Origin of the sequence: Luteimonas deserti (assembly GCF_013425765.1) — a bacterium.
GTDB lineage: Bacteria > Pseudomonadota > Gammaproteobacteria > Xanthomonadales > Xanthomonadaceae > Luteimonas > Luteimonas deserti.
Genome location: NZ_JACCJZ010000016.1, coordinates 114,487 through 203,155, shown reverse-complemented (window position 1 = coordinate 203,155; position 88,669 = coordinate 114,487). Strand labels below are relative to the sequence as shown.

The 88,669-nt window shown below is 70.2% G+C and carries 87 protein-coding genes, 2 tRNA genes and 1 pseudogene (1 of these 90 cut by a window edge); 64 read left to right on the top strand and 26 right to left on the bottom strand.

Features of this window, described 5'->3' with window-relative positions; translation table 11 throughout:
* Positions 1-131 precede the first annotated feature (131 nt).
* From H0E82_RS09295 to H0E82_RS09255, 11 genes are all read left to right on the top strand, one after another.
* Positions 132-383, top strand: a complete 252-nt coding sequence (locus H0E82_RS09295) for a hypothetical protein (RefSeq protein WP_180543717.1) — start codon at positions 132-134, stop codon at positions 381-383.
* Positions 380-1,162, top strand: coding sequence for a hypothetical protein (locus H0E82_RS09290; RefSeq protein ID WP_180545167.1), 783 nt, complete (start codon positions 380-382; stop codon positions 1,160-1,162). Before H0E82_RS09295 ends, H0E82_RS09290 begins: the two co-directional genes overlap by 4 nt.
* Before the next feature lie 38 nt (positions 1,163-1,200).
* Positions 1,201-1,797 carry a DUF6988 family protein gene (locus H0E82_RS09285; RefSeq protein WP_219338482.1) on the top strand — a complete coding sequence of 199 codons (597 nt, stop codon included), beginning with the start codon at positions 1,201-1,203 and terminating at the stop codon, positions 1,795-1,797.
* A 512-nt stretch (positions 1,798-2,309) separates the two neighbouring features.
* A complete protein-coding gene (locus tag H0E82_RS16960; RefSeq protein ID WP_268889920.1) occupies positions 2,310-2,438 on the top strand; it encodes a hypothetical protein in 129 nt (42 codons plus the stop codon).
* A gap of 38 nt (positions 2,439-2,476) precedes the next feature.
* Positions 2,477-2,611, top strand: a complete 135-nt coding sequence (locus H0E82_RS16955; RefSeq protein WP_268889919.1) for a hypothetical protein — start codon at positions 2,477-2,479, stop codon at positions 2,609-2,611.
* A gap of 39 nt (positions 2,612-2,650) precedes the next feature.
* A complete protein-coding gene (locus H0E82_RS09280; RefSeq protein ID WP_180545165.1) occupies positions 2,651-3,415 on the top strand; it encodes a hypothetical protein in 765 nt (254 codons plus the stop codon).
* A gap of 132 nt (positions 3,416-3,547) precedes the next feature.
* On the top strand, positions 3,548-3,901 hold the full coding sequence (locus H0E82_RS09275) for an FKBP-type peptidyl-prolyl cis-trans isomerase (RefSeq protein ID WP_180545164.1): 354 nt from the start codon (positions 3,548-3,550) through the stop codon (positions 3,899-3,901).
* A gap of 511 nt (positions 3,902-4,412) precedes the next feature.
* Positions 4,413-5,687 carry a GGDEF domain-containing protein gene (locus H0E82_RS09270; protein WP_328796998.1) on the top strand — a complete coding sequence of 425 codons (1,275 nt, stop codon included), beginning with the start codon at positions 4,413-4,415 and terminating at the stop codon, positions 5,685-5,687.
* 283 nt (positions 5,688-5,970) lie between these two features.
* The gene (locus H0E82_RS09265) at positions 5,971-6,993 is read left to right on the top strand and encodes a sulfite exporter TauE/SafE family protein (protein ID WP_180545163.1); all 1,023 of its coding nucleotides are present in this window, start codon (positions 5,971-5,973) and stop codon (positions 6,991-6,993) included.
* A gap of 668 nt (positions 6,994-7,661) precedes the next feature.
* On the top strand, positions 7,662-8,132 hold the full coding sequence (locus H0E82_RS09260; RefSeq protein WP_235974250.1) for a BON domain-containing protein: 471 nt from the start codon (positions 7,662-7,664) through the stop codon (positions 8,130-8,132).
* Positions 8,133-8,545: 413 nt separating this feature from the next.
* Complete coding sequence (locus H0E82_RS09255) at positions 8,546-10,672, top strand: M3 family metallopeptidase (protein WP_180545162.1); 2,127 nt, start codon at positions 8,546-8,548, stop codon at positions 10,670-10,672.
* A gap of 82 nt (positions 10,673-10,754) precedes the next feature.
* On the opposite strand, the gene H0E82_RS09250 is transcribed toward H0E82_RS09255, so the two are convergent.
* Positions 10,755-10,916, bottom strand: a complete 162-nt coding sequence (locus tag H0E82_RS09250) for a hypothetical protein (RefSeq protein ID WP_180545161.1) — start codon at positions 10,914-10,916, stop codon at positions 10,755-10,757.
* A gap of 454 nt (positions 10,917-11,370) precedes the next feature.
* Here H0E82_RS09250 and H0E82_RS17080 point away from each other — a divergent pair, with 454 nt between their 5' ends.
* Both H0E82_RS17080 and H0E82_RS09245 read left to right on the top strand, forming a co-directional pair.
* Entirely contained in the window at positions 11,371-11,802 is a 432-nt protein-coding gene (locus tag H0E82_RS17080; RefSeq protein ID WP_425600332.1) for a hypothetical protein, read from the top strand.
* 10 nt (positions 11,803-11,812) lie between these two features.
* On the top strand, positions 11,813-12,067 hold the full coding sequence (locus H0E82_RS09245; RefSeq protein WP_180545160.1) for a hypothetical protein: 255 nt from the start codon (positions 11,813-11,815) through the stop codon (positions 12,065-12,067).
* A gap of 170 nt (positions 12,068-12,237) precedes the next feature.
* Here H0E82_RS09245 and H0E82_RS09240 read toward each other — a convergent pair whose 3' ends face one another.
* Entirely contained in the window at positions 12,238-13,095 is an 858-nt protein-coding gene (locus tag H0E82_RS09240) for a cyclic di-GMP-binding domain-containing protein, MshE-related (protein ID WP_180545159.1), read from the bottom strand.
* A gap of 37 nt (positions 13,096-13,132) precedes the next feature.
* Entirely contained in the window at positions 13,133-13,501 is a 369-nt protein-coding gene (locus H0E82_RS09235) for a response regulator (protein WP_180545158.1), read from the bottom strand.
* 506 nt (positions 13,502-14,007) lie between these two features.
* Here H0E82_RS09235 and H0E82_RS09230 point away from each other — a divergent pair.
* From H0E82_RS09230 to H0E82_RS09210, 5 genes are all read left to right on the top strand, one after another.
* A complete protein-coding gene (locus H0E82_RS09230) occupies positions 14,008-15,582 on the top strand; it encodes a Na/Pi cotransporter family protein (protein WP_180545157.1) in 1,575 nt (524 codons plus the stop codon).
* Positions 15,583-15,746: 164 nt separating this feature from the next.
* Positions 15,747-16,574 carry a polysaccharide deacetylase family protein gene (locus H0E82_RS09225; protein ID WP_235974249.1) on the top strand — a complete coding sequence of 276 codons (828 nt, stop codon included), beginning with the start codon at positions 15,747-15,749 and terminating at the stop codon, positions 16,572-16,574.
* 175 nt (positions 16,575-16,749) lie between these two features.
* Positions 16,750-17,142 (top strand): VOC family protein, encoded by a 393-nt coding sequence (locus tag H0E82_RS09220; protein WP_180545156.1) that lies wholly within the window; start codon positions 16,750-16,752, stop codon positions 17,140-17,142.
* A gap of 121 nt (positions 17,143-17,263) precedes the next feature.
* Positions 17,264-17,926, top strand: coding sequence for a hypothetical protein (locus tag H0E82_RS09215; protein ID WP_180545155.1), 663 nt, complete (start codon positions 17,264-17,266; stop codon positions 17,924-17,926).
* Between the two features lie 300 nt (positions 17,927-18,226).
* Positions 18,227-18,451: a hypothetical protein gene (locus tag H0E82_RS09210; protein ID WP_180545154.1), complete on the top strand. Its 225-nt coding sequence runs from the start codon at positions 18,227-18,229 to the stop codon at positions 18,449-18,451.
* 74 nt (positions 18,452-18,525) lie between these two features.
* On the opposite strand, the gene H0E82_RS09205 is transcribed toward H0E82_RS09210, so the two are convergent.
* The 3 genes from H0E82_RS09205 to H0E82_RS09195 form a co-directional block, all read right to left on the bottom strand.
* Positions 18,526-19,239: a pseudouridine synthase gene (locus H0E82_RS09205; RefSeq protein WP_180545153.1), complete on the bottom strand. Its 714-nt coding sequence runs from the start codon at positions 19,237-19,239 to the stop codon at positions 18,526-18,528.
* A gap of 208 nt (positions 19,240-19,447) precedes the next feature.
* Entirely contained in the window at positions 19,448-19,657 is a 210-nt protein-coding gene (locus H0E82_RS09200) for a cold-shock protein (RefSeq protein WP_096297164.1), read from the bottom strand.
* A gap of 244 nt (positions 19,658-19,901) precedes the next feature.
* Positions 19,902-20,153, bottom strand: coding sequence for a hypothetical protein (locus H0E82_RS09195; protein ID WP_180545152.1), 252 nt, complete (start codon positions 20,151-20,153; stop codon positions 19,902-19,904).
* 135 nt (positions 20,154-20,288) lie between these two features.
* On the opposite strand from H0E82_RS09195, the gene H0E82_RS09190 reads away from it, so the two are divergent.
* The 8 genes from H0E82_RS09190 to H0E82_RS09155 all read left to right on the top strand — a co-directional run bounded on the left by H0E82_RS09190 (position 20,289) and on the right by H0E82_RS09155 (position 28,492).
* Positions 20,289-20,432 (top strand): hypothetical protein, encoded by a 144-nt coding sequence (locus H0E82_RS09190; RefSeq protein WP_180545151.1) that lies wholly within the window; start codon positions 20,289-20,291, stop codon positions 20,430-20,432.
* A gap of 802 nt (positions 20,433-21,234) precedes the next feature.
* Positions 21,235-22,206, top strand: a complete 972-nt coding sequence (locus tag H0E82_RS09185) for a helix-turn-helix transcriptional regulator (RefSeq protein WP_180545150.1) — start codon at positions 21,235-21,237, stop codon at positions 22,204-22,206.
* Positions 22,207-22,215: 9 nt separating this feature from the next.
* Positions 22,216-23,043 carry a patatin-like phospholipase family protein gene (locus H0E82_RS09180; protein WP_180545149.1) on the top strand — a complete coding sequence of 276 codons (828 nt, stop codon included), beginning with the start codon at positions 22,216-22,218 and terminating at the stop codon, positions 23,041-23,043.
* A 95-nt stretch (positions 23,044-23,138) separates the two neighbouring features.
* Positions 23,139-23,492, top strand: a complete 354-nt coding sequence (locus tag H0E82_RS09175; protein ID WP_180545148.1) for a hypothetical protein — start codon at positions 23,139-23,141, stop codon at positions 23,490-23,492.
* Positions 23,493-23,595: 103 nt separating this feature from the next.
* Complete coding sequence (locus tag H0E82_RS09170; protein WP_219338493.1) at positions 23,596-25,695, top strand: prolyl oligopeptidase family serine peptidase; 2,100 nt, start codon at positions 23,596-23,598, stop codon at positions 25,693-25,695.
* Positions 25,696-25,768: 73 nt separating this feature from the next.
* Positions 25,769-27,976 carry a S9 family peptidase gene (locus H0E82_RS09165; RefSeq protein WP_180545146.1) on the top strand — a complete coding sequence of 736 codons (2,208 nt, stop codon included), beginning with the start codon at positions 25,769-25,771 and terminating at the stop codon, positions 27,974-27,976.
* Positions 27,977-28,063: 87 nt separating this feature from the next.
* A tRNA-Met gene (locus H0E82_RS09160) sits at positions 28,064-28,140 on the top strand.
* A gap of 109 nt (positions 28,141-28,249) precedes the next feature.
* A complete protein-coding gene (locus H0E82_RS09155) occupies positions 28,250-28,492 on the top strand; it encodes a hypothetical protein (RefSeq protein ID WP_180545145.1) in 243 nt (80 codons plus the stop codon).
* Between the two features lie 634 nt (positions 28,493-29,126).
* Here the strand turns inward: H0E82_RS09155 and H0E82_RS09150 are convergent.
* Complete coding sequence (locus tag H0E82_RS09150) at positions 29,127-29,606, bottom strand: hypothetical protein (RefSeq protein ID WP_180545144.1); 480 nt, start codon at positions 29,604-29,606, stop codon at positions 29,127-29,129.
* Between the two features lie 27 nt (positions 29,607-29,633).
* Between H0E82_RS09150 and H0E82_RS09145 the strand changes: the two genes are divergently transcribed.
* From H0E82_RS09145 to bfr, 4 genes are all read left to right on the top strand, one after another.
* Entirely contained in the window at positions 29,634-30,830 is a 1,197-nt protein-coding gene (locus H0E82_RS09145) for a glycosyltransferase (RefSeq protein WP_180545143.1), read from the top strand.
* 411 nt (positions 30,831-31,241) lie between these two features.
* Positions 31,242-31,835, top strand: a complete 594-nt coding sequence (locus H0E82_RS09140) for an RNA pyrophosphohydrolase (RefSeq protein ID WP_180545142.1) — start codon at positions 31,242-31,244, stop codon at positions 31,833-31,835.
* A gap of 70 nt (positions 31,836-31,905) precedes the next feature.
* Positions 31,906-32,118, top strand: a complete 213-nt coding sequence (locus H0E82_RS09135) for a (2Fe-2S)-binding protein (protein ID WP_180545141.1) — start codon at positions 31,906-31,908, stop codon at positions 32,116-32,118.
* Positions 32,119-32,231: 113 nt separating this feature from the next.
* Entirely contained in the window at positions 32,232-32,705 is a 474-nt protein-coding gene (gene bfr / locus H0E82_RS09130; protein WP_180545140.1) for a bacterioferritin, read from the top strand.
* A 26-nt stretch (positions 32,706-32,731) separates the two neighbouring features.
* Here bfr and H0E82_RS16815 read toward each other — a convergent pair whose 3' ends face one another.
* The 3 genes from H0E82_RS16815 to H0E82_RS09110 all read right to left on the bottom strand — a co-directional run bounded on the left by H0E82_RS16815 (position 32,732) and on the right by H0E82_RS09110 (position 38,251).
* Positions 32,732-35,764, bottom strand: coding sequence for a hybrid sensor histidine kinase/response regulator (locus H0E82_RS16815; RefSeq protein WP_235974248.1), 3,033 nt, complete (start codon positions 35,762-35,764; stop codon positions 32,732-32,734).
* Positions 35,765-35,769: 5 nt separating this feature from the next.
* Entirely contained in the window at positions 35,770-37,590 is a 1,821-nt protein-coding gene (locus tag H0E82_RS09115; protein ID WP_180545139.1) for an EAL domain-containing protein, read from the bottom strand.
* 79 nt (positions 37,591-37,669) lie between these two features.
* On the bottom strand, positions 37,670-38,251 hold the full coding sequence (locus H0E82_RS09110) for a DUF4126 domain-containing protein (protein WP_180545138.1): 582 nt from the start codon (positions 38,249-38,251) through the stop codon (positions 37,670-37,672).
* Between the two features lie 108 nt (positions 38,252-38,359).
* Between H0E82_RS09110 and H0E82_RS09105 the strand changes: the two genes are divergently transcribed.
* Genes H0E82_RS09105 through nudC form a run of 3 tightly spaced genes read left to right on the top strand, consistent with a single transcriptional unit; the run spans position 38,360 to position 40,424 of the window.
* Positions 38,360-39,091, top strand: a complete 732-nt coding sequence (locus tag H0E82_RS09105; RefSeq protein ID WP_235974247.1) for a DUF6776 family protein — start codon at positions 38,360-38,362, stop codon at positions 39,089-39,091.
* Positions 39,092-39,123: 32 nt separating this feature from the next.
* On the top strand, positions 39,124-39,498 hold the full coding sequence (gene erpA, locus H0E82_RS09100) for an iron-sulfur cluster insertion protein ErpA (protein ID WP_180545137.1): 375 nt from the start codon (positions 39,124-39,126) through the stop codon (positions 39,496-39,498).
* Between the two features lie 44 nt (positions 39,499-39,542).
* Positions 39,543-40,424 carry an NAD(+) diphosphatase gene (gene nudC / locus H0E82_RS09095; RefSeq protein WP_180545136.1) on the top strand — a complete coding sequence of 294 codons (882 nt, stop codon included), beginning with the start codon at positions 39,543-39,545 and terminating at the stop codon, positions 40,422-40,424.
* Positions 40,425-40,436: 12 nt separating this feature from the next.
* Here the strand turns inward: nudC and H0E82_RS09090 are convergent, their stop codons facing one another.
* From H0E82_RS09090 to H0E82_RS09075, 4 genes are all read right to left on the bottom strand, one after another.
* Entirely contained in the window at positions 40,437-40,874 is a 438-nt protein-coding gene (locus H0E82_RS09090; protein ID WP_180545135.1) for a DUF2752 domain-containing protein, read from the bottom strand.
* A complete protein-coding gene (locus tag H0E82_RS09085) occupies positions 40,874-41,278 on the bottom strand; it encodes a CD225/dispanin family protein (protein ID WP_180545134.1) in 405 nt (134 codons plus the stop codon). Before H0E82_RS09085 ends, H0E82_RS09090 begins: the two co-directional genes overlap by 1 nt.
* A gap of 94 nt (positions 41,279-41,372) precedes the next feature.
* Complete coding sequence (locus H0E82_RS09080) at positions 41,373-43,337, bottom strand: MFS transporter (RefSeq protein ID WP_180545133.1); 1,965 nt, start codon at positions 43,335-43,337, stop codon at positions 41,373-41,375.
* 370 nt (positions 43,338-43,707) lie between these two features.
* On the bottom strand, positions 43,708-45,870 hold the full coding sequence (locus H0E82_RS09075; RefSeq protein ID WP_180545132.1) for an alkaline phosphatase D family protein: 2,163 nt from the start codon (positions 45,868-45,870) through the stop codon (positions 43,708-43,710).
* Between the two features lie 138 nt (positions 45,871-46,008).
* Between H0E82_RS09075 and H0E82_RS09070 the strand changes: the two genes are divergently transcribed.
* Positions 46,009-48,366 (top strand): TonB-dependent receptor, encoded by a 2,358-nt coding sequence (locus tag H0E82_RS09070; protein WP_180545131.1) that lies wholly within the window; start codon positions 46,009-46,011, stop codon positions 48,364-48,366.
* Here H0E82_RS09070 and H0E82_RS09065 read toward each other — a convergent pair.
* Together H0E82_RS09065 and purD are read right to left on the bottom strand one after the other, a co-directional pair.
* Complete coding sequence (locus H0E82_RS09065; protein ID WP_180545130.1) at positions 48,354-48,881, bottom strand: acyl-CoA thioesterase; 528 nt, start codon at positions 48,879-48,881, stop codon at positions 48,354-48,356. The two genes, H0E82_RS09070 and H0E82_RS09065, sit on opposite strands and share 13 nt — an antisense overlap.
* Positions 48,882-48,906: 25 nt before the next feature.
* Positions 48,907-50,211, bottom strand: a complete 1,305-nt coding sequence (gene purD / locus H0E82_RS09060) for a phosphoribosylamine--glycine ligase (RefSeq protein WP_180545129.1) — start codon at positions 50,209-50,211, stop codon at positions 48,907-48,909.
* Between the two features lie 157 nt (positions 50,212-50,368).
* On the opposite strand from purD, the gene H0E82_RS09055 reads away from it, so the two are divergent.
* Positions 50,369-51,859 carry an alanine/glycine:cation symporter family protein gene (locus tag H0E82_RS09055; RefSeq protein WP_180545128.1) on the top strand — a complete coding sequence of 497 codons (1,491 nt, stop codon included), beginning with the start codon at positions 50,369-50,371 and terminating at the stop codon, positions 51,857-51,859.
* A gap of 407 nt (positions 51,860-52,266) precedes the next feature.
* Here the strand turns inward: H0E82_RS09055 and purH are convergent, their stop codons facing one another.
* The 4 genes from purH to prmA all read right to left on the bottom strand — a co-directional run bounded on the left by purH (position 52,267) and on the right by prmA (position 56,296).
* Positions 52,267-53,868, bottom strand: a complete 1,602-nt coding sequence (purH, locus tag H0E82_RS09050) for a bifunctional phosphoribosylaminoimidazolecarboxamide formyltransferase/IMP cyclohydrolase (protein WP_180545127.1) — start codon at positions 53,866-53,868, stop codon at positions 52,267-52,269.
* 63 nt (positions 53,869-53,931) lie between these two features.
* Positions 53,932-54,201 (bottom strand): DNA-binding transcriptional regulator Fis, encoded by a 270-nt coding sequence (gene fis, locus H0E82_RS09045; RefSeq protein ID WP_180545126.1) that lies wholly within the window; start codon positions 54,199-54,201, stop codon positions 53,932-53,934.
* Positions 54,202-54,319: 118 nt separating this feature from the next.
* Positions 54,320-55,342, bottom strand: coding sequence for a DUF3426 domain-containing protein (locus H0E82_RS09040; RefSeq protein WP_180545125.1), 1,023 nt, complete (start codon positions 55,340-55,342; stop codon positions 54,320-54,322).
* A 39-nt stretch (positions 55,343-55,381) separates the two neighbouring features.
* Positions 55,382-56,296: a 50S ribosomal protein L11 methyltransferase gene (prmA, locus tag H0E82_RS09035; RefSeq protein ID WP_180545124.1), complete on the bottom strand. Its 915-nt coding sequence runs from the start codon at positions 56,294-56,296 to the stop codon at positions 55,382-55,384.
* Positions 56,297-56,491: 195 nt separating this feature from the next.
* Here prmA and H0E82_RS09030 point away from each other — a divergent pair, with 195 nt between their 5' ends.
* On the top strand, positions 56,492-57,442 hold the full coding sequence (locus tag H0E82_RS09030) for a hypothetical protein (RefSeq protein WP_235974246.1): 951 nt from the start codon (positions 56,492-56,494) through the stop codon (positions 57,440-57,442).
* On the top strand, positions 57,439-57,891 hold the full coding sequence (locus H0E82_RS09025; protein ID WP_180545123.1) for a hypothetical protein: 453 nt from the start codon (positions 57,439-57,441) through the stop codon (positions 57,889-57,891). Before H0E82_RS09030 ends, H0E82_RS09025 begins: the two co-directional genes overlap by 4 nt.
* A 51-nt stretch (positions 57,892-57,942) precedes the next feature.
* Here the strand turns inward: H0E82_RS09025 and H0E82_RS09020 are convergent, their stop codons facing one another.
* From H0E82_RS09020 to H0E82_RS09010, 3 genes are all read right to left on the bottom strand, one after another.
* The gene (locus tag H0E82_RS09020) at positions 57,943-59,931 is read right to left on the bottom strand and encodes a metallophosphoesterase (protein ID WP_328797001.1); all 1,989 of its coding nucleotides are present in this window, start codon (positions 59,929-59,931) and stop codon (positions 57,943-57,945) included.
* Positions 59,932-60,098: 167 nt separating this feature from the next.
* Positions 60,099-62,897: a TonB-dependent receptor gene (locus tag H0E82_RS09015; protein ID WP_180545122.1), complete on the bottom strand. Its 2,799-nt coding sequence runs from the start codon at positions 62,895-62,897 to the stop codon at positions 60,099-60,101.
* 228 nt (positions 62,898-63,125) lie between these two features.
* The gene (locus H0E82_RS09010) at positions 63,126-63,524 is read right to left on the bottom strand and encodes a hypothetical protein (protein WP_180545121.1); all 399 of its coding nucleotides are present in this window, start codon (positions 63,522-63,524) and stop codon (positions 63,126-63,128) included.
* Positions 63,525-63,702: 178 nt separating this feature from the next.
* On the opposite strand from H0E82_RS09010, the gene dusA reads away from it, so the two are divergent.
* The 5 genes from dusA to H0E82_RS08985 all read left to right on the top strand — a co-directional run bounded on the left by dusA (position 63,703) and on the right by H0E82_RS08985 (position 68,321).
* Positions 63,703-64,701, top strand: a complete 999-nt coding sequence (gene dusA, locus H0E82_RS09005) for a tRNA dihydrouridine(20/20a) synthase DusA (RefSeq protein WP_180545120.1) — start codon at positions 63,703-63,705, stop codon at positions 64,699-64,701.
* Positions 64,698-65,609, top strand: a complete 912-nt coding sequence (locus tag H0E82_RS09000) for an arginine deiminase-related protein (protein WP_180545119.1) — start codon at positions 64,698-64,700, stop codon at positions 65,607-65,609. Before dusA ends, H0E82_RS09000 begins: the two co-directional genes overlap by 4 nt.
* A 127-nt stretch (positions 65,610-65,736) precedes the next feature.
* Positions 65,737-66,102: a hypothetical protein gene (locus H0E82_RS08995; protein ID WP_328796997.1), complete on the top strand. Its 366-nt coding sequence runs from the start codon at positions 65,737-65,739 to the stop codon at positions 66,100-66,102.
* Between the two features lie 57 nt (positions 66,103-66,159).
* Positions 66,160-66,846 (top strand): response regulator transcription factor, encoded by a 687-nt coding sequence (locus H0E82_RS08990; protein WP_180545118.1) that lies wholly within the window; start codon positions 66,160-66,162, stop codon positions 66,844-66,846.
* A gap of 56 nt (positions 66,847-66,902) precedes the next feature.
* On the top strand, positions 66,903-68,321 hold the full coding sequence (locus H0E82_RS08985) for an ATP-binding protein (protein WP_180545117.1): 1,419 nt from the start codon (positions 66,903-66,905) through the stop codon (positions 68,319-68,321).
* A 7-nt stretch (positions 68,322-68,328) separates the two neighbouring features.
* Here the strand turns inward: H0E82_RS08985 and H0E82_RS08980 are convergent, their stop codons facing one another.
* The gene (locus tag H0E82_RS08980) at positions 68,329-69,081 is read right to left on the bottom strand and encodes a M90 family metallopeptidase (RefSeq protein WP_219338479.1); all 753 of its coding nucleotides are present in this window, start codon (positions 69,079-69,081) and stop codon (positions 68,329-68,331) included.
* Positions 69,082-69,085: 4 nt separating this feature from the next.
* The gene (locus H0E82_RS08975; protein ID WP_180545116.1) at positions 69,086-69,361 is read right to left on the bottom strand and encodes a hypothetical protein; all 276 of its coding nucleotides are present in this window, start codon (positions 69,359-69,361) and stop codon (positions 69,086-69,088) included.
* 167 nt (positions 69,362-69,528) lie between these two features.
* On the opposite strand from H0E82_RS08975, the gene H0E82_RS08970 reads away from it, so the two are divergent.
* The 7 genes from H0E82_RS08970 (at position 69,529) to H0E82_RS08940 (ending at position 73,880) form a co-directional block, all read left to right on the top strand.
* Positions 69,529-70,524 carry a biotin--[acetyl-CoA-carboxylase] ligase gene (locus H0E82_RS08970; protein WP_180545115.1) on the top strand — a complete coding sequence of 332 codons (996 nt, stop codon included), beginning with the start codon at positions 69,529-69,531 and terminating at the stop codon, positions 70,522-70,524.
* Positions 70,521-71,267, top strand: a complete 747-nt coding sequence (locus tag H0E82_RS08965) for a type III pantothenate kinase (protein WP_180545114.1) — start codon at positions 70,521-70,523, stop codon at positions 71,265-71,267. The genes H0E82_RS08970 and H0E82_RS08965 overlap by 4 nt, the downstream gene beginning before the upstream one ends.
* Positions 71,268-71,276: 9 nt before the next feature.
* Positions 71,277-72,014 carry a hypothetical protein gene (locus H0E82_RS08960; protein ID WP_180545113.1) on the top strand — a complete coding sequence of 246 codons (738 nt, stop codon included), beginning with the start codon at positions 71,277-71,279 and terminating at the stop codon, positions 72,012-72,014.
* Between the two features lie 31 nt (positions 72,015-72,045).
* Positions 72,046-72,121 (top strand) — tRNA-Thr (locus H0E82_RS08955).
* A gap of 98 nt (positions 72,122-72,219) precedes the next feature.
* Positions 72,220-73,146 carry an arginase gene (rocF, locus tag H0E82_RS08950; RefSeq protein WP_180545112.1) on the top strand — a complete coding sequence of 309 codons (927 nt, stop codon included), beginning with the start codon at positions 72,220-72,222 and terminating at the stop codon, positions 73,144-73,146.
* 148 nt (positions 73,147-73,294) lie between these two features.
* Complete coding sequence (locus H0E82_RS08945; protein WP_180545111.1) at positions 73,295-73,450, top strand: entericidin A/B family lipoprotein; 156 nt, start codon at positions 73,295-73,297, stop codon at positions 73,448-73,450.
* Between the two features lie 229 nt (positions 73,451-73,679).
* A complete protein-coding gene (locus H0E82_RS08940) occupies positions 73,680-73,880 on the top strand; it encodes a CsbD family protein (protein WP_180545110.1) in 201 nt (66 codons plus the stop codon).
* Positions 73,881-73,958: 78 nt separating this feature from the next.
* Here H0E82_RS08940 and H0E82_RS08935 read toward each other — a convergent pair whose 3' ends face one another.
* On the bottom strand, positions 73,959-74,747 hold the full coding sequence (locus H0E82_RS08935) for a hypothetical protein (protein ID WP_180545109.1): 789 nt from the start codon (positions 74,745-74,747) through the stop codon (positions 73,959-73,961).
* A gap of 115 nt (positions 74,748-74,862) precedes the next feature.
* On the opposite strand from H0E82_RS08935, the gene H0E82_RS08930 reads away from it, so the two are divergent.
* From H0E82_RS08930 to H0E82_RS08860, 15 genes and pseudogenes are all read left to right on the top strand, one after another.
* On the top strand, positions 74,863-76,188 hold the full coding sequence (locus H0E82_RS08930; protein WP_180545108.1) for a tryptophan--tRNA ligase: 1,326 nt from the start codon (positions 74,863-74,865) through the stop codon (positions 76,186-76,188).
* On the top strand, positions 76,185-76,496 hold the full coding sequence (locus tag H0E82_RS08925) for a hypothetical protein (protein ID WP_328796994.1): 312 nt from the start codon (positions 76,185-76,187) through the stop codon (positions 76,494-76,496). The genes H0E82_RS08930 and H0E82_RS08925 overlap by 4 nt, the downstream gene beginning before the upstream one ends.
* A 65-nt stretch (positions 76,497-76,561) precedes the next feature.
* Complete coding sequence (locus H0E82_RS08920) at positions 76,562-77,494, top strand: MBL fold metallo-hydrolase (RefSeq protein WP_180545107.1); 933 nt, start codon at positions 76,562-76,564, stop codon at positions 77,492-77,494.
* Between the two features lie 166 nt (positions 77,495-77,660).
* The gene (gene gspG / locus H0E82_RS08915; RefSeq protein WP_180545106.1) at positions 77,661-78,098 is read left to right on the top strand and encodes a type II secretion system major pseudopilin GspG; all 438 of its coding nucleotides are present in this window, start codon (positions 77,661-77,663) and stop codon (positions 78,096-78,098) included.
* A 98-nt stretch (positions 78,099-78,196) separates the two neighbouring features.
* Positions 78,197-78,661, top strand: a complete 465-nt coding sequence (gene xpsH / locus H0E82_RS08910; RefSeq protein ID WP_180545105.1) for a type II secretion system protein XpsH — start codon at positions 78,197-78,199, stop codon at positions 78,659-78,661.
* Entirely contained in the window at positions 78,658-79,104 is a 447-nt protein-coding gene (xpsI, locus tag H0E82_RS08905; RefSeq protein WP_180545104.1) for a type II secretion system protein XpsI, read from the top strand. The genes xpsH and xpsI overlap by 4 nt, the downstream gene beginning before the upstream one ends.
* Positions 79,101-79,745, top strand: coding sequence for a prepilin-type N-terminal cleavage/methylation domain-containing protein (locus tag H0E82_RS08900; protein WP_180545103.1), 645 nt, complete (start codon positions 79,101-79,103; stop codon positions 79,743-79,745). The genes xpsI and H0E82_RS08900 overlap by 4 nt, the downstream gene beginning before the upstream one ends.
* Positions 79,742-80,593, top strand: a complete 852-nt coding sequence (locus tag H0E82_RS08895; RefSeq protein ID WP_180545102.1) for a type II secretion system minor pseudopilin — start codon at positions 79,742-79,744, stop codon at positions 80,591-80,593. The genes H0E82_RS08900 and H0E82_RS08895 overlap by 4 nt, the downstream gene beginning before the upstream one ends.
* A complete protein-coding gene (locus H0E82_RS08890) occupies positions 80,593-81,756 on the top strand; it encodes a PilN domain-containing protein (RefSeq protein ID WP_180545101.1) in 1,164 nt (387 codons plus the stop codon). The genes H0E82_RS08895 and H0E82_RS08890 overlap by 1 nt, the downstream gene beginning before the upstream one ends.
* A gap of 4 nt (positions 81,757-81,760) precedes the next feature.
* Entirely contained in the window at positions 81,761-82,405 is a 645-nt protein-coding gene (gspM, locus tag H0E82_RS08885) for a type II secretion system protein GspM (protein ID WP_328796993.1), read from the top strand.
* On the top strand, positions 82,395-83,228 hold the full coding sequence (locus tag H0E82_RS08880; RefSeq protein WP_180545100.1) for a general secretion pathway protein GspN: 834 nt from the start codon (positions 82,395-82,397) through the stop codon (positions 83,226-83,228). The genes gspM and H0E82_RS08880 overlap by 11 nt, the downstream gene beginning before the upstream one ends.
* Positions 83,229-83,336: 108 nt before the next feature.
* Positions 83,337-85,571 (top strand): type II secretion system secretin GspD, encoded by a 2,235-nt coding sequence (gene gspD / locus H0E82_RS08875; protein ID WP_180545099.1) that lies wholly within the window; start codon positions 83,337-83,339, stop codon positions 85,569-85,571.
* Positions 85,572-85,578: 7 nt separating this feature from the next.
* A pseudogene (locus tag H0E82_RS08870) lies at positions 85,579-86,406 on the top strand (glycosyltransferase); the annotation flags it as partial.
* 113 nt (positions 86,407-86,519) lie between these two features.
* The gene (locus tag H0E82_RS08865; protein WP_328797000.1) at positions 86,520-87,374 is read left to right on the top strand and encodes a glycosyltransferase family 2 protein; all 855 of its coding nucleotides are present in this window, start codon (positions 86,520-86,522) and stop codon (positions 87,372-87,374) included.
* Positions 87,375-87,513: 139 nt separating this feature from the next.
* A protein-coding gene (locus H0E82_RS08860) for a DUF1800 domain-containing protein (RefSeq protein ID WP_180545098.1) crosses the window boundary here: on the top strand, positions 87,514-88,669 show its 5' portion. The gene runs 578 nt beyond the window's last position; only the first 1,156 of its 1,734 coding nucleotides appear in the window; the start codon lies at positions 87,514-87,516; the stop codon falls past the right edge of the window.

Below are 88,669 nucleotides of genomic sequence, written 5' to 3'. Positions count from 1 at the left end.
TGCGAGTAACGGGGTCAGGTTCACTTATCGCGCTTGTCGCGGGCTAGCGAATCGACGCCCCATGACCTACGTGAATCAGGCCCTACACTCGGACCGGAACACGCCATGCCGGCGTTGACTTGGGGAAACGGATGACCAGTGAACTTGGGGCGGGAATTGCTGCGTTGGGTCTGGTGTGGATGTTGTTCGTCGGGCTGCTCGCGATTCTGTGGATTCTTGTGCCGTTCGCGATCTTCGGTATCAAGCCATTGTTGCGTGAGCTGGTCCGCGAGCAGAAGGCGACGCAGGCACTACTCACGACGATTTCCCAGCAGGTTTATCCGATCGCGGTCGAGGTGACAAAGCCGCGCGCTTCGCAGATCGATACTGCGCCGCACGTGTGATCATCGCGACACAGGCACTCGATATGGAAATCCAGGCGCAAGCTTTGAGCTTCACGGCATTGGAAGCTCGCCTCCGCGACATGCCCGGCGGACCGGCGTCGATCCTGAAAACACCGAGTTGGATTCGCTGGTTAAATGTTGCCGGCACTGTCGCGGTCGGCGTTGGTTTGCTGCCCTTCCTGCTGGTGCAATTTTTGACGCCGCAAATGTGGATGGTGCACATGGCGCAGGTCGGTGTCGGAAGTGCGTGGCTGCTCTACGGACCCGGAATGGCGCGGGGTGTTTACGTCATGGCGCTGGAGTTCTGGCGTTGGCGCGTCAAACTGGTCGAGCAGAGCGATCACGATCTCGCGCAGTTCCAGGCGTTGCGTGCTTGGCTGTTGACCTTCCCGCTTGAAGCTCTCGAAGAGCATCGCAACTTCGCACGACGGGCGCACGGTCGGCTTGGCTCGAAACTCGTTCTGCTAACGGGTGGTATCGAGCGGGTTGGCATCCTACCGGTGCTGGTCGCCGGATTCTTCCTGCTGCGCGAAGTCGATGGTCTCGGCATCGAATCGCTTGCCAACGTCCCTCTCTGGCAGGCCGTACTTGCCCCGTTCCTCGTCATCACTTGGTTTATTTGCGTCATGGCGATGCGGAGGCGGCTGGCACACGAGCTCTACGATTGGGTGCTGACGGATGCGCTGGAGCACGGTGCCAAGGCGCCGGCATCAACGAGGGTTGCCGAATGCTGCGAATGCCGAGTCATCAAGAGTAGTGATCCGACTAGTGAGCCTTGACGATGCCGCGCAGTCTCCAGTCTGTCCTTGAGCAATCAATGCTGTTCCACGAAGCGGTGCATCCGCTCTGGGATGTTGAGCCGCTGTCGAATCGAAGGTCGCTCGCCGCAACCGGGTTCTGCCTGATCGTGCGTCAGCACGCGACAAGCCAGATGATCCTGGCCGCTCAGGAGCTTGATGTAACGGCAGCAACGTTGGTCAGGCCCACGTTCGAGGCATTGTTGCGCGCTGTCTGGTGCACGGATGGCGCAGACGACGAGTGGCTCGAAGGCTTTTTGTCGACCACTCCGGAAGCACTGACCTCGGATGCCGAGACCAGAATGGGCCTGTCGGTCGATCGCATGATGCTGGCAATTCAAGGCAGGCATCCTGCTTGGCTGCTCGAAACCTTGAACGAGTTGAAAGCCAGAAGTTGGCGCGCGATGCACTCGTATGTCCACGGAGGCATTCGGCCGTTTGTGCAGGCGCTGTCTCCCATGCCGGAGCACGAGTTAGCTGGGGTCGTCGTCAATGCGAACGGAATGCTGCTTCTGGCTACGCAGATTGTCCGTCTGTCCGCTGGCGTCGCATCACCGATGCTGCCGACGCTGCACAGCGAACATAGTCGCTGCCTACCCTTACGAAGGAACAACTAACGGCGCCAGATTCGGCTATCGGAGTGCGAGTCGAAAGCGGCCTCAGAAAAGAGAACGGTGGTTCACCCCCGCGGTGCAGCGCTGACCGTTGGCTGAAACGACAGAAGTGATCGGATCGCGATCCGAGCTTCCTTGAGAATGCCGGACGCCGACCCGCCCGCTAAACTGCGCGCCTCGCTTCCGCATTCGACAAGGAATCCGCCATGCCCTTCACCACCACCCCGTCCGGCCTGCAGTACGAAGACACCGTCGTCGGCACCGGCGCCGAGGCCACGCGATAACGGGTCAGGTTCACTTATTTTGGTTGTTTGAACTGAGAGGCGAGACGAGGCCATGGAACAGGCATCCCTGACATTTGCGTTGCTGGACGCCCAGGTCGAGACCATGCCCGAGGGGTAGATGACGGGGTCAGGTGCACTTACCGTCGTCGAAGTTGACAGCTTGGAATACAAGGAAGATTCTGAGAAAACAGGGGTCAGGGCGCAGTTTTCTTAGTCAAGCAGGGACGTTGCATGGCATTCTCATTCTTCAAGAAATTCCACACGAGTTTGTCTGGCAAAGCCGCCGACAAGGTGACTCCGTTCGTCGAGCTGAAGTCGAGGCTGTTCGACATCGGCGGCGTGCTCGTGCACCGCGGTTGAGGTGCCAGGCTTGTCGCGGGATCGAATCGCTCGCCGACGTGCCGCTCTGGCAGGGCGTCTTGGCGCCGTTCCTCGTGATCACGTGGTGGATCGGCGTCATGGCCGTCCGCATGCGGCTGACGCATGAGCTGTACGCGACGGTGCTCACGGATGCGCTGGAGCATCAAGGCTGACATGTGGGATCCGACGTCGAGGGGATGGAGGTACAGCGAATGGCGAGTTCCGGTTTCAGAATCTCTGTCTTCATTGTGGCCGCGGTGCTGGCGTCGTGGGCCTATCTGCACGGCCGGGACGCTCGAGAGGCGCAGCCGATCGCTGAGGGCGCCCCTGTTGCGCAGGCCCCGGACGCCCTCGGTGATGTTGAATCCAGTCCCCTTTGGAGCCTGCGCAATGGGACTGGCGCCGGTGAGACAAATGCGACCCTCGCGCCTTTCTCGCGCGTCCCCGCATCGCGGTTCGGGATGCCGCTTGCCACCGACCCTTTCGAGGCCGAGTCGATCGAAGAGCAACGGTGGTTGGACCGGAACGGGTTTCCGAACGAGGCGCAGTTGCGGGAGTATTCGACCGCGAGCGACGGGCTATTGAGGGTTGCGGCGGAGCGCGGTGACCGTCTTGCGCGCGTGGAGCTCGACGGTCGCTTGCTGATGCAGGGCGATCACGAAGCGGTCGACAGGTTGTTGGCGTCGGCGGAACAGGGGTCGCTGTACGCGCTCACTAAGCTCGCCAGCTACGCGGCGGTGTCTCCCGATGGAAGCCCCGCGCTCGCCTATTCGATCAGTCGAGTCCAGGAGATCAGGGGCGATACGCGCATAGCGCTGGCCAGGAATCTTTTGATGGCAAGGCCCCTGGAGCCCATGGAAGAAGCGGAAGCGGAGCTGGATGCATTGCGAATGGCGAGAGATCTCGAAGCGCGTTTCAAAGGCGGAAATTTCAGAGACCCACGACCATGGCCTCCCCTGAAAGGTGCGCCTCGTTGACGTTTCTCGCCCATCGGCGAATGAGGCCGGGACGGCTACAGCAGATCGGGGACCTCGTCCCGTTGCGCGGCGCCAGCCCCGACCGGCCCGCTAAACTGCGCGCCCCGTTCCGCATTCGACCAGGAGCCCGTCATGGCCTACACCACCACCCCGTCCGGCCTGCAGTACGAAGACACCGTTGTCGGCACCGGCGCCGAGGCCAAGCCCGGCCGCAACGTGACCGTGCACTACACCGGCTGGCTGTTCGAGGACGGCGTGCAGGGCGCGAAGTTCGATTCCAGCAAGGACCGCGACGAGCCCTTCATCTTTCCGCTGGGCGGCGGCATGGTCATCAAGGGCTGGGACGAGGGCGTGCAGGGCATGAAGGAAGGCGGCCAGCGCACGCTGATCATCCCCGCCGCGCTCGGCTACGGCGCACGCGGCGCCGGTGGCGTGATTCCGCCGAATGCGACGCTGAAGTTCGACGTCGAGCTGCTGGGCGCCTGATTCCGTCGCGTACGCTCGCGGCCCATGCGGTGCCGGGTCACTTGCGATCACGACGTCCGGTTCAATCCAGGCGCATCGCATCAAGCGCATCGAAGTGCCGCCGTTGGTGGGTGACGCGCCGGGCGACGCCGAGGCAAGGCACTGCATCGCGACACGCAACGACAATCAGGCGCGCGCAAGCGCAGCGGCCTCGCGCGGCGTCATCCGTGCAGGTCGACCGGTTCGAAGACCGGCGCCATCCGCGGGCGGTCGATGGGGCGCTGGCGGTGCCAGCATCACCGCCATGCGCCATCGCGGCTGGTGAGCGTGCCGGCTTGCCGCGTCCAGCGTGGGCTACCGGTGAAGGGGGCCCGATTCCTTTCCGCGCCCCGCCCGCGAAGCGAAAGCGGACTCAAGTTTCCGGCCACGCGGCCGCTGCTGTCAGACTGTCACCGTCGGATCGGGCGGTCGCTACGATGCCAGTGCTGAAGTCCAGATGCGCGCGTCACGAGGCACTTCGCCCGTGCCTCCAGTGGCGGCTGCGCGCGCTCCGGCAGCCCATCCTGATCCTTGTTCCGACTGCAAACACCCGATGATCGCCACCCTTCTCGTCGGCATGTTGTGTGTCTACCTGCTGAGTTTCGCGGTGATGTTCCTGCTCATCGGCAGGCGCCTGGGTGCCGGGAAGATGGGGATGGACGCATTCGCCGTGGGCAACCTCGCCCTCGGGATCGCGTACGTGCTGCAGCTGCTGGAAGGTCCGGCGGGGTGGAGCTGGATGGGCGTGGTCAATCACTCGCTCACGCTCTGCGCCTTGCTGGCCTACAGCGTTGGCGGCTTGCGCTTCTTCGGTCGCCAGGCGCCGCTGCTCTGGCCGCTGGCCGCGCTCGCGCTGGGTTACGCGCTCGTGCAGATCACGGTGGAGTGGGCCTTGGGTCCGGTGGCGCGCTACGTGGTGCTCGCAGCGATGTGTGCGCTGTGTTTCGCCGGCATGGTGGTCGTGCTGCTGGCGGGGCTGCGCACGTTCGCCCGTGATCTGCGTGGCGAGGTGCTGCTGTTTGCAACGCTGATCAGCGGCATCTGTGTGTTGAACGTGCTCAAGCTGGTCAAGTTGCTGGCCGGTGGTCTTCCTGCGCTGGGTATGGATGACCAGTTCCAGGTGGTCTTCTACGTCTACATGTGCTCGCTGGCGACGGTCATCCCGCCGTTCATCGTCTGGGTGGTGCTGCGTCGCCTGACCGACAAGCTCCGCGACATGGCCGCGCGTGATCCGCTGACGCAGTTGCTCAACCGCCGCGGGCTGACCGAGGCGCTGGATGCGCGCCTGCGGCGTCCCAACGCAGGCGCGCGCCTGTTGCTGATCGATGTCGACCATTTCAAGCATGTCAATGACAGGTACGGTCACCACGCCGGGGATGCCGTGCTGTGTGCCATTGTCGATGTGCTGCGCGGGGCCGTAGGCACGGACGATCTGCTGTGCCGGATGGGCGGCGAGGAGTTCGCTGCTGTCTGTCCGGGCGCCGACGCAGCCACCGCATTGCGCCTGGCCGAGCATATCCGCATCGCAGTGGCATCGACCGTCCTGCTGCAGGTGGCGGGCGAGGCGGTGCGCTGCACCGTCACCGTGGGCATCTCGAGGTGTTTCGATGACGACGCGTCACTGGTCGGGGCGATGCAGGATGCCGACGCGGCGCTTTATCGCGGCAAGAATGCAGGGCGCAACCGAGTGGAATGGGGCGACGCGACCGCGCGGGTTCCCGCTGGAGGGGAGGGGGCTCTCGGCGCGCAGAGCGCCGTGGAATGCTAGGGAATGTCTGAATCACTGCAGTCCTCGCAAGCGGGGATCCGGCGACTTCAGGTCTCTGACAACAAGAACGCTGGATGACCCCCCATACGGCGGTTGAAGGCCTCGCCCTAGCGGGAGCGGCGGCCAAGAGCGGAACCGTCCAGGCTTCCCTCACGGCGGATGCAGGCCTCTGCGCGTGACCGCGTCTGCCCCGGCCCCCTTGGCGATGACCGTCCAATGCACGTCCCGCCCCACGGGCGTGTCGTAGACAATGGCGGTCCCGTCGCCTGCCCGCTGGATGCCGATGCCACACGCCCGACTGCCGTCCGTTCCGAGCGTCCTTCCGCGTCGGCGGCTGATCTTTCCGCTCTGGCTGTGCATCGCCGCCACCACGCTGCTGGTGCTGTTCCACACCTACAGCAGCCTGCCGTTCCTGGCGGCGCACTGGTACTACCCGGCCACGATGGTGGTCGGTGCGTTCGTCGCCGGCGCCACGCCGGAGGGCGGGGGCGCTGTGGCATTCCCGGTGCTCAACATCTTCCTGAGCGTGGACCGCGTGCTGGCGCGCGATTTCAGCCTGATGGTGCAGTCCATCGGCATGACCAGCGCCAGCCTGCTGATCCTGTCGCGCAAGGAATCGCGCCTGGCCGATTTCCGGCCGCTGCTGTGGTGGGTGCCGGTGGCCTTTCTCGGCTTCATCCTCGGCATGGCGACGCTGCAGGGCGTGCGCGTGCCGGTGATCCAGGCGCTGTTCCTGAGCCTGATCGCCGCGTTCGCACTGGTCTATCTGCGCAGCCCGCATCGCGGCTACGCCGAGGCGGTGGCGGGGGCGAAGCCACGCGACCATGCGATCACGATCGTCGTGCTGCTGCTGGGTGGCCTGTGCGCCAGCCTGTTCGGCACCGGGGCCGACATCCTGCTGTACACCCTGCTGGTCACACGCTTCGCATTGAAGGAGAAGCGCGCGACCGAGATCAGCATCATGCTGATGGCGAGTCTGAGCGTGCTCGGTTACGCCTGGCGCGGACTCGTGCAGGGCGAACTCACCGCGTTCCAGGTGCAGACCTGGTTGTGCGCAGCGCCGGTGGTGCTGGTCATGGCGCCGCTGGGCAGTGCGGTGCTGCGCCGCGTCTCCCACGAATGGATGCTGCGCGGCATCGTCGTGCTCAACCTTGGACAGCTCGCGTATTTCAATCTGGTGCGGCCTACGTGGGAAAAGACGTTGTGGTCGGTCGGCTTCACCGTCGTGTTGCTGGTGCTGTTTACGCGGGTGATGGGCATGGTGGGCGCGCATCGCCGTCGGCGAGCGGCGCTACCGACGGCGTGATCTCCAGCAAGAGGCCGGACGGAGTGCAGTCCACTGCGTCCTGATGCGCCCGTTGCGCCCAGGGGCAGGTCTGGCGAACCGGAGCGATGGAGCGTTCGCGTCACGCGATGCCGCCCTGCTCGAGCGGGCGATTCCTGGGAGTTCCGTGTTGGCGACTGGCCGGCTTCCGGTTCTCGAATCGCCTCGATACATCGATTCGCGCCGCAGGCTAGGCGATCCACAGGCATCGGACGATGGACGGATGTTGGACATCCTGCGGCGATCCGACTCGATCCTGCGCGGCCGCCATCACCGGAGTCGACGACCGTGACTGTTCGCAGGGCCGATTGCGCGATGGACCGGGCTCGCACCGCGCCGATACACGCCCGGAAAAATGACGCAGTGGCGCGTCGACCGCGGTTGGATTCGTGTACCGAGGGCATCCTCATCGAGGACGTGTGCCGCGTCATCCGCGACGACGTCATGCGCGCCAGCGACGTGCAGTTGCCGTATCGCCTGCCAACGAACCGGACCGGGCGCCGCCCGGCAGGTCATCGCCCGGATCGTCATGCGGCGTTGGCAATGATGAATGACATCATGAATCGTGCGGTTTCAGGATGCTCTGTCACGCGACGTGCGCGCGGTGCCCGACACACTCGCCGGCACATCCACCCCGCTGGAGCACCAACATGACGTCCAAGATCACGCGCATTCCCCTCGCCATCGCCCTGTCGTCCGCGCTGGCGCTCGCCGTCGGCTGCTCGGGTGACCGCGCTGCCACCGACGAACGCGCCACCATGCCGGCGAACGATCCCGCGACCCAGACCGCACCGGCCGTAGGGACGGCGGATACCACCGCGACCGGTACGACTGCCGGCACGATGGACGATTCGCGTATGGGCATGGATGGCGACGGCCGCGATTCCAACCAGCCGGTCGACGACACCTGGATCACCACCAAGGTGAAGTCCTCGCTGCTCGCCGATTCCGATGTCTCGGGCCTCGACATCCAAGTCGAAACCGTCAATGGCGTCGTGACCCTGACCGGCCAGGTCGATCAGCAGATGCAGATCGACGAGGCCACCCGCATCGCACGCGAGATCGAAGGCGTGACCGATGTGCAGACCGCCGGCCTCACCATGGGCCGCGCCGCGAACTGAGTCAGGCTGCGATCGCCGGCCCCGATGCCGGCATCGCGCACTCGACCAATGCCGCGGACCTTCGGGTTCGCGGCATTTTTTGCGTCTCGGCGACGCGTCCGGCGATGACGCGCTGCAGCAATTTCCTGTCTCGCTGAACGGGCAAGCGTCGTGCGGTCGCCACCGGACCGCGACGAAAGGCGGGCATCGCGCTGCTTCCAGGTACGCCGCGGCACCCTGCGGCCTCGCCGGACAGCCTGGGTTCGCCCCGCATTCCGGCGGGTGTTATAACGTAGCGATCACCAAAACCGGGGCGATCCGACGTCCACATGCGGCCCGTGGCCGCTCCGCCGACGGACCTGTCGCGCGTCGTCGCACAGGCGGCGTCCCCCGTTCGAAACCTTTTATCCGCCGTGTTGTTCCGGAGTCCATCGATGCTCGTTCGTTCCTGCCTTCTCGCCACCGCCGTTGCCGCCGCGCTGTTTGCCGCCGGCAATCCGGCCACCGCCCAGTCCACCAACGCCGCCGTCGCGCAGTCCGCCAACCCGTTCATGGGCACCTGGACCACACCCGAGGGCGTGCCGCCCTACGACCGCATCCGTCCGGAGCATTACGAGCCGGCGTTCGACGCGGCGATCGCCGAAGCGCGCGAGGAGACCCAGCGCATCGCGAATTCGAAGACGGCGCCGACCTTCGCCAACACCATCGAAGCGATGGAGCGTTCGGGGCGCCAGCTGCGTCGCGTGTCGAGCACGTTCTTCAACGTGGCATCGGCCGATGCCACGCCCGAAATCCAGGCGATCCAGAAGAACATCACGCCCAAGCTGACCCGTCTGTCGAACGAGCGGATGCTCGACCAGAACCTGTTCGCGCGCGTGGACACCCTGTTCAAGCAGCGCGCGACGCTCGGCCTCACGCCCGAGCAGGACCGCCTGCTCGAGCGCACGCACGACAGCTTCGTGCGTGCCGGCGCCGCGCTCTCGCCCGAGGCGCGCGCCCGCGTCGCGTCGATCAACGAGGAAATGGCGAATCTGGCCGTCGAATTCGGCCAGAAGCTGCTGGCCGACCAGAAGGCCAGCGACGTGTGGCTGACGGCCGCGGAAGTCGAAGGCCTTCCGGCGGACCAGGCCACGGCGTTCGCCTCGGCCGCCACGGCCGCCGGCAAGGACGGCGCGTATCTGGTGCCGGCCACCCGCTCGGCCGCCGAGCCCTTCCTGACGTCGGCGCCCAACCGCGGCGCGCGCGAGAAGGTGTGGCGCGCCTTCACCTACCGCGGCGACAACGACAACGCCAACGACACCAACGCGATCATCGCGCGCCTGGTCGCGCTGCGCATGGAGCGGGCCACGCTGATGGGCGCCGACAGCCATGCCGCCTTCGTGCTGGGCGATGCGATGGCCAAGACGCCCGATGCGGCGATGGATCTGCTGATGTCGGTCTACCGGCCCGCACTGACCCGCGCCCAGGAAGAGCTGGCCGACATCCGTGCGCTCGCCGCCAAGGACGGCGTCGACACGGTGCAGCCCTGGGACTGGCGGTACTACGCCGAGCAGGTGCGCAAGGCGCGCTTCGACCTCGACGACGCCGCGGTGAAGCAGTACATGCCGCTCGACGGCATGGTCGACGCGCTGTTCGAGACCACGCAGAAGCTCTTCGGCATCACCGCGCACGAGCGCAACGACATTCCGGTCTATGCCGACGGCGTGCGCGTGTGGGAGATGCGCGAGGCCGACGGCAGCAAGATCGGCCTGTTCTACGCCGACTGGTTCGCGCGGCCGACCAAGCGTCCCGGCGCGTGGATGAACAGCCTGCGCACGCCCAACACCCTGCTCGGCGATACGCCGATCGTGGTCAACAACCAGAACCTGCCGCGCCCGGCCGACGGACAGCGCGCGCTGATCTCGGTCAACGAGGCCGAGACCCTGTTCCACGAGTTCGGCCATGCGCTGCACGGCATGCTGTCGAAGGCGCGTTATCCGAGCCTGTCGGGCACCGCGGTCTCGCGTGACTTCGTCGAGTTCCCGGCCCAGGTCTACGAGCACTGGATCACCCAGCCCGAGATCCTGCGCCAGCACGCGCGCAACGAGCGCGGCGAGCGGATGCCCGAGGAAATGCTGCAGGCCCTGCTCAAGGCGCAGACCTTCAACCAGGGCTTCCTGACCGTGCAGCAGCTGTCGTCGGCGATCCTGGACCTGCGTCTGCACTCGCTGTCGGAACTGCCCGAAGGCTTCAATGCGCGGAGCTGGGAGCAGCAGCAGCTGGCCGAGCTCGGTGTTCCGGAGGAGATCGGCATGCGCCATCGCCTCGCGCATTTCTCGCACATCTTCGATGGCGGGTATTCGGCCAGCTACTACGCCTACACCTGGGCGGAAGTGATGGATGCCGACGGCTTCGACGCGTTCAAGGAAGCCGGCGACGTCTACGACCCGGTGCTCGCCGGCAAGCTGCGCCGCGAGGTGCTCGAGCGTGGCAATACGCGCGATCCGGCCGAAAGCTACACCGCGTTCCGCGGTCGCATGCCGACAGCCGATGCGCTGCTGCGCAATCGCGGCCTGAAGTAGGACGGTCCACGGGGTGGCGGTCCGCCGGTCGGATCGCCACCCTCGGTCGCCGCCGCCGGCCGCGTCGGGCGACCCGCCCGCTTCACGGCTCGGACCACGGACACAGGCCGCCGCCTGCCGCGAGTACGTCGATACGGCGATCGCGCAGCGCATCGATGCCGAAAATGAGTGCGGGTGTCGATTCGAAGCCCAGGGTCGGGAACACCGGCAGCGCGCTGATGCGTACCTCGGAGGCCGGCAGCATCCGGCCGTCGACGCGCAATGCCGGAAGCCTGTAGAGCCAGGTCTCGACCGACTCCTTCGCGATACCGCGCGTGCCGGCCTCACGGCGGCGCGGACGGGCGTCGTCGTCCGCCAGGCCGAGGGCCTACGCGGCCGACGGGTCGAGGACGCTCTGGGCGGCCCGGTATCGACGACCGCGACCGCGCGCGTGTGCCGGCCGTCGGCCTCGAGATCTGCGGTGACGAAGGTGAAACGCTGCGGCCCCGGCGCACGATCGGGCAGGGCGCTGGACAGGCAGCCCTCGCGCCGCAGGCGTCCGGGCGGCGCCAGGCGCAGCGTACCGTCGGGCAGATCGAACGCGGCGTCGAAACGTCCCATCAGGTCGTTGCCGAGGATGCCGTCGATCGGCGGTGCCGCGGCGTCGGCGATATGCGGCAGGTGCCGCGATGCGCTGTCCAATCTGATTCGACAACGCGGTGCGCGATGCCGGTGCTGCCGAGGTGGGCGTCCATATCGACGCGGGCCGGGTGCGGATCGACGTGTCCGATCGCGGCCCGCGGATCGAGGCGGAAGCGCGCGATCGGCCGATGCAGCCGTTCCAGCGGCTGGAAGGCTCCCGCAGCCGGGAGACGGGCGGCGCAGTCTCGGCCTGGCCGTGGTGCGCTCGGTCGCCCAGCGCCACGGCGGCAGCCTGGAACTCGGCGATCGCGTCGGGGGCGTACCGGTGGCGTGCCTGGTACTTCCCATCGAAGGCGAACCGCCGCGCTGAAGCGCTCGGGCGTGGCAGGGCGCCGCGCCGGCGGCCCGCGGCAGGACCGCGTGTCCCGCATCCGGGCGCCTCGGGAACGCGATGCGCCGCCCGCGGGCACGGCCATCCATTCCCATATACTGCGGCCCTTGCCCGATGAAGCTGCTGCCATGGAACCGATCGCTCTAGAGGACCTCGCTCTGCTCGAGGTGCTGCAGCAGATCAGTCACGGCACCGACGCACCTTCGCTGGATCCCGAGGTCAAGAAGCGTCTCGTCGCCAGTGCGCTGGTCGAGGACGACGACGGCCGGGTCGTGCTGACGCGCGCCGGCATCGCGTTGTGCAAGTCGCTGCAGCACCGGGTGGTGGCCGACAAGCTGGCCGAGCGCATCATCGAAGCGCGCGAGGGCGCCGCGCCGTCATAAGGTGCCGGGGCGCTGGGAACCGTGGCGCATGTCGCTGGGCGTTGCATGCGCCCGGCTGGCCGGTCCGGACCGGTCGCAGGGGTCGATGGTCAGGCGTGATCGGCACCGCGCCGTGCGCCGCAGCCGCCCGCCCGCGGGACGCGCGCGGCCGGTCAGCGTGACCAGGCTGCTCAGGCCGGCCGGTCCACCAGCAGTACGAACCTGCCCAGCTGCGATTCGAGCCGGACCGCGAGGCTGCGGTCGGTGGCGGCAGCGATGCGGGCGGCCGGCACCGAGGTGTCCGGTGGCAGCGCGCGGTAGTGGGCATCGTCGTCGGACAAGGCATCGCGCACGACATAGCCCATCAGCACGTTGACCATCTCGCCGAGCGCATCCAGCGCCAGGGCGTCGTCGCACCTGGCGTCCGGAATGGTCAGCAGGGCGCAGGCCAGGGCACGCGCAGCGGCGATGTCGCAGGCGAGGCCGATGCCGAAGGGCCGATCGCCCTCGACCCGGACATGGGCCACGCAGGACGCGTCCGCGAGGTCCTGGGCGCCGAGCACGGCTGCCGCCTGGCACTGGCTGCCGAGCATGCGCGGAAACAACCGGGCGCACAGGGCGATGGCATTGTCGGCGAGGGCGCCGAGCGGATGCGCGCCGACCACGCTGTCGAGCGCGTCGCGCGCCTGCACCTGGTCGGCACGATGCAACGCGACCTCCGCCTCCAGTTGCGCCGCATCGAGCGCGCCCTGGTCGACCAGCACCTGGCCGAGCATCCTGCGTCCGGCCTTCTGCGCTTCGAGCAGGCCGTCGAGCTGGGCCTGGTCGAGCACGCCCAGCTCCAGCGCGATGTCGCCGAACCGGCGGTCCTCCACGCGCTGGCGCTGATGGATGCGCCGCGCTTGCACGTCATCCAGCAGGCCCCGGCTCACGGCCAGTTCGCCCAGCAGGGGGTTGGAGGCGCGCTGCGCCTCGATCGCCGCCAGCAGCTGCGGTGCGGTGATCACGCCGCGTTCCAGCAGGAACTGGCCCAGGAATTTCGCTGCCATCGTGTGCCCTCTGCGCAATAGGTCGGACGGGTCGCCGTCAGGCGAGTGCCGCGTGGAGCACGCGTTCCATCGCCTCGGCGTCGATGGGCTTCTGCAGGTAGGAGCGTGCGCCCAGGCGCAGGCACGCCTCGATGTCGCTCTGGGCGCCGAGCGAGCTGAGGATCACCACGCGCGCGTGCGGATCGAGTTCGAGAATCCGGGCCAGCGCGCGGCGACCGTCGCACTCGGGCATCACCAGGTCCAGCAGCACCAGGTCCGGACGCAGGGCCTGGTACTGCTTCACGGCCTCCAGGCCGTTGCCGGCCTCGCCCACCACCTGGAACCCGGCTTCGTCCAGCTGCCCGGCGGCGAGCATGCGCAATGCGCGCGAGTCGTCGCACAGCAGCACGGTCGGTCGTGCGGTCATCGATGTCTCCTGTCGAGGTGCGGAGCGGTTGCCTGTTCGCGTTAGCGGCCCGGGCCTGAAGAACTTGAGGGGCGCGCCCACGGACGCGCGCGGCAATGGCCTACACGTAACCGGCGCCTCGTCCGGTCGGAGCCGGACCCCGCCCTCGCGTGTGTCGGGGCGGCCAGCGACGCCGCGGTCACGCACAGCTGCAGGAGATGGCGAGGCCGATGCGACGTCGCGTCGTCGCGTCGTCGCGCCCGGGCCGGCCGGTGTCGTTGCAGTCGTTGCGTTGTTCGGACTCGTGTTTTCGGCGATGGCGTGCGGTGTCGAGGCGCGTGCGGGTGCGGCGCAGGGGTGCGGACGATGCGCTGGCGGGTTGCGCCACCAGCGCCACGTCGCAGGTTCTGCGTCGATGCGATGCCGGTTTCCGCGATGTGCCGGCACCGGCGATGATGGACGCACGTGGAGCCGGCTCCGCGTGCGTCCACCGCGAGAGGGTTCCGCTTGAGCAAGCCACGTTCCGCATGATCACCGTCCTGTCCACCGTGCTCGGCGGGATCGGCTTGTTCCTGCTCGGCATGGTCCTCATGACCGACGGGTTGAAGACGCTGGCCGGCGATGCGCTGCGCCGGGTGCTGGCGCGCTTCACCGGCAATCGCCTGAGCGCGGTGGCCGCAGGCGCCGGCATCACCGCCCTGGTGCAGTCGTCGAGCGCGACGACGCTGGCCACCATCGGCTTCGTGTCGGCCGGGCTGCTCAGCTTCACCGGGGCCATCGGCGTGATCATCGGCGCCAATCTGGGCACCACCAGCACGGGGTGGCTGGTGTCGCTGCTCGGGCTGAAATTCTCGATCGCCGCCGCCGCGCTGCCGCTGGTCGGGGTCGGCGCGCTGCTGCGTCTGGTGGGCCGCGGACGGGCCACGCACGTGGGCCTGGTGCTCGCGGGCTTCGGCCTGATCTTCGTCGGCATCGACACGCTGCAGCAGGGCATGGCCGGCATCGCCGGCCGGGTCGACCTGGCGTTCGCGCCGGGCGCCGGGCTGTGGCCGCGGCTGTGGCTGGTGCTCGTGGGCGCGGCGATGACCGTGGTGATGCAGTCCTCGAGTGCGGCGATGGCGACCACGCTGACCGCACTGGCGGGCGGGGCGATCGGGCTGGACCAGGCGGCCGCACTGGTGATCGGTCAGAACATCGGCACGACGGTGACCGCCGGTCTGGCGGCGATTGGCGCGTCGGTGCCGGCGCGGCGGACAGCACTGGTGCATGCGCTGTTCAATATCGGGGCGGGCGCGATGGCCTTCGTGATCCTGCCGTGGTTCGTCGATCTGATGGAATGGGTGATGGCCGCCGACGGCAGTGGCGCCGACCAGGCACTGGCGATCGCCGCGTTCCACACCGCGTTCAATCTGCTCGGCGCACTGGTGTTCGTGCCCCTGGTCCCGCAGCTGGCGCGTCTGGCGCAACGCATCCTTCCCGACCGCCATTCACCGCTCACACGCCACCTCGACCCCGGGCTGCGCGAGGTGCCGGCCATGGCAGTGGCGGCCGCGGGCGAAACCCTGCGCGGCGTGCTGGCGGTCGCGATCCGGACCGTACGCCCGATCCTGCTGGCGCCGGGTGCGCCGCCGACCACACGCCTCCAGCCGCTGGAAGCGGCGGTGGAGGCGGCCGCCCGGCAGATCGAACATCTCAACGCCACCGACCCGGCGACCTTGGCCCGCCTGGCCGCGGCCTATCACCTGCTCGATCACGTGCGCCAGTTCGTCCGCGAGATCGCCAACCCCGGTGCCCGTGGTGCGCTGGACGGGCTGCCGGCGCTGCGTGCGCACGCGCTGGTGCTCGCGGCGGACCTCGACGTGGACGGCGCGCGTCCTGCGCCGGCGTCGGCGGACGGCGAATTTGTACCGATGCCGGACAGCCGCGGCGACAGCCTGCGCGCGCAGATCCTGGAGGCCTCCGCAGCGCGGGAGATCGGGGTGGACGAAGCGCTGTCCGCGCTGGATGTCCTGCGCTGGATGGAGCGCCTGCGCCATCACGCGTGTCGCGCGCAGCACTACCTCGCGCGGCTCGACAACGGCGTGTCGCTGGCCGCGCGCTGAGGCGCGACGCCCGGTCTGCCCGCAACGTCGTCGCGTGCCGGCACCGGCGCACACGATTCGGTCCCGGGTGCCCACGCTGCACGGCGCCAGCCGTGCACGGGCTGCGGCATGGCCGGCCGGACGGGTATCGTCGGCATCTCCATACGAGAGGCGAAACGCCGATGATGCAGATGCGCACCCGGGCGAGGGCGGGCCTGTTCGCGACGCTGCTCTGCGCCGCGCTGCCCGGCGTGACGCGCGCGGACGACGCGCCGCCCTATCCATGGCCGGGCGGCGCCCGCGCCGCGGTGAGCCTCGCTTACGACGACGCCCTGCCGTCCCATCTCGACACCGCGATTCCCGCGCTCGACCGTTACGGTCTGCACGGCAGTTTCTACCTCGTGCTGGCGGCGGACACCGTGCGCACGCGGCTCGAGGCGTGGCGCGCGGCAGCGCGCCGGGGCCATGAGCTCGGCAACCACAGCCTGTTCCATCCCTGCTCGGCCGCCGGCGAGGACCGCGGGTGGGTCGAACCCGGGCAGGATCTCGACACGATGTCGGTCGCGCGTGTCCAGGCCGAGGTCGCGCTGGGCAACACCCTGCTGCATGCGATCGACGGCAGCACCGAACATACCTTCACCGCGCCCTGCGGCGATCGGCGCGCGGCGGACGGTGACTATGTGACCGGTCTCGAAAGCCGGTTCCTGGGCATCAAGCTCGGGACCGGCGCGGTGGTGCCCGATATGCGCCGGCTCGATCGCATGGCGGTGCCGGTCGCCGTGCCGGTGGGCAGCACCGGCGCCGAGCTCATCGCACTGGTCGAGGCGGCCGGGCGGCGCGGCACGATGGTGAACTTCACCTTCCACGGCATCGGTGGGGACCATCTGGCCGTGTCCAGAGAAGCCCACGACGCCCTGCTCGCGTATCTCGCCGCGCATCGCGCGACGTACTGGACGGCCACCTTCCGCGAGCAGATGCGCTGGGTGCGCGACCTGGAACCCGCCGGCGACTGAGCAAGCGCGGCTGGCCCTGCGGATGGACGTCACGGGGCCGGCGCGGAACGCGCCGAAGGGGCGGAGCACGCCGCGTCCGCTGCGGCGCAGGGCGCCCGGCACGGGCGTTGCCCCCGCCGTCCGCGCCATACTCGCCACTGCGTCCGCACGTCCTCGCCCGATACGGAGACCCCAGATGCTCAATCACGTCATGGTCGGCTGCAGCGACATCGAGCGCGCCCGGCGGTTCTACGACGCCGTGCTGGGCGTCCTCGGCGCCCCTGCGCCGCTGGAGAACCGTGCGCCGAGCAGCCATCGCCGCCTGTTCTACCGGCACGCCGGCAGCACCTTCTGCGTGAGCGAGCCGATCGACGATGCGCCGGCGACGCCCGGCAACGGCAGTACGGTCGGCTTCAAATGCGACTCGCCGGAACAGGTCCAGCGCTTTCACGATGTCGCGGTGGCCGCCGGCGGTGTCTCGATCGAGCAGCCGCCCGGCCTGCGCGAGGGACCGATGGGCGCCTTGCACCTGGCCTATGTGCGTGATCCGGACGGCAATAAGCTTTGTGCGATCCATCGTCCCGCATGAATCCTGTGCTTCCGACGGCGCCGCCCTGCGGCGGGGGCGGGTGCCACGCCGGGCACGGAGAGGGGCGCGTGCCGCTGCGCACGGCGGCCCGAGTGGCGCGACCCGAACGGAGCGACACCGCATGACCGCATCGCGCGCACGCCTGCAGTGGCGGGGTCTGATCTGTCTGCTCGGGTGGGCGTGCGCCTGCGCCGTGCTGGCGGCGGACATCCAGGCTCACCCGCAGGCCCTGGACGCCCTGGAGGTCGTGCCGTTGCCCGAGGGCGGCGACGTGCGTCCCGGTTGGCGGAGCGACGGGCCGCTGCCGCCCGCGCAGACCGTTGCGCTCGAACTCGGCGACGCGATCGAGGGCGGTACCTTGCTGCTGCACCCCGCGCGTCCGGGCGGCACATGGCGCGTGCAGGTGCAGTTCGAGACCAGCCTGAGCCTGGGCGCAGGCGGCCCGCATCTGGACCTGACCGAATGGAAGCACTGCGTCTCGGACTGGACGTCGGCCGAGGCCCTCGATGCGCACGCGTTCGTGCTGCCGGTCGCGAGCCCGGATGACCAGGCGTGCTTTCCCGAGTACACGCGCGACGAGCTCGAGGCGGCGGTGCGTGCACATCTGGCGGACGATCCCGAGAAGGTCGCCCGCTGGCTCGACGGGCTGGATGCGCCGCCGGAGCAGGCCGAGGTGGTTCCGGCCGTCGGGATCAGCGCGATCCGCGTCCGCGTGGAGATACTGCAGGCCGGGCGGTGGGTCGAGGTGACCCGGGTGACGTTCGAGCCACCCATGGGCTGTTGACCTCGGCGCGACGCGGAAGGGTGCGGGCGATCGGCGCTGGACGGCGCGCTGCCGCCGCGTGTGCCCGTCGCGCGCCGGGTGCGCTTCCACTGCTTTGACCGCCGCACGGCGACGCTCCGGTCCATGCGTGTGTCACGCCGCACAGGCCATGGGCACGTCGGACCTCTCGGTGGGTCGAGTCCGCACGGGTCGCGGGCTGTCGATCCCGGGTCACCTGCGGCGGATGCGACGCCGTCGGTTCCGGCGCACGGCCGTCCGGCTGCACGTCGCCATGACGCGGGCGTCTCCAGGATGCCCGCCATGAAGACCCAGGCCGAGATCGACAGCGCACTGGCGCAGCTTGAGGACCGTCTGCAGTCCCTGTGCAGCGAGCTTCCGCCGGAGCGGGTGCTCGAGGCCTTCGCGGACGAGACCCGGCGTGTCACGGCCGGGGTGCCCGCCGAGCACGAGGCCCATGTCGAAGACAGCGTGCACCGCATGCTGGCCGATGCCGGATTGATTCCGGACGATTCGCCGACCGGCTAGGACCGTCGCCAGCGTCCTCCGTGCGGGCAGTCGGCCGCGACGCAGCGATCGCGCGGCACCGCGGCCGCGCGATGTCAGAACTCCGCGTGACCCGGCAGCAGGCCGCGCAGTTCCGCGTCGGTGAGGTTGCGCCACTGTCCGGGCTTGAGGTGCGCGAGCTTGACCGGCCCGATACGCACTCGGATCAACTGTTTCACCCGCAGGTTGAAGTGCGCGGCCATCAACCGGATCTGCCGGTTGAGCCCCTGCACCAGCGTGATGCGAAAGCCGAACTTGCCGAGCGGACTGGTCCGGCAGGGCAGGGTCATCTGCCCGTGCACCGGCACGCCACGGGCCATGCCGCGCAGGATCTCCTGGCTGACGGGGTGGTTCACGGTGACGAGGTATTCCTTCTCGAGCTTGTTCTCGGCGCGCAGGATCGCGTTGACGATGTCGCCGTTGCTGGTGAGCAGGATCAGGCCCTCGGAATCCTTGTCGAGGCGGCCGATCGGGAAGATGCGTTCCCGGTGGTCGACGAAGTCGACGATGTTGCCCTTCACCGAGGACTCGGTGGTGCAGGTGATGCCCACCGGCTTGTGCAGCGCGATGTAGACGTGGCGACGCTTCCCGGGCGCGACCGATCGGGTCTGCAGCGGCTGGCCGTCGATCATCACGATGTCGCCGTCGCCGACCTCCGAGCCCACACGGGCCCGGATGCCGTTGACCGTCACCCGGCCGTCCGCGATGAGGCGGTCGGCCTCGCGCCGCGAGCAGGCGCCGGTCTCGCTGATGTGCTTGTTCAGGCGCATGGCCGTGCCTGCCGGTCATCACGAAGGGCGCGCAGTCTGGCAGATCGTGACCCGAGGGTCATGCGCCGCGGCGCGCGGCCACCCGCGCGCTCGGGACCGCCTTTCGTGCGTGCACGCTGGACCGGTCCCGGCGGCGCGCAGGCAACAAAAAACCCCGGACGTCGCCGTCCGGGGTTCGAGGCATCGCGTGCGCGACGCAGGTCGAGACTTACTCGGCCTGGACTTCTTCAGCCTGCAGGCCCTTCTGGCCCTGCGCGACGACGAACGAGACCTTCTGGCCTTCCTGGAGCGACTTGAAGCCGCTGCCCTGGATCGAACGGAAGTGGACGAACAGGTCGTCGCCGCTCTGCGGGGTGATGAAGCCGAAGCCCTTGGCGTCGTTGAACCACTTGACGGTACCGGTCTGACGATTGCTCATGGTGTTACTCCTTGGATCAGTGTTGGAATGCACGACGCCGCAGAACACGGCGCCGGGACTGTATCGAGCAAGGGGTAACGCGAAGCGATGGAGCGGATCGTCTGGACAGGCCGTTGCCGGCCTTGGAACCTGTGATCAACCGCATCGGAGCCACGATGTACCGTGATCCCGCTTTGAACAGTGCGCCCACCATACCAGCTTCCGCGCCGGATGTTCGGAATTCGCCGTTCAGGCGTCCCGGCGCTCAGTCCGCAGCGTCGATCACGGCGTCCAGCCGGTCCGATGGCACGCAGTACCCGGCAGCGTCGACGGCATCGCGCACGGCCATCAGTTCCGAGCCGAGCGCATCGAGATCCGCGGCATCCGCGCTGCCGACCACGTCGATGCAGCGTGCGTTGAACCAGGTCCAGAACTGGCGGAAGGTCTTGCCGTGCCAGTGTTCGTGGCGGATGGCCTGGTAGAGCTCGGCCACTGCGATGGTCGACGCGTCGCGCATGCGGGAGTCCGGTGGGAAGGGCGGCGTCGATTGTCGCCGACGCGCCGGCCCTCGCGGCGGCCCGTGCACGGACGCTTGATCCCCCGCAGCGCAGGCTGGCTGCCTTCCCCGCCATGTGCCGCAACGGAGTACCCGATGAGCATTCCGCAGACGCCCGACAGCATCCGCAAGTCGCAGGACGAAAAGGCGCCGCCCCCGAAGGACGAGCCGGCGCAGCCGGGCAAGCTGTCCAACGAGAACGAAGGCGACCGCGCCGAGGAGCGACAGGGCGGTCATTGAGGGGCCGTTGCGGCAATCATTCGTGCCCCGGCCCACGCGCGGCGTGAGGCCACCCGGCCGCGAACACCGCCGTCCAGAAGGGGGATGGACTGATTGCCGGCGTTTCAGCGAAGCGATAAGAGCGCACCTACAAGCGACAGGGTTGCAGGCAGCCGGAGCGGAGCGGGGCGGACTGGCTGCCCTGCCTTCGCGAGCGGCTGCTGCATGACGGAGCGTCCTGCGACAGTGCCACGCATGCGGTCATCGCCGGCCGTTCGCCGCGACGCGTGCTCGAGCGACCGACGGGTTGCGCTGCGTCCGGCGCCGGCACGGGTTGAGGCCGGCGTCGGCTGCGTGGGGGCCGAAGCGCTGTCGGGATCCGCTCCCGCAACCCCCATCCGCTTCGAGCGGGACGAACAGGCCCCGCCCCGGGCAGCGCCGACGAGGCGGTCGCATGTCACCCGGACCGTGCGATCCCGGAACCTCCGGGTCACCCGCGCGTGCTGCGTGCACAGTGACGGGACGAGCAGCCAGCCATGAACTGCCCGCCGTCATCGGGGGCTTTCCGGTACAGGTGGCCTGCAAGCCGCAAGGCATTCAAGGCGTGTCGGCATGTTGCTCGGCCATGGCCGCGTGGTGACAGGCGCGCCGGCCGGGACGCGGCCCTCCGCGCCCGGCCGCAAACGGACCGGTCGCGCCGGACGCGGAGCCGGTGTGTGCCGTCCACGCCTGTGCGGCGTCCGCATTGCGTCCCACCGCTCGCGTACCGGATCGTGTCGGCCTGCACACCCGGCTGCCCTGACCAGGCCGCATAATCCGCCGCATGGACCGATACGAACGCATCCTCTCGCTGCACCGCATCCTCAAGACGGCGCGCTATCCGGTGACGGTCGCCAAGTTGCAGGACGATCTCGAATGCTCGCGGGCGACGGTCTATCGCGATCTCGCCTTCCTGCGCGATGCACTGATGGCGCCGGTGATCGGCGACGGCGACGCCGGATTCCGCTACGACAGCGAGGAAGCGGACCGGTTCGAGCTGCCAGGCCTGTGGTTGAGTTCGGGGGAACTCCATGCCCTGCTCGCGGCGCAGCAGCTGCTCTCGCGCAGTGGCGGCGGCGTCCTGTCGACCGCGTTGGCGCCCCTGCAGTCGCGGATCGAGAAGCTGCTCGACGAGCATTCGGCCGGCAAGCAGTGGCCGGTGCAGCGCGTACGGGTGATTCCGCATCGCGGACGGCGCATGGACGAGCACGCCTTCCGTAATGTCTGCTCGGCGGTCCTGCAGCGCTGCCAGCTGGCCTTCGAATACCGCGCCCGGTCGACCGACGAGCGCACGAAGCGCACGGTGTCGCCGCAGCGGGTGACCCACTACCGCGACAACTGGTACCTCGATGCCTGGGATCACGAGCGCGACGCGCTGCGCAGCTTTTCGGTGGACCGCATCAGCAACGCCCGGGTGCTCACGGCGACCGCACGCGACATCGAGGACGCCGAGCTCGATACCCACCTGGCCGGCAGCTACGGAATCTTCTCCGGGCCGCCGAAGGGCGTGGCCACGATCGTGTTCGAGCCCAAGGCCGCGCGCTGGGTGGCCGACGAGCATTGGCATTCGCAGCAGCAGGGCCGGTTCCTGCCCGACGGTCGCTTCGAGCTGAAGGTGCCCTACAGCAATGCGCGCGAGCTGCTGATGGACGTGCTGCATTACGGCGCCGATGCCGAGATCCTCGAGCCCGTGGCACTGCGCGAGCAGGCGCGTTCGCTGCTCGAACTCGCGCTCGCCCGCTACGCCGGCCGCTGAGCCCGCGGGATGACCCGCCGCGAACCCGTCGCCCTCGCGCTCGGTGCCGGCGGCGCCCGGGGCCTGGCCCAGATCGGCGTCATCGAGGTGCTGGAAGAACACGGCTTCGACATCGTCGCGATCTCCGGCGCATCCAGCGGGGCACTGGTCGGGGGCATCCACGCGGCGGGACGGCTGCGTGCGTTCGACGCGCGGCTGCGCTCGATGGCGCGGCGGGATTTCCTGCGCCTGCTCGATCCCGGCGTGCGCCGCGGCGGCGTATTGCGTGGCACCCGCCTGGTGGACGCGATGCGCGAGGTCGTCGGCGACCCGCGTATCGAGGATCTGCCGATCGCGTTCACCGCGGTGGCGGTGGATCTGCAGCGACAACGCGAGGTGTGGCTGCAGGCCGGCCCGCTGTGGGACGCACTGCGCGCCTCGTTCGCGATCCCGGGGGTGTTCACCCCGCACGTCGTGCACGGGCGTGCCCTCGTCGACGGCGGCCTGCTGGCACCGCTGCCGATCGCGGCCACCCGGATGTCGGATGCCCACCGGCTCATCGCGGTCGACATGCACGGCTGGCCGACGCAGCCGGCGGGCTCGCCTGCGCGGCAGGGCGAGGCGATGATCGCCACCGCCGCCAGCCAGGGTCGCATGGGCCTGGTCGAGACGATGTCGCGTTCGCTCGACACCATGCAGGCGCAGATCTCGCGGGTGCAGCTGGCGCTGGATCCGCCGGAACTGGTGATCCGCATCCCGCGCGACGTCTGCCAGTTCTATGAATTCTGGCGTGCCGCCGAGCTGATCGACATCGGCCGGCGACAGGCCGTGCAGGCCCTGGCCGAGGCCGGCTATTGATCCAGGCCCCGCGTGGCGCGAGGTCGCAGCCTGTGAGATGAGGCCGGCCCACACTCCCCGCACGGCCCGATCCGGGCATGTGCGAGGTGATCGTCATGTCGAAGTCCGAACCGCTTCCACCGTCGCCCCACGCGCTGCTGGGTGCCGCGCTGCTGGGTCTGCTCGCCATCGGCGCGGTCGTGCTGTTGTCGTTTCCAGGGGCCCGTGCCGGGAGCAGCGTCGTCGGCTGGCCACCGCTGTGGCTGGTCGGCGCGCCTGCGGTGGCCTGGGCCACCCTGCAACTGCTTGCTCTGCCGCGCCGCCGCGGTCCGGCCTCGTCAGCGGGCCCGCGGCGGCGTCGGCCGGGCGCTCGGGTGCAGGCGATGCGCCGCCCTGCGCAGCGTCGCCGCGCCGGCCTGGCCGCACGCGCGGCGATGGCCGCCGCAGGTCTGCTGCCCGACCCGCGCTGACCGCCCGGGCGCGCCCGGCTATGACTTTGGTCATACGGCCGGGCGAAGCCCGCGTGCTAGCGTTGACGGCTGTCCAAGCGTCCCCGGAGTCGCCGTGTCTGCACTGTCCAAGCTCTGTCTTGCCGCGGCGGTCGCCGCCGGCCTGTCGGTGGGCGCCGCATCTGCCCAGGAGGCCACCGTGTCCGATCCCCACCAGTGGCTCGAAGCCGTTACCGACGAGAAGGCCCTGGACTGGGTGCGCGCGCAGAACGCCCAGGCCGAGGCCGAACTGGCCGCGACGCCCGAGTTCAAGCAGCTCGAAGCCGGCCTGCTGGGGATCTACGACTCCGACGACAAGATCCCCGGCGTCTACAAGCAGGGAGAGTGGTACTACAACTTTTGGCGCGATCGGAACCACGAGCGCGGCATCTGGCGCCGCACGACGCTCGAGGAATACCGCAAGCCGCAGCCGAAGTGGGAGACCGTGCTCGACCTCGATGCGCTGAACCGCGCCGAGGGCGAGAACTGGGTGTGGCACGGCGCCAACTGCCTGCGTCCGGCGTATACGCGCTGCCTGATCGCGCTGTCGCGCGGCGGCGCCGATGCCGACGTCACCCGCGAGTTCGATCTCGAATCGAGGTCCTGGGTGGAGGGCGGTTTCTTCCGCGAGGAAGCCAAGGGCGCGCTGGGCTGGATCGACCGGGACAACGTCTACGTCTACACCGACTTCGGCGACGGCTCGCTGACCTCGTCCGGCTACCCGCGCATCGTCAAGCAGCTCGCGCGCGGCCAGTCGATGGACCAGGCCACCCTGGTCTACGAAGGCCGGCCCGACGACATGTACATCGCCGCGATGCGCGACGACACGCCGGGCTTCGAGCGTGACTTCGTCAGCCGTACGCTGGCGTTCTACAACGACGAGCTGTACCTGCGCGGCGCCGATGGCCAGCTCACCAAGATCGACGCGCCGAACTCCGCCAACAAGTCCGTCCACCGCGACTGGCTGATGCTGGAGCTGCGCGAGGCCTGGGAGATCGGCGGCCGTACGTATCCGGCCGGCTCGCTGCTGGCGACGAACTTCGACACCTTCATGGCCGGCAAGCGCGAATTCGACGTGCTGTTCGAGCCGAGCGAGACCACCTCGCTCGCAGGTTCGACATGGACCCGGAACCACCTCGTCATCAACGTGCTCGAGGACGTCAAGAACAAGCTCACCGTGCTCACCCCGGGCGCGAATGGCTGGGCGCGCGGCGCGCTGGCCGGCGTGCCCGAACTCGGCACGGTCGCGGTCAGCGCCGTCGACAGCGACGAGTCCGACGCGGTGTGGATGACGGTCACCGACTACCTGACGCCGAGCACGCTGATGCTGGCCGAGGTGGGCGGCAACGCTGCGCCGGAAACGCTGAAGACGATGCCGGCCTTCTTCGACGCCAGCACGCACGAAGTCGAGCAGCATTTCGCCAGTTCGAAGGATGGCACCCGCGTGCCGTACTTCCTCGTGCGCCCGAAGGACATGCCGCTCGACGGGAGCAACCCCACGCTGCTCTACGGCTACGGCGGCTTCGAGATCTCGCTGACCCCAGGCTACTCGGGCGGCGTCGGCAAGGGCTGGCTGGAGAAGGGCGGCGTGTACGCGGTCGCCAACATCCGCGGCGGCGGCGAGTACGGGCCGCGCTGGCACCAGGCGGCGCTCAGGCAGAACCGCCACAAGGCCTACGAGGATTTCGCCGCCGTCGCGCAGGACATGATCGACCGCAGGATCACGTCCCCGGCGCACCTGGGTATCCGCGGCGGCAGCAACGGCGGCCTGCTGACCGGCAACATGCTCACCCAGTATCCCGAGCTGTTCGGCGCGGTCGTGATCCAGGTGCCGCTGCTCGACATGCAGCGTTATCACCGGCTTCTGGCGGGCGCGTCGTGGATGGCCGAGTACGGCAATCCCGACAAGCCGGAAGAGTGGGACTTCATCCGCAGCTTCTCGCCGTACCACCTGTTCGATCCGGCGAAGGACTATCCGCCGACACTGATCCTCACCTCAACGCGCGACGATCGCGTGCACCCGGGCCATGCCCGCAAGATGCACGCGCTGATGTCCGCAGCCGGCAAGGACGTGCGCTACTACGAGAACATCGAGGGTGGTCACGGCGGCGCTGCGAACAACCGGCAGCAGGCGCATATGGATGCCCTCTACCTGACCTTCCTGTGGCAGCAGCTGGGCAAGTGATTCCATCCGGCATCGGTCGCGTTCGCGGCCGATGCTTCTTTCAGCGTTGCAATCGCGACGAATGGACCCATCGATGAAGCCATCTATCCCCCGCGCGGCCCTGTTCCTGGCCGCGCCGATCCTGACGAGCCTGAGCCTGATGAGTGTTTCTCCCGCTAGCCGTGCCGCCACGCCGGTGCCGCCCGACGCAGAACAGCGCCCGCACACCGTCAAGGCGCCGCACGGCGCGACGCGCGAGGACGTCTACTACTGGCTGCGCGACGACACGCGCGAAGATCCGGCGATGCTGGCGTATCTCAATGCCGAGAACGCCTACGCGGATGCCATGCTCGCCTCGCTCAAGCCGGTCGAGAACGCGCTGTACGACGAAATCGTCGGCCGCATCCAGCAGGACGACAGCTCGGTGCCGTACCGGGACCGCGGCTTCTGGTACTACTCGCGTTTCGAGACCGGCAAGGACTATCCGGTGCACGCGCGCCGGCCGGACGCGCCCGGCGTCGACGCGCTGACGATCCAGGCGGCCAATGCACGCGGTGACTTCGCCGGCGAGCAGATCATGCTCGACGTCAACGTGCTTGCCGAGGGCAAGGACTACTACGCTGTCGGCGACTGGGACGTCAGTCGCGACAACCGCATCCTGGCCTATGCCGACGACACCAACGGGCGGCGCCAGTACACCGTCCGCTTCAGGAATCTGGAGACCGGCGAGGTCTACCCCGAGTCGATCCCGGGCGTGTCGGCCAATCTCGTCTGGGCCGACGACAACCGGACGCTGTTCTACGTCGAGAACGATCCCGACACCCTGCTCACCGTGCGCGTGAAGAAACACGTGCTCGGCACGCCGGTCGCCGACGACGTGCTGGTGTACGAAGAGAAGGACGACAGCTTCTACATGGGCATCGACCGCACGCGCGATGACAAGTACATCGTCATCGGCGTCGGCAGCACCGTGTCGAGCGAATTGCGCTACGCGCCGGCCGACGCCCCGGAGACCTTCACCGTGCTCGCCCCACGCGCGCGCGACGTGGAATACGACGCCGATCATCACGGCGGCCGCTGGGTGATCCGCACGAATGCGGACAAGGCGACCAACTTCAAACTCGTCACCGCGCCGAGCGATGCCACCTCGCGCCGCCAGTGGACCGACCTGGTGCCGCACCGCGACGACGTCTATATCGAAGGCTACGAGCTGTTCGACGGCTTCACCGCGATCGAGGAGCGTGCCGAGGCGCTGACCCGCGTGCGCGTGCTCAAAGCCGACGGCAGCGACGACTTCGTGCAGGCCGACGAGCCGGCGTACGCGATGGGGCTGTCGGTGAACTCCGAGCCCGACACCGATTGGCTGCGCTACAGCTACACCTCGCTGACGACGCCGGCGACCACGCTCGAGGTCAACACCGCGACCGGCGAGCGCCGCCAGCTCAAGCAGCAGCCCGTCATCGGCTACGACCCGGCCAACTACGTCACCGAGCGCGTGTGGACGACGGCCCGCGACGGCGCGCGCATTCCGGTGTCGCTGGTCTACCGCAAGGGCTTCGAGAAGAACGGCACCGCGGCGCTGCTGCAATACGGCTACGGCAGTTACGGCGCGTCGATGGATCCGGGCTTCTCGGTCACCAACGTCAGCCTGCTCGACCGCGGCATGGTCTACGCCATCGCGCACATCCGCGGCGGCGAGGAAATGGGCCGCGCCTGGTACGACGACGGCAAGCTGCTCAACAAGATCAACACCTTTACCGACTTCATCGATGTCACCGACGATCTGGTGCGCCAGGGCTATGCCGCTCCGGACCGCGTCGCGGCCTACGGCGGCAGCGCCGGCGGCCTGCTGATGGGCGCGATCTCGAACATGACGCCCGAGAAGTACCGCGTCATCCTGTCCCAGGTGCCGTTCGTGGACGTGGTCACCACGATGCTCGACCCGACCATCCCGCTGACCACCAACGAGTACGACGAGTGGGGCAATCCGGAGCAGAGGCGGTATTACGACTACATGCTCTCGTATTCGCCCTACGACAATCTCGAGGCCAAGGCCTATCCGGCGATGTTCGTCGGCACGGGACTGTGGGATTCCCAGGTCCAGTACTGGGAACCGGCCAAGTACGTGGCCCGGTTGCGTGACGTCAACACCAGCGACCGGCCGGTGGTGTTCAGGACCAACATGGAAGCCGGACACGGCGGCAAGTCGGGCCGGTTCCGCCGCTTCCGCGAGTCGGCCGAGATGTATGCGTTCATGTTCGACCAGCTGGGCCTCGGGGCCGCGGCCACGGCGCGGCGCTGAGAACGCGGGCCGGTGCCACGTTGACGCGTGGCCCCGGTCGATGCAGAATGCGCGGCTCGTCGCGGACGACATGCCCGCGCGACCGATGGCTATGTAGCTCAGCCGGTTAGAGCACAGCACTCATAATGCTGGGGTCGGTGGTTCGAGTCCACCCATAGCCACCACACTCGAGACCCCGCCCCGTGCGGGGTTTTGCGTATCTACGGATCGGCGCGGCATTCACGCACCGGCGTCCAGACTCCGCGGCCCGAACGCAGGAAGGAGGGACACGCCATGGCCGACTCCGGACCGGGGCGCACGGCGCGCGCCGCCACATCTTCGTCGCATACCGCGTCGCTGCGGCTGTCAGCCGGCAGCGCATCGCTGCAGGCGGAGGTCGCCATCTCCACCCGCGGCCTCATGGCGCTGGGCGCGATGATCGCGGGCACGCTGCTGTCGGCGGCGGTGATCGTGGTGGCGTCGACGCGCAAGCTGCCGCAGGGCGCGATGCCGCGGAGCATGGTGCGTCGACGCTGAGCCCGACGCGGCGGTCGGCCGTGTGCCGGCGGACCTGCTGCGATCGGCCCAGAACACCGCCTCAGCTGCCACGAGATCGTCGGGGCCGTCGGGCGCGGCTGCCAGCCGGCTGTGTACGGGATCCGGCGCGCGCAGCGGGTTCCATCGCCATGCCTGCACTTGGCAGGCAGCGGGGTCGATGCCGATGCCGATCCGGGGCGCGAGGCTCAGCAAAGGGCCGTTGCGAGCGGCGATGCGCGGGGCGGTGCCTGCTGGGTGTCGGCGTCAGCGGGTGGTACCAGCGACACCGGAAGCGCGCTCCGCGTGCGAATCCCGGCTCCGCGCGGGGCGCGCCGACGGATGGGCGTCCGGTTCGAGCGCCTCACGTGTCGACGGCGTCGACGACGGCCTCGACGGCACGGGGCCGGCCTGCAGTCGCGCCGCGGCCGCTCCATCGGCCGCCAGCGCTGCATCTTCTTCATGCCGGCGGGCACCGTCATTCACGGGATACACGCCGGCCCGCGCGCAGCGTGTGTGTCCCGCGCTCGACCGCTCGCGATCGAGTCACAGATCGATCCGTACATCCCCCGGTACGAAGCGAGTCGCGCGGCCTGGCACTGCTTCCGAGGAGTCGTGATCGTCATGGTCGTGCTGTCTACCCCTGCAAGGTTCCTTTCGCTCCCCGCGCAGGCGGACAGGGTGCGCACGCCGTGAGTCGCGTGCCGATACCGAACGTTGCGGCATCCGCCAGTTCCGGGGACCAGGGTTCGGAGGTGGCGGTCGTGTCGATGCACGCGCGCAGTGGTCCGCGCGAACACCCGTCTCGTACCGTGCGGCCCGACGTCCGCGCCCGCCGGGGCCCCATCCTCTTCGGCGGCCCCGCCATATCGGTGGCACGCGCGCCGCGCCGCTGGGCGGGTTCGCGGGCTGGGCGCGCTGCGCCGTTGCCGGCGACACGGATGTGCGCGGGGCCTGCCTGGATGCGGTGCTCGACCGGGCCTGCCGCGAAGAGCCCGACCACTGGCATCGCACCGGCCGAGGGCGCGGGGTTGCCGAAGGCCGCCAGCACCGTCTCGATCCCGATCACGTGCATGCGCTCGCGCGTGCGCAACACGACATCGAACGCGCGGATCACCCGCCGTCATGCACCCTCTGGAGCCCCATGGAAACCCTGATCGTCTTCTCGCATCTGCGCTGGAACTTCGTCTACCAGCGCCCCCAGCATCTGCTCGCGCGTCTTGCGTCCCACTGGAACATCCTGGTCGTCGAGGAGCCCGTCCCGGGTGAGCCCGGCTTGTCGGTCACCACGCCCGCGCCTGGTGTCACCGTGCTCCAGCCGCACACGCGCGCGCCGGGCCACGGCTTCGACGACAGCCAGTTCGAGCCCGTCGGCGCACTCCTGCGCGATTATCTCGACGCGCAGGGCATTACCCAGTACGGGGCGTGGATGTACACACCGATGGCCCTGCCGTTGCTCGGCGGTCTCGCGCCGCAGGTGATCGTCTACGACTGCATGGACGAACTCAGTGCCTTCAAGGGCGCGCCCCCGCAGCTGCTCCGGCGGGAGAAGACCCTGCTCGACATCGCCAATGTGGTGTTCACCGGCGGGCCCTCGCTGTACGACGCCAAGCGTCACGCCAACCCGAACGTGCATTCGTTGCCCAGCAGCGTCGATGCGGCGCATTTTTCGCCCCGCGGGGCGGGTCACGCGTCGAGCCCGCTGTTCGATGGGATCGCGCATCCCCGGCTGGGTTACTACGGCGTGGTCGACGAGCGGCTGGACCTCGATCTGCTGGCGCATCTAACCGATGCGGAGCCGGGCTGGCAGGTCTGCGTACTCGGTCCGGTGGTCAAGATCGATCCGGCCACGCTGCCGCAGCGCGCCAATCTGCATTACCTGCCGCAGCAAGCCTACGACGACCTGCCCGACGTCCTCGCCGCCTGGGACGTCTGTCTGATGCCTTTCGCGCTCAACGAATCGACGCGTTTCATCAGCCCCACCAAGACACTCGAATACATGTCCGCGGGCAAGCCGGTGGTCAGTACCGAGATCGCCGATGTGCGCCGGCTCTATGCCTCGGGCGTTGCGCTGGCCGCCGACGCCGATACCTTCGTCGCCGCCTGTCGCGCGGCGCTCGCCGAGACGCCCGACGGGCGCGCGCAGCGCGTGACCGAGCAGCAGCGGCTGGTCGCCGCCACTTCGTGGGAGAACGCTGCGGCGGTGGTCGCGCAGGAAGTGAAGGCCGCGCATGCATCGGGTCTGCGGCCCCAGGCGCGCTCGTACCTGGCCGGCAAGCACGTGATCGAACTGCCGCGACGTCGGCCCGTGTCCGGCGAGAGCGTGCGGTCGATCGCCTGATCACCGGCCCGGGGGCGTCCGGCCCGCAATCCCGCGCTGCGATGAGTGCCTCGCGCGGATGGAAGCCGACGCCCGCGCGAGGCATCGGATGCCGTTCGGAAGGGCGCGGATGTCGTCTTCGATGACGCGGGATGCATCCGGTCCCGCTCGATCCGGATGGGCTGGGGCGTCGACAGGCTGCCGGGCGACTGCGCGGGCCGGGGTATGCGGCTTGCGTGCACGGCCGGGCGTGCTTGCGCGCAATCCGCTGCGAATACGCCGTAAGGTCTCGCTCGAAATGCCGAGCGGGCGCGGTCCGCGATCGGGTCCGTATCGTATCGACGCGGTGCCGCCCCCGGCTTGTCGCCCCGGCGTCCCCGTGGCAGAGTCGAAGCCAGTGACGCAAGTCAATCGCATTTAGGAGTCCGCATCGTGATCGATCCGGACGGGTTCAGGCCCAACGTCGGAATCGTGCTGATGCGCCCGGATGGCCGGGTGTTCTGGGCACGGCGCGTCCGCCGCGACGGCTGGCAGTTCCCGCAGGGCGGGATGAACACCGACGAGACGCCGCTCGAGGCGATGTACCGCGAGCTGCGCGAGGAAACCGGGCTGTTGCCCGAACATGTCGCCGTGCTCGGCGCGACCCCCGGCTGGCTGCGCTACCGCCTGCCGCAGCGGGCCATCCGGCGCAACGACCGTGTCGTGTGCGTGGGCCAGAAGCAGGTCTGGTTCCTGCTGCAGTTCGTCGGCGACGAAGCCCACCTGCGCCTCGATCTGACCGACAAGCCCGAGTTCGATCACTGGCGATGGGTGGATTTCTGGTATCCGCTCGATCATGTGGTCGTGTTCAAGCGAGGGGTCTACAGCAGCGCGTTGCGCCATCTGGCGCCGTATGCGCGGCAGGTCGCCGGCACCCACGCCATCCCGCAGGCCTTGGCCGAGGCGCGGCCGCGCCTGCGTCGCCCGCAGCGGCGGCCGCGCCAGGCCGTACCCGCCCGCAGCCGCGACTCCGACGGCGCAAGCTGAATCCTTCTCATTTGACAGTGATTCTCGTTTCTGGCGAAATGGCTCCAGCCCGACCGCCAGGACACCTGCCTTGTACGTCTGCATCTGCAACGGCGTCACCGATACCCAGATCCGCCAGGCCGCTGCCAACGGCTGTCGCGAGGTGACGGAACTGACGATGCGCACGGGCTGCGGCGCAACCTGCGGCAGCTGCATGGACATGGCCGCCGGACTGCTCGATGCGTATTACGCACGCTCCGCCACGCCGCTGATCGAATTGCCGCTGATCGCATCCGCTGCCTGACCTGACAGCGCCGCGCGGTGTGTCGCGCGGGTAACAATGCGCACGATTCGCGTTCCGTCATCGCTGCCGACGAGTGGCTAGAGTAGCGGCGTCCGCATTCCAGGAGCACGCCGATGAAGGGCGACGCGCAGGTCATCCGTTTTCTCAACCAGGCGCTCTACAACGAGCTCACGGCGATCAACCAGTACTTCCTGCACGCCAAGATGCTGAAGAACTGGGGACTCGAGCTGCTGGCCAAGCACGAGTACAAGGAGTCGATCGAGGAGATGAAGCATGCCGACGTGCTGTCGGAGCGCATCCTGTTTCTCGAAGGCCTGCCCAATTTCCAGGCGCTCGGCAAGCTGCGCATCGGCGAGACGCCTCGCGAGCTGCTGGAGTGCGATCTCGCGCTCGAACTCGACGGCCTGCCGCTGCTGCGCGAAGCGATCGCGCATTGCGAGTCGGTCGGTGATTTCGTCAGCCGCAAACTGCTGTCCGACATCCTCGAGAACGAGGAAGAACACGTCGACTGGCTCGAAACCCAGCTCGACCTGATCGCGCGGATCGGCGAGGAAAACTATCTGCAGAGCCAGCTCGGCGACGACTGAGTCGCCCGGGCGGGTCGCTGCGAACGTCAGTCGACGCCCGACGGTGCCCGGGTCTGCATGACGTCGCGCAGCGCACGCCGCACACGCGCGAACTCGTTGGTCACCAGCGCCACCGCCACGGCGGGGCGCTCGAGCGCGCGCTCGCGCGCGGCGGTCTCGATGCGCCGCGCGGCGGCCGACAGCGACATCGCACCGAGATTGGCGCTGGACGATTTCAGGGAATGCGCCGCTTCGCGCAGCGCGGCGTAGTCGGGGCCGTCGACGGCATTCTCCAGGGCCGCGAGCAGGCGCGGGGTGTCCTCGAGGAACACGTCGATGAGCCGGTCCACTTCCTCGCCGAGCAGCGCACGCAGGTCGTCGAGCACATCCTGGTCGATCACCGGTGGCAAGGTGGCGGAGCCCGCGGTCGGCATCGCCGCCGGAGATGAGGTCGGTGCGGGTGCTGGCGCCGGTGCCGGGGCAGGCGCTGGATTCGGCGCAGGGCCGGGTGCCCTGGCCCCAGTCTGGAACGCATCTGTAGACGGCGCCGAGGCTGGGCGCGGCGGCAGCGGCGACGCTACGGGCTGCGGCGGGATCGGGCCGGTCCGCACCGCGCCCGGCGTGGGCGGGTCCAGTGGCGCAGCTCCCGGCGGCGCAAGTGCGGCTGTCGGCACGGAGACCGGCATCGAGGCCACCGGAACCACCGGTGCTGCAGCCGTGGCGGCCGGTGACGGCGCGGGAATCACCCGCTCGGGGGGCGGAACCACCGTCGGGGCAACAGGCGGGGCGATTGGGGTCACCGGCGCGTTCCGCGGCGCGGGCGCTGCGGACTGCGCTGCCGCCGCGGGCAGGATCGGGGCGTCGGCGTCGGCGACGTCGAGGTCCAGCACCAGCTCCCATGCGGGATCCGCGACGGTGTCTGCGGGCGGCACTGCTGCGGCTTGAACCGCCGGCTGCGCCGGTGCTGCGGATGCCGCCTCCGGGGTCGGCCCCGACGGGCGGACAGCCGGGCCGGGCGCCTGCAGGGGCGGCATCGTTGCAGCCGACACGGTCTCCGTGCGGGGCGCGCCCGCCTCGGGCGCCGTGGTCCGGGTGTCGGGTTCGCTGTCGCTGTCGGCGTCGCCGTGCGCATCGCCGCTGCCGGCAGCCTCGGGATCCCACCAGTGGTGCAGGCAGCGCTCGAGCTCGCTGCGTGTGACCGGTTTGGCGAGGTAGTCGTCCATGCCTGCGTCCAGGCACTTCTGGCGATCACCCGCCATGGCGTTGGCGGTCATCGCGATGATCGGCAGGCGCCGTCCGTCGTCGAGGGCCGCCTCGTGCTCGCGCCAGCGGCGGGTGGCCGTGTAGCCGTCCATGACCGGCATCTGGCAGTCCATGAGCACGATGTCGTAGCGGGCATCGGCGATCTTCAGCAGCGCGGCCTCACCGTTGCTGGCGGTGTCGCAGGTGATGCCGAGCACCGAGAGCAGGCGCTGGCCGACCATCAGGTTGACCGGGTTGTCCTCGACCAGAAGAACGCGCGGCTTGCGTGGCGGCGCGCTGCGGCCCGAATCGGTGCGAGTGGACGGCTCGATGGCGGTGCCTGCGGGGGCCGGGGACTGGGAAGGACCGGCACCGTCCGGTGCCGGCGTACGAGGGCTGCCCGCCGCGGCGGGCGCCTGCAGGTCGAGCACCGCGGCGCGCAGATCGGCGTCGGGAGCCTGGCGACTGAGCAACGTGGTGCCCTGGCGGAGTTCTTCGGCCACCGGCTCGTCGCCGTACAGGCAGACCAGCCGCAACCGGCCGTACGCCGCCTGGCGGGTCAGGTTGCGGTACAGGGCGACGGCGGTATTGCGCATCCCCGAGAGGTCGGCGACCACGGTCGAATACGCCCACGGCGAGCCCTGGGTCGCGGCGGTGCGCAGGCGGTCGAGGGCTTCCTGGGTGGTCTCCACCGCGCTGACCCGCAGTCCCCAGTTGGGCAGCAGCATCGACAGCCGCAGGCGCAGCCTGGGATCGGCGCTCAGCAGCAGGGCGCGGCCTTCGCGCGGCGCGGCATCGTCGACCGGCATGTCGCCCTGGGCCTTGAGCAGGGGCACCTCGAACCAGAAGGTCGACCCCGCGCCCGGTTCGGACTCCACACCGATCCGCCCGCCCATCAGCTCGACGATGCGCCGCGAGATGGCCAGGCCCAGGCCGGTGCCGCCATAGAGCCGGGTGGTCGAGGCATCCGCCTGGCTGAAGGCCTGGAACAGACGGGTCTGCGCCGCCTGGGCGATGCCGATGCCCGTGTCGCGCACTTCGAAACGGAGCTGGTGCTGGCTGGGGCTCTCGCCGAGCCGGCGCACGGAGATGGTGATGCCGCCGCGCTCGGTGAACTTCACAGCGTTGCTGATCAGGTTGCCGAGCACCTGCCGCAGGCGGACCGGGTCGCCGCGCACCGGCAGGCGCACGGCCGGATCGACCTGCAGACCGAGCCGCAGGCCCTTGCTCTGCGCTGCGCGCTCCATCAGCTGGGTGACGCTTTCGAGCAGTTCACGCAGGTGGAAGCCCGTGGTCTCGAGTTCGAGCTTGTCGGATTCGAGCTTGGAGTAGTCGAGGATGTCGTCGACGATGCGCTGCATCTGCTGCGAGGACAGGTAGGCCGTGCGCACCAGCTCCGCGTGGTCCGGCGCCAGAGGCGCGTGCATCAGCAGGTCGAGCATCGGCGTGATGCCGTTGAGCGGGGTGCGGATCTCGTGGCTCATCGTGGCCAGGAACTCGCCCTTGGCCATCACTGCCGATTCCGCTGCGTTCTTGGCCTGGCGCAGCTCGAGTTCGAGCCGGCTGCGCTCCTCGAGTTCGCGGTGCAGCTCGCCGAGGGCCAGTTCGTCCTGGCGCAGGCGCTCGTCGGCGGCTTCGAGCTCGCGCACGCCCTGGTGCAGGCGCAGGCTCAGGGCCAGCGAAGCGAACACCGCGACAAGGGCCAGGATCAGGGCGATCCCCTGCCAGGGGCCCGGAATGCCGAGGGTTTCCAGCAGCATCGTCAGGGCGGCGCCGGCGGCTGCCCCGAGCGCGGGCCAGCGCAGCATCAGGGCGGACGGACGGCGGCGGATGATCATCTGGGTCAGAGCACCGAGTGGTGGAAATCGAAGTCGAGCGCATCGGCGACGCGCTGGACGAGATTGCCCTGGATGAAATCGATCCCGCTCATCCAGAGCGTGGCCGCGGCCTGCGGGTCCTCGACCTGCTGGCCGATCACCTGCAGCCCGAGGCGATGGGCGCGCTCGATCGCGCCGCGCATCTCGTCGCGGATCTTGGGTTCGTCGAGCTGGGTGGAATAGCGCGCCGCCAGCCTCACGAAGCCGAGCGGCAACTGGGCGAGCAGGGCGTCGGCGTCGTCGCCCGCCGCATATTGGCCCAGGCACAGCTGCACGCCCGCCGGCACCATCGCCGAGCAGAACTCCTGCAGCGAAAGCGCGTGGATCAGGGCATCGTCCTGGCGCACGTCGATCACCAGTGCACCGTTGCCGACCGACGAAGCCTCCACCAGCTGCAGCAGCCAGTCCGCATACCCCGGCTGGATCAGGCTGCGCGAGGACTGCGACACGAACAGACGCATCGCACCGCCCCGCGCATTGCGCTCGACCAGCGTGGCCAGTGCGAGTTCGATGACCCGGCGGTCGATGTCGTGCAGCAGTCCGGCGCTCTCGGCGGCGGGCAGGATCCGCGCCGCGGAATGCAGCTCGCCATCGCGACCGCGCAGTCGCAGCAGGGTCTGGTACTGCGCCTGATCGCCCCCGGCGACCGCGACGATCGGCTGGAACGCGAGCTCGATGCGGTTGTCGGCCAGTGCGTCGCGCAGATCGCCGGCGAAGGCGTCGGGTGCGGCGCCCGGCGCGGGCGCGGCCACGGGCAGGTGCACTGCAATGCCGATCGGCGTACCGCGCGCGTCGCGCAGCGCCTGTTCGGCCGACGCCAGCGCGGTTCCGGGATCCTCGTAGCCGTGAGCCAGATCCGCATAGCCGACCAGCGCTCGCAGGCGGATGCGCTGGTCGCCCAGCGGGAACGGATGGCTGCCGATGCCGTCGCGCAATCCGCGCGCCCAGGCATCGAGCGACGTCCGCGCGATCTCGGGCGCGAACACCAGGAACGTCGTGTCGTTGAGCCGGGTCGCGGACGCATCGCCGACCAGCTCGCGCAGATGCCGTCCGGCATCGGTGAGGATGGTCTCGAGCCCCGCATAGCCGTAGCGGTCACGCAGGGCGGTGATGCCTTCGACCTCGATGAAGGCGAGCGCCCCGGCAGGACGCGCGGGAATCGCCGCGGCCAGTTGTTGCAGGAGCTGCAGCCGGCTGTGCAGACCGGTCACCGGATGGCGACCGGGGTCGGCCATCTGCTGCAGTGCGCGTGCCCGGCGGATGCGGTTCTGCACCGCCGCGACCAGATGCCGCGGGCGCACCGGCTTGGTGAGGAAGTCGTCGGCACCGACCTCCATCACCTCGAACTGGCGCTCCGGATCGTCGTCGCCGGTCAGGAACACCACCGGAATGTGTGCGAGCGCCGGCTGTTGCCGGAGCAGCGCGGTCAATTCGGCGCCGTCCATGCCCGGCATGTGCAGGTCCATCAACACCAGCGCGGGCTGGAACTCGGCCGCGGTGATCAGGAATTCAGCCGCCACGCCGACCACGCGTGCCTCGAAGCCCGCGCCGTTGAGCACGCTTTCGGCGAACAGCGCCTGGCTGGGATCGTCTTCGACGATGAGCACGCGATGGGCCGGCTCGGGCGCTGCATTCGGCGTCGACGCCGGACCGGCGGGCGGTGCATCGGCACGCGCCGCCTCGGCCGGATCCTCGGGCAGGCGGGGCTGGCCGGCGTCTGCGGCCCAGCGGCGCCAGTAGGCGGCAGGCGGAAATTCGGCGCGGTGTCGGCTGTCGGCGTCGGACATGGCGTGGACTGTGACGCGATGAAGGCAGGCCGGCAACTTTAACCGGTGGCGCCCGGCGCAGCGCGAAGGCCGGAAGGGCTCAGCCCGCGGCGCGTCGACGGCCGCCGGGCCGCAACCGCCGCCACACCAGCGCGAGGAGCAGCACTGCAAGCGCCGCCACCGCCAGCACCAGGGTCAGCGCCAGCCAGGGCGATACGAGCACCAGGCCCAGTGCGCCGAGGGTCACGACGTCCTCGGTCGACGAGGCGGCCACGTTGCTCACCGGCTCGGGCGACAGGTTGAGCATCAGCCGCGTTCCGGACTTGAGCACATGACTGGCGAAGGCGACGCCGGCGCCGGTGGCGAGCATGCCGCCGCCGAGTTCGCCATCGGGCGACAGCGCGGCCGCGGCCAGAAACGCGCCGGCCGGCACCCGGGCCAGCGTGTGCAGCAGGTCCCAGCCGGAATCGATGCCCGGAATCTTGTCGGCGAAGAATTCCGCAACGGCGAGGCTGCCGGCGACCCCGAGCACCCAGGGCGATGCCGCCGCCTCCAGCGCAGGCGGCAAGTCGAGCCAGCCGAGCGCGCCTGCGACTCCGACGCCGAAGACCGTGAGATAGACGCGGATGCCTGCCAGCCAGGCCAGCAGGACACCGGTCGCGAACAACTGGGCCTCGGACATCCGCTGCTCCCGACACCGGCGGCGCGAGTGCAACGGCCGCCCAACGCCGGCGAGTATAGGCAGGCCACGCGCTTGACGCTGCTTCCGCAGCCTCGCTATACCGTGCCGATGACCGAAACCGATCCCACCGGGCAGGCGCCCCGGCCGACAGCGTCCGCGCCGGCGCCCATGCCGGGCATGCGCCTGATCCTCGGGCTGCTGGCTGCGGTGCTGCTCTCGCTGGTGTTCGGGCTGTGGGGCGCATGGCAGGTGTTCGCGCCTTCCGGCACCAATCCGCAGCGCGAACTCGGCGCGGCGGCCGCGCAGATCGAGGGTCTGCAGCAGCAGGTGGCCACGCTGACCCGGTCCGACCAGATCAGTCGCGACGCCAACCGGGAGCTGCAGGGCACGCTGGCCGAACGCGACGAGGAGATCGTGGCCTTGCGCGCGGACGTCGCGTTCTACGAGCGGTTCGTCGGTTCCACCGCGCAGCGGCGCGGGCTCACGGTGCACGAGTTGCGGCTGCAACCGCGCACCGACCAGGGCTGGCACTACACCGCCACGCTCACCCAGAGCCTGAGTCGGGATGCCGCCAGCACCGGCGAGATGCGTCTGGCGATCGAAGGCACCCGCGGTGGCCGGATCGAGACCCTGGAATGGGCCGATCTGCGCCCGGGCACGGACGCCGGCGGCGTGGCGTTCTCGTTCAAGTACTTCCAGCAGATCGAGGGCGACATCGTGCTTCCGCCCGGTTTCCAGCCGCTGCGGGTCACGGTGCGCCTCGCGCCGGAACGCGGCGGCGCGGTGGATCGCGCCTTCAGCTGGGCCGATGTGACGCCGCGTTCCGGTCCGGACGCTTGAAGCGGGAGCAGGGGACCCCCATCCTTGCAGCCATGAACGATGTCCTCACGATCGAAGCACCGGGTTACCAGTCCCTGGAGCGGCCGCTGGAATTCACGCCTGCGGCCGCGGCCAAGGTGCGCGAGCTGATCGAGGGCGAAGGCAATCCGGCCCTGAACCTGCGGGTCTACATCCAGGGCGGAGGGTGTTCGGGCTTCCAGTACGGCTTCGAGTTCGACGAGCAGCGCAGCGACGACGACCTGGCCATCGTGACCGATGCGGTGACCCTGGTGGTCGACCCGCTGAGCCTGCAGTACCTGATGGGCGCGTCGGTCGACTATGTGGAAAGCCTGCACGGTGCGCAGTTCACCATCCGCAATCCCAACGCGAAGTCCACCTGCGGCTGCGGCAGCAGCTTCACCGTCTGAGTCCGGCCACCCGCGACGGGCGCGGCAGCGGCGATAATCGCCGCATGGACTTCAGCTTCGTCGATGCCCCGCTCGATCGCGCCGAACACCTGCGCACCGACTCCGCCGCGCTCGCCAGGCTCTGGCCCGAGGCGCGCGTCCTGCTGCTGGATGCGCGTGGCGATGCGGCCGTGGACGCGCACGGCGGACCGCCGGCGCTGACCGGGACCGCGGTCGGTCAGCGGCCCTCGAGTGCGGTGTTCCTGGGCCTGCACGGCGAACAGGGCTGGTTCGCCCTGCCGGCTGCCGACGCGCCGCCGGCGGTGCCTGCGCAGGGCTTCGTGGATCTGCGCAGCGCCGCGGCTCAGTGGCCTGCACGCGAGGCGACGGCCTTCGCGCAGGCGCGGGCCGTACTGCACTGGCGCGACCGGCAGCGCTACTGCGGCGCATGCGCCGCGCCGCTGGCGTGGGCGCGTGCGGGCTGGCTCGGGCGCTGTACCGGTTGCGGCATCGAGCACTACCCGAGGACGGATCCCGCTGTGATCGTGGCCGTCTCCGACGGATCGCGGCTGCTGCTCGGGCGACAGGGCGCGTGGCCGGCGCGCCGCTACTCGACGCTTGCGGGATTCGTCGAGCCGGGCGAGACCCTGGAACAGACCGTCATGCGCGAAGTGTTCGAAGAGAGCGGCGTGCGGGTGCGCAGCTGCCGCTATCTCGCCTCGCAGCCGTGGCCGTTTCCGTCGTCGCTGATGCTGGGCTTCGTGGCCGAAGCGGAACCGGACGTGCCGCGCGTCAACGACGAGCTGGAGGACGCGCGCTGGTTCGAAGCCGAGGCGATCGGCCTCGCCTTGGACGATGGCCACCCCGATCTGCAGCTTTCGCCGGTCTCGTCGATCTCGCGCTGGCTCATCGCCCGCTGGTATGCGATGCGCAGCAGCGCCGGGTGAGCCGCGAGAGGTTCAGCCGGGTGCGAGCCAGCTGAAGGGCGCCCAGGGCAGGTTGCGTGCGATGCCGTAGAGCGCGATCAGGCCCAGCCAGAACGTCGCCGTCGACATCCAGCGCGCCAGCGGCTGCAGCACGCGCGGACGCCAGCCCATCCGCCAGGCGACGAGGAGCGGGGCGGCGAGGATGGCGACCAGCATCAGTGGATTCATCGCCAGCGCCTGTCCCAGATCGCCGTGGACGAGGGCGTGCAGGCAGCGGGTCATGCCGCAGCCGGGACAGTGCCAGCCCGTGGTGGCGTAGAACAGGCACGGCGGAAACGGATTGCCCGGCGCGTTGGGATCGAAAACGCGCAGCAGCCAGACGCCCGCGCCCGCCGCCGCCACGCCGGCGCCCGCGAGGGCGACCTTCGTGACGGGGAGACGACGCGACGTCGGGCTGCGCGCGATGGCCATCAGCCGCCAGCCTGGATCTGTTCGAAGATCTGCCGGTACATTTCCATGCCGCCGCCCACGGTCATCGAGTAGACCGTCCACAGCAGGCCGACGATGCACAGGCCGGTGGTCACCCAGCACCACACCTTGGCGGTGTTGGATGCGCGCTGCGCGCCGGCCAGGTCGCCCTGTCCGAGCAGCGTGTTGACCTTTGCGGCGAATACGATCGCGACGATGCCGGGAATGGTGCCGACGATGCAGCACAGGCAGATCGACAGCACGGTGGCGACGATCGCCCAGACCAGATAGTTCGGCACGGTGCCCGGCGCGATGGGCGAGCCCGGCATCGCGGACGGTGCGCCGTAGGGATCGCCGGGTGGAGGCGGGGGCGGGGCGGCCGGTGGAACGGGCGGAATCGAGCTCATGGTGGTCTCCTGTGCAAGGCGAGGATGCGTCCGGACCTCCTCCGCGAGGGCCGGCGTCGGCGGTACTGTACCCGCCTGCCGTCGACTTGCGGACTCAGGCGGCGTCGCCGCGCAGCCCGCGCACGCAGGCTTCGAGCGCCGCGGCGCTCATCGCCGCCGGCTCGACGATGCGCGGCGCGGCCACCACTTCGACCTGCGCGCGGAAGCGACGCGGCACGCGCATCCTGGCCAGGCGCCCGGCGCCGGCGGCTTCGCTGCGCCGGCTCCACATGCTGCTCCACATGCCACGCAGCGCCATCGCCACGACGGGCACCGGCTGTCCGCGTTCGGCGGCGCGCGCCAGGATGCGCTCGACCCCGCCACGGAATGCGGCGATCTCGCCGTCGCGGGTCAGGCGTCCCTCGGGAAAGATGCCCACCAGTTCGCCCTCGGCCAGGGCCGCATCGATGGCATCGAACGCACGCTGCATCAACGCGGGATCGTCCCTCGCGCCGGCGATCGGGATCGCCTTGGCGTGGCGGAAGATCCAGCGCATGCCGGGGATCGCGAAGATGCGGTGGTCCATGACGAAACGCACCGGACGCGGAATCGTGGCCGCCAGGATCAGCGCATCCATGTAGCTGACGTGGTTGCAGACGATCAGCGCCGGGCCCTCGGCCGGGATCGCCGGATCCACGTCGCGCTCGCGCAGCCGGTAGAGCGTGCGCACCAGCACCATGCTGGCCAGGCGCATCAGGAACTCGGGCACCAGGGTGAAGATCCACACCGCCACGAGCAGGTTCGCGACGCCGAGCGCCAGGAACACCTGGGGAATGCTCAGGCCCGGCAGCGGGATGCGCAGGCCGGCCAGGGTCACCCCGTCCATCTGCACCAGCACCCCCAGCACTGCGGCGGTGACGATGAACAACGAGTTCTGGATGTTCAGGCCGGCGATCACCCGCGACAGCTCCGACTTCGGGGTCCGGCTCTGGATCAGCGCGAACAGCGGCACCACGAAAACACCGGTGAACAGGCCGATGCCGGTGAGGTCGAGTGCGATCCGCCAGCCGCCGGGCGTGGCCAGGAACGCGGCGATCGACAGGCCGGTGGCCGGCGGCTGGCCGGGCCGCGCGAGGTAGAGGTCGAGCAGGAAGACGGTGATGCCGAACGCGCCAAGGGGCACCAGGCCGAGTTCGACCGTCCGCGCAGAGAGTTTCTCGCACAGCAGCGAACCCACACCGACGCCGACCGAGAACAGCGCCAGCGCGAAGATGTACAGCGCGGTGTCGTTGACGACGCCGCCCAGATGGACCTCGGCGTAGGTCGGGAGCTGCGCGGTCAGCACGGTGCCGACGAACCAGAACCACGACACGCCGAGGATCGCGTTGCGCACGGCGAGCTGGCGCCGCGCGAGCCGCATCACGGCGACCGATTCGGGGACCGGATTCCAGTTGACCTTGAGCTCCGGCGCGCCGGCATCGACCTTGGGAATCAGCCGCGCCACCACGTTGCCGGTGACGGCCAGTGCCACCACCGATGCCGCCGCGGCCTCCGGCCCGTAACTGCCGGCGATCTTGAACACCAGGCCGCCGTAGATCATGCCGGCGAGAATCGCGATCGACGTGCCCATCTCGACCAGGCCGTTGCCGCCGGTCAGTTCTTCGGGACGCAGCACCGAGGGCAGGATCGAGTACTTGACCGGGCCGAACAGCGTCGACTGCGTGCCGGTCAGGAACAATGCGACCAGCAGCACCGGCATGCTCGCCAGCAGAAAGCCGATCGCCGCCAGCGACATGATCCCGATCTCCATCGCCGTGGTGACGACGATGAGCTTCTGCTTCTCGACCTTCTCCGCGATCTGCCCGGCGATCGCCGAGAACAGGAAGTAGGGCAGGATGAAGAGGGCCGGCGCGAGGTTGGTGTAGAGCGTGCGTTCCGCCGTGCTGACGCCGAGCACGAACAGCAGCGCGATGATCGACTGGCGGTAGACGTTGTCGTTGAACGCGCCCAGAGCCTGGACGGTGAAGTAGGGCAGGAAGCGCCGCTGGCGCAGCAGGGCGAACTGGGACTGGCCGGCCATTCGGGCTCCTCGTCGATTGCGCGGAGCCTAGCAGGCTGACGTCGATCCACAAGGCGTGTGCTGCGCGCGGTCGGGGCATCCGGAACGCACGGCACGACAGCGCTGGACGTGCACCGGGACACGTATCCGCCCGCGATCACGGGCCCGCCGATCGGCATGTCATCGGACAAGGACGCTTGCGTGGCGGGCGTTTGGTCGTGGAACGGGTGCCGGTTGCATCCACGCGGCACGCGAAGGCCGGGACGCCGGCGCTCGCGGTCGCCGGTCGCACGCGTGCGGGATGCCGAGGTCGCGGGACCTCGAACCCTGCCGGCCACCGTGTCACGTCGGCGCTGGTCCCTGCGCGCCTGCAGCGTCGCAGCGGCGGCCGTTACCCCTCGATGCGTCGCAGTCGCATGTCGCCGCGCGAGAACGCGAAGCGATGCCGTTGCAGCATCGGACCGATCGCGTCCGGCGCATCGTAATGGCGCGTGCGCGTGACCGACTCGGGCAACTCGATGAAACCGGCCTCGACCGCATCACCCGCGATGTGCACCAGGCCGACGCCGTGGCGGCGCGTCTGCGCGTAGCGGATCGACGGATTGCCGTGGGCGAGCACCGTATCCAGCGCCGCCGCGAGACGCCGGGTGGCCTGCGCCTGCGGGTCGTCGCCCGACGCGCTGCGCGCGACGATGCTGCCGATGGTGTCCGACGACACCGCCGGCGTCGTGAACTCGACGGTACGTTCGCTGTGCTGGGTGGCGAAGCTGGCGTGGATGTCGCCCGAGAGCAGGATCGTGCCGCCGGCCGGGTCGAACACCTCCGACAACAGGCGCGCGCGCTCGGCCGGAAAGCCGTCCCATTGGTCGAGGTTGAGATAGAAGCGGCGGCGCATCGGCTCGGGTGCATCGAGCGCGGGATCGGCCAGATCGAGCACCAGCGAGGTGAACGACACCGAGCTGGCGACGACCTTGAAGCGCGCATCACTGCCGCGCACGCGCGTCTGCAGCCAGTCGCGCTGGTCGGCGGCGAACGGCGACTGCGCGCCGTCGAGCGCGCGCAGCGCGGCGAACAGGTCGAAGCCCGCCTGCACGACGACGTAGCGCGCGCCGATGTCGCTGAAGGCCGATGTCTTGCCCAGCGCCAGCCACGGCAGGCCGCGCGGCAGGCCGGCGGCATCGGGCAGCGTAAGCTGCGCGTCCGCCGGCGCGGCTGCGTTCCAGGCCTCGAGCATCGGCGCGAGCGCGGGCAGGGCGACGCCGCCTGCGATCGCGGCGTCCGCGTAACGGCGGGCGGCGGCGGCATCGAGGCCGGCGCTCCGGGCGGCCTGCAGTGCGCCCGCATGCGCGACCGCGCGCAGCGGCGCCCGGTCCGCTGCGTCGAGCGGAACGTAGGGCACCAGCGTCGGCAGCACCTGCGCCGGATCCAGTCCGAGCTTCGGCAGCCCCGCGCGCAGCTGCGCCTCGTCGAAGGCCAGCGCGCCGGGAAACGCGTCCTCGGGAATCGCGTGGTCCGGCCGCGCGCTGCGGTAGTCGGTGACCAGCAGATCGAGTGCGCGGCCGAAGCGCAGCCCGCGCCAGATCCGCAGGTTCGGAAACAGCTGCGCGCGTGCGACAGGCAATTGCGCACCGTCGGCCAGTTCCAGGTCGACCGGCAGGTATTCGAAATAGGCCTGCTCGGCATTGCGGCGGCGTTCGCGGTCGCGCTCGTCGCGCGCGCCGTCGTGGTAGGTGCCCACGTCCTGCCAGCAGTCGTCGGAGAACTCGTGGTCGTCCCAGACCGCGACCAGGGGCGCGCGTTCGAGCAGCGCCTGCAGCACCTCGTCGGTGCGGAACGTGCGGTGCAGCTGGCGGTAGTTGTCGAGGCTGCGCGCGGCGTAATACGCGCTGCCGCCGCGTTCGAGCCGGAGTGCGCCGTCCTGGTCGTCGAACACGATCGCGCGTTCGGCGCTCTGCTGCTGGAACTGCGGATCGCCGGCGGTCTCGTAGATGAAATCGCCGAGGTGCAGGATGAAGTCGAGGTCTTCGCCCAGCAGCGGCAACAAGCTGTTGTACCAGCGCCCGCCGTAGTCCTGGCAGCTGAGGAACGCGAAGCGCACCGGCACGTCGGCATCCGGCGCCGGCGCGGTACGCGTGCGGCCGTGCGGCGACGTCGGCGCATCGGCGCCGTCGCCTGCGACGAAGCGGTAGTGGTAGGTCGTCGCCGGTGCGAGCCCCTCGACCCGCACCTTGATGCAGCCGTCGCTGCCGTCCACGGGCGTGAGCATGCGATCCACGCGCAGCCGTTCGAAAGCCGCGTCCTCGGCCACCTGCAGGCGCACCGGCATCGGCGCGTCGGTAGCGACGCGCGTCCACAGCAGCACGCGGTCCGGGCGCGGATCACCGGACGCGACCGACTGCGGAAACAGCGTGCGCGAGACGCGCGTCGCGCTGCGCGCGGCCGCGGGCAGCGACGGAAGCACGGTCGCCGAGGCGGCGACGACGAGGGCGGACAGGAAACGGCGACGCGTCAGGACGGGCATGCGTGGGCTGGCGATGGCGGGCGAAGCGGGCATCGTCGGCGCTGCGCATGACGCTGCCGTTGCGCGCGCTGCCGGCCGCCGCGTCACGAGGATGTCATCGCCGGATCAAGTGCGCGCAATGCGCGGCCACAATGCTGGGCGTTTACCGTCCACTTCCGGGGAACCCGCACCATGCCTGTCCGCGTCCATCCACTCGTGCCGGCATTGCTGGCCGGCCTCGCTTCGCTCGTCGCCGCCGATGTCCATGCGCAGTCTGCGATGACCTCGCCGCAGGAGCTCGACCGGATCACGGTGACCGCGCAGAAGCGCGAGCAGCAGGTGCAGGACGTGCCGATCGCGATCACCGCGCTGTCGGGCGAATTCCTCGACGCGCTCGGCGTCGACGGCTTCGAGCAGCTCGGCAATTACGTGCCCGGCCTGCAGACCCAGGTGCAGAGCCCGAACAATCCCGGCTTCGTGATCCGCGGCATCACCTCCGACAGCGGCGATGCCAGCAGCGAGCCGCGCGTGTCGGTGTTCCAGGACGGCGTGTCGATCAGCCGCTCGCGCGGCTCGGTGGTCGAGCTGTTCGACATGGAGCGCGTCGAGGTGCTGCGCGGCCCGCAGGGCACGCTGTTCGGCCGCGGCGCGCAGATCGGTGCGGTGCACCTGATCCAGAACAAGGCGCGCGGCCGCTTCGGCGGCGCATTCCGCGCAGGGATGGGCAACTTCGGCGAAACCTACTTCACCGGCCACCTCAACACACCGCTGGTCGACGACACGCTCTACGGCCGCGTCGCCGTGTTCCACCAGCAGCGCGACGGCAGCATCGACAATCTCGCCGGCGGCGACCTCAACGGGCGCGATACGCAGGCGATCCGCGGCGCGCTGCGCTGGGATCTCGGCGACACCGGCACGCTGGATCTCGTCCTCAACCACCAGCGCGACACCCCGCCGGGCACCGCGTTCCGCAGCGGCAACATCCCCACGCGCGAAGGCAGTACCAATTTCTGGGACAGCGCCGCCGATCTCAACCGCGGCGCGCAGCTCGGTCTCGACCGCACCGTCGACAGCGCCACGCTGCTCGGCGACCTCCGCCTCGGCGACGACTGGACGCTGGCGACGATCACCGGCTGGCGCCGCTTCGACTCCACCGAGCAGTTCGACGGCGACGGCTCGCAGGCCGACCTGCTCGAATTCGCCGAGATCGCCGCCGGCCGCCAGTTCAGCCAGGAGATCCGCTTCAACTACGACGGCGGCGGCGCATTCCGCGGCTTCGCCGGCGCCAGCTGGTTCGACGAATCCGGCTCGCAGCGCGTGCCCTTCAGCACGGACGAGCGCAGCCTCTACGCGCTGCTGTCGCCCACCCTGACCGCGGCCGCCGGCGGTCTGTTGCCGGTGGTGCCGCTGCTCAATCCCGATGGCACGCCGAACACCGCGCTGTCGGTGATCACCGTCCATCCGGCGTTGCAGCAGCTGCTCGGCCTGCCTCCGGTGTTGCCGCTCAAGGCGCGGCACACCGAGGAATACGCCAACTTCGGCGATACGCGTGCGCTCGAACTCTTCGCCGATGGCACCTGGTCGCTGACCGACCGCTTCGATCTCACCCTGGGCCTGCGCTACACCCGCGAGGACATCCGGTCCGGCTACGAAGCGTTGTTCGACGGCGTCCCCAGTGTGCTCGGACTGTTCCTGCCGTCGTTCCCCGACAACGTCGCGTTTCCCAACGCGCTGTCCGCGCCGACCGGCGGCCGCCTGCAGGCATCCGACACGTTCTCCTCCGTCGTCGGTCGCGTGGTCGCCGGCTACCGGTTCACCGATACGCTCAACGGCTACGCCAGTGTGTCGCGCGGGCGCCGGCCGGACCTGCTGCAGTTCAACGACGGCGCCATCGAGGAAGTCGCGGCGGAGATCGTCTGGAACTACGAGCTGGGCCTGAAGGGCGAAGCCGCCGCCGGCCGCTTCACCTACGACCTCGCGGCGTTCTACTACGACTACAGCAACTTCCAGGCGCAGGTGGAGAACCCGAACGCACCGCCGTTCTACATCACCGCCGATGGCGGCAACGCGCGCGCCGTCGGTGTCGAGGCGGCGCTGATGCACCGCTTCACCGATCGGCTCGGCGGCTTCGTCAACTACGGCTGGATCGATGCGAAGTTCAACGCGGTCGACGATGCCGGCAACCCGCAGTCGCTGGCCGGCAACCGCTTCCGGCTCACGCCCGAGCACACCGTCGCGCTGGGTCTCGACTGGCAGATGCCGCTGGGCAATGGCGGCGCGGCCTATGTGCGGCCCAACTACACCTGGCGCTCGCAGGTGTTCTTCGAGGACGACAACCGGCCCGGCATCGAGCAGGGCGCCTACGGCCTGTTGAACCTCAATGCCGGCCTGCGCCTGGCCGGCGGCTGGGATCTCGGAGTCTATGCGCAGAACCTCACCGACCGGCAGTACCTGATCGATGCCGGCAACACCGGCGCGCTGTTCGGCATTCCGACCTTCGTGCCGGGCAGCCCGCGGCTCTACGGCGTGCGCGTCGGTTACACGTTCTGATCGGACGCCGGCGGGGCCCCGGCCGGGGCTGTGCCGGGATCCTCGCGGACCGCGCGATAGCGGCGCTCGAGTTCCTGGCGGATCTCGCGGCGTTGCCGGCCCTGTTCGAAACGGCGCCGCTCGTCCGCCGTGACGGGTTCGAGCGGTGGCACCGGCGTCGTGCCACCGTGCTCGTCCATCGCCACCATCGTGAAGAAGCAGCTGTTGGTGTGGCGCACCGCGCGGTTGCGGATGTCCTCGGTGACGACCTTGATGCCGACCTCCATCGACGTGCGCCCGGTGTAGTTCACCGATGCGAGGAAGGTCACCAGTTCACCGACGTGGATGGGCTCGCGGAAGGTTACCTGGTCCACCGACAGCGTGACCACGTAGCGCCCGGCGTAGCGGCTGGCGCAGGCATAGGCCACCTCGTCGAGGTACTTCAACAACGTGCCGCCGTGCACGTTGCCGGAGAAGTTCGCCATGTCCGGCGTCATCAGCACGGTCATGCTCAGCTGGGTGTTGCCTGGAATCATGACGATGCTCCGATGGCGTGGATGGTCAGCCGTCCTGCGCAGCCCGTTCGCGCGCGATCGCGCGCCAGCCGATGTCGTGTCGGTGGAACTCGCCAGGCCAGGAGATGCCGGCGAGCTCGCCGTAGGCGCGCGTCTGCGCGTCGGCGACGGTGTCGCCGAGTGCCGCCACGCACAGCACGCGACCGCCGGCGGTCACCGCCTGGCCGTGGGCGTCGAGCGTCGTGCCGGCATGGAAGACCTTGGTATCGGCCAGCGGCGGCGTGTCCCAGGTGTTGATGACGTCGCCGGTGCGCGGTGTGCCCGGGTAATGTTCGGCGGCCATCACCACGCCGAGCGCGGGACGCGGGTCCCAGCCGGCCTGCACCGTATCCAGGCGGCCGTCGATGCCGGCCTCGATCAGCGCGGCGAAATCCGAGGTCAGCCGCATCATCACCGGCTGGGTCTCGGGGTCGCCGAAGCGGACGTTGAACTCGATGACCTTGGGCGCGCCGCTCGCATCGATCATCAGGCCCGCATAGAGGAACCCGGTGAACGGCACGCCGTCGGCGGCCATGCCGCGCACGGTCGGCTCGATGACCTCGCGCAGGATCCGCGCGTGCACCTCGGGCGTGACCACCGGTGCGGGCGAGTACGCGCCCATGCCGCCGGTGTTGGGGCCGGTGTCGCCGTCGCCGACGCGCTTGTGGTCCTGGCTGGTCGCCATCGGCAGCGCCGTGGTGCCGTCGACCATCGCGATGAAGCTGGCTTCCTCGCCGTCGAGGAATTCCTCGATCACCACGCGCGCACCGGCCGCGCCGAAGGCGTTGCCCGACAGCATGTCGGTGATCGCGGCTTCCGCCTCGTCCACAGAGGTCGCGACGATCACGCCCTTGCCCGCGGCCAGGCCATCGGCCTTGATGACGATCGGTGCGCCGTGCTGGCGTACGTACTCGACCGCGGTGTCGGCGTCGGTGAACACCGAGTAGCCCGCGGTCGGAATCCCATGGCGGGCGAGGAAATCCTTGGCGAAGGCTTTGCTGCCCTCGAGCTGGGCCGCGGCCGCGGACGGCCCGAAGATGCGCAGCCCCGCCTGCTGGAAACGGTCGACCACGCCGGCCACCAGCGGCGCTTCGGGGCCGACGACGGTGAAGGCGACGCCCTCGTCGCGTGCGAGGGCCAGCAGCGCGTCGAGATCGGTCGCCGTGACGGCCACGTTGCGGCATTTCGGCTCGCGCGCGGTGCCGGCGTTGCCCGGTGCGACCAGCACTTCGCCGACGTGGGCCGATTGCGCGAGCTTCCACGCCAGCGCGTGTTCGCGGCCACCGGCGCCGATGACGAGCAGCTTCTGCATGAGACCACCAGACTGAAGGGGAGCCCGATTTTAGCGGCTGGCGCCAGGACGCGCCTGCCGGCATATGCGCCGGGCCGCGACGCGTACGTGCATCCGGACGCACACGGCGCGGATGCTAGGCTCGGTCCCCGTTCCCGCACCGGAGTCCACCGCGCCGATGGATGTCGTCCCGCTGATCGAATCCGCGCTCGCGCCCGTCGTCGATGCGATCAACGGCGTGCTCTGGAACTACGTTCTGGTGGGCGTGCTGCCACTGGTCGGTGTCTGGTTCAGTGTGCGCCTGGGCTTCATCCAGTTCCGCCGGTTTCCGAAGATGCTCTCGGGCCTGGTGCGTGGCACCGAGGGTGACCACGCCGGCATCTCGCCGCTGCAGTCGCTGTGCACCAGCCTCGCCTCGCGGGTGGGGACGGGCAATCTCGTCGGCGTGGCGATCGCGCTGACCGTGGGCGGCCCCGGCGCGATCTTCTGGATGTGGCTGGTGGCCTGCTTCGGCATGGCGACAGCCTATGTCGAAAGTGCGCTCGCCCAGCTGTACAAGCGCCGCGACGCCGCCGGGCATTACCGCGGCGGTCCGGCGTTCTACATGGCCCACGGCCTGCGCAAGCCCTGGCTGGGCGCGATCTTCTCGGTCTGCCTGATACTGGCGTTCGGCCTGGTGTTCAGCGCCGTGCAGGCCAATTCGATTTCCGAAGCGGTGACCGGCGCCTGGGGCGTCGCGCCCGGATGGACGGCGCTGGTGCTCGTCGCCGTCGCGGCGCCGGTGATCTTCGGTGGTCTGCGCCGCGTGGCGGCGATCGCGGAGCTGGTGGTGCCGGCGATGGCGCTGGCCTATCTGCTGCTCGCCGCCTGGGTGATCGTGACCAATCTCGGGGACGTGCCGGCGATGCTGGCGCTGATCGTGCGCAGCGCGCTCGGTCTCGACCAGGCGGCCGGCGGTGTGCTCGGCGGACTGGCGGTCGCGCTGCTCAACGGCGTCAAGCGTGGCCTGTTCTCCAACGAGGCCGGCATGGGCAGCGCGCCCAACATCGCCGCATCGGCCACGCCCTCGCCGCACCATCCGGCCAGCCAGGGCCTGCTGCAGGCCTTCGGTGTCTTCGTCGACACACTGGTGATCTGCACCGCGACCGCGCTGATGATCCTGCTGTCGGGGGCGCTCGACACCGCCGGCGGCGACGGCGCGGTGCTCACCCAGCAGGCGATGGCCATCCACTTCGGCGGCTGGGGGCCGACCTTCATCGCGATCGCACTGGCGTTCTTCGCCACGACCTCGATCCTCGGCAACTACGCCTATGCCGAGAGTGCGCTGGTGTTCCTGCGCGGCGGTCGCGTCGCGATGCTGCTACTGCGCCTGGGGTGCCTGGGCATGGTGGGCTGGGGCGCGTTCGCACGCCTGGACATCGTGTGGGACACCGCGGATGCGGCGATGGGCCTGATGGCGATCGTCAATCTGCTGGCGATCGTGCTGCTGTCGGGCGTCGCCGTGCGCCTGACCCGCGACTACGACCGCAAGATCCGCGCCGGCGAAACATCGCCGCGCCTGGACGCGGCGGATTTCCCGGAACTTGGCGACACCATCGATCGCAGTATCTGGACTGCGACCCGGACCGTTGCCCCGGTGACGACGCCGGCCGACACGTCCCGGGCCTGACGCGCGGCGCATGCCGGTTGGCGCAGCCGTGGTTCCGCGTTCGAGGATGCGGCGCAGGCAGGTGCTGTTGCAGGCTTCGGCTTCGTAAGCGGCCGGGCGCGGACACTGGAGACGCATCGGCAGTCCCGCGCACGCACATCCGCCGGGAATGACGCGCGCGCCGTGTCCGCGGGGTGCGACGTCCCGGCCCTCCTCTCTCTGCGCGCGCAATGCCGATCCTGCGAGCATGCTCGGGCGCGAAGCGGCAACCGCTGCATGCGCGGCCCCGTATATCGGCGGCAGCGACTTCGCGGTACTCCGCTCCATCGCAAGAGCCACGCTACGCGCGTGTGGCGGGGCGGTTCCAGCGACGGCAAGCTGCCGAAGTCCGGCACAGCGTGCGCACCGGTCGGGCGCACGGCGGGTGCTCAGTGGCGGAAGTGGCGCACGCCGGTGAACACCATCGCGATCCCGTGCTCGTCTGCAGCGGCGATCACTTCGGCGTCGCGCATCGAGCCGCCGGGCTGGATCACCGCCCGGATGCCTGCCTCGGCCGCCGCATCGATGCCGTCGCGGAACGGGAAGAACGCATCCGACGCCATCACCGAGCCCGGTACCACCAGGCCCGCATCACCGGCCTTGATGCCGGCGATGCGTGCCGAGTACACGCGACTCATCTGGCCGGCGCCCACGCCGATCGTGCGGTGGTCCTTGGCGTAGACGATCGCGTTGGACTTGACGAACTTGGCGACCTTCCACGCGAACAGCAGATCGTCGAGCTGCGCATCCGTCGGCGCGACCTGGGTGACCACCTTGAGCGCGTCGCGTGCGAGGTCGTGGTTGTCGGCGTCCTGCATCAGCAGGCCCGAGCCCACGCGCTTGACGTCGATCGTGTTGCGCCCGTCGCCGTGCGGGATGCGCAGCACGCGCACGTTGGCCTTCTTGGTCGCGTAGTCCAGTGCTCCCGCTTCGAAGTCGGGCGCGATCAGCACCTCGACGAACTGGCGGTCGAGGATCACTTTCGCGGTCGCCGCGTCGAGCGCGCGGTTGAACGCGATGATGCCGCCGAAGGCCGAGGTCGGATCTGTCGCGTACGCGAGCTCGTAGGCATCGCCGCAGGCCGCGCCCACGGCGACGCCGCAGGGATTGGCGTGCTTGACGATCACGCAGGCCGGTGCATCGAACTGGCGCACGCATTCCCAGGCGGCATCGGCGTCGGCGATGTTGTTGTACGACAGTTCCTTGCCCTGCAGCTGCTCGAACGTGGCCAGCGTGCCCGGCACCGGAGACAGGTCGCGATAGAACGCCGCGCGCTGGTGCGGGTTTTCGCCGTAACGCAGGTCCATCAGCTTGATGAAACTGCCGTTGCTCTGCGCCGGGAACGGGCCGCGGCAGACCGCGCCGGCGTCGGAGACCTCGGCGATCGACGACAGCACGTCGCTGATGCGCGCGTCGTACTGCGCGACGCGGTTGAACGCGGCGACCGCCAGCGCGAAGCGGGTGGCGCCGGCGAGCGCGCCGTCGTTGGCGTCGAGCTCGGCCAGCAGCGCGTCGTACTGCGCCGGATCGGTCGCCACCGCGACGTGGGCGAAATTCTTCGCCGCCGCGCGCAGCATCGCCGGGCCGCCGATGTCGATGTTCTCGACGATGTCGTCGAACTTCGCATCCGGCGCATAGGCCACGCGTTCGAAGGGATAGAGGTTGAGCACCAGCAGGTCGATCGCGCCGATGCCGTGCTCGGCCATCACCGTGTCGTCGGTGCCGCGCCGGCCGAGCAGGCCACCGTGGACCTTCGGGTGCAGGGTCTTGACCCGGCCGTCCATGATTTCCGGAAAACCGGTGATCTCGCTGACGTCGCGCACCGGCAGGCCGGCGTCGCGGATCGCGTTCGCGGTGCCGCCGGTCGACAGCAGCTCGACGCCGCGCGCGGACAGTGCGGTCGCCAGCGGGATCAGGCCGGTCTTGTCGGAAACGGAGAGCAGGGCGCGGCCGATCTTCACGGGCGCGCCGGCAGGCACGTGGGCGGTCATGGGCGAGGGGACGAGGCGGATGGACGCGCGATTATAGCGGCCGCCGGCATCGCACCCGAGCGCTCAGACCAGGGCGTACTCGCGCAGTTTCTTGCGCAACGTGGCGCGGTGGATGCCGAGCATCGCCGCGGCGCGGCTCTGGTTGCCGTCGCAGAAGTTCAGCACTTCGACGAACAGCGGGATCTCGAGTTCGCGCAGTGCGACCTCGTAGAGATTGTCGGTGTCGTTGCCGTTGAGGTCGCCCAGATAGCGCTGGATCGAGACCGCGACATGTTCACGCAGCGGCGTGCGTGGTGCTTCGCGCGCGCTGTGTTCGGAGCGGTCTGCGTTCAAGGCGGGTCTCGGCGGATGACGTCGGCGCGGCGACCGGCGCAAGGCCGGTGGCGGAGGAACGGCGGGCCAGTCTATCGCGCGCCCCGAGCCGTGGACAACGTGGCCGCCGCCGCACCGGTCAGAGGAAGTCGAAGGCGAACGAAACCGCGCCGCCCTCCGGCTCGCGCAGTACCAGCTGCACGTTCGCGCTCTGTCCCGCGGCCAGCGACGGGGCAGCGGCGCCTTCGCCTGCGAGATACTCGTCGGGCATGAACGTGCGCGTGCCGAGCGCGCGACCGTCGATGTCCGAGAGGCTCAGACGCAGCTGCGGCCAGGCCTGGGGCCAGCGTGCATCGTTGCGGAAGGTCGCGCTCACCAGCAGCTGGTCCGGCGCGCCCGGGCTCGGGCGTACGTCACGCGCGAGCAGGGTCAAGGCTTCGGGCTCGCGCCATGCCGGCAACGTGCAGCGCAATACACCGCACAGCGAGGTCAGCAGCGGACGCCAGCCCGCGTCGCGCGCGAGCCGGTCGCGGTCCGCCAACAGCAGTTGCAGGACGAGCAGCAGGGACAGCGCCACCACGCCGGCCACGAGCCAGCGTTGCTGACGCTGCGAGCCGGCAGCGCCCGCGTTGCGCAGGCGGCGGGCGAAACTGGGTGAGGGGCGGCCCGCGCCAGCTCCCATCGTGATCGCCGACGTGGCAGCCCGCTGGGGCGCTGGCGACGGGGTCGGCGCCGGCACCGGCACCGGCAGCGCGGCGGGCGGAGGCTGGGTTGGCGGTGCCTCAGGCGCGACGCCCGGTATGCCCTGGGCCGGACCGGGGGCCGCTTCGGCGGCGCCAGGGGCCGACGCCGCGACGTCGGCAGCCGCCGGCGTCCGCGCCGACGCGGGCGTGGGGGGAGGGACGCGTTCGACGACCGTCCGCTCCGCGGACACGGCCTCGTCTGGCGGGACGTCCGCCTCGACGACGTCGGACGCGGGCGCCACATCCGCCGGGGCCGGGGCCGGCGCCGCGGGGCGGAGCAGGCTCGCGACCGACACCGCCGCCGCAGCGGCCTGCGACGCGCGCAGGGCGCCGCGGCAGCGCGGGCAGCGCTCCGGCGGTGCATCGGTCACCGGATCGGTGGCCACCAGCGAGCCGCAATGCTTGCAGTTGATGAACATGACGCTATTGAATCATGCGCGCGGCGCGATACCGGGGCGTCAGCGGCGGACGCCGTCGATCCTCACCCAGTCGCCCTCGCGGGCAACGGCCAGGGTGTCGAACCAGGGCCGGTAGCGGCGCAGCAGTTCCTCCTCCTGGCCATCGAGGATGCCCGACAGCGCGATCCGCCCACCGGGGGCGACGCGCTCGGCCAGCACCTCGGCCAGCGCATCCAGCGCCGAGGCCAGGATGTTGGCCACGACCACCGGATACGTCGCCTGCGGCGCGTCGGCCGGCAGGTGCACGGCGAGCGCGGCGTCGACGCCGTTGCGTTGCGCGTTGTCGGCCGTGGCCAGCAGCGCCTGGGGATCGTTGTCGACACCGACCGCCTCGGCCGCACCGAGCTTGAGCGCGGCCAGCGCGAGAATGCCGCTGCCGCACCCGTAGTCGAGCACCTGGCGACCCGAGAGCTCGCCGCGCGCAGCCAGCGTGTCCAGCCACTGCAGGCACAGCGACGTGGTCGGGTGGGTGCCCGAGCCGAACGCGAGTCCGGGATCGAGCCGCACCACCACCGCGTCTTCGCCGGCCTCGTCGGGCAGGGCATGATTCCAAGGCACGATCCAGGTGCGCTCGCCGAAGCGCAGCGGCGCGTACTGGTCCATCCAGGCCCGTTCCCAGTCCTGGTCCTCGACCGTGCGGAAGCCGACACGGGTCCAGTCGAGGTCGCCGTCGAAGGCGTCGAGCGCGGCCAGCAGGGCCAGGGCATCGGTGCCGGCATCGAACAGCGCGGCCAGCACCACCGAGTTCCACAGCGGGGTCTCGCCCACGCCGGGCTCGAGGATCGCGTGTTCGTTGCCGGTGTCGGCATCGGCATCGAGCATGGTCACGGCCAGGGCGCCCACGTCCTCCAGTGCACGGGCGTACCGCGGCTGCTCGGCCTCGCTGCACTGCAGGCTCAGTTCGAGATGGGGCATGACATGTCCACGGCGGGCTCGGGGCGGCATGGTGGCTGGCCGGGGGCGGGTACGTAAACCCCCGCCACATTCGCAGCCGCGGCTGCGACGGCCGCGCGCCGCTGCGGGCCCCGGCAGGGGATCGGCTAGACTGCCGCCTTCCGCGCCGGCTCCGGCGCACGGCCTCCGTCCGCCGGATCGAACGTGTTGGTCAGAATGTTCGCCCTCATCGCCATCGTCGGCAGCCTGGTCGGCCTCTGGTCGTCCTGGCGGGTGGACGACGCGCGGGCGGCGGACGCGGTCTCCGTCGATGGCCCTGCCGCCGGCACACTGGCCGCCCTTGCGCCGTCCACGGCCGCCCGGCCCGTCGCGGTCGGCCAGGTCACGTCGCTGTCTGCGCCGGTGTTCACGCCGCCGCGGCGCTGGCGGACGCGGCAGCAGGAGTTCGAACGCACCGACGACCTGTTCGGCTTCGTGCAGCGTCTGCAGCCGGCTGCCCACGCGGGCGATGCCGAAGCGCGCTGGCTGGTCAGTCGGGCCAACGAGTACTGCGCCGGCTATGCCCGCGCGCCGGCGGACTACGCGCGCGACACGGCCCTGATCGAGGGGCTCGAACTGCGCGCCGCGCGGCCGCTCGGCCGGGCGCGGTCGCGAGTGGCCGCGCGCTGCCAGCGCTTCGCGCCGGAGGACCCGGTGGGCTTCGTGCAACTGGTGGCCCAGCGCGAGGAGGCTGCGCTGGCGGGCAGCCTGGCTGCGGAGGCCGCATTGCTGGCGATGGGCGAGCCGCTCGCCGACGACGAGCTCTACCGCACCGACCTGGTCGAACGGGTGCAGGCATCGCGCGACCCGGATGCCTATGCGGCCCTCGCACCGGCGATGGGCCTGGCCGCCGCCGGGGACGCGGCGCTTGCCGGTCAGGTGGCCGGCAGCCAGGCCGCGGAACTCGCGTGGCAGCTCGCGGCCTGCAGGCTGGGGCTCGACTGCAGCCCCGCGGGCGCGCTGATGACGACCTACTGCGCCAACGGCGGCATCTGCGCCCGGCAGCCGCGGCAGGATTTTTCCTCGTTCGTGCTGGAAGCGGCGTTGTCGCCGAAGGACGCGGACGAGGTCGAGAAGTGGGTGGACGAGCTCGTGCGCGAGCCGGATATCGGGATGGTGATGAGATGACCAGCAAACTGACCTCGCGGCGCGTGCGCTTCTGGTTCTGGGTGGCGCTGTTCTGCGGCTATTCGGTGGCCGTGGCCGGCGTCGTGGTGGACGCCATCGGTGACCATGTCCGCCGCATGTCGCAGGTGGCCGACACGACCGCCGCATCGCCCGATGAGGCGCGCCGGCTGGGCGCCGCCCAGGTCGCCGCGTTGCATCGCGCGCAGAGCGCCACGCCGTTCCGCACGTTGCCGGCAGGGGAGACCTTCCGCGTGGTCTGGCCGGACGGCTCCAGCGAGATGGTGCGCATCGTGAGCACGACCGACGCCCAGGGCGCGGCGCCGGTGGCCGGGACGGCCCGGGACGCCGCGGGACTTGCGATCGGACCGGTCGAGTTGAAGGTCGAGCCGGTCTCGACCGAGGCGCCACGGCGCGATCCGTCGCTGATCGCCGAACGCCTCGGCGACTGAGCCGGGAGCCCGGTCACGCAGGCAGGCGGTCGCGTCGGGCGCGACGCCGCGTCAGTCCGCCAGAGGCGGCGTGAGGTCGATCACGCGGTCCCGTTCGAGATCCAGCCGGACATGGCGCGTCGGTGTGCCCGCCGCCAGGCGTTGCTGGATCGCCAGCAACGGCTTCAGACGCGCGCGGATGTAGCGGCCCATTGCGACGTCGCCGGGCAGGCGCCCGCCGCCGCTCGCGAGGGTGTCCTGTGCCGGTGCGAGTGCGGCCGCCAGCAGCGCGTAGTGCGCGGTCCGCTCCGGCCCGATGTCGTCGGAGGCCAGGTCGCCGGCGTTGGCGAGCCGCACGAGATCCACCGCAAGATCGAAGGCCTGCCAGCTGCCGAGATCGTCCAGAGCCACGCCGTGCGTCCGCGCGTGGCGGCGCGCGCGCTCGCGTGCCGCGGCGAGGTCGCCAGCCAGTGCTGTGGACGCGGCGCGGGTGGACGGATCGGCGTCGGCGAAGCATGCGAAGAACGCCGGCGACAGCCGCGGTGCCGGCGCAACGGCCAGGTCCGCCAGCGTGACCGTCGACTGCAGCTGCGCGAGCACCAGCAGATCCGCGCCGGTCAGCGGGCTCCGGACCAGTTCGCGCATGTCGCAGGGCCAGTCGGACTCGAGCAGGCGCAGGCGCACCAGCTCGGTCAGTGCGCGCCGGCTGTAGTCGCGGTAGTCGCGGGCGTCCAGGATCGAGGGCGTCCAGCGCGCGCCGGCCGCGTATTCGGCGCGGTAGAGGCCGAAGAGCTCGTCGAAACGCGGCACCGCGTCGAGCACCACCGTACGAACGTCGACATGCGGGCTGCCGTCGAGGGTCATCAGCGTGTAGGCCGGCACGTAGGCGGCCAGGGACGGCGCCTGGATGTTGAACAGTGCCCGTCGGTCACCCCGGCCGGGATGCACCGCGATGTCGTTGAGGTGCATGTGACCGCCGACATGCACACGCAGGCCGGTGCCGGCGAGGACGTCGGTGGTGGTGTCCGCAGGACGGCGCGCCAGCTGCATGCTCTCCTCGCCGAGCAGCGAAGCGATCATGTCCGAGGCGCCGTTGTAGAACTCGGTCATCGGGAAATGGCTGAACGCCACCACCTGCTTGCCGCGTGCCGCGCCGTCCTCCACCACTGCCCGCAGCCATGCGATCACGTGCGGCTTGTGGCTCAGCATGCGGTCGTAGCCCTGGTTGCCGGAGCCGGTGAAGGCGTCCGGTGCGGGCCCGTCCGGCACATAGACGTTGGCGTCCAGGCCGACCAGCCAGAGGCCGTCCACGGGCTCGACCACGTAGGACGCGTCCGGCACCGTCCTGCACCACGTCCGCGCCGTGTCGCGGGACGGCGCGCCTTCGCGGCACACGGTCGACACGCGGGCCGGCCATCGCGCCTGTTCGAGCGCCACCTCGAAACTGTAGGCCTCGTAGTCGTACCGGCTGTACGGAGTGGCCCAGTAGCGATCCGCGGGGCGGGGCATGAAGCCGTGCCCGGCCAGGGCGGCGGTGACGCCCGCATGTCCGAGGTGACGCACGTCCTCGCTGCAGTCCACGCCGGCGGCGGGCTCGCCGCCGGTCGGGTCGCAGGCCGGATGCGCGCCCCGGCTGAAGACGCCGTGCGCGGCGCCGATGCGTCCGCTCGCCGGGTCGAGGCCCAGATAGTCGCGCTTGCCGCCCGGCTGCTCGAACGGGCGGACGGGATCGTGATTGCCCGGCACCACGAAGAACCGCACGCCATGCCGCGCGGTGTACTCGTCGAGCACGCGCACCAGGCCGCGCAGGTGCACGGGCTGACCGTCGTCGGAGAAGTCTCCGGGCAGCGCGATCAGGGTCGCGCCGCGCGCGACGGCGTCGTCGAGCGCAGCCAGGAAGGCGAAGTAGTTCTCGTTGAACAGCCGGGTGGACGTGAGCTGCGCGTCCATGGTGCGGATCGTCGCGGCGCGGCCGTTGGCCGGATTGGGTACGCCGGCGAAGCTGCCGGGGCCGAAGTCCGCGTAGACGTCGTGGAAGTGCACGTCCGGCATGAAGGCGATGCGCAGCGGCTCCGCCGGCGGCGCGCCTCGCGGCCCGCCTGCCGTGGAGCACGCCGCGAGCGCCAGCCCCAGTCCCAGCGCGACCGCCGACAGCGCGGCACCCCGCTGGACGCGCCGCGTGCGACGCGGGCCCGTGCGGGGCCCGCGTCCGGCGTCCGCCGTGCGGCTCAGAAGTCCGCCCGCAGGCCGAGACTGATCCGACGGCCGGAGAGCTCGTACATCGTCGGGAACGACGGATCCATGGTGTACCCGGTCGTGGCCTCGTCGGTCATGTTGATGCCCTTGAGGCTGAGCTTGACGTTGTCGGACAGCCGCACGCCGATCGACACGTCCAGCTGCCCGTAGCCGTCGCGGTAGATCGGATACATGTTGTAGCCGATCGATTCGACGTACTCGCTCTTGTGGTTGTAGGACACGCGCGCATCGAAGCGGGCGTTCTCGTAATAGGCGGTGAGGTTCCAGGTCTTCTCGGCCAGGCCCGGCATCGGGGTCTGGATGCCGAGGGCGGATTCGCCGGCCAGCGAGCTGTCGAGCATCGTGTAGTTGGCATTGATGCCGAAGCCGTCGAGCGAGGAGTGGACGGCCGACAGCGGCAGCTGCGCGATGAGCTCGATTCCGTCGACCTCGTACGAGCCCGCCGCGTTGACCGGCTGGTAGACGTCGAAATCGTAGATGCCGTTGAGCGTGCCGTTGGCGTTGTAGACCGGCACGTCCGGAACCACGCCGGTCAGCGCATTGATGACCACGCCATCGATGTTCTTGCGGAAGTACGAGGCGGCCAGAAGTCCGCCGTTGTCGAGGTATTGCTCCAGGCCCACTTCCCACTGCTTGGCATACGTCGGCTCGAGCGCCGGGTTGCCGTCGGTGAAGCGGTACGAGCTCCAGCTCGCAGTGCGCTTGTAGGCGATGTCGGTCATCGCCGGGCGGATCAGCGTCTCCGACGCGGCGGCGCGCAGCAGCAGGCCGTCGCGCAGCTCGGCGCTGAGGTTGAGGCTCGGCAGCACGTCGCTGTAGTCGCCGTCCATCGAGACCGGTGCATCCGTGTAGCCGGTGCTGCCGTCGGGGTTCTGCATCGGGTGATAGCCGAACGAGGTGACCGACGTGTCGACGTAACGGACGCCGCCGTTGACGGTCACCGGGACCCGGCCGAGATCGAAGCCGAGGTTGGCCATCGCGTACAGCGCCGTGGTCCGCTCGTCGACCCGGTAGTACTGGGCGTCGTCGAAGGGCGTGGCGAAACCGGCGTAGCGGAAGGTGTCGCGTGCGTAGGCATTGGAGATCATCTGCCAGTCGAGATCGCGCGCGGTGTAGGCACCCCCGGGCACGATGTCGCGGATCGGACGCAGGGCGCTGTCGGCCATGGTGCGCGAGTTGACCCAGCGGTTGTCGCCGGCCGCGGGGCCGCCGATCTTGGCCTCGCCATACTGGCGTTCCTTCGACTTGTCGGTGTGACGCGCGCCGAACTGCACGTCGCGCAGTGCGGGAAGGAAGGCGAGATCGAGCGTGCGGCCCACGTTCACCTGGGCGGCGTACTTGTCGTCGCTGACGTGTTCGCGGGTGGTCTCGTAGGCTTCGAACAGATAGCGCTCGGGCGAGGCGTACATGTCGAACCCGGCCGAAGACGCGCTCGGGATCGTCTCGCCGCTGCGGCCCGTCCAGCGCGTGCGCGACGGCGCGTACGCGACGTGCTTGAGGTTGGCGTAATCCAGGGTCTTGCGTGCGCCGGAGTAGCCGAGCAGGGCGTCGACCGTCCAGCTGCCGGCGCGCCAGTCGAGCGCTGCACTGTACTGGCGGAAATCGGTCTCGCCCAGACGTTCCTTGCTCAGGAATTCGTGCTGGGTCGCGGTGTAGGACACGTCGCGGAGCACCAGGATGCCGTAATCGGCAAGCGTGCTGGCGTCGTATTCGTGGATGGTCTCGAGGGTGCTGCGGCTGGAGGCGGAATAGGCCGCCGCATCGTATTCGTCCTCGGTGGTGTCGTAGCCGCCGACGAGGGCGTCGAAGCTGAGGCTGAAATCGCGGCTGGGCCGGAACTGCAGCGAGGCGGTCGCGCCCCACTTGTCCTGCTCGTTGAGGAACACGCGATCGCCCACCTTGTCCTGGAACACGATCAGGTTGGACTCCGCGGTATTGGCGCGGTTGCCGATCTGGCGACCGGTATCGCGCTCGATCACGGCCTCGGCCTGCGACCCGCGCACGCCCGAGGCGCCGAGGAAGCGCGACATCGGACGGAAGTTGATGCCCGAGGTGGCGTCGGTGCGGTTGGTCCGCTTGGCGCTCGACAGCGACACCAGCGCGCCCCAGTCGCCCCAGGTGTCGGAGGCCAGGAACGAGAGCTTCGGGTCGACCACATCGGAGATCGAGTTGTGCGCACCTTCGAACGACGCGACGAACTGGCGCTGGCTGTAGTCGAACGGACGCGCGGTGGAGATCTTCACCGAACCCGCGATGCCGCCTTCCTCGTCGGCCGCGGTCGGCGATTTCTGCACGGTGACCTGCTGGATGATCTCGGACGCGAAGATGTCGAACTCCACCTCGCGGCCGCCACTGCCCGATGCGGTGGCCAGATCGTTGATCGAAACGTGGGTGTAGTCCGAGGGCAGGCCGCGTACGTTGACCCGCGCGCCGAGTCCCTTGTTGCGCTCGATGGTCACGCCGGGCATGCGCTGCAACGCCTCGGCGAGGTTCTGCTCGGGGAAGTCCGCCACGTCGGTGGCGACGATCGAATCGGAAAAGCCCACGTTGTCGCGCTTGAGATCGACCGCCTGCTCGAGGCTGCGGCTGTAGGTGCCCGAGACGCGCACCGAATCCAGCTGCTGGATCTGCGCCTCGGCATCACCGGCCTCCTGCGCCAGCGCGGCGAATGGCACCGTTGTCATTCCGGTGACGAGCACACCTTCGATGAGCCGGCTCAGATACGTGCGGCGCGGGTGGAACGGACGGGCGGAACGACTGCGATGCGTCATGGGACTCTCGGGATGCGGGCGGAGGACCGCGCGGCAGCGGGCCCGGTGCGCTCGCACCCGGCCGCTCGCCTCGCGTGAAGCGGCGCAGCCTAGAGACGGAATGTGATGCTTTGATTTCGCGTCGATGGCAGCGCGGTGTCCGCTGCGCGGTTCGATCGTGCGCGCCCGGTGCGGGAGCGCGCGCGGCTTCGCCGGCATCGACCGGGTGTGCAGCGCGTCGCGTCCAGGTCAGTGCACGCGCCTGCGGCGGCGTCGGGCCTCGGCCCGCCGGGCCCAGAAGCCGATCGACTGGAACTGGATCGCAGACAGCGCGAACAGGCTCCAACCGATGTTCGTGTTGAGCAGCGCATTCGCCGCACGGTCGAGCGCGGTCCATCCGGTACGCCGCAGTGCGAGGCTGCCTTCGCCCAGGAGCCCGTGAAGGGCCTGCCCGTGGGTGACCGTCGACCAGTCGCCGTGACCCACCAACCCGTACACGCCATAGGCGAGACAGGCGACGAAGGCCGACGCCAGCACGCCCGCGGTCACGGCCGCGACGCGTCCTGCGTGGCGCGGGCCGGCGACCAGCTGCAGTGCGCCCGCAGCCCAGACCGCGACCGCCGCGGCGAGGACGTAGAGAAAGACCATATACAGCTCCACGGTTCCAGACTCGGATTCTGCTTGACGGCTGCGGCGTCCCACGTGTCGCCCCGCACGGCGGCCCGTCCGCTGCGACCTGACCGGCACGCTGTCACAATCCGGGGTCGTCCACGGCCAGCGCCGTGTCGCCGACCGCCCCCGACGCCGCAACAGGATTCCGACCCCGATGACCGTGCTCGACCCCGCCACCATCCGCCTGTCGGTCGCGCCGATGATGGACTGGACCGACGTGCATTGCCGTGAGTTCCACCGCCTGCTGGCGCCGGGCGCGCGCCTGTACACCGAGATGGTCCATGCCAATGCGGTGATCCGGGGTGATCGCGCGCGCCTGCTCGCCAGGACGGCAGGTCAGGCGCCGCTGGCGCTGCAGCTCGGCGGCAGCGAGCCGGCGTTGCTGGCCGAGGCCACCGCCATCGCCGCGGCGCACGGCTTCGACGAGGTCAATCTCAACTGCGGCTGCCCGTCCGACCGGGTCCAGGCCGGCCGCTTCGGCGCCTGTCTGATGCGCGAGCCGGCGCTGGTCGCCGATTGCGTCGCCGCGATGGCCGCGGCCGCTCCCGTGCCGGTCACGGTGAAGTGCCGGCTGGGCGTGGACGACGACGCCGACTACAGCGTGTTCCGCGCCTTCGTCGACGGCGTGGTCGGGGCGGGGGCTGCGATGGTCGTCGTGCATGCGCGCAATGCCTGGCTCAAGGGGCTCTCGCCGAAGGAGAACCGCGACGTGCCGCCGCTGCGCTACGACTGGGCGTATCGGCTCAAACGCGAGCGCCCCGCGCTGCCCGTGGTGCTCAACGGAGGGATCGCCGATCTTGCCAGCGTGCACGCGCAGCTCGCGCATGTGGACGGCGTCATGCTGGGCCGCGCCGCATACCACGATCCCTATCTGCTGCACGTTGCCGATGCCGCGTTGTCGGGGGCTTCGCTGCAGCCGCGTGCAGCGTTGCTGCGCGCGCTGCGGCCCTACGCCGAGGCCCGGCTGGAGGCGGGAGTCGCGCTCAAGCACATCACCCGGCATGTGCTCGGTCTCTATCAGGGTCAACCGGGTGGACGGATGTTCCGTCAGATCCTCAGCGAAGGCGCGCACCGTCCCGGCGCCGATTGGACCCTGGTCGAACGCGCCATCGCGGCGACCGCGCAGGCCGACCGCGCGCGCACGGCGGCATGATCACCCGCGATCCCGAAGCGTTCTTCGCCCGCGCCCGGCAGTGTCCCCTGGACTTCGGGCCGGCCGTGCCGCGTGCGGCGTTTCTGGTCGCGCCGGACCGCTTCCGTCGCGCCGACGAATCCGCGCAGGACAACCGCTACATGGCACCTGCGGACGCCTTCGACGGCGCCCGGGCGCAGGCCGAGCACCGCGCGCTGCACCTGCGCATGGCGGGCGCGCTGCCCACGGTGTGCTTTCCAGGGCATGACGACACGCCCGACGCGGTGTTCCCCAACAACGTGTTCGCGACCGTGCCGGGGCATGCCATCGTCGGTCGGATGCATCATCCGGTGCGCCGGAGGGAAGCGGCGCGCGCCGACATCCGCGGCTTTCTGTACGACATCCTCGGCTACCGCGAGCGCGATCTGTCGCAGCAGCCGCACGCCTGCGAGCTGACAGGCTCGCTGGTCGTGGACCGTGCCCGTGGGCTCGGCTATTGCGGGCTGTCCGCACGTTGCGATGCCGAAGGCGCACGGCTGATGCACGACGCCTTCGGCCTGCGCGCGACGCTGGTGTTCGATCTTGCGCCCGGCGAGTACCACACCAATGTCGTGCTCGCCGTGCTGGCCGGACGCGCGGCGCTGGTCTGCGCCGGCGGTTTCGCGGCGCCTCGCATCGCGGAGGCCATCGCGGCCTTCTACGCGCCACACGCGTTGATGCTGACATCGGCGCAGCAGGCCGCGTTCGCCGCCAACGCGATCGCATTGACCCCGGGCACCGTCTGGATGAGCGCAGGCGCTGCCGCCAGCCTGGGTCCGGAGGCGCGCGCCGACCTGGATCGGGCCGGGTTCGATCTCGAGGCCGTCGCCCTGGATGCACTGGAGGCGGCGGGCGGCTCGCTGCGCTGTTGCATTGCGGAAATCTACTGAGCTGGCCATCATGGCGCCCCGTCCGAACCTGAACGACGACGGGAATGTCAACGAAAAGTTAAGGACGGATTCACCGCTTTCCATCGACCATTCAATACGTTATCCAGCCCGAACCCCAGGAGTGGCCGTGCGCCTCCCGTTCCGACCGCTGCATCTGCTCCTGCTCGCCATGCTGCTGGCGGGAAGCGCCGTGCAGGCCATGGCCCAGGACGCGCCCCCGCGCCAGGCCGGCCCGACGGGCAGCCCGGACATGCGCGCCGCGGTGATCCGGGGCGATGCGAGCCGTGCCCGTGCGCAGGATTCGATGTCCGATTCGGTGCGCCGGATCGAACGCACCACCCGTGGTCGTGTCCTCAGTGTGGAGCGCATGCACTCCGACGGACGCGATCTCAACCGGGTGAAGGTCATGGACGACAGCGGTCGGGTCCGCGTCTACGTCGACGATCCGCAGCAGCGTGGCCGGGCGCAGCGTGCACGCGGCGACGACGATTGATCCTGCACTCTCGCCCCAAATTCACGGCCGGGACGGCCGTCTGACCGGAGTTGACCCATGCGCATCCTGCTCGTCGAAGACGAAGCCCCCCTCCGCGAGACCCTCGCCGCACGGCTGAAGCGTGAAGGCTTCGCCGTCGACGCCGCCCAGGATGGCGAGGAAGGCCTGTACATGGGGCGCGAGGTTCCGTTCGACGTGGGCATCATCGATCTCGGCCTGCCGAAGATGTCGGGCATGGAACTGATCAAGGCCCTGCGCGAAGAGGGCAAGCAGTTTCCGGTGCTGATCCTCACCGCGCGTTCGAGCTGGCAGGACAAGGTCGACGGGCTCAAGCAGGGCGCCGACGACTATCTGGTCAAGCCCTTCCACGTCGAGGAACTGCTCGCGCGCATCAATGCGCTGGTGCGCCGCGCCGCCGGCTGGAGCAAGCCGACGCTCGAGTGCGGCACGGTCACGCTGGATCTCGCCGCGCAGACGGTCAGCGTCGAAGGCAAGAACGTCGATCTCACCAGCTACGAGTACAAGGTGCTCGAATACCTGATGATGCACGCCGGGGAGCTGGTCTCGAAGGCCGATCTCACCGAGCACATCTACCAGCAGGATTTCGACCGCGATTCGAACGTACTCGAGGTGTTCATCGGTCGCCTGCGCAAGAAGCTCGACCCCGACGGCACCTTGAAGCCGATCGAGACCGTGCGTGGCCGCGGCTACCGCTTCGCGATTCCCCGCAACACCGAAGGTTGATCCACCGCTGGCTTGCCGACGCGCTTGCCGCGCGGCGCCCGGCAAAGCGATGACCCATGACCGCTGACCGTCGCCGACCCTCGCGCTGGCGTCCCCGCTCGCTGCAGGCACGTCAGGTGCTGGCCGCGAGCGTCGGTCTGCTCGCCTTTCTGGCGCTGGCCGGCTATGCGCTGGATCGGGCCTTCATCGACGTAGCGGGCGAGGGCCAGCGCGAACGGCTGCGGACCTACGTCTACGCCTACGCCGGCGACATCGAGTTCCTGCGCGGCGGCGACATCTATCCTTCCGAATCGCCGCCCGACGACCGGTTCCTGCGTCCCGGCAGCGGCCTCTACGCCGAAGTGGTGCTGCCGAACGGTTCCTGGACCTCGCGGTCCGCTTCCGGGCCGCAGCTGCCGGATGCGACCATGCTCGGCGCGCGCGAGGAGCGGTTCGAGGGGCCGCTGCCGATGGTGCGCAGCGACGGCAGTCGCGGCGAGGTCTACCGCTACGGTCTCGGCCTGGTGTGGTCGCCGGAGGGTCGCGCCGAGGACGAATTCGCCTACACCATCTACGTGATGGAGGATGCGGGGATCGTCCCGCGCCAGGTGCGCGTGTTCCGTGCCGCGTTGTGGGTGAACCTCGGCATCGCCGGTGTGATCCTGCTGCTGCTGCAGGCCTTGATCGTGCGATGGAGCCTCTGGCCGCTGCGTCGGGTCGAGCAGGAGCTGGTCCGCGTGCAGCGGGGCCAGGCCGATCGCATGGGCATGCAGCATCCGCGCGAACTGCAGCCGCTCACCGAGAGCATCAACGCCCTGATCGAGAGCGAACGCGAGCATCTGGTGCGCCAGCGCAACACCATGTCCGATCTCGCCCACAGCCTGAAGACGCCGCTGGCGGTGCTGCGCTCGCGCCTCGATGCCGGCACGGGCGAGGCGGAACTGCGCGAGGAAGTCGAAGCCCAGTTGCAGCGCATGACCGATCTGGTGACCTACCAGCTCGCGCGCGCCGCATCCAGCGGCCATCAGCTGTTCTCCGCGGCGATCGAGATCGAACCCCACGCCGAGCAGATCGTGCGCGGCCTCGAGAAGATCTATGCGTCCAAGGGCGCGGTCTGCGAGTTCGAGATCGATCCGGCCGCGCGCTTCCACGGTGAACCCGGCGATCTGCAGGAGCTGCTCGGCAATCTCCTCGAGAATGCGTTCAAATGGGCCCGTTCGCGCGTGCTGCTCACCGTCAAGGAAGGCGACCGCGCACCGAACCGCAGGCCCGGGCTGGTGCTGATCGTCGAGGACGATGGCCCGGGCATCCCGGCCGACCGGGTCAGCACGGTGCTCCAGCGCGGCGTGCGTGGCGACGAACGGGTGCAGGGCCACGGAATCGGACTGTCGATCGTGCAGGACATCGTGCACAGCTACCGTGGCGCCCTGCAGGTCGGCCGCTCGGACGAACTCGGCGGCGCCTGCTTCTCCGTGCGTCTGCCGCCCGGGTTCTGATGCCCGCTCAGGCCCGCGGCGACGGCCCGTAGAAGCGGTCGAGATGCGCGGCCACGTCCGGCAGCGCCTCGCGCAGCAGGGCCGGCGCGCTGAAATGGTATTCGCTGCATACCGCGAAGAATTCCTCGGGCGCCTCGGCGGCATAGGGATCCAGCCCGACCTCCCGGCCCGCGTCCACTGCCCTGACGAATCCGTCGTAGGCCGCCTGGAAGTCGCGCGCCCAGGTGCGCTGCCACGCGCGCGGCAAGGGCGGCGTGCCGTCGAGCAGGCCGTCGAGCGCATCGATCTTGTGCACCATTTCGTGCACCGCGACGCAGAAGCCCGCGTCGGGCTCGGCGATGTCCGCCTGTACGTCGGCCCAGGACAGTACGAGTGGACCGCTCTCCCAGGCTTCGCCGATCAGCTCGTCTTCCCATTCGTGCATCACGCCGGCCGCATCGAGGTGGCTGCGGTTGACCCGGAATGCCTCCGGATAGACGATGAGCTGGCGCCATCCGTGCAGGCCTTCGCTGCCGAACTCAAGCAGGGGCAGGCAACACAGGGCGGCGAGCGCGATGCGGTCCTGCGGCGTCAGCACCAGCCCGCCCACCGGCGTGATCGTCTTGGCCTGCAGGAAGCTCGCGGCCAGCTGCGCCAGGCGGTCCGCACGCTGGGCGTCGAGTGCCGCCACCCAGGGCAGTCCGGCGATGGCCGTCGCCCAGTCGCGCGCATCGATGACAGGCACGGCGCCCCGTGTCAGGCGCCGCCACAACGCTCTCATACGCTCAGCGGAACATGCCGGGCAGGAAGCTGTGCCACCGGGGGCCGCGCGACGGGCTGTCGCTGTCCATGCCAGCGGCCGGTGCGGCGCGATTGCGTGATGCGTTCGCCGCAGGCGGCCGACGGGCGCCGGTGACTGCAGCATCGGACGTGTCGGCGGCACCATTGGCCGTGGTCACGCAGGGGGGCTGTTCGGCGGGTGCGACCGCACGCGGATCGCGCGCGGCGGCCGGCAGGCACGCGGCCAGCAGGCACAGGCAGAGGAGCGGACGGACGGTCATCGGGGCACCCCTGCGGTCGGATGGGCATGCAGCGGCCCACTATAACGCAGCCGGATGCGCCTCCGGCGCCCGGGCGACAGGGCCGGCCGGCTCGCCGATAATCGGCGCATGTCTGGCCCGTCGCCCCCGTCCCGCGCGCCCCGTCCGTTCGGCCTCGAGCGTGCAGCTTGAATGCCGAACGCGCGCTGCTGCAGCGGCTTGCGGCAGGGCCGGTCTCGGGCGATGTGCTGGCCCGTGAATCGGGACAGACCCGGGCCGCGGTGTGGAAGCGCATCGCCCAGCTGCGCGAGGCCGGAGTCGTCGTGGACGCGTGCCGCGGCCGCGGCTATGCGCTGCGGGACCCGGTGGACCTGCTCGATGCCGACGCGATCCTGCGTGCCCTGCCGGCAGATGCCCGCGCCGCACTGGCGTGCCTGGAGGTCGCGTGGACCCTGGATTCCACCAATGCCGAACTGCTGCGCCGGCCGATGCCCGGCATGCGCGCCGAGGCGCTCCTGGCCGAGCGGCAGACCGGAGGCCGGGGGCGACGCGGACGCACCTGGCGCTCGCCGCTCGCGGCCCATGTCTATCTCTCGCTGCAGCGCGGCTTCGAGGGCGGCCTGGCCCGCCTGGGCGGGCTGAGCCTGGTTGCTGGCATCGCGGCGGCGGAGGCGTTGCAGGGTCTCGGGTTCGACGCCGTCCGCCTGAAGTGGCCGAATGATCTGGTCGCAGTCGTGGACGGCACCCTGCACAAGCTCGGTGGGGTGCTCGTGGAAGGCGCAGGGGAGCATGCGGGGCCGGTGCGCGCGGTGCTCGGGATCGGCGTGAACGTGCGTATGCCCGATGCCGAGGCATCGGGCATCGACCAGCCGTGGACCGACCTCGCCGGGCTCGGCGATGGCCGGCCGCCGAGCCGAAACACCGTCGCGGCCGCGGTGCTCGGCGCTTGGTTGCCGGCGCTCGCACACTTCGACCGGGCAGGGCTCGCGCCGCTTCTGTCCAGGTTCGACACGCTGGACGCCCTGCGTGGCCGCGAGGTGGCCGTGACCACCGCACGCGAGCGCGTCGTCGGCGTCGCGGCGGGGGTCGCCCCGGATGGGGCCTTCCAGCTCCGTGCCGCCGACGGGACCCTGTCCACCTATCACGCCGGCGACGTCAGCGTGCGCGCGGTGGCGGGGGCATGAGCGTGTGGCTGTTCGATCTCGGCAACACGCGGCTCAAATATGCGCGCCTGGGCGCAGACGGCGTCCCGGGCGTGGTCGCGGGTTCGGCGCATGCGGCAGGCGGGCTCGATCCGGACTGGCTGACCGGGCTGCCGCCGCGGATCGACGAAGCGGTCGTGGCCAGTGTGGCGTCGCCGGCGCTGTGCGCAGTGCTGCTCGATGCGCTGGCTGCGCGCGGTGCCCGGGTCACGGTCGCTCGCACGCGCATCGCGCTGGACGGGGTGACCATCGCCTATGCCGAGCCCGCCAGGTTCGGTGTCGACCGTTTCCTGGCCCTGCTGGCCGCCCGCGCCGGGGGGGCCGGGCCGGCGATGGTCGTCGGAGTGGGGACCGCGCTGACGGTCGACCTGCTCGATGTCGATGGCCGCCATCTCGGCGGCCGCATCGCGCCTTCGCCCACGCTGATGCGCGAGGCGCTGCACCGCCGCGTCGCCCAGCTCGCGCCCAACGGCGGCGTGTACGCCGAATTCGCCACCGACACCGAGGATGCGCTCGCCTCGGGATGCGAGGGCGCGGCGGTCGCCCTGGTGCAGCGCAGCCTCGAGCAGGCATCCACGCGCGTGGGTGCGGTCCCGGCCCTGCTGCTGCACGGTGGCGGCGCAGCCGCACTCCAGCCGCATCTGCCGCAGGCGCGGCTGCAGCCGGAGCTCGTGCTCGCCGGTCTGGCGCGCTGGCACCGCGCAACGGCGCGCGGGGCAGCCTAGAATCCGCCCATGCTGCTGCGTGCACTCGTCGTCCTGCTGGTGATCCTCAACTTCGGCGTCGCCGCCTGGTGGGCGGCGCGCGGGACGCCGGGCGACGCGCAGGCCGTGCCACCCGCGGACCGCGGCAGCCTGCGCCTCGCGTCCGAACCGGTGGACGAACACGCGGAGGAGGCGGCCGTTACGGCAGCGGCAGGCCGTCCGACCGGGCCCGCGTCGCCGCCCGAGATCGATCCGGCAGCGTCAATGCCGGCGCCGGCGCCGCCGGGTCCGCCACCCGCGGCGGCGCAATGCTTCGCGCTCGGACCGTTCGCAGACGAGGCCAATCGCGATGCCGCACGCATCCGCCTTGCACCGGTCGCCGCGCGCACCGCACCGCGCGATGTCGGCGAGACTCCGCGCGGCTGGCGCGTGTGGATGTCGCCGCGCGAGGACCGCGCCTCGGCGAACGCCATCGTCGTGCGCCTGCTGGAGGCCGGCTTCAATGACTATTACGTGATCGGCGACGGCGCGGAGGCGAACGCCATCGCGCTGGGGCGCTTCGGCAGCGAGGCGCCGGCGCGCGCGCGCGCTGAAGCGCTGCGCAGCGCCGGCTTCGAGGCGGACGCGCAACCGCTGGGCAGTGTGCTGGTGCGTTACTGGGTGGACGCGATGGCCGCCGAGGGCCAGGACGCACAGGTCCTGCGCCAGCACGCGGGCGCGGCGCGTGCCGAGCCGCGTGACTGCGACGTCGCCTGGGAAGCGGGTTAGAATCCGCACCGCGGCACCGCCGCACGTTCATGCCGGTATAGCTCAGTTGGTAGAGCAACCGCCTTGTAAGCGGTAGGTCCCCAGTTCGAATCCGGGTGCCGGCACCACTCGACAGCGCCGCCACGGGTCGTCCGCTGCGCCGATGATCCGCTGGTGTGTCCGCCCGGCCCGCGCTCGGTTCTCGTGGCGACATACGGAGACCCGAATGCAGCAGCCGTCCTACCCTCCCGTCTCGATCTTCGGCGTGCCCACCGACGTGGGCGCGGGACGACGCGGCGCATCCATGGGCCCCGAGGGCCTGCGCGTGGCCGGCCTAGTCGAGGCCTTGCTCGGACGCGGCATCGATGTCGTCGACCGCGGCGACCTCAAAGGCCCGAAGAATCCCTGGCTCGGCCCTGCGGGGGGCTACCGGCACCTAGACGAAGTGGTGGCATGGAACCGCGCCGTCCTCGAGGCCTCCACCGTCGAACTCGCGCAGGGCCGCATGCCGGTGATGCTGGGCGGCGACCACTGCCTGGCGATCGGGTCGATCGCCGCGGTGGCCAACCATTGCCGGGCCACCGGCAAGACCTTGCGCGTGCTGTGGCTCGATGCGCATACCGACTTCAATACCTCGCAGATCACGCCGTCGGGCAATGTGCACGGCATGCCGGTGGCCTGTCTGTGCGGCATCGGTCCCGAGCCGTTGACCGGCCTCGGCGGGCACGTGCCGGCGACCCGTGTCTCGGAATTCCGGCAGATCGGCATCCGTTCGGTGGATCCGGACGAGAAGCGCCTGGTCAAGACGCACGGGCTGGACATCTACGACATGCGCTACATCGATGAAGTCGGCATGCGCGCTGCCGTGCAGCAGGCCCTCGATGGCCTCGACGAGACCACCCACCTGCATGTGAGCTTCGACGTGGATGTTCTGGACCCGACCATCGCCCCCGGCACGGGCACGCCGGTGCCCGGCGGCATCAACTACCGGGAGGCGCAGCTGGTGATGGAAATGATCGCCGACACCGGGCGGCTCGGGTCGCTCGACATCGTCGAGGTCAACACCGCGCTCGATCACGGCAATGCCACCGCGGAGCTCGCTGTGGACCTCGTGGAAAGCCTGTTCGGCAAATCCACGTTGATGCGGGACTGAGCACCGTTCGCCCACTGAAGTGGCACATGAACAGGGAGGAGCGCTCCGTCGGCAGGAACGACGTCGCGTTCACATGATCGATTCCTATAGTGCGCGCCATGGTTGCGAGCTGACGCAATCGTCCATGCCCACCTATCTGGAGACACCCATGAAGCGTTCGATTGCCCTGCTGCTGCTCGCCCTGTTCACCGCCGGCTCGATGAGCGCCTGCAATACCGTCCGTGGCGCTGGCCAGGACGTCCAGAAGGTCGGCGAGAAGATGGAAGACAGCGCCGAGAACACCGGCGGCACCTCGCGCCCGTAAGGCTCTAGCCTCGCGAACAACAAGCCGGCGCTTGCGCCGGCTTTTTTGTTGTTCGCGCATCACGCGCAGGTCCACGCGGCGCAGTGCGCGTCGACCGGCGGCCGGGTGATCGCCGGCGGAAGCCTGCGCTCCGTCGAGGTCTTGACCTCGAGTTGATGCGGCGCGGGTCAGGATTATCCGGCCCGCATTGCATCGCGCATTGGCGGTGTCCGAGTCCGAAGGAGGACCCATGAACAAAGACATCATTTCCGGCAAGTGGACCCAGATCAAGGGCAAGGCCCAGGCCAAGTGGGGCGATCTCACCGACGACGTTTTCGACGTCGCAGCCGGCGACAGCAAATACCTCGCCGGCAAGCTGCAGGAGAAATACGGTTGGGAGCGCGAACGCGCGGAAGAGGAAGTGCGCGAGTTCGAACGAACCCTCGACTGAGATTGTGTCTGCCGGGCCTCTGTGACGCCGGCGGGTGACATGCGGACGGACCGGCGGCGCCGGTCCGTCCGTATCGTGTCAGGGGTCCGGCACGAAGGTGGCGGGAAACGCGTGCGGACGCCCGCGCAGGGGCAGCCGTCGAGGCACGATCCCGAGCGCCGCGAGCGCGTCGACGCTGTCGTAACGGAACGCGGTCTGCTGCTCGGGCGTGCGCGTGGCGCGTTCGAAGCGGGTGCGCCCGCTGGGTGACCATTCGCGTGCACCGTGGGCGGTTCCGATCTGCTGCGACATCGTCACCGATTCACGCGCGACGGGCGACGCAGCGTCGCCGGCGGCGCGCTCGGCGGTATCGCGCACGCGCGGCGCCCGGGTCACGGTCACAGGGGGCTGAGCTGGACGTTCGCGGAACACCGCGATGCCGATCACCCCGACGTGATCGGGACGCCCGGTGCGGGCGGCGTAGCTCTGCGCGAGTGCAGCGAACTCGAAGCGCGCAACCTCGTCGTGCGACTTGCGCCAGCCGGTGATTTCAGTCTGCTGCCACGGTTCGAGCACGTAGCCGGTCTGGTCGGGTGCAGCGGTCTGTCCGCTCACCGCGTTGATCCCGTCCACGGACACCACCACCAGCACACGCTCGCCGGTGGTATTGCGCAGGCGCAGCGAGTACGGCGTTCCGGGCTGTCCGGCGATCCAGCTTTCACCGCGATGGCGATAGCGGGGCAGGACGCGGCCGTCGTCGCGGTCGATCACGTCGAGCTGGACGAGGTCGCGTGGCGCGGCAGGTCGCAGTGCCTGCGCCGTGGGGACGAGGAGGGCGCACGCGGCGACGGCGAGACTGGCGCACAGGAGCACACGGGATCGGAACATGGCATCGGCTCGTGATGGAGGCACGTGTTCCAACGCGCCGTACCCCCGTGCGGGGTTACGGGACCGGCGGCGGGCAGGGGTTAGACTTGCGGCCTGTTCCAGGGTCGTATCCGTCATGCCGTCTCGCGCCACCCGCGTCCTCACCGGTATCACCACCTCCGGCACGCCCCACCTCGGCAACTACGTGGGCGCTGTGCGTCCGGCGATCCGGGCCAGCCGGGCAGCGGACACCGAGAGCTTCTACTTCCTGGCCGACCTGCACAGTCTGATCAAGGCCCAGGATCCGGCGCGCACCCAGCGCTCGACGCTGGAGATCGCAGCCACCTGGCTCGCCGCCGGCCTCGACCCGGCCAAGGTGTGGTTCTACCGCCAGAGCGACGTGCCGGAAACCACCGAGCTCATGTGGCTGCTGACCTGCGTCGCCGGCAAGGGCATCCTCAACCGTGCGCATGCGTACAAGGCCGCGGTCGACAGGAACCGCGCCGACGGGGAGGACGACGATGCCGCGGTGACTGCCGGACTCTTCATGTATCCGGTGCTGATGGCCGCCGACATCCTGATCTTCAACGCCGACCGGGTGCCGGTGGGCCGGGACCAGATCCAGCATATCGAGATGGCGCGCGATTTCGCCCAGCGGTTCAACCATGTCTACGGGCATGACTGGTTCACGCTGCCGGAGGCGGTCGTGGACGACAGCGTGGCCACACTTCCGGGCCTCGACGGCCGCAAGATGAGCAAGAGCTACGACAACACCATTCCGCTGTTCGCGCCGCCGGCGCACCTCAAGAAGCTGGTGTTCTCGATCCTCACCGATTCGACGCCGCCGGGCGAAGCGAAGTCGACCGACGGCTCGGCGCTGTTCCAGCTCTTCCAGGCTTTCGCGACGCCGGAAGAGACCGCGGGGTTCGCTGCGGCGTTCGGCGAGGGCATCGGCTGGGGCGATGCGAAACAGCAGCTGTTGGATGTCGTCGAGCGCGAGATCGCGCCGATGCGCGAACGCTACGAGGCTCTCATCGCGCGGCCGGGCGATATCGAGGACACGCTCCGCGAGGGCGGCCGGCGCCTGCGCGAGCGGTACGCCACGCCGCTGCTGCAGCAGCTGCGCGATGCGGTGGGATTGCGCGACCTGGGCAGGGTGGCGGTCGCGGCAACCGGCGACAGGCCGGGTCAGGCCGCGCGTCCACTCGCGATGTTCAAGCAGTACCGCGATGCCGACGGCAAGTTCTATTTCAAGTTCGTCGACGGCGAGCGTGTGCTGCTGCAGAGCGCCGCCTTCGACGTTCCCCGCGAGGCCGGACAGACGATCGCCCGGCTGCGGGGCGGCGAACTCGCGCTCGCCGATGCACCCGTGGCCTTCGGTGAGGGTGTGGACGCGACGGCGGTCCAGGCCGCGCTCGATGCGATCGCCGCGGCCGAGGCCGCGAAGGCGGAGGCATCGTGAATCCCGCTGTCGAGCTGAATCTCGCGCTGCTGCTGTTCCTGCCGTGGTTCCTGATTCTCGGCGCCTTGTTCTGGGTCTACCCGCGGCAACCCCGCGGGGCGCGGCGCGTCCTCTTCGATCTCGTCAGCCTGGGCGCGTCGGTGGGCGCCTTCCTGCTGGCCATCCATTGGGCGCAGGCCATCGCGGACAGCCGCCACGGCCACATGTGGCAGCAGATCCTCGCCACCGCCGTCGGCTACGGGGTGTTCCTGGCGGTGCTGGGCGCGGCATTCGCCATCCGTCGCCGTGTGCTTCACTCGCGTCGCTGAGCGGCCGACGGGCGCGCGACGCACCACGGTCTAGACTGGTCGCCCTGCCGAATGGACGACGACCGATGCGCGAGCGCGACGGGATCACCCTCATCGACACGGGCTACCTGCGCCCTGGACTGTGCGCCGCCTATCTGGTGGAAGCAGGCGGCCGCGCCGCGCTGATCGACTGCGGTACCGCGACCTGTGCGCAACGCGTGCTCGATGCGATCGATGCAGCGGGCATCGATCGTGCGGCAGTCGACTGGTTGATGGTCACCCATGTGCATCTGGATCACGCCGGTGCGGCCGGCCCGCTGATGCGCGCGCTGCCGAATGCGCGTCTGGTGGTGCATCCGCGCGGCGCGCCGCACATGATCGACCCCACCCGGCTGATCGCCGGGGCCCGGGCGGTGTACGGGGACGCCATGTTCGAGCGCGATCACGCCGGCATGCTGCCGGTGCCCGAATCGCGTGTGGTGATCGCCGAGGACGGCTACGTGGTGCCGCTCGCCGGCCGTTCTCTGCTGTGCATCGACACGCCGGGCCACGCGCTGCATCACTACAGCGTCTGGGACGCGGATACGCGCAGCTGGTTCGCGGGCGACACGTTCGGCCTGTCGTATCGCGAGTTCGACACCGCCGCGGGCGCCTTCGTGGTGCCGACGACCTCGCCGGTGCAGTTCGATCCGGAGCAGATGCACCGCTCGATCGACATCCTTCTGGCCCGTGCGCCCGCATCGATCCGGGTGGCGCACTTCGGCGAGGTGGACGACTGCGAGCGGCTGGGTGCGGATCTGCACGAACAGATCGATGCGATGGTGACGATCACCCGCGATGCCGCGGATGCGCCGGACCGTCACACGCGCATCGCCGGGGCGCTGCGACGGCTCTACACCGCACGCGCCGAGGCCCACGGCGTCGATGCTGCCGCCGCCCGGGTCGATACGGTGCTCGGCAACGATATCGACATCAACGCGCAGGGCCTGGCGATCTGGCTGGAGCGGGCCTCGCGGTGAACACGTGCAGGGCGGATGCATCGCTTGCGACGGTCGCCCGATCCAGCGGCGACCGCGCAGCCGGTTTCGACCCGCAGGAGCGAAACGTAGGGGCGCGATGATGGCCGGGCGGGGTTCATTCGCCTCCGGCTTACAATCCGGTAGTCCCCCGTACGAGGCAGTGCCCATGCAGCCCATTTCGCGCCCGCGTCCCGTCGGTTCCCCGCGCACTGCGCAGGGCGGTTTCAGCCTGATCGAGATCATCCTGGTGGTGGTTCTGATCGGCGGCATCGTCGCGTTCGCGGCCACGCGCATCCTCGGCGGCGGCGATCGCGCGCGCGTGAACCTGGCCAAGGCGCAGGTGCAGACGCTGGCCGAGAAGGTGCACCAGTTCGAGATGGACACCGGGCGTCTGCCCAATTCGCTCGGGGACCTCGTGGTCGCGCCCGGCGATGCGGGCGGCTGGCTGGGCCCCTATGCCAAGGAGGCCGAGTTGCGCGACCCGTGGAACACGCCCTACGAATATCGCGCGCCCGGCGAGCGCCAGCCGTTCGAGATCGTCAGCCTCGGCGCCGACCGCAGGCCGGGCGGGGACAGCGTCAACGCCGACATCCGTTACGAATAAGTGGCCGCGCGTCCCTCGCGTTCGACCGGTGCCTCGGTCGCGGCGGCGGGGTGCTAGATTCGCCGCTGCTGCCGCGTTCCGGATCCCCTCCGCCGCCCATGTCCCGCCCCCGCGCCAGGGTCCGTGGTTTCTCGCTGCTGGAAGTGCTGCTGGTCGTCGGCCTGATCGCGGTGACCGGCGTGCTCGCGGCCGGCGTGATGGGCGGCGGGTTCGACCGGATCGCGCTCCAATCCACCGCCAAGCAGCTCGCCGCGCAGCTGCGATACACGCGCGCGCAGGCGATCTCTACCGGCGTGCCGCAGCGTTTCACGCTCGATCCGGTCGCGCGTACATGGAGTGCGCCCAACGGTCGTGCCGGCACGATTCCCCCCTCGCTTGAAGTGGAGTTCACTGGCGCGCGGGAGATCCAGACGCGCGATGACGAGGGCGCCGTGCTGTTCTTCGCCGACGGTGCGGCCACCGGCGGGCGCATCCGCCTGGATCTGCGTGGCGCGGTCTGGCAGATCGACGTGGCCTGGCTCACCGGCGAGGTCCGCCTGGCGCGCGCGGGGGGCGCGCCGTGACCCGTGGCCATCGCCAGGCTTGGCGTGGGCGCCGCGGCTATACCCTGATCGAGGTGATCGTCGCCTTCGCCGTGCTCGGGCTGGCGCTCTCGCTGCTGCTCGGCACGCTGTCGAACGGCACGCGCCAGGTGCGCTGGGCCGCCGACGCCGGACGCGCCGCGATGCATGCACGCTCCCTGCTCGACGATGTCGGACTCGGCCTGCCGGTGGCGCCGGGCCGCCAGTCGGGCACCTTCGACGACGGCCGCTACCGCTGGACGCTCGAGATCGCGCTCTTCGTCGATTCCGACGTCGGGCCACTGCTTCCATCGCCGGGGCAGGGCGCCGATCTCTTCGAACTGACGCTGGCGGTCGATTGGGGCGCCGCCGGTCCTCGTGAGCGCCTACGCCTGCAGACGCTGCGGTTGCGCACTGCCGATGTCGACGGGATTCAGGGGCCATGAACGCGCGCCGGCCGGGCGGGTTTACCCTGATCGAAGTCCTGCTCGCCACGGTGCTGCTGGCGGCCGGCCTCGCGCTGGCGCTGACCACGCTGCGCGCAGCGACCGGCACCGTCGAACGCGGCGAAGGGCTGGCCGAGCGCAGCGAGCGGATGCGCGCGGTCGAGGGGTTCCTGCGCCGCCGTCTCGGCTCGGCGCAGCAGATCGCCTTCCATACCGACGAGACCACGGGCGCGATCCATCTGTTCGTGGGCGAACCGGATCGCGTGCGCTTCGTCGCCGACCTGCCGAACTACCTCGGGCAGGGCGGTCCGCACCTGCACGACATCGCCGGCCACGAAGCCGGCGGGCGCCGCCGGCTGACGGTCGCGTTCGGCATGGTGATGACCGGCCGGACGATCGAAACAACCGACCCGCGGCCGCCCGAACCGCTGCTCGAGGCGCTGGGCGAGCTCCGTCTGCGTTACCGCGGGTTCGACGAGACCGGCGCACTCGGGCCCTGGCAGGACCGCTGGGGGCCGGGCAGCCTGCCGCTGCAGGTCGAGATCGGCATCACCACGGAGCGCGAGGGCCCGTGGCCTCCGATCCTGGTCACCCTGCCGCAGGGCACCGGACAGGCAGCCGTGCCCGAGGCGACGCCATGACCCGGGCACGTGGCGCGGCCCTGCTCCTGGTGCTCTGGCTGATCACCCTGCTGGCCGCCCTGGTGGGCGCATTCGCGCTGACCGCGCGCATGGAGAACGAGCAGGCCCGGGTGCTCACCCGCGGCCTCGTGGCCGACCAGGCGGCGCGCGCCGGACTCGATTACGCCATGACCCGGCTGGCGGCAGGCGATCCGGCCTTCGCCTGGCAGCCCGACGGCCGTCCCTACGCCTGGCGCTACCACGGGATCGAGGTCGAGCTGCGCATCGTGGACGAAACCGGCAAGGTCGATCTCAACGCGGCGGGTCCCGAGCTGCTGGCGGCGCTGATGCAGGGCGTGGGGGCCGAGGCTCCGCTGGCCACCGCTGTCGCCGGGGCGATCGTCGATTGGCGCGACGGCGACGATTTCGTCCAGGTGGTCGGCGGTGCCGAGTCGTCGGACTACGCCGCCGCGGGTCGGCCCTACGGCGCCAAGAACGCGCCGTTCGAAAGCGTGGCTGAAGTGGAGCAGGTGCTCGGCATGACGCCGGCCCTGTTCGAAGCGCTGTCGCCGCACCTGACCATCTACAGCCGCATGCCGGTGCCCGATCCGCAGTTCGCCTCGGCCGAGGTGCTGGGGGCGATGGGTGTCGATGCCGATCCGTTGCTGGCTGCGCGCGATGCCGCCACCGCCCCGATCGCCGGTGCCCTGCTGGGGTCCGGTAGCGGCACGTATAGTATCGACAGCCGCGCGCGCCTGGAGGAGGGCCGGACCGCGCGGTTGCGGGCGGTGGTGAGAACCGGCGCCGGCGCCGTGCCCGGCACGGCCTATGGCGTGTTGCGTTGGGAGGAGGGAGCGTCACCACGATGATGTCCGCGACACCTGCAGCGTCCGGCGAGGCCGCGCCCGGCCGTCTCCGCGGCAGCCGCCTCCGCCTGCGCCTGCGCGCGTTCCTGAGCTGGTGGGCCGCCGGTCTGTCGTCCTGGCTCCCGGCCCGCGCGCGGGAGCTGTTCGGCCTCGCCGGCCGCCGGCTCCTGCTGCGGACCGGTGACGGCCAGGTGCAGCTCGTGCTGTTCGAGGACGGCGCCACCCGCGCGCTGGCCGATGTGCCGCTCGCGCCAGTGGCGGACGACGCCGGCGATCCGCTGGCCAGCCTGCTGGCGCCGCACGTGGTCGATGCTCCCCGTTGGCTGCTGTTGCCTGCGCGCGCGGGCCTGCGCCGTCGGCTGGTCCTGCCCGAGGCCGCGGCCGACCGGCTGCACGACGTGCTCGGTTTCGAGATCGACCGCCAGACGCCGTTCGCGGCGGCCGACGTGCGTTACGACCACCGCGTCCTCGGCCAGCGCGGTGACGGCCAGCTCGACGTCGAACTGGTGGTCGTGCCTCGGGCCACGATCGATGCCGGTCTGGCCGCACTGGGCCCGCTCGCTTCCACCCTGGCGGGTGTGGATCTGGACGGCGGCGACGAGGGCCCGCTCGGCGTGAATCTGGCGCACCAGGCCCGCCGCCGCGAGGATCCGCAGCGCCGGATCCAGTGGGTGCTCGCGGCCGCCGCGGTGGTGTTCACCGCGCTGGGGCTGTGGCAGATCCGCGACAACCGCGCCGCGGCGGCCGACGCCCTGGAAGCGCGTGTCGAGGCGGATGCCGCACGTGCGCGCACAGCCTCGGCGCAGCGCCAGCAACTGACCGACCTGCGCGAAGGCCTCGCCTTCCTGCAGGCGCAACGCGCGGCCAGGCCGACGACGGTGGCGGTGCTGGACGAACTGGCACGACGGCTGCCGGACACCACGTCGCTGGAGAAGGCCGCGATCGAAGGCGACCGGATCCTGCTGATCGGGCTGAGCACCGAGGCCTCGGCGCTGGTGGGCTATCTCGAAGGCTCGCCCCTCTGGCGGGCACCGGCGCTGGCGGGCGCGCTGCAGAACGATCCGCGCAGCCGCGCCGACCGGTTCACCCTGACCGCCGAACTCGCGCCCGGGGCGGCGCCCGCGGCCCGCCCGGATCCGGAGACCGCCCGTGCGGCGTCACGATAGCCCGGTGACCGCACGCGACCGCTGGCTCGCGCTGGCGCTGCTGGTGGCCACGCTGGCGGCGGCCTATCTGGTCCTCGTGCATCCGTGGTGGACCCGCCCGATGCGCGAACTCGGCAGTCGCATCGAAATGCTGCAGGCGCGCGAACTGCGCGTGCGCCGTGAGCTCGAACAGGCGCCCCAGGTGCGCGAAGCGTTGGAGCGGGCTCGCGAGACCATGCTCGAGGTGCCCGGGTTCATGCCGCAGGCCAGCGTGGAGCTCGCGACCGCGGCCCTGGTCCAGCGGCTCGAGCAGGCGGTGCTCGACGCGAGTCCCGGCAACCGCAGCTGCGCGATCAGCAACCGGTCGCCGATGACCGGCGGACGCACCGAACGTTACCCGCGCGCCACCGTCCAGGTGCGCCTGCGCTGCGGCAATCCGGAGCTCGCGGCGGTACTGCATTCGCTCGAGACCGGTACACCACGCCTGTTCGTCGACAACCTCAACATCCTCAGCCAGCGCCACACCGTGGCCGCCGGGACCGCGAGTGGCGGAACCGACGTGAGCTTCGACCTGTCGGGCCATGTGCTGCCGGGGCCGGGCACCGCGCCAGGTCCGGGTCGCGCGGCAGCGCCTTCGGCCACGTCCGGTGGAGGCGCCGATGGGGATTGAGACCACCAATACGCGTACCTGGCTGGTCGCGGCCGTGGCCGGCTGGGCGCTGGCGGTGTGGGGACTCGCCCTGGCCGGCCTCGGCGGGCGGATCGGTCCGGCCGACGACGATGGCGCCACGCCACCGCCGGCTGCCGCCATGCCGGCAGCCGAGGCCCAGCCGCCGCTCGCCGCGTATCCCGAGATCGCCGCCCGTCCCCTGTTCTCGGCCGACCGCCGTCCGCATCCGTTCTTCATCGATCCCACCGACGAGGGCGAAGGCGCCGCCACCGGCTTCGATTACGTGCTCACCAGCGTGCTGCGCACGCCCGATTTCGCGATGGCCATCCTGCAGCCCGTCGGCGGCGGCGATTCGATCCGCCTGCGTGTGGGCGAGGCGCCGCCAGCCGCGACGGGATGGACCCTGGACTCGGTCGAGGCGAGGCGTGTGGTGTTCGTCGGGCCGGAAGGGCCGCGGACGCTCGAACTGCGCGTCTACGACGGTGTCGGCGGACAGCCGCCGACCGCGATGCGGCCCCCCGTCGTCGCAGCCGACGCCGCGTCGGGCACGGACGGAAGCCGGCGGCGCGCCGGTGCGCCGGTGCCCTCCGCGGCTGCCCCGCCGCCGCCGGCCACACCGCCGACACGGCCCGGCAGCGCGGCCGCCGTCACGGCGCCAAGCCCGGTTCCACCGGCGCCGGCCCCCGCCGTGGAGCCGGTTCCCGCGGCCGGGGCGGACAGTGCAGGGCCTTCGGAGGCGCAGGTCGAAGCGATCCGTCGCCGCATCGAGGAACGGCGCGCGCGCCTGCGCCAGCAACAGGCGACCGGCGGGCAGGCGCCGTGATCCGCGCCGCCCGTTCCGTCCTCACCGCCGCAATGCGCGGGTCCGCCTTCCGTGCCGGCCGCGCCCCCGCGCACCGCAGGCCCTAGACTCCAGCCGATGAAGCCTTCGATGACCCCATCCCTGTCTCTTCGTGCCATCGCCTTCGGGACCGGCATCGCCCTGCTGGCCGGCTGTGCCACCGCGCCGTCGCCTTCGATCCGCCGCTCGGCCCAGTTGCCGGCCGATGCGGGCGTGGCCGCCGATCCCGATGCCCCCGTGGTGCGCAGCCAGGTCCTGCTCGACGACGAGGACCGGCCGCGCCCGCAGATCCGCCGCGGCACCGGCACCGTGATCAACCGCGGCGCGGCGGCCGCGCCTGCGCCGACGCTCGGCGGCGGCACCACCGGGCAGGCGTCGTTCAATTTCGAGGGCGAATCCGTGCACGCGGTCGCCAAGGCGATCCTCGGCGACATGCTCGGCCAGAACTACGTCATCGCACCGGAGGTGCAGGGCACGGTGACCCTGGCGACGCCGCAGCCGGTGAGCCCGGCCCAGGCGCTGAGCCTGCTGGAGATGGTGCTGGGCTGGAACAACGCCCGCATGATCTACAGCGACGGCCGCTACAACATCGTGCCGGCCGACACCGCGCTGGCCACCGGCACTGTCGCGCCGCGCACCGGCGGCACCGGGGCCGCCCGCGGCTTCGAGGTGCGGACCGTGCCGCTGCGCTACATCTCCGCGACCGAGATGGAGAAGGTGCTCGTGCCGTATGCGCGCCCGAACGCCATCGTCTCCGCCGACAACGCACGCAACGTCATCACGATTTCCGGCAGCCGCTCCGAACTCGACAACTACCTGCGCACGATCGAGATCTTCGACGTCGACTGGCTGTCGGGCATGTCGGTCGGCGTGTTTCCGCTGCAGTCGGGCAAGGCCACGCAGGTGGTCGCCGATCTGGAAAAGGTCTTCGGCCAGGACAGCGAATCGCCGGTGTCGGGCATGTTCCGCTTCATGCCGCTGGAAGGCGCCAATGCGGTGCTGGTGATCACGCCGCAGGCGGATTACCTCGGCGAGATCCAGCAGTGGCTCGAGCGCATCGACAACGCCGGCCAGGAACCGCGGCTGTTCTCCTACGAGCTGAAGTTCATCAAGGCGCGCGAGCTCGCGCAGCGGCTTGCGGAGGTGTTCGGCGGCGGCAGTGGCGCGGGCCAGGGCAGTGCGTCGCTGATGCCCGGGACCACCGGGGCGACCCTGCGCAGCGGTGGCCTCGGCAGCCAGGCGGGGAGCCAGGGCGGCCTCGACGCCGGGACGGGCGGCCTCGGCAGCGGCGGCGGTGCGGGACGTGGCGGGAGTCGGGGTGGCGGCGACATCGGCCAGATGCAGCTCAGCGACACCCAGGACGGCCCGAGCAGCGTGACCCTCGAGGTCGAGGGCGCCCGGGTCGGCGTGTCGGCGATCGACGAGACCAATACGTTGCTGGTACGCACCTCGCCCGCGGCGTGGCGCTCGATCCGCGACGTGGTCGAACGTCTGGACGTGATGCCGGCGCAGGTGCACATCGAGGCGCAGGTGGTCGAGGTGACGCTGAGCGGCGCGCTCGAGTACGGCGTGCAGTGGTTCATCGAGCGCGCGGCCACCGACAACGGCTTTCCCAGTCTTTCGCTTGCCGACAACCCGCTACTGCCACGCAGCTGGAGCACGCTGGGCGCGAGCATCGGCGGGGTCGCGGGTCCGGGCGCCCGGTGGACGCTGTTCCGCAACGATGCGGCAGCGATCATCGATGCGCTCGACGAGGTCACCGACGTGCAGATCCTGCAGTCGCCGTCGGTGTTCGTGCGCAACAACGCGATGGCCGAGTTCAACGTCGGCGCGAGCATCCCGATCTCCACGACGAGCTTCAATCCGGTTCTGGGCGACAGCCAGTACACCCAGGTGCAGTACCTGGAAACCGGCACCATCCTCAAGGTGCGGCCGCGGGTCACCCGCGACGGCATGGTGTTTCTCGACATCGTGCAGGAAGTCAGTTCGCCGGCGCCCGCCAGCACCGCGGACGCGCAGGGCAACGTGCGTATCGATACGCGACGACTGAAGACCGAGGCCGCCGTGCAGGCGGGCGAAACTGTCATGCTGGCCGGCCTGATCCGGGACGAAGTGGGACGACGCTCGCGCGGGCTGCCCGGGCTGTCGCGGATTCCGGTGGTCGGGGGGCTGTTCGGCAACCAGCGCTCGAGCACGGGGCGCAGTGAGGTCGTCGTGCTGCTGACCCCGACGATCGTGCGCAATCCACAGGAAGCGCGGCAGCTCACCGACGAGTACGGCCGCCGCTTCCGGGCCATGCAGCCGCTGCAACGTCCGCAGGACTGACCCCCACATGGCGACACTGCCGGTCGTCGTGGTCGCGGTGGGGCACGACGACGACGCGCTCGACGCCTGTCTGGCCGGCCTCGATGCGGGTACGCCGCCCGGTACGCCGGTGTGGCTGGCCGACGACGCGCGAATCGGCCCGCGAGGCGCCGACATCGTGCGCCGCTGGCTGGCGTCTACGCCGCTGCAGGCCGACTACACCTGCCGCCAGCGCAGCATCGGCGAGGTCGCCCATCTCGACGACGTGCTGCGCGCCTGCGGAGACGCGGATGTCGCGGTGCTGGCGGCCGATGCGATTCCGCTGCCGGGCTGGCTGGACGCCTTGGCCACATGCTTCGCCTGCGATGCGGCCATCGCCACGGCGACCCCATGGTGCAACGCGGGAGAGGCGGCGGCGTGGCCGCGCATCGGCGAGATCAATCCCGTGCCCGATGCGCCCGCCCGGCTGGCGCGTGCCTGCCAGCAGATGCCGCCGCTCTATCCCGAACTGCCGGCAGCGATCGGCCATGCCGTGCTGTTGCGCGGCAACGCGCGTCGCAAGGCGGGTGGGCTCGATGCGTCCAGCTACGCCTCCTGGTACGCGGCCCTGACCGACCTGTCGATGCGCATGGCAGGCCTCGGGTGGCGCAATGCGTTGTGCGAGACCGCGTTCGTGGCCCGCGGCGGCGAGGGCGGGCCGGCCGACGGCGACATGGACGCACTGGCGGTGCGCTGGCCGGCCTGGCATTCACGGCTGGCGGCGTTCCTGATGGAGGATCCCCTGCACCGCTGCCGGCAGTCGCTGGCCCAGCGCTTCGCCGCACTCGAGCAGGCACCGGCGCAGCCGAGCCTGTTCGGCGATCCGCTGCCCGCGACGCCGGCGCAGGGCCCGACCGCCGAGCCCGTGGCCGGCGATCCGACCGCACCGCCGCAGGAACGCGCCGCGCAGCCCGAGGGGTCTGCGTCGTGATCCCTGCTCGTGGGGCCGCGGACATCGTCGCCGTGGTGGTCACCCACCAGAGCGCCAGCACCGTCGATGCCTGCCTCGGCCGGCTGCGTGGCGCGCACCGGGTGGCCGAGATCCGGGTGGTCGACAACGCCTCGTCGGACGCCACGCTCGCGGTGGTGCAGCGGCATGCGTCGCTCGACCCGCGGGTGCACTTCATCGCCAACCCCGACAACCCCGGCTTCGCGGTCGCCTGCAACCAGGGCGCGCGCGATGCCGCATCGCCGTGGATCGCCTTCGTCAATCCGGACTGCCTGGTCGAGGCCGATGCGCTGGCGCGACTGCAGGCGCACGCTGGCTCGCTGGAGAGCGACAGCCTGCTCGGCACCGACCTCGTCGGCGAGGACGGCGTGCACGATCCGGCGGCGCGGCGCCGCGATCCCGAGTTCGCCGCGATGCTCTACCGCCCGGCGGCGCGTCGCCTGTCGGTGGCGCGCGATCCGCAGCGGACGCTGCAGCGCGTCGATGCGGTGTCCGGTGCATTGATGCTGATGCCCAGGCGGCTGTTCGACCGCATCGGCGGCTTCGACGAGGGCTATCGCCTGCATGCCGAGGACCTCGATCTGTGCCGCCGGGCGCGCGAGGCGGGCGCCGTGGTCGCGGTGGCCAACGACATCGTGGTGGCCCACGTCCGTGGCGTCTCCAGCCGGGCGCGTCCGCTTTTCGTCGAATGGCACAAGCATCGTGGGCTGTGGCGCTACTTCCGCCGGTTCGAGGCGGGCAAGCGAGGCTGGCCCGTCCGCGTGGCGGTCTGGGCCATGATCTGGCTGCGGCTGCCGGTCGCCGCCCTGCGCGCCAGGCTGCGCACCGGGGGCTAGCGGCCCCGCGAAAAAGTGCGACTGGGTTGGCAGAGCGGAGAATCCATCCGCCCTGGGGTGGCCCCGGATGCCGAAAGTGTTCACACCCTGTGTACGCTTGGCGCAGGGGAAAGACCGCCGTCGCAACCGGGGAATCCAGATGTCCAGAACCGCTTGGGCGCCGCTCGCGCTCGTGGCCCTGATGCTGTCCGCCTGCGGGGGCGGTGGCGGTGGAGGGGATGCCGCGCCGACGCCCGCACCCGGCGCGCCCGCGCCGACGCCGGCGCCCGTGCCGGCTTTCGCGCCCATTCCCGCCAGCGACGGCGAGGCCGCACGCTTCCTGGTGCAGGCCACCTTCGGCCCCACCCGCGCCGACATCGACCGCCTGCGCCAGATCGGCTATTCGGCCTGGATCGACGAGCAGCTCGACCCGGGCCGAACGCCGGTCACCCTGGTCACGCCGCACATCCTGTCGATCCCGGTCGCCCAGCTCAACTACGCCGAGCGCCGCAACTACTGGCTGTGGCAGGCGACCACGAAGCCCGACCAGCTGCGCATGCGCATGGCGTTCGCGCTGAGCGAGATCTTCGTCGTCTCCGACCGCGACTACAACACGGCGAACTTCGGGCGCATCAGCAACTACCAGGACATGCTCGCGCAGAACGCCTTCGGTTCCTACCGGCAGCTGGTCGAACGGGTCACCCTGCACCCGGCGATGGGGCTCTACCTGAGCCATATTTCCAACCGCAAGTCCACGAGCTACACCAACGGCCAGGGCGTGCGCGTCACCATCGTGCCCGACGAGAACTACGCGCGCGAACTGATGCAGCTGTTCTCGATCGGACTCATCGAGCGCAACCCGGATTTCAGTCCCAAGCTCGATGCCCAGGGCCGCACCATCCCGACCTACGACCAGGAAACGGTCAAGGGCATGGCACGCGTGCTCACCGGCTGGACCTGGCCCGGCAACACCCGCGAGACCTTCTGGCGGTGGGGCGCGGACAACGAGGCGCGGCCGATGAGCTGTGTGCCCGAGTTCCACGACGAGCAGCCCAAGACCATCTTCAACGGCGTGGTCATCAACGAGGGCAGCAACTGCGTCGCCAGCCTGGCGAAGATGCTCGACGCGCTGTCGGCGCACCCCAACGTCGCGCCGTTCATCAGCCGCCAGCTGATCCAGCGCTTCGTCACCAGCAATCCGAGTCCGCAGTACATCGGACGCGTCTCCAAGGTCTGGACCGACACCGGTGGCGACCTCGGCCGCGTGATCAAGGCGGTGCTGCTCGATGTGGAGGCGCGCATTCCCCCCGCGGCCG

What these genes read in the sequence shown, in the direction of transcription:
- H0E82_RS09205 (WP_180545153.1), bottom strand. Translation starts at nt 19,239, where the DNA reads ATGCGCCTGAACAAGCACATCAGCGAGACCGGCGCCTGCTCGCGGCGC.
- H0E82_RS09260 (WP_235974250.1), top strand. Translation starts at nt 7,662, where the DNA reads ATGACGTCCAAGATCACGCGCATTCCCCTCGCCATCGCCCTGTCGTCC.
- H0E82_RS09185 (WP_180545150.1), top strand. Translation starts at nt 21,235, where the DNA reads ATGGACCGATACGAACGCATCCTCTCGCTGCACCGCATCCTCAAGACG.
- H0E82_RS08985 (WP_180545117.1), top strand. Translation starts at nt 66,903, where the DNA reads ATGACCGCTGACCGTCGCCGACCCTCGCGCTGGCGTCCCCGCTCGCTG.
- H0E82_RS09070 (WP_180545131.1), top strand. Translation starts at nt 46,009, where the DNA reads ATGCCTGTCCGCGTCCATCCACTCGTGCCGGCATTGCTGGCCGGCCTC.
- bfr (WP_180545140.1), top strand. Translation starts at nt 32,232, where the DNA reads ATGAAGGGCGACGCGCAGGTCATCCGTTTTCTCAACCAGGCGCTCTAC.
- H0E82_RS09080 (WP_180545133.1), bottom strand. Translation starts at nt 43,337, where the DNA reads ATGGCCGGCCAGTCCCAGTTCGCCCTGCTGCGCCAGCGGCGCTTCCTG.
- nudC (WP_180545136.1), top strand. Translation starts at nt 39,543, where the DNA reads ATGGACTTCAGCTTCGTCGATGCCCCGCTCGATCGCGCCGAACACCTG.
- H0E82_RS09085 (WP_180545134.1), bottom strand. Translation starts at nt 41,278, where the DNA reads ATGAGCTCGATTCCGCCCGTTCCACCGGCCGCCCCGCCCCCGCCTCCA.
- H0E82_RS09195 (WP_180545152.1), bottom strand. Translation starts at nt 20,153, where the DNA reads ATGCGCGACGCGTCGACCATCGCAGTGGCCGAGCTCTACCAGGCCATC.
- H0E82_RS08940 (WP_180545110.1), top strand. Translation starts at nt 73,680, where the DNA reads ATGAACAAAGACATCATTTCCGGCAAGTGGACCCAGATCAAGGGCAAG.
- purH (WP_180545127.1), bottom strand. Translation starts at nt 53,868, where the DNA reads ATGACCGCCCACGTGCCTGCCGGCGCGCCCGTGAAGATCGGCCGCGCC.
- rocF (WP_180545112.1), top strand. Translation starts at nt 72,220, where the DNA reads ATGCAGCAGCCGTCCTACCCTCCCGTCTCGATCTTCGGCGTGCCCACC.
- H0E82_RS09295 (WP_180543717.1), top strand. Translation starts at nt 132, where the DNA reads ATGACCAGTGAACTTGGGGCGGGAATTGCTGCGTTGGGTCTGGTGTGG.
- H0E82_RS08935 (WP_180545109.1), bottom strand. Translation starts at nt 74,747, where the DNA reads ATGTTCCGATCCCGTGTGCTCCTGTGCGCCAGTCTCGCCGTCGCCGCG.
- H0E82_RS09000 (WP_180545119.1), top strand. Translation starts at nt 64,698, where the DNA reads ATGATCACCCGCGATCCCGAAGCGTTCTTCGCCCGCGCCCGGCAGTGT.
- H0E82_RS09155 (WP_180545145.1), top strand. Translation starts at nt 28,250, where the DNA reads ATGGCCGACTCCGGACCGGGGCGCACGGCGCGCGCCGCCACATCTTCG.
- H0E82_RS09275 (WP_180545164.1), top strand. Translation starts at nt 3,548, where the DNA reads ATGGCCTACACCACCACCCCGTCCGGCCTGCAGTACGAAGACACCGTT.
- H0E82_RS08980 (WP_219338479.1), bottom strand. Translation starts at nt 69,081, where the DNA reads ATGAGAGCGTTGTGGCGGCGCCTGACACGGGGCGCCGTGCCTGTCATC.
- H0E82_RS08930 (WP_180545108.1), top strand. Translation starts at nt 74,863, where the DNA reads ATGCCGTCTCGCGCCACCCGCGTCCTCACCGGTATCACCACCTCCGGC.
- H0E82_RS16815 (WP_235974248.1), bottom strand. Translation starts at nt 35,764, where the DNA reads ATGATCATCCGCCGCCGTCCGTCCGCCCTGATGCTGCGCTGGCCCGCG.
- H0E82_RS09055 (WP_180545128.1), top strand. Translation starts at nt 50,369, where the DNA reads ATGGATGTCGTCCCGCTGATCGAATCCGCGCTCGCGCCCGTCGTCGAT.
- H0E82_RS09010 (WP_180545121.1), bottom strand. Translation starts at nt 63,524, where the DNA reads ATGGTCTTTCTCTACGTCCTCGCCGCGGCGGTCGCGGTCTGGGCTGCG.
- H0E82_RS09265 (WP_180545163.1), top strand. Translation starts at nt 5,971, where the DNA reads ATGCCACACGCCCGACTGCCGTCCGTTCCGAGCGTCCTTCCGCGTCGG.
- H0E82_RS08960 (WP_180545113.1), top strand. Translation starts at nt 71,277, where the DNA reads ATGCTGCTGCGTGCACTCGTCGTCCTGCTGGTGATCCTCAACTTCGGC.
- H0E82_RS08965 (WP_180545114.1), top strand. Translation starts at nt 70,521, where the DNA reads ATGAGCGTGTGGCTGTTCGATCTCGGCAACACGCGGCTCAAATATGCG.
- H0E82_RS09105 (WP_235974247.1), top strand. Translation starts at nt 38,360, where the DNA reads ATGACCGAAACCGATCCCACCGGGCAGGCGCCCCGGCCGACAGCGTCC.
- H0E82_RS09250 (WP_180545161.1), bottom strand. Translation starts at nt 10,916, where the DNA reads ATGCTGCCGGCCTCCGAGGTACGCATCAGCGCGCTGCCGGTGTTCCCG.
- purD (WP_180545129.1), bottom strand. Translation starts at nt 50,211, where the DNA reads ATGCAGAAGCTGCTCGTCATCGGCGCCGGTGGCCGCGAACACGCGCTG.
- H0E82_RS09235 (WP_180545158.1), bottom strand. Translation starts at nt 13,501, where the DNA reads ATGACCGCACGACCGACCGTGCTGCTGTGCGACGACTCGCGCGCATTG.
- H0E82_RS08945 (WP_180545111.1), top strand. Translation starts at nt 73,295, where the DNA reads ATGAAGCGTTCGATTGCCCTGCTGCTGCTCGCCCTGTTCACCGCCGGC.
- H0E82_RS09285 (WP_219338482.1), top strand. Translation starts at nt 1,201, where the DNA reads ATGCTGTTCCACGAAGCGGTGCATCCGCTCTGGGATGTTGAGCCGCTG.
- H0E82_RS09190 (WP_180545151.1), top strand. Translation starts at nt 20,289, where the DNA reads ATGAGCATTCCGCAGACGCCCGACAGCATCCGCAAGTCGCAGGACGAA.
- H0E82_RS09200 (WP_096297164.1), bottom strand. Translation starts at nt 19,657, where the DNA reads ATGAGCAATCGTCAGACCGGTACCGTCAAGTGGTTCAACGACGCCAAG.
- H0E82_RS08880 (WP_180545100.1), top strand. Translation starts at nt 82,395, where the DNA reads ATGGGGATTGAGACCACCAATACGCGTACCTGGCTGGTCGCGGCCGTG.
- H0E82_RS09165 (WP_180545146.1), top strand. Translation starts at nt 25,769, where the DNA reads ATGAAGCCATCTATCCCCCGCGCGGCCCTGTTCCTGGCCGCGCCGATC.
- H0E82_RS09065 (WP_180545130.1), bottom strand. Translation starts at nt 48,881, where the DNA reads ATGATTCCAGGCAACACCCAGCTGAGCATGACCGTGCTGATGACGCCG.
- H0E82_RS09145 (WP_180545143.1), top strand. Translation starts at nt 29,634, where the DNA reads ATGGAAACCCTGATCGTCTTCTCGCATCTGCGCTGGAACTTCGTCTAC.
- H0E82_RS09040 (WP_180545125.1), bottom strand. Translation starts at nt 55,342, where the DNA reads ATGTTCATCAACTGCAAGCATTGCGGCTCGCTGGTGGCCACCGATCCG.
- H0E82_RS09180 (WP_180545149.1), top strand. Translation starts at nt 22,216, where the DNA reads ATGACCCGCCGCGAACCCGTCGCCCTCGCGCTCGGTGCCGGCGGCGCC.
- H0E82_RS09210 (WP_180545154.1), top strand. Translation starts at nt 18,227, where the DNA reads ATGAAGACCCAGGCCGAGATCGACAGCGCACTGGCGCAGCTTGAGGAC.
- H0E82_RS09175 (WP_180545148.1), top strand. Translation starts at nt 23,139, where the DNA reads ATGTCGAAGTCCGAACCGCTTCCACCGTCGCCCCACGCGCTGCTGGGT.
- H0E82_RS09215 (WP_180545155.1), top strand. Translation starts at nt 17,264, where the DNA reads ATGACCGCATCGCGCGCACGCCTGCAGTGGCGGGGTCTGATCTGTCTG.
- H0E82_RS08920 (WP_180545107.1), top strand. Translation starts at nt 76,562, where the DNA reads ATGCGCGAGCGCGACGGGATCACCCTCATCGACACGGGCTACCTGCGC.
- H0E82_RS08990 (WP_180545118.1), top strand. Translation starts at nt 66,160, where the DNA reads ATGCGCATCCTGCTCGTCGAAGACGAAGCCCCCCTCCGCGAGACCCTC.
- H0E82_RS08890 (WP_180545101.1), top strand. Translation starts at nt 80,593, where the DNA reads ATGTCCGCGACACCTGCAGCGTCCGGCGAGGCCGCGCCCGGCCGTCTC.
- H0E82_RS08895 (WP_180545102.1), top strand. Translation starts at nt 79,742, where the DNA reads ATGACCCGGGCACGTGGCGCGGCCCTGCTCCTGGTGCTCTGGCTGATC.
- H0E82_RS09115 (WP_180545139.1), bottom strand. Translation starts at nt 37,590, where the DNA reads ATGTCCGACGCCGACAGCCGACACCGCGCCGAATTTCCGCCTGCCGCC.
- gspD (WP_180545099.1), top strand. Translation starts at nt 83,337, where the DNA reads ATGACCCCATCCCTGTCTCTTCGTGCCATCGCCTTCGGGACCGGCATC.
- H0E82_RS09075 (WP_180545132.1), bottom strand. Translation starts at nt 45,870, where the DNA reads ATGCCCGCTTCGCCCGCCATCGCCAGCCCACGCATGCCCGTCCTGACG.
- H0E82_RS09225 (WP_235974249.1), top strand. Translation starts at nt 15,747, where the DNA reads ATGCAGATGCGCACCCGGGCGAGGGCGGGCCTGTTCGCGACGCTGCTC.
- H0E82_RS09280 (WP_180545165.1), top strand. Translation starts at nt 2,651, where the DNA reads ATGGCGAGTTCCGGTTTCAGAATCTCTGTCTTCATTGTGGCCGCGGTG.
- dusA (WP_180545120.1), top strand. Translation starts at nt 63,703, where the DNA reads ATGACCGTGCTCGACCCCGCCACCATCCGCCTGTCGGTCGCGCCGATG.
- H0E82_RS09230 (WP_180545157.1), top strand. Translation starts at nt 14,008, where the DNA reads ATGATCACCGTCCTGTCCACCGTGCTCGGCGGGATCGGCTTGTTCCTG.
- H0E82_RS09245 (WP_180545160.1), top strand. Translation starts at nt 11,813, where the DNA reads ATGGAACCGATCGCTCTAGAGGACCTCGCTCTGCTCGAGGTGCTGCAG.
- xpsH (WP_180545105.1), top strand. Translation starts at nt 78,197, where the DNA reads ATGTCCCGCCCCCGCGCCAGGGTCCGTGGTTTCTCGCTGCTGGAAGTG.
- erpA (WP_180545137.1), top strand. Translation starts at nt 39,124, where the DNA reads ATGAACGATGTCCTCACGATCGAAGCACCGGGTTACCAGTCCCTGGAG.
- H0E82_RS09255 (WP_180545162.1), top strand. Translation starts at nt 8,546, where the DNA reads ATGCTCGTTCGTTCCTGCCTTCTCGCCACCGCCGTTGCCGCCGCGCTG.
- H0E82_RS09030 (WP_235974246.1), top strand. Translation starts at nt 56,492, where the DNA reads ATGTTCGCCCTCATCGCCATCGTCGGCAGCCTGGTCGGCCTCTGGTCG.
- prmA (WP_180545124.1), bottom strand. Translation starts at nt 56,296, where the DNA reads ATGCCCCATCTCGAACTGAGCCTGCAGTGCAGCGAGGCCGAGCAGCCG.
- H0E82_RS08900 (WP_180545103.1), top strand. Translation starts at nt 79,101, where the DNA reads ATGAACGCGCGCCGGCCGGGCGGGTTTACCCTGATCGAAGTCCTGCTC.
- H0E82_RS09240 (WP_180545159.1), bottom strand. Translation starts at nt 13,095, where the DNA reads ATGGCAGCGAAATTCCTGGGCCAGTTCCTGCTGGAACGCGGCGTGATC.
- H0E82_RS16960 (WP_268889920.1), top strand. Translation starts at nt 2,310, where the DNA reads ATGGCATTCTCATTCTTCAAGAAATTCCACACGAGTTTGTCTGGCAAA.
- H0E82_RS09090 (WP_180545135.1), bottom strand. Translation starts at nt 40,874, where the DNA reads ATGGCCATCGCGCGCAGCCCGACGTCGCGTCGTCTCCCCGTCACGAAG.
- gspG (WP_180545106.1), top strand. Translation starts at nt 77,661, where the DNA reads ATGCAGCCCATTTCGCGCCCGCGTCCCGTCGGTTCCCCGCGCACTGCG.
- H0E82_RS09110 (WP_180545138.1), bottom strand. Translation starts at nt 38,251, where the DNA reads ATGTCCGAGGCCCAGTTGTTCGCGACCGGTGTCCTGCTGGCCTGGCTG.
- H0E82_RS09025 (WP_180545123.1), top strand. Translation starts at nt 57,439, where the DNA reads ATGACCAGCAAACTGACCTCGCGGCGCGTGCGCTTCTGGTTCTGGGTG.
- H0E82_RS09220 (WP_180545156.1), top strand. Translation starts at nt 16,750, where the DNA reads ATGCTCAATCACGTCATGGTCGGCTGCAGCGACATCGAGCGCGCCCGG.
- H0E82_RS09015 (WP_180545122.1), bottom strand. Translation starts at nt 62,897, where the DNA reads ATGACGCATCGCAGTCGTTCCGCCCGTCCGTTCCACCCGCGCCGCACG.
- H0E82_RS08975 (WP_180545116.1), bottom strand. Translation starts at nt 69,361, where the DNA reads ATGACCGTCCGTCCGCTCCTCTGCCTGTGCCTGCTGGCCGCGTGCCTG.